This window comes from Actinomadura miaoliensis (genome assembly GCF_039536785.1).
GTDB classification, from domain to species: domain Bacteria; phylum Actinomycetota; class Actinomycetes; order Streptosporangiales; family Streptosporangiaceae; genus Spirillospora; species Spirillospora miaoliensis.
Window position 1 is genome coordinate 1 of record NZ_BAAAZG010000036.1, and the last position, 115,343, is coordinate 115,343.

Sequence of the window (115,343 nt, forward strand, 5' to 3'; positions counted from 1 at the left end):
CGCCGCCGGGCGCCGGGCCGCCGGAGGAGCGGCCGGGCGGCGACGGCCCGCGCGTCGCGCTGAAGATCCTGGTGGCCGGCGGGTTCGGGGTGGGCAAGACGACCCTCGTCGGCGCGGTCAGCGAGATCCGCCCGCTGCGCACCGAGGAGGCGCTCACCGACGTCGGCATCGGCGTCGACGACCTGGACGGCGTGGCGGCCAAGGCCACCACGACCGTGGCGATGGACTTCGGCCGCATCACGCTGCGCGACGGCGTGGCGATCTACCTGTTCGGCACGCCGGGCCAGGAGCGGTTCTGGTTCATGTGGAAGGAGCTGTCGCGTGGGGCGCTCGGCGCGGTGGTGCTGGCCGACACCCGGCGGCTGGCGGCCAGCTTCGCCTCGATCGACTACTTCGAGCGCCGGGGCACGCCGTTCGTGGTGGCGGTCAACTGCTTCGACGGCGCCGACCGGTACGAGCCGCCGGAGATCCGCGCCGCCCTGGACATCGACCCGCACGTGCCGGTGATCCTGTGCGACGCGCGGCGGCGCGGGTCGGCCAAGGAGGTGCTGGTGGGGCTGGTCGAGCACGCGCTGCGGCTGGCCGGGACGCCCCCGCCGCCGCCCCGCCAGTGGCGGACGGGGTCGGACCCCGCCCGCATCTCGCCGTCCTAGAGGCCGCCTCGGGACGCGTCGTCCTCCGGGGCCTGCCAGGGCGGGCGCATGACGATCTCGTTGACCGGGACGTCGTGCCCGGACGCGCAGCGCACCTCCGCCGTGACGGCCTGGCCGCACCCGGAGTGCGTGAGGGCGACCTGCGGCCCCTCCTCGTGCGGCAGGTACCGCTCGCCCCACTCCATCAGGCTCACCAGGGTGGGCGCGAGGTCCAGGCCCATCTGGGTCAGGTGGTACTCGTAGCGGGTGCGCTGCCCGGGCTCCCGGTACGGCTTCCTGCTGAGCAGCCCCGCCTTGACCAGGTGCTGGAGCCGGGCGGTGACGGCCGACTCGGTCATGCCGAGGTTGCGCACGAAGTCGCCGAACCGGCTGGTGCCGAAGTACGCCTCGCTGAGCACCAGCACGGCCGACGGCGGGCCCAGCGCGGACAGCGTCCGCGCGACCGGGCAGTTCTGCATCGACCAGGTGGAGCGGTCGGCGAAGGTCCCCGCGAGCGTGATCGTCACCTTGGCGAGTATATGCCGACCGGGCCTGCTGGCTAGCGTTGACCGAAGTCAGCTCTCGGCGTACCGTCCCTGACTATGGCGAACCAAAGTCAGGTCCGTGCGCGGGCGGTGCTCGCGGTGCTGTGCGTCGCCTCCTTCATGGCCGGTCTCGACCTGTTCATCGTCAACGTGGCCTTCGAGGACATCGGCCGCGACTTCGCCGGGGAGTCGCCGGCCGACCTGTCGTGGGTGCTCAACGGCTACACGATCGTCTTCGCCGCGCTGCTGGTCCCGCTGGGCAGGCTGGCCGACCGCTACGGCCGCAGGACGGTGCTCGTCGCCGGCCTCGTCGTGTTCACCGTCGCCTCCCAGGCGTGCGCGGCGGCGCCGTCGCTGTGGTGGCTGGTCGCGTTCCGCGTCGTGCAGGCCGCCGGCGCGGCGGCCCTGGTGCCGACCGGCCTCGGGCTGCTGCTGTCGGTGTTCCCGCCGGGACGCCGGGCCGGTCCGGTGCGGATCTGGTCGGCGTCCTCGGCGCTGGCCGCCGCGGCCGGCCCGGCGGTCGGCGGGGTGCTGGTGGACGCCTCGTGGCGCTGGGTGTTCGAGGTCAACGTGCCGATCGGGGTGCTGGCGACCGTGCTGACGCTGCGGCTGGTGCCGGACTCGCGGGACGGCGCCGCCGCCCGCGTCCCCGACCTGCCGGGCGCGGCCCTGCTGGCCGTCTCGATCGGTCTGCTGGCCCTCGGGCTGGTGGAGGTCGACGACTGGCCGGGCGGGCGGGTCGCGCTGGCGCTGGCGGCGTCCGCGCTGGTGCTGGCCGCGTTCTGGGCGCGCACGCGGCGCCATCCCGCGCCGGTGATCGAGCCGTCCCTGCTGGCCGTGCGCGCCTTCGCCTGGTCGAACGCGGCCGTGCTGCTGTTCAGCGTGGCGTTCGCCGCCAACCTGCTGATCGGGGTGCTGTGGATGCAGCAGGTCTGGGGCTACTCGGCGATCCGGACGGGCCTGGGCGTCGCGCCGGGGCCGCTGATGGTCCCGGTCTTCGCGCTGGTCGCCGGGCGGCTGATCGCGAGGCGGGTCCCGGCCGGCGTGGTGACGGCCGTCGGCTGCCTGCTGTGCGCCGCGGGGGTGGCGATGATCGCCGACGGTCTCGTCGCCGACCCCCGGTACCTGACGGCGTTGCTGCCCGGCTGGCTCGTCGGCGGGATCGGCGTGGGCCTGGCCCTGCCGACGATCCTGTCGACGGCGACCGAGGACCTGCCCGAGCACCGCTTCGCGACGGGCAGCGCGCTGGTGAACATGAGCCGGCAGATCGGCGCCGTGCTGGGCGTGAGCCTGGCGGTGGCGGTGCTCGGCACTCCCCGCGGGTACGCCGAGGCGCATGACGCGTTCGTGCGCGCCTGGCTGACGGCCGGCGTGTTCATGCTGGTCGCGGCGGTCGCCGCGCTGGGCATGACACCGCGTCGCCGGGAGCCGGCCGCGAGCGCCCCGGGAGCGGAGGCGGGACCGGAGGCGGGACCGGAGGCGAAGCCGGTCGGCAGCGCCTCGCCGTCGTGACGGGACGCGCCGGGAGGGCAGGGGGTGGGCCCTCCCGGCGCGTCGCCTCCTCGGCCCCTCAGTTCGTCAGTCGCCTACGAGGCGGTGCCGTGGAAGGTCCACGTGCCCGATCCCACGGTGCGGGTCGGGCCGCCGGGGACGTGCACCTCCGCGGTGCTGTTCGGCGGGACGGTGACCGTGAGGGTGATCCGCCCGTCCTCCTTGGTCCAGGACGTGCGGGCCTCGCCGTACGGGGTCTGCCTGGTGGCGGAGGCGCCGGTCAGGTCGCCGACGACGGACGGCTTGACCAGCAGCTTGCGGAAGCCGACCGAGCCGGGCGCCTGGTCCAGCCCGGCCAGGCGGCTGGTGAACCAGGAGTCGATCGTGCCCAGCATGAAGTGGTTCTGCGACTGGCCGCTGCCGCCGTCCCACATCTCGCCGAGCGCGGTGTTGCCGTGGACGACCTGGTAGCCGTAGCTGGGGCTGTCCGTCCGCGTGGCGATCTTGTAGACGACGTCGTCACGGCCGTTCTCCGACAGCACCCGGAACGCGGCGGGCAGGGAGATCTCGCCCAGCAGCAGGTGCCAGCCCGCCTGCTCGATGCTCCCGACGAGCTGGTCGAGCATCCGCTGCCTGTGCTCGGCCGGGACGGCGCCCATGTCGAGCGCGAGGGCCGTGGCGCCCTGGCCGCCGCCGCCGAACTTCCCGGTGGACGCGTCGTACTGCCGCTCCCACAGCGCCCGCTGCGACTGCGCCGCCTTGGCGCGGTAGGCCGCGGCGTCCTCCGGCTTGCCGAGCGTGTCGGCGATCTTGGCGAGGGTGTCCAGGACGCGCCAGTACCCGTAGGTGGCCGACACCATCTTCGGGAACGTGCGGTCCGGGGTGATCCAGTCGCCGAGGGTGTAGTCGGTGACGCCGTCCTGGACGCGCGTCTCCAGGTGCGCCAGGTAGCGCTGCATCGCCGGGTAGTGGGCGCGCATCGTCTCGGTGTCGCCGTAGGCGCGGTACAGCTGCCACGGCACGACGACGAACGCGCCGCCCCAGTTGGCGTCGTCGCGGTACGAGCCCGACAGGGTGACGTAGTCGGGCACGGTGGACGGGATCAGCCCGGTGTCGGTCTGGCCGTCGGCCATGTCCCGCACCACCTTGCGCAGCAGGCTGTGCACGTCGTAGTTGGCGGCGAGGGTGTCGCCGACCAGGTGCGTCTGCTCCAGCCAGCCGAGCTTCTCGCGGCTCGGGCAGTCGGTGAAGACGCTCATCATGTTGCCCTCGATGGCGCGGCGGATCAGCCCGTGGATGCCGTTGATGAGGGCGTTGGAGGACGTGAACGACCCGGCCGAGGCGTTGTCGGTGTGCAGGACGTGGCCCCGCACGGAGATGGTGGCGTCCTCCGGCAGGCCGCGCACCTCCAGGTAGCGGAAGCCGTGGTAGCTGAAACGCGGGTGCCAGGTCTCCTCGGCCGCGCTTCCCGTCGTGTACTGGTCCCAGATGGGGGCGCCGACGTTGCTCTTGAGCTGGTAGACGCGGCCGTCCTTGAGCGATTCGGCCGGGAGGACGCGCACGCTGGTGCCCTTGGGGGCCCTGACGGTGATCTCGGGCCAGCCGGCGATGTTGCGTCCCACGTCGAACACCTTGTAGCCGTCGCCCTCGCCGACGAGCCTGCCCGGCAGGGTCTCGATGATCCGGACGGGTTCGGCGACGCGTCCGCTGAGCGCCCTGGTGGGCGAGTCGACGGTGACGGCGGGACGCCAGCCGGGACGGGCCGCGCCGGGACGGTCCCAGTTCGGCGTCCGGCGGCGGGCGTCGTAGTCCTCTCCCCCGTACCAGTTGGAGAAGGTGGTGGGGCCGAGGGTGGTCCGCCAGTCCGCGCCGCTGGTGACGCGGACCTCGCGGCCGTCGTCCAGGGTGACCTCCAGCTGCGCGGTGAGCTTGGGGTCGCTGGTGGTGCGGGCGAACTTGCGGTAGCGGTCGGCGGTGGAGATGACGTTGGCGGCGCCGTTGCCGAGTTCCACGCTGATCGCGTTGGCGCCCCGGCGCAGCATCTTCGTCACGTCGTAGGTCGCGTACTGGACGCGGTCCTCGAAGTCGGTGTTGGCCGGTTCCAGGACGGCGTCGCCGACCCGCTTGCCGTTCAGCCCGACCTCGTAGACGCCCAGGCCGCTGATGTAGAGGCGGGCGCTGCGCGCGTTGCGCGGCAGGGTGAAGTCCTTGGCGAACTGCGGCATCGCCACGGGCACGGGCGACTGCGGCGGCTTCTGCCCGGTGACCGCGGCCAGGCGCGTGTACGGGCCGTCGGCGGCGTCGGACGCCGAGACGGTGAAGTCGACCGGCGCGTAGGGCACCTCGCCGGTGTCGGCGGGCTGGTCGGTGCGCGGGTACAGCAGGATCTGGTCGAAGGCGCGCGCCGACTTCAGGTCGACGGTGAGGGTGATCGGCTTCCCGGACACGTCGGCCGTGGTGTGGGCGGAGCTGGACCAGCCCGCGAACTCCTGGTTGCTGGTCTGGGTGCCGTCGGTGAGGTACCGGGGCAGCCACTGCCGGTTGACCTGCCCGCCGGTGTCGGACGAGGTGACGGTCGTCCCGGCGGCCAGGTTGGTGTCCGGGGCGGCCGAGTCGCGCACCTCGATCTCGGCGAGCTGCAGGCGCCACGTCCTGTCCGGCAGGTTCTCCACCAGGGGCAGGCCCAGCTTGGTGACGTCGACGCGGACGTAGCGGGCGGTCGTCCTGGGCAGCTTGACCGCGATGGGCGTGGGCCGCTTCTCCTTGAAGCGCCAGTCCGGGTGGGTGATCCAGGACGCCGACCAGTCGGCGGGCGCCAGGCCCGTCTCGAACCAGGACGGCGACGACCAGGCCGAGGCGCGTCCGCCGGTCCACACGCGCACCCGCCAGTGCACCCGGGTGCGGCCGGCGACCGTCTTGCCGGCGTAGTCGACGCGCTGGGCGGCGGAGCCCACCTTTCCGGTGTCCCACAGGTCGGGGCGGCCGCGGCGCAGCAGGTCGGGGCTGGTGGCGGCCTGGATCTGGTAGGCCGTCTGGGTGACGTCGCGGCCGGCGGCGCGCAGCCGCCAGGTGAGCGGCGGGGTGGCGTCGTCGATGCCGAGGGCGGTGGTCAGGTCGGCGGCGCGCAGGCCGGTGGCGCCGGCGGCCGTCACGGCGGAGTCGGCGAGCGAGGACGGGGCCGGTCCCCAGGTCACCAGGCTCAGCGCCACGGCGGCGGCGACGGGACGGGCCATGAGGGGAATGCGCACGTCAGGCTCCCTGGGTCTCGGAGTGCAGCGCGGCGACGGCCGCCGCGGTCAGGGCGTGGTCGTAGACGCGGAAGTCGCGCACCCGGCCCCGCAGGAACGGGTGGCGGGTGTCCTGCGACCGGCCGAGGAAGTTCTGGGACGTGGCGCCGAGCGCGAGGGGGCTCATGACCGGGCCGTCCTTGCGTCCGGTCTCGGCGCCGTCCAGGTACAGGACGGCCGCGTCGCGGTTCACGGTCACCGCGACGTGGACCCAGCGTCCGGCGGGAAGCGCGCCGGCCGCGTCGACGTAGTCCTCGCCGTCCATGCCGTACGTCTTCATGGAGAAGCGGGCGCGGCCCGATCCGGTGCGCGAGTTGACGTAGAAGAACGTGCGACGATTGAAGCCGAGGTCGAAGACCCGGGCGTTGTTGGTGATCGCGTCGGCGTGCACCCACAGGGCGACGGTGAGTTCGGCCAGTCCCGTGATGAGGCCGCGGGGCAGGACGACGTGCCCGCCCGTGCCGTCGAGGACCACCGCCGAGCCGTCGTCGGCCCAGGTGGCGCCCTGGGCGAGGGCGGCGTCGGGCCGGCGTCCCGTGGCCTCCCCGGCCGTGCCGTCGAGCGGGTAGTGCGCCACCAGCCGCCGGCGGCCGCGCGGGGCCGGGGTGAGCCAGTAGACGTTGTAGCGCTGGTGGTGGATCTCGGAGAACGGGCTGAGCTTCACCTCGGCGCCGTCGGCGCGCACCGTGTACCGCAGCGGGGCGCCGTCGCGGCGGAGGGAACGCGGGTCGATGGCGGGGAAGGTGTTGAGCTCCGTGTCGCCGTAGCCTCCCGCCAGCACGACGGGCCCGTGGGTGACGGCCTGGATGTAGGGGTTGTCGGGCGCCTTGCGCCAGACGGGCGTCATCGGCGTCGTCAGCTCGACCACGTCGCCCTTGCGCCAGCGCCGCTCGATGGTGGCGTACGTGCCGGGACGCGCGGTCACCGGCACGGCCCTCCCGTTCACCCTGATCCTCGCCCGGCCGCCGCCCCGCGCGTCCAGCCAGCCGGGCACGCGGATCCTGAGGGCGAAGCGCGCGTCGCCGTCGGTGACGGTGAGCCGGGTGGTCTCCTCGTGCGGATAGCGGGTCTGCTGGCGCAGCACGATCCCGCGTTCCCGCCATCTGACCTCGGACGGGATGAACAGGTTGACGTACAGCTCGTCGTCGCCGTGGAAGTAGATGCTGTCGGCGAACTTGGTGTGCGTCTCCATGCCCGTGCCGTGGTCGCACGAGAAGTTGTCGTAGTCGCCGCTGTAGCTGCCGGGCGCCGCGCCCAGGCCGCCCTTCGGCTTGCGGGACGAGCCGGGCCACAGGCCCGTGTAGTAGGTGCAGTAGCCGTGCGCCGAGTCGGGGTCCTGCTCGCCCAGCATCTGGTTGAGCAGCGTCCACTCGTAGTAGTCCATGTACGGCGTCCTGGCGGGGTCGTGCAGGAACAGCGACCGCGTCAGCTTGAGCATGTTGTAGGAGTTGCAGTTCTCGCAGGTGACGTCGCTGAGGCGGCTCACCAGCTCGCCGGGCGGGCCGAAGAACTCCTCGTTGCTGTTCCCGCCGATGACGTAGGTGTGGTCGTTGACCACGGTGTCCCAGAAGAACGCGGCGATGGCGCGGTAGCGGGGCTCGCCGGTCGCCTCGTACTCGCGCACCGCACCGACGATCTTGGGGATCTGGGTGTTGGCGTGGTAGCCGTTCAGCGTGTCGCGGCGGTCGGCGAGCGGGCCGAAGATCTCCTCGTGGTCGAAGCGGCGGGCCGCGCGCAGGTGCTCGGGGTCACCGGTGACCAGGTACAGCTCGGCGAGCACGTCGTTCATCCCGCCGAACTCCACCCGCAGCAGCGCCTGCATCCGGTCGGTGCCGAGCTTGGCCGTGCGGGCGGCGACCCACGACGCCATGCCGGTCACCACGTCCAGGGCCTGCCGGTTGCCGCTCAGCCGGTACTGGTCGAGCAGCCCCGCCATGATCTTGTGGATGGTGTAGTACGGCGCCCACGGCTTCTCCCCCGCCTCCAGGCGGTCGAAGACCTGCTCCTCGAACGCCGACAGGTAGCCGCGCGAGTATCCCGCCGCCGGCGACGCCGCCTGGCACTTGGCCAGTTCGGCGACCAGGTGACGGGCCTTGGCGGCGTAGGCGTCGTCGCCGGTGTTAGCGTGCGCCTGCGCCAGCGCCGACAGCAGGTGGCCGGTGGAGTGGCCGCGCAGCTGGATGTCGGGCGCCTCCCAGCCGCCGCACGGTTCGGCCGACGACGGCAGGCCCACGTTCAGGCGGAACGTGTGCAGCAGCCGGTCGACGTCGATGAACTTCAGGTAGGCGCAGGTGCGCTCCATGTTGTCGCGGAACGGGCCGTCCAGCAGCGTGACCGCCGACAGGGGGAACGGCGACAGGACGGGCGCGCGGCGGGCGTGGCCCGTGGCGGCGGTGGTCTCGGCGGTGGTCTCCGCGGCGGCGGACGCGGGACGCGCGACGACCGCCGCGGTGGCGGTCGCGCCGGCCGTGCCCAGGAAGGCGCGGCGGCTCACCCCTGCGTTCACGCCCGCTCACCCCGGATCGTGTGGGTGCCGTGCAGGTTCTTGACGTAGACGTACTCGCCGTCGCTGTAGGCCTGGTTTCCTCTGGCCTTGTGGCCGTCCCAGACCAGGCGGCCGTCCAGGTAGACCTTCATGCGGGTGCCGAACGTCGGCACGCCCGCGCGGCCCGCCGCTCCGGGGGGCGCGGTCAGGCGCGCGGTGTAGGTGCCGTTGGCGACCTTCCAGGACGCGTCCACCGCGCCGCGCGTGGTGGTCAGGCGGCCCTGGGCGAACCGCAGGTCGGCCGTGTGCGGGACGAAGTCGAACGACCGTCCCCCGGGTGAGGTGGGGCGCAGGCCCAGCACGTAGTTGGTGAGGGCGGGCGTGGGGCCGGTGGCCCAGGCGTGGGCGAGGCTGACGTAGGAGCTGCAGAAGACGCAGCCGTCCTCCAGGTTGCGGAACGACTCCCAGAACGTGCTGCGCGTGCCCTGGGGGTGGTTGAGCATGTAGCCCCACTGGCGGCGGATGATGTCCACCCCGGCCTGGTCGGCGGCCCGTCCGCCGGCGGCGAAGTGGGCGTTGACCTCCATCGACCCGGAGAACACGCCGGGGTTGCCCTTGTTCTCGGGGGCGGTGCTGGTGATGGAGTTCCAGTTGCCGGTCAGGTCGGTGCTGATGCGGCGGGCCTTGGCGGTGTCGGCCATGCCGTACCAGACGGCCAGGGAGTTGCCGTCCTGGGGGTGGACCGTGGAGGCGGGGTACTGCTTGTAGGCCCCGGCGGTCTCGTCCCACAGGTGGGTGTTGATGGCGGTGCGCAGCGCCTCGGCCCGCTGGGTGTAGGACGCGGCCAGGGCCGTGTCCTTCTGCACCTGGGCGAGCTGCGCCCCCGTGGTGAGCACCCGCCACAGCAGCACGTTGGCGGTCAGGTTCTCGCCCTTGGGCAGGATCCGCACCGAGTCGGACGTCCCGGTGATCGACACCAGGCCGCGCTCGCTGAGCTTGGCGCCGGTGTAGTCGACGGCCTTGCGGTAGGCGTCCCAGACGGTGGCCAGCCAGGCGCGGTCGCCGGTGTAGAGGTAGTAGTCCCACGTGGCCGCGAGCGTCCACAGGTGGTAGGTGTCCGAGCCGTACTTGTTCAGCTCCGGCCCGGCGTAGGGCAGCTCACCGGTGTCGCGCTGGTGCTGGTAAACGGTCGTTAGGGCATTGCGGGCCGACTCGGTGTCGTTGAACGCCGCGTACGCCGCCGGCACCTCGATGCCCAGGTCTCCGGGCCACACCGTACGGTCGCGCTTGGCGCCGTCCACCAGGATCGTGTCGCCGACCCCGATGTCCCCGGTGTTGTCCCACAGCGCGGCCGGGGCCTCCCAGATGCGGCCGGTCTTGGGCGAGATGGTGTTGAGCTGGATGGTGTAGGCGCCCGCGTACCAGATCCTGTTGAGCAGGTCGTCGCTGGAGTAGAAGTAGTTGGCGTAGCCGGCGGGGTTCTTCATCTTGGGCGCGGCCGTGTAGTGCACGGACACGCCGTCCAGGTCGACGCTTCCGGCGGACTCCAGGAACACCGTCAGGTAGCGGAAGCCGCCGCGCAGGTACTTGGCCGGGGTCGTGTAGGTGGTCTCGCCGTTGACGTCGACGCTGAGGGCCCCGTCGCGGCTGCGCGGGCCTCCGGTCGAGGCGTCGCTGGTGATACCGACGTACTCCGACGACTCGGAGAACGCCAGCCCGACCCGTTGCGCCCCCTGGGAGGAGGCGAAGCTCACGGTGGTCAGGCCCGTGACGTCCTTGCCGAAGTCGAGGGTGACGTAGGAGCCCGCCCCGGTGAGCGTGGTGCGGCGCCCCGACAGCACGTTCTGCGCGTTGGCGACCGTGCCGTTGGTGGTGTGGACGGCGACCGGACGCAGGGTGCGGGACGTGGGCGACAGGTTGTAGGCGTCCCACGGCCGCGCCCCCTGCCCGTTCTGGGCGGCGGCTGTGGCGGGCGGGGCGGTGAGGGTGAGCGGCACCGTCACGGCGGCCACGGCGAGGGCGGCCGTGGTTCTGGCATGGCGTCGCCTGACTACGCTGTGCAGCATGAATTCCTCGCAATCAGAGGGTTGAGGGGGTTCACCGTGCGGGAGGGCGGGGGCATCGCCCTCCCGCACTTGATTTCAGGGGGTCAGCTGATCCCCGGGGTCAGCGGACCGGCGCCTCGCCGTACGGGACGAGCCGCACCGGCCCGATCAGCCCGTAGGCCTGCCGGGACGCCTTGCCGTAGACGTCCGGGTCGGACACCCGCAGCCGGTTGTTGAGCGTCGTCGCGACCTCCACCTCGATGGTGTTGGCGCCCTGCCGCAGGTAGGGGCCGACGTCCACGACGGGGTTCATCAGGTCGACCGGCGGCAGGACCCGCCCGTTGACGATCACGCGGCTGGTGTCGAAGACCTTGCCGAGCTCCAGGTAGGCCCCGGCGCAGGCGCCGCCGGACCACTTCCCGTCGAGCTGGACGGTGGTGCGGTACCGGCCGACGCCGGACACGTCCGCCAGCTCGGGGATGTCCGGCCACGCCTTGAGGCCGTCCAGGTCGACCTCCCGCCGGGTCACGGCGGTCTCCGTCGCCGTCCTGCCCGGGCCCCAGTCCTCCACCTGGAGTTTCCAGGAGGTGAGGGTGAGGGCCGCCGGCAGCTCTCCGACCGTGGTGGAGACGGTGCGGCCGGTGGACAGCGTGGTGGTGTAGGCGCCGGGCTCGGTGGAGCGGACGACGAGACGGCCGCCGTCGTAGCGCACCTCCCCCGCGTCGGTGCGCGTGGCGTGCGGAACGCCGGTGCCGGGGCGGCCCAGGGCGATGACGGTGGTCTCGCTGGGCTGCAGGGCGACCCGCACGGTCACCTTGTCGCCCTCCTCGGTGTAGACGGCGATCCGCTCGGCCTCGCCCGTCCAGGGGTCGAGACGGAACGGCACGGCGCGCCGGTCGGCGCGCGTGAGCGTGACCTGGTGGTCGATGGCGGCCACCGGGGGCTTGACCGTTTCGGCGTGCTTGCCGTTGCACAGGTAGTAGTAGTCGACGTCGCCGGCGACGCGGTGCCCGTTGAGCAGGGTGGAGCTCTGGGCGTACTTGACGTCCGGCTCGACGCCCAGCGCGGCCAGCGCGCCCGGCACCTCGGTGTCCGCGGCGACGACGCGGACCTTGGGCTGGGCGAACAGCTCCTTGAGGACGGCGCGCAGCCGCTCGTTCTCCCCCGCCTTCGGCACGCCCGGGACGGTCGCGGCCGACCAGTCCCCCAGGAACACGATCGGCAGCCCCGCCTTGGTGAGGCGCAGCAGCTTCTCGGCCGACCTCACCGGGATCGTGCGGTCGCCCGAGGAGAAGCGGTCGGCCTCCACGAAGACCGCCTTGTAGGCGGGGCCCTTCGGGGCGAGCCTGCCGCCCGACACCGTGGCGCTGGGCAGTTCCAGGGTGGCGGCGCTGATGAACTGGTGCGTCCACCCCAGCGGCACGCCCGTGCCGGTGAACCAGCCCGCGCCGATACCGGTCTTGCTGTAGCCCTTCTGCCGGAACACGGCGATGTCGATGCGGTTCGTCCCGGACTGCATCACGTGGTGGACGCGGCCCAGGTAGGCGGCGATGTCCGGGGCGTGCCGCCAGGTCGGCTGGCGCGGCCCCCAGGACTCGGCGTACCCGATGCCCCCGTTGTAGGGGGTGAACCCGGCGAAGCCCGGCCACGCCACACCCGGAGCGGTCGCGTACGAGAAGCCGTGCAGGACCGTCTGGTTGAGCCCGGCCGCGTACGCCCCGCCCATGGTGCGCAGCAGCTTGTCCCAGGTGGTGTTGTAGGCGCCGCCCTGGTACGCCCCCGCCTCGCACGACAGGATCTTGCGGCCCGCCATGTCGCGGCCCCCGGCCAGGACGCGGTAGTCGTCCAGGTTCTTGAAGCCCAGCGACTCGCCCTCCGGCACGTCGATGATCGCGGCGGTCTCGATCGCGTCGGTCTGCAGCCCGTACGGCTGGGCGCGGAACTGCAGGCCGATCGAGTGCGCCCACTCGGTGAGCGCGGCGAAGTGGTGCTCGTTGAACAGGTCCGACACCGTGAGCCAGAAGTCGTGCCGGGCCTGCCGGGTGATCTGGGGTTCGTAGGAGTAGAGCGTCCGCTCCTTGTGCTGCACGATCACCGGCAGGTACGGCCACAGCGGGTAGCCGCGGCGGCGGGCGAACTCCTCGGGCAGGTCCGGCGTCCAGTTCAGCGCCTGGGTCTCCAGCTCGATGGAGTCCTCGAACAGCGTGCCGCCGGCCTGCCTGATCAGCTTGCGGATCCGCTTGGTCAGCAGCGTCGACTCCCAGAAGTCGATGACCGCCTTGGTCCCCGCGGGGCTGAAGTGGTCGACCACCGCGCAGTCGGGCGCCGAGTGCGGGCCGGACTCGGGACGCTGCCCGCTGCCGCGCCGCCAGTACGACAGCAGCACCCACGACCCGTCGCCGGGGGCCGTCCACTTGATCCGCCCGTCCCGGACCGTGGCGGTGAGGTCCGTGAACGAGTCGCGGGCCAGGCCCGTCTCGGTGCGGGTGGAGTTGGCGGTGTCGACGCGGGCGGCGTGCACGGCCACCAGATGCCGGACGTGCACGTCCTCCTCGGCTGCGGCGACGGGCTCGGGCACGGGGCCGCTGTAGGTCTGCCCGCCGGTCACGGTGGCGCTGCCGTGCGCCAGCTCCTGCACGGCGGCCGGGCTGTCGGGGGTGATCGTCGGGACGGCCGCGGGCCAGGCCGGGCCGATCGTCAGGTCGACGGTGATGCCGCGCCTGCGCGCCTGGTCGAGGGCGGCCTCGACGCCCGCGTTCCACGCCGGGGTGCCCCAGCCGTGGCCCTCGGGGTCCAGGACGGACTTGTCGCGGATGCTGTGGTGCACGGCGACGATCTCCGCGCCGCCGAACCCGGCGGCGGCGATCTGGTCGATCTCCCGCCGGATCTCCGCCGGGTCGACCAGCCCGTCCGGCCACCACCAGCGGAACCGCGGCCGGACCGCGGCGTCCGGCCGGGCGAACGCCGCGAACGACGGGGCGCCGGCGCCCGCCCGCGCGGTGCCCGCGCCGCCCAGCGGCGAGTTCAGCGCCACGGCCGCGCTCGCCCCCGTCACGGCCGTGTACTGGATGAAACGCCGGCGGCTGACGCCGGCGCCGTCGTGCTTGCTCAAACGAACTCCTGGTCATGCGGGGTAGGTGGAACCGAACGCGAAGGTCCCCGCGCCGGCCTCGTGGACGGCGTGGCCGTCCTCGTGGCGCAGGAACCGGGCACCGGCCGGGGCGCGGACGTTCCGTCCGGGCACCCAGACCTCGGCGGCCGTGCCGGCGGGCACACGGACGCGCAGGTCGAACCGGTCTCCGTCACGCGACCAGGCCGATTCGACCCTGCCGCGCACGGTGTCGAGGGAGGCGGCCGCCCGGTCGAGACCGGTGGGCACGCCCGGCCGGATCGTCACGGTGCGGTAGCCGGGCCGGCCGGGACGGATCCCCGCCAGCCCCTGGTAGAACCACGAGCTGACCGACCCCCAGTAGTGGTGGTCGTAGGAGCGGGACGTCAACGCCCAGCCCTCGAACATCGTCGAATGGCCGTTGACGATCCAGTGCCCCCAGCTCGGCTCCGTCGTCCGGGTGGCCACCTTGTAGGCGGTGTCGGTGTAGCCGTGGTCGCTGAGCAGCGTCATGAGGAAACGGCCCGCGAACACTCCCGCCGTGAGGTGGTGGCCCTGGGCGACGATGTCGTCGTTCAGGCTTCGCGCGACGGCCTTCTCCTGGCCGTCCGGCACCATGCCGAACGCCAGGGGCAGCGCGTTCTGCGTCTGCGCGTAGGCCTGGACCGTGCCGTCGGCGCCCACGGTGCGGTAGACGCGCCGGGACGCGTCCCAGTACCGCTTGTTGTAGGCGTCGCGGATCTGCCCGGCCAGCGTCCGGTACCTGGTGGCGGCGCCGTTGTCGCCGAGCAGCCGCGCGCTCTCCGACAGCCGGTCCGCCATGTAGAAGTAGTAGGCCGACGCGGTGGCGTCCACCGGGCCGACCGGGCCCTTGCCCGCGTACTCGCCCAGGAAGACGTTCTGCTTATTGGCGTAGACGTGGTCGTCGGTGAAGTACGTCCGCGTGTAGTCCACGAGCTTCTTGTGCGTGTCGTACATCTCGGCCAGGATCCGCGTGTCGCCGTAGGCCGTGTACATCTCCCACGGCAGCACGAACGTGGCCGCGTCCCACGACGGGACCGCGCCCCAGATCATGTTCCAGCCGGGCGTGTTCTCATAGCCGTACAGCGGGGTCGACGGGACGATCTCGGGGATCTCGCCCTTGGGAGACTGGGCGTCGCGGAAGTCGGCCAGCCACTTCGTCCACACGCGGGCCATGCCGAAGTTGCAGGCGGCCGCCAGCGCCGAGGCGTGGGCGTCGCCGGTCCAGCCGTTCTTCTCGTAGGTGGGCGTGTCGGTGACGAACCCGTGGGTGTTGTTGAGCAGGGTGTTGCGGGCCGCCTGCTGGATCTTGTTCAGCAGCTCGTCGGAGCTGGTGAACGTGCCGGTGGACGGCACCGACGAGTGCACGACGCGGCCGGTGAGCGTCGCCCGCGTGGGGCGGCCCGGGAAGCCGGTGACCTGGACGTACCGGAATCCCTTGTAGCCGAACGACGGCTCCCACGTCTCCCGGCCCCGCCCCGCCAGGGTGTAGCGGTCGTTCTGCAGCTGCGTGTCGATCAGGCGGTTCCCGGCGTCGGATCCGGTGCCGTCGGCGTTGAGCTTCTCGCAGTGGAACAGCGTGACGGTCTGCCCGGCGGGGCCGGAGACGTCCAGCCGCACCCAGCCGGCGAAGATCCGGCCGAAGTCGAACACCCACACGCCGGGCTTCGCCTCGGTGACCGAGACCGGCGCGACCTCCGCCACCGGCCTGATCGGTTCGAGCTGGGCGGCGACCAGGCGTCCGGACGGCCCGGCGACGGTCGCGGCCCGGCGCCACGTCCGGTCGTCGAAGCCGGGGCGGTCCCAGCCGGGCAGGGCGCGGCGGGCGTCGTGGTGCTCGTCGCCGTAGATCGAGTCGTAGCGGGTGGGCCCGTCGGTGGCGCGCCACGACCCGTCCGTGGTGACCAGCTGGTGACGCCCGTCCGTGAAGGTGATCTCCAGTTGCGCCTTCAGGGCGGGCTGGGCGTGCCAGGGCGCCTGGTGCCAGTACCACTCGTTGGGGTCGGCCAGGCCGTACCAGCCGCGGCCGAGTTCGGCGCCGAGCACGTTGCCGCCCTGGCGCACCGCGTCCGTCACGTCGTAGGTGCGGTACAGGACGCGCTTGTCGTAGGCGGTGAACCCGTTCTCTATGGCGGCGTCGCCGACCTGCCGCCCGTTGAGGCTGAGCTTGGGGAAGCCGCCCGCCGCGACGTACAGCCGCGCGCGCTTGACGCGTCCCTTGGCGGTGAACTCCCGGCGCAGCAGCGGCGCGGGGGTGGCGATCGGCAGGACGATGTCCTTGCCGGTCGCCTGCCCGGGGACGGCCAGCCCGTCGCCGGTGACGTCGCCGCCGGTGAACGGGTTGGCGCCGCGCGCGAAATCGGTGTGGAAGACGCGTTCGCCGCCGGTCTCGACCGTCACCTCGTGCAGCATCCCGGCGGCGGCCGTCTCGGCCCGCACGCCGATCGTGCCGGACTTCTGGGCGCCGTCGGTGAGGGTGTCGACGCGTTCCCCGTCGATCCACGTCGTGATCGTGGTGCCGCGGGCCTCGACGGCGAGGGTGTGCCGGGTGTTCCTCAGCTCGCCCGGCGCGATGTTGGTGATCGGCACCCGCTTGAGCGTGGTCAGCGTCGTGTCGGAACTGCTGCCGCCCGGGTAGCGGCGGACCTGCGCGACCAGGGTCGGCACGCCGTCCACGGCGGTGACGCGCCAGGTGTAGGTCTCCCCGTAGGTCTTGCCGACGGGGCGTGCGCGGAACAGGAAGTCCAGCGCGTCGCCGGTGAGGGTGAAGACGAAGGTGGTCCTCTGGTCGGCCCAGTCGTGGTCGGGGTCCTGGCGGCCGCCGATCCAGCGGGCGCGCCAGTCCTCGGGACGCAGCAGGCCCATCTCCCACCACGACGGGCGGCTCCACGGGGAGGGGCGTCCGCGTTCGTCCCAGGTGCGGACCTGCCACCGGTAGCGGGTACGGGACACCAGGGTGGGGCCCGCGTACTCGACGTGGGCGGTGGCGTCGGACGCGACGCGGCCGCTGTCCCACACCGGGCGGTCGTCGTCGTGGCGCGTGACGCGGATCTGGTAGGCGGTCTGCCGCGTGGTGCCGGCGGGAGGCAGCCAGGCGAGGCGGGGCCGCGGCACGTCCAGCCCGAGCGGCTGCTCGGCGTACTCGACGGTGAGGCGCTCGGGCCGGTCGCCCGGGGCCGCCGCCGACGCGGGGTCGGTCAGCGACGGTCCCAGGGCGACGGCCGCGCCCGCCCCCACGGCACCGGCCTGCAGCACGTGCCTGCGCGTGGGCCGGCTGGGGGTGGTGTTCTCCATGCGGGTCCCCCGAGTCAGCGGGCCGAGGAGTGGAAGGTGAGGCGGCCGGAGCCGACCTGGTACACGGCGTAGCCGTCGCGCATGCCCGTGAACCGGGCGGTGGACGCGGCGGGGCCGGTGACGCGCAAGTCGGCGGCGGCGCGGGCCGGGACGTGCACCTCGGCGGTCACGTTGACCGGCACGTCCACCGACATCTGGAACACGGCGCCGCGCCGGGCCCAGTCGACGCCCACGTCGCCGCGCTGCACCGGCACGGTGCCCGACGCGCGGTCCAGTCCGGACAGCGGCGGGCGCACCCGCACCCGCGCGGAGCCGGGCGCGGTGACCGACACGCCCAGCAGGGACTCCTGGACGTCCACGAGCGCGACCGACCCCCACGGGTGGGAGTGGCTCTGCCCGGTCTCAGGCGCGTCCCACGACTCCCAGGTGAACGTGCCGCCGCGCGCCAGGATGTTGCCCCAGCCGGGGCCCTCGGTGTCGGTGAGGCGTTCGACGACCTGGTCGGGGCGGTCGGCGAGGGACTTCATCAGCCCGTGCGAGGTGAACGGCCCCATCCGCATGCCGAGCCCGGCGACGTAGGACACGACGCGGTCGCGGTCGGCCGCCGGGGTGACGCCGTAGGCGACGGCGTAGGCGTTGGCGATCTGCGAGGCGTGCGTGCTCTGCGTGCCGTCGCTTCTGAGGCCGTCGATGTAGACGCCGTCGGGGCGGCGCAGCTTGGCGTTGACGGCGGCGGCCAGGTTCTGGGCGTCGCGGCGCAGCGCGGCGGCGTCGCCGCCCCTGCCCAGGGCGTCGGCGGCGCGGGCGGTGGCGTTGAACACGTCGACGCCCAGCGCGTTGATGACCGTGCGGGCGGCGGTGTCCATGTCGTGGCCGTAGCGCATGGTCGCGGGCCAGTCGATGATGCCGTACTGGTACTGGCCCGAGCCGCCGGTCAGGCGGGTCACCAGGCCCGTGCCGGAGTCGATGTGGCGGCGCACGTAGTCGGCCACGGCGGTCATCACCGGGTACGCGGCGGCCAGGGTGCGCGCGTCACCGGACCGCAGGTAGTACTCCCACACCCAGCCGGGGAACATCTCGGTGTAGTCGGGGATGTCGCGCTTGCCGTCGCCGTTGGGGTACACGGCGTTGAGGCGGCCGTCGGGCCAGTAGCGGGCCTGCGACTCGATGAACTCGGTGATGGCCTGCCGGGTGAGGCGGCGCTCCCCGTAGGCGGACATGGTGGCCAGGGAGATGTCGACCGCGTCGCCGAGGAACTGGCCCTTCTCCCGGGTGGGGGTGTCCAGGAACTGCCACTGCGACCCGTACAGCGCCGAGCGCCGCATCAGGTCGTAGGCGGCGTCCACGCCCTCGTCGGACGTGCGGAGCTTCGCGGTGCGCGACAGGTCCACCTCGGTGTGCTGCACGACCGCGCTGATGTCCTCGGGGTCGACGCCCGCGCCGGGCTCGATCTCGAAGTAGCGGAAGCCCATGTAGGTGAACGACCGGAACGTCTGGTCGCCGTCGCGCTGGGTGTGCCCGTAGGTCAGGTCGGTGCTCTGGTTGTCGCTCTTGGAACGCGACACCGACCCGTCGGACGCCAGCACGTACCCGGCGTGCATGGCGACGTGGCGGCCCGCCTCGCCGTCGCGGAACCGCACGACGGGCATGCCCGGGATGATCTTTCCGAAGTCGGCGACCAGCGCGCCCGACTCCAGCCGCGTCACCTTCCGCGGGCGGATCACGGTGTAGGAGAGGTCGGTCTCCTGGCCGGTGAGGGTCTTGAACGGCCCGGCCGGGTGGGCGCCGACGACCTGCGGCGCCTGCCAGGACGAGTCGTCGAACCCGGGGCGGTCCCAGCCGAGCGGCTCGGCGGTGGCGTCGTACTCCTCCACGTAGTCGGCGCCGTCGCCGTTGCGGCGCGGGGCCGTCTTCCAGGGGCCGCGCGTCACCTTCCACGATCCGTCGGTGACGACGACCTGCCGGGTGCCGTCGGCGTGCTCGACCTCCAGCCGCACCAGCAGGCCGGGCTCGCCCTTGGGACGGCCCTGCCCGCCCCCGTGCCAGTGGTACTGCACGCCCAGCGCGGCCGGGCGGCCCTCCTTCAGCCGCGAGGTGACGTCCACGGTGCGGTAGTAGCCGCTGTCGGGGTACTCGTAGGCGGGGCCGTGGTCGACGACCTCGCCGTTGAGGTGGAGCGCGTACTGGTGGCTGGCGGAGATGTGCACCCGGGCCCGGACGACGCGGGATGTGCCGACGGTGAACTCCTTGCGGGCCAGGGTGTAGTCGTCGGCCTCGGCCGTGGTGCGCCGGATCCAGCTTGCCTGCCAGTCCTGGTCGCGCAGGCCGGTGTCGAACTCGGCCGGGCGGGACCAGGGGGAGACCTTGCCGGTGCGGTCCCACGTCCGCACCGTCCAGGTGTAGCCGGTGCCGGGGGTGAGGGCGGGCCCGCCGTACGGCACGTACTCCTGGCTGCCCGACGCGACCTTGCCGCTGTCCCACACGCGCGCGCCGCCGTCGGCGCGGACGACGACCTGGTAGGCGGTCTGCGTCTCGCCGGGGTCGACGTCGCGCGGCCGCCAGCCGAACAGCGGCGCGCCCTCCACGTTGAGGGGGCGGGCGCGGTCACCGACGGTCAGCTCGACGGGGGCCTTCGGCGCGTGACCCGCGGCCTTGACGGCGGCCGAGGCCATCGAGCCCGGCAGCGCGACGGAGACCAGGGTCAGCGCCCCCGCCGCGACGGCCAGGGAACGGTGCGAGATGGCACGCATGTAACTCCTCGGGGGTGATGCGAGCGAAATGGGGGTGGGCGCGCGCGGCGGGGGACGCGCGCCGGCTCGTCGTTACTGGGCGGGTGCGGAGAACCGGTACGTGCCAGAGCCGACGGTGAAGACCGCCGCGCCGTCCTCCATGCGGGTGAAGCGGGCCCCGTCCTGGGTCACCTCGGCTGCGGCGCGGGCGGGCACCCACACCTCGGCCGTGGTGTTGACGGGGACGGACACGTCGAGGGTGAAGCGGCCGTCACGCACGGTCCAGGACGTCTGGATCGGGCCGTAGGCCGAGTCGTAGCGTCCCGTGGCCCGGTGCACCTGGCCCCCGGGGCGGGGACGGATCACGGTGTGCCGGTAGCCGGGCTGTCCGGCGGCGATGCCCGTGATGTTCTGGTACATCCATTCGCCCACCGCTCCGTAGGCGTAGTGGTTGAAGGAGTTCATCGCCGCGTCCTGGAAGGACCCGTCGGGCTTGATGGAGTCCCAGCGCTCCCACATGGTGGTGGCTCCCTGGTCGATCTGGTAGCCCCAGGACGGGAACGTGCGCTGGTGCAGCAGCCTGTAGGCCACGTCGGTGTGCCCGGTCTGGGTGAGGACGGGCAGCAGCTGGGGCGTGCCCAGGAATCCCGTGGACAGGTGCCAGTCGCGTGCCTTGATGAGCTCGACGAGCCGGTCCGCCGCGGGCTTGCGGGCCGATCCGGGCAGCAGGTCCATGGACAGGGCGAGCACGTAGGCGGTCTGGGTGTCGCCCTTCACCCGGCCGTCCTCCGACACGTACGCCTTGACGAACGCGTCGCGGACGCGCCCGGCCAGCTCGTCGTAGCGCTCGGCGTCGTCCTCCTTGCCGAGGGCGCGGGCGACCTTGGCGACCAGCCCGGTGCTGTAGGCGAAGTAGGCGGTGCCGATGACGTCCTTGGGCGTCTCGTCGCCGACGTTCAGCCAGTCGCCGTAGCCGGAGGCGGGACGCAGCAGCCCGGTGCTGTTGGTCTCCAGGTAGGAGATCCACTTCTGCATGGCCGGGTAGTTGTCCTCCAGCACCTGCCGGTCGCCGTACGCCTGGTACAGGTTCCAGGGGACGGTGACCCCGGCGTCGCCCCAGCCGGCGCTGCCGCCGCCGATGAACCCGACCTTCGGGGCCACGTCGGGGAACGCCCCGTCGGCGGCCTGGGCGTCGCGCATGTCCCGCATCCACTTGGTCAGGAAGCGGGCGGAGTCCATGTTGTAGGTGGCGGTACGGGAGAACACATTGATGTCGCCCGTCCACCCCATGCGCTCGTCCCGGGCCGGGGTGTCGGTGGGGATGGACAGGAAGTTGCCTCGCTGCCCCCAGGTGATGTTGCTGTGCAGCTGGTTGAGCATCGGCACGTCCGTGGAGAACGACATCGTGAACGGCTCGGCCGTGTGCATGACGCGCCCCACGACGGCGTCGCGCGACGGGGTGCCGGGGTAGCCGGTCACCTCGACGTAGCGGAAGCCGTGGAAGGTGAAGCGCGGTTCGTAGGTCTGCGCGCCCCCGCCGTTGAGCGTGTAGGTGTCGGTGGCCTTGGCGGTGCGCAGGTTGCCGGTGTAGAGGGTGCCGTCCTTGTTGAGCACCTCCGCGTGCCGGATGGTGACGGTCTGCCCCGCCTTCCCGCCGGCGGGGATGCGCAGCCGCACCCGGCCGACCATGTTCTGGCCGAGGTCGAAGACGTGCACTCCCGGCTTGGGGCTGGTCACCTTCACCGGCGTGATGTCACGTTCCACCCGGGTGGGCGCGTCGAGCCGGCCGACGGGCCGGGCGGTGGCCTCGTCGTTGACGATGACCTGCTTCCAGGCCCCGTCGTCGAACCCGGGCCGCGTCCAGCCGGGGGTCTCCTCGCGGGCGTCGTACTGCTCGCCCATGAGCAGGTCCGAGGTCACCACGGGCCCGTCGGCGCTGCGCCAGGTGCGGTCGGTGACGATGCGCTGCGAGGTGCCGTCGGTGTAGTCGACGTCCAGTTCGGCCCGCAGCCACGGGCGCTCGCCGTACTGGTTCGGCCCGAAGATCGCGATGTGGCCGGAGTACCAGCCGGGCGCCACCGTCACGCCGATCGCGTTGCCGCCGCGCCGCAGCAGCCCGGTCACGTCGTACGCCTGGTACTGCACGCGCCTGCCGTAGTCGGTCCAGCCGGGCGCCAGCTCCTCGGTGCCGACGCGGCGGCCGTTGATCTCGGCCTGGTAGACGCCGAGCGCGGTCGAGTACAGCCGCGCCCGCCTGACCTTCTTGCCGAGGCTGAACTCCTTGCGCAGCTGCGGCGTGAACCCGTCGGGCCCGGTGGTCACCGTCGTGAACGTGAAGCGCCGGTCTCCCGCGACGGGCTTGCCGTCCCGGTACGCCTGCCCGTGCTCGTAGCCTCCGCCGGTGTGGCTCCACCAGCCGATCTGCCCGGACGGGTCGGACTGCTCGACGTAGTACGTCCCGGCGGGCGCGGGCTCGTCCAGCACGAGGGCGGCCTCGGCGTTGTCCGGGTGGTTCTCGACGCGGCTGCGCGCCAGCAGTTCGCCGCCGGGGCCGCCCCTGTAGAGGGAGACGGTGACGTCGGCGTCGGTGGTGTGCCAGGTGGGCATGGGGATGGACACCCGGCTGACGGGCCTGTCGGAGGTGAACGTCTGCCCCTGCGTGCTGCCCTGGGTGAGCTGCGACGGGTCGTTCTGCCCGGTGAACGATGTGGGCAGCGGGACCGGGGCGTCGTGGCCGATCCACTGGCCGCCCAGGGTCGCGCCGTCCAGCAGGCCGGTCTCCCACCACGTGGGCTTGCTCCACGGTGAGGGCCGTCCGTGCACGTCCCACACCCGCACCGTCCAGTGGTAGCGGGTCCTCGCCTTCAACGCCGGCCCGCCGTAGGGGACGAGCACCGACTGCGACGAGGACACCTTGCCGCTGTCCCACACGTCGGGCCTGCCGAGACGGCCCGGGTCGGTGGCCACGCGGATCTGGTAGGCGGTCTGGGCCTGACCGCGCGCGGCCGAGCCGAGCCGCCAGCTCAGCCGGGGACGCGGCGCGTCGATGCCGAGGGGACGATCGCCGTGCTCGGTGCGGGTCTGGTCGACGCGCACGCCGTCACCGCCGGGGGCGGACGCGGCGGCAGGGGCCGCCGCCAGGGATCCGGCGACGGTGACGGCCAGGACGGGGACGAGTAGTGGTCGGAACGGGAATCGCCGCATGGGCTCCTCCAGTTTTCGGGCGCGGTGAGGCGCCGCGTGCACGGATCCCCCGATCACGTTCACGTGGTGTCCGCGGCGTGAGCCGCGTCAGGAAGGCTCTAGGGCTTGACCACGACGAGTTCGACGTCCATCAGGTCGGCCAGGGCCCTCAGGTCGGGCACCAGGTGGCCGGTGGCCAGGGCCCAGTGGTGGGAGATGCCGGTGGCGCTCCACGCGTCGGTCCACTCCCCCGGGTCGCAGCCGAAGTCGACCCGCGAGGTGGTGTTGCCGATCTCCAGCAGCGGCCCGTCGACGACCTCGCCCTCGGACGCGACGAACGCGAACCGCCCGTCCCGCCGCTGGATGACGCCGAACGCCGTGACCGGCCCGTGCTTGACGTCGAACTCGACCGACACGCCGTAGCCGCGCTTGCCGTGGTAGACGCCGAGGCCGCGCAGCAGCGGGCGGCGGGCGCTGATCGCCAGGTGCGCGGGGCCGTCGTGGCCCATCTCGACATGCCCCCGCGTGAAGTCGAGCGCCTGGAGTTCGGTGAACGAGCCGCCCGCGCCGAGCCGGTCGGCGATCAGCATGGCCAGGGAGGTGCGCAGCTCGTACTCGCCCGCCGCGGGGACGCCGCGCGCGGTCAGCAGCGACGCGCCGAGGATCATCCCGGCGCCCAGCCGCTCGTGCACCTCGCCGTCCAGCCCGCGGTGGTAGTAGGCCAGCGAGTCCAGCGCGAAGTCCTCGACCAGCCGGTCCAGGCCCACAGACACGCGCGCCGCCCAGGTCAGGTCGGTGTCGTTGACCGACTCGGCGAACTCGAACACCTCCCGCGCCTGCTTCTTGCGGGCCTCGGTCTCGGCGTCGGTGACCTTGTCGACCCGCACCCGCAGGTCGTCGAACTCCAGCACCTCGACGTGCCCGCCGAAGTTGGCGGCCACCAGCGTCAGGTCGGTCGACACGTCCAGCATCCCCGGGTACAGGTGCCCCATCAGGCCGTGCCGCCCGCGCCGCAGCGCGGCCCGCACCCCGGCCGCGCGCACCCACCGGCCGATCTTCGCCCAGGCGCGCTCGTCCTCCAGGTAGCCCGACACCGACCGGAACGGCACGCCGCAGCGGGCGAACGCGTTGGCCATCTCCGGCAGCGGGCAGGCGCCGCAGTACGCCAGCCACTGCCCGGTGTCGAACGTGGCGTGGTCCATCGACTCGGTGGGCTGCAGGTTGATCAGCAGCACCGGGGCGCCGGACCGCTGCGCGACCGGCACCAGCATCGTCGCGGTCATGTAGGTGGTCAGGAATCCGACGATCAGGTCGCAGCCGGCCTCCCGCAGCCGCTCGGCGGCGGCCGCGCCCTCCCGCTCGTCGGAGATGAAGCCGACGTCGACGACCTCGGCGCCCAGGCCGCGCATGCGCTCCGACACGCGCTCGGCCGAGCGTTTCAGCTGGGGCAGCAGGTCCGGGAACTGCGGCCAGTACGCGCCGAGTCCGCCGGCGACGAGGCCGACCCGGACGGGCGGGACGGTGATGCGATCGGATGTCAGGTCCAGGTGTGCCGTCACGGTTAGGTCCTCCTCGGACGTGCGGCTGGGGTGGGACGACGGGGCCGGCGCGGCTCCTGCGCGACCGGCGCCGGCCCCGTCGGGTCTGGTGCGGGGGGCGCTACCGCAGGAACGCGGCGGCGACGCCCGCGTCCACGGGCACGTGCAGGCCCGTGGTGTGGGTCAGGTCCCCGCCGGTGAGGGCGAAGACGGCGGCGGCGACGTGCTCGGGCAGCACCTCGCGCTTGAGCAGCGTGCGCTGGGCGTAGTACTCGCCGAGCTTCTCCTCCTCCACGCCGTAGACGGCGGCGCGCTTGGCGCCCCAGCCCCCGGCGAAGATGCCCGACCCGCGCACCACGCCGTCGGGGTTGACGCCGTTGACGCGGATGCCGTGCCCGCCGAGCTCGGCCGCCAGCAGCCGCACCTGGTGCGCCTGGTCGGCCTTGGTGGCGCCGTAGGCGATGTTGTTGGGCCCGGCGAACACGCCGTTCTTGGACACGATGTAGACGATGTCGCCGCCCATGTCCTGCTCGACCATGACGCGGGCGGTCTCCCGCGACACCAGGAACGAGCCGCGCGCCATCACGTCGTGCTGCAGGTCCCAGTCGGCGGCCGTGGTCTCCAGCAGCGGCTTGGAGATCGACAGGCCCGCGTTGTTGACGACCAGGTCGACGCCGCCGAACGCCAGCACGGCCGCGCGGACGGCCGCGGCGATCTGCTCCTCGTCGGTGACGTCCACGGCGACGGCGGTGGCGACGTCGCCGGGCCGCAGCGCCCCGGCCGTGTCGGCGATCTCCGCGGCGACCTTCTCGGCCGCGGCCAGGTCGCGGTCGGCGACGACCACGCACGCGCCCTCGGCGGCCAGGCGCCGGGCGGTGGCCGCGCCGATGCCCGACCCGCCGCCGGTGACCAGCGCGACCCGCGTGGCCAGCGGCTTGGGCTTGGGCATGCGGCGGAGCTTGGCCTCCTCCAGCTCCCAGTACTCGATGCGGAACTTCTCCGACTCGGGGATCGGCTGGTAGGCGGACAGCGCCTCGGCCCCGCGCATCACGTTGATCGCGTTGACGTAGAACTCGCCGGCGACCCGCGCGGTCTGCTTGTTGGCGCCGAAGCTGAACATGCCCACGCCCGGGACGAGGACGATCGCCGGGTCGGCGCCGCGCATCGCCGGGGAGTCGGCGGTGGCGTGCCGCTGGTAGTAGGCGGCGTACTCCTCGCGGTAGGCGGCGTGCAGCTCGCGCAGCCGCGCCTTGACGTCCTCCAGCGGCGCCGACGGCGGCAGGTCCAGCACCATCGGCGCGACCTTGGTGCGCAGGAAGTGGTCCGGGCAGGACGTGCCGAGCGCGGCCAGCCGCGGGTGCTCGGCGCGGGAGACGAAGTCCAGCACCTCGGGGCTGTCGGTGTAGTGCCCCACCTGCGGCCGGTCCGTGGACGCCAGGCCCCGGACCAGCGGGAACAGCTCGGCGGCGCGGGCGTGCCGCTCGGCCTCGGGCAGGGGCTCGTAGCCCTCGACCACCGGGCCGAACGGCTCGGCCTTGCCGTTGCGGGCGATGAACTCCTCGGCGGTGCGGATGATCTCCAGCGAGTTGGCCTGGCACTCCTCGCTGGTGGCGCCCCAGGCGGTGATGCCGTGGCCGCCGAGGATCACGCCGATGGCCTGCGGGTTGTCCTTCTTGATCTGGGCGATGTCCAGGCCGAGCTGGAAGCCGGGCCGCCGCCACGGCACCCACACCACCCGGTCGCCGAAGATGCGCCGGGTCAGCTCCTCGCCGTCGGCGGCCGTGGCGATCGCGATGCCGGAGTCGGGGTGCAGGTGGTCGACGTGCGCGGCGTCCACCAGCCCGTGCATGGCCGTGTCGATGGACGGGGCCGCGCCGCCCTTGCCGTGCAGGCAGAAGTCGAACGCGGCGACCATCTCGTCCTCGCGCTCGACGCCCGGGTAGACGTCGACGAGTGCGCGCATGCGGTCCAGGCGCAGCACCGCCAGGCCCGCCTCGGTGAGGGTGCCCAGGTCGCCGCCCGAGCCCTTCACCCACATCAGCTCGACGTCCTGCGCGGTCACCGGGTCGGTGACGGTGCCCTTGGCGGAGGCGTTGCCGCCCGCGTAGTTGGTGTTGCGCGGGTCCGAGCCCAGGGTGTGGGCGCGTTCCAGCAACTGCTCCACTTCGCGTGGAGTGGAGGTCATTATTCGCTTCCCCTCGTCGTTACTTGCCGGTCAACTTGCTCGTCGTGAACGTGTAGGTGCCCGAGCCGGTCTCGACCCGGACGGTTCCGTCGCCGCCCGCACCCAGGACGCGGACGCCGCGCGCGGCGGTCAGTGCGGCGCCGCTCTCGGTGACGGCCGCCGCGGATGCCGCCGGGATGCGGATCTCGGCGGTGGCGCCCACCGGGACGTCCACGTCCAGCCGCAGGCGGCCGTCCTCGCGCCGCCACCGCACCGCGACCTTCCCGTGCGGCGTGGCGGTGGAGCCCTCGGCGAACGTCAGGTCGCCCAGGACCTGGGGCGCGACCAGGATCCGGTCGAAGCCGGGCGCGGCGGGGCGGATGCCCGCCAGGTCCTCGAAGAACCACTCGCCGATGGCGCCGCCGAGGAAGACGTGGTCGCGGGACCGGGCGTCCAGGTCCCACCGCTCCCACAGCGTGGTGGCGCCGTTGTCGATCCAGTAGCCCCAGCTCGGGTAGGTGCGCTGCGTGGCGACCTTGTAGGCCAGCTCGCCGTGGCCGCGCGCGGTCAGCTCGGTGAGCAGGTACTTGGTGCCGAGCGCGCCGGTGTTGAGGTGGCCGCCGCGTTCGTTGATGTCGCGGACGAGCCGGTCGGTGACCGCCTTCTGCGACTCCTCGGGCGCCAGGCCGAGCGCCAGCGCGATCAGCGCGGAGGTCTGCCGGTAGCCCGGGTCGGAGCGGGTGACGTAGGCGTCGCCGCGCAGGAACTCCCGGTTGAAGGCGGCCTTCATCTTGGCGGCCTCGGCCCGGTAGCGGGCGGCGTCCTCGGCGTGGCCGAGGGTCTGCGCGATGTCGGCCAGGGTGACCGCGTTGGAGTAGGTGTAGGCGGTCCCGGCCAGGCGCATGTCCTCGGGGGTGTTACCGCCGTAGCCGGGCGCCAGGTAGTCGTTCAGCGTGCTCGGGTACAGGCCGTCCTGGCCCCGCTTGAGCCAGTTGTCCAGGTAGTGGCGCATGGCCTGGTAGTTCTCGGCGAGCACGTCGCGGTCACCGTAGCGCAGGTACATCTGCCACGGGATGGTGAAGAACGAGGCGTGCCACGGCGGGGCGTGCCAGCCCGAGCCCAGCCCCCAGCCGTTGTCGGGCACGATCACCGGCAGCAGCCCGTCGGACTGCCGCTGGCTGTCGCGGTGGTCGGTCATCCACTTGGTGAACAGCCGCCGCAGGTCGTACTCGGACATCTCCATCTCGGCCATGAGCTGGGCGTCGCCGGTCCAGCCGTTCTTCTCGTACATCGGCGTGTCGGTGGGGATGCCGTGCCAGTTGTTGACCACCGTCTGCCGCGTCGCCGTGCGGATCGTGTCGAACAGCGCGTTGGAGCTGCGGAACGAGCCGACGGACCGCAGGTCGGTGCGCACCTCGCGGCCGTCGAGGTCGGCGGCGGCGGGCGCCTCGCCCGGCCAGCCCGTCACCTCGACGTACTGGAAGCCCTTGTAGGTGTAGCGGGCCTCCCACGTCTCGCCGCCCGCGCGTCCGGCGAGGGTGTACTCGTCGGTCTGGAAGCGGCCGGTGACGTGCCCGCTGACGGCCTGGACGGTGCCGTCGGAGTTGAGCCGCTCGCCGTACTTGAGCCGCACTGTGGCGCCAGCCGGGCCGTCGACGCGGATGCGCGCCCAGCCCGCGATGTTGCGCGGCAGCTTGAACACGTACGTGCCCTGCTTGGGGTTGGTGACCTGCACCGGGCGCAGGGTGTCGGTGACCCGGATCGGCTCGTGCTCCTCCGGGACGACGGTGTCGGACGGGGCCTGCACGGTGGCGGCCCGCTGCCAGGACGAGTCGTCGTATCCGGGCCTGTCCCAGCCCGGACGTTCGGTGCGGGCGTCGTAGGACTCGCCGCCGTAGAGGGAGTCGAAGCGCACGGGGCCTTCGGCGTAGCGCCACTGCCCGTCGGTGGCGACGGTCTGGGTGCTGCCGTCGGTGTAGGTGATGACGAGCTGGGCCAGCAGGCGCGGCTCGGCCGTCCAGGACGTCTTGTGCCAGTTCCAGACGTTCTGCTGGGTCATGCCGTAGAAGCCGCGTCCGAGCCGCGCGCCGATCGCGTTGCCGCCGCGCCGCAGCAGGCCGGTGACGTCGTGCGTGACGTACTCGACGCGCTTGTCGTACCGGGTGAACCCCGGCTGCAGCACCTCGTCCCCGACCTTCCTGCCGTTCAGCGTCAGGTCGACGTAGCCGCCGGCGGCGGCGTACAGCCGGGCCTTCGCCACCCGCTTGCCGGGGACGGTGAAGTCGCGGCGCAGCAGCGGCTCGGGCCGGGTCGGGCGTTCGGGCTGGACCTGGCCCCAGGGCCCGCTCCCCCAGGCCGCCAGCACCTTGGCCGCCGGCCAGGACGAGTCGTCGTACCCGGTGGCCTTCCAGTCACCGCTGGGCGCCGAGTTCAGGGAGCGCCAGGTGCCGCCGGTGTCGAACTCGCCGGGGTTCTGGCCGGGCAGCTCCAGGCGGGCCAGCAGGCCGGCGGGGCCCTCCTTGCCGTTGGCGGCCTGCACGGCGATGACGTTGCGGCCCTGCCGGAGCTGCGCGGTCACGTCCACCGTGATGGGACGGCGCCAGTTCTCCTGCTCGGGTACCGGGTCGCGGCCGCCGACCTCGGTGCCGTTGACCCAGGCGGTGAAGCCGTCGTCGGCGGTCATCACCAGCCGGGCGCCGGACGGCACGGCGGACAGGTCGAACGCGCCCCGGAAGTAGCGGGTCGCGGCTGGGGCACTGGTGGCCGGGTCGCCCTCGGGATACCAGATCCAGTCGGTGCCGGTCAGGTCCGGCAGGGCGGCGTCGGCGGCGGGCGCCCCGATCCACTGGCCGCGCCAGCCGTCGCGGGCCAGCGCGGTCTCGAACGAGGTGGTCCTGCTCCATCCCGTCCACGTGCCGCGCGCGTCGGCGACCTTGACGCGCCAGGTGTAGCGGGTGGCGGGCCGGAGCGCGGGCCCGCCGTAGCGGATCCCGTGGCCCGCGGACCCTCTGATCTCTCCGGAGTCCCAGACCTTGCGGCCGCCGTCCAGCGCGACGGCGATGCGGTAGGCGGTCTGGCGCTGGCCCCGCTCGGCGGACGCGAGCGTCCAGCCGAGGCGGGGCCTGGGGTCGACGACGGACAGGGGGTCGGCGGCGTTCTCGGTTTCCAGGGCGGTGACGCGCAGCCCGGCGGCGGCGTGCGCGGGCGTGACAGGGGTGAGCAGGAGCACGAACGTCGTCGTCACCGCCGCTGCGCGGCGGGATCTGGACCAGGACCGGGGGGTGGGGGACAAGTCCGTCGCCTTCCGTCCGTCAGGAGAGCCTGAAGTCGATCACGCGGATGGATGAGGGGGTGGTTCCGGAGGACTTGCGCTGGTACATCACCGACAGCACGCCGTCGGTGGCGATCCGTGAGTCGTCGACGAGGACCTCGCCGAACGCGTTGAGGGTGCGGCCGCCGTCGTAGAAGGTGCCGTCGAACAGCAGCTTCCAGTCCGTCCAGCCGCTCGCCTTGCTCGCGGCGACGATCCGGCCGAACGGCATGACGACGTAGGCGTTGTCGTTCTTGTCGAACACGATGCGGGAGCGGCCGAACGCCTCGTTCGGCACGGGGATCTCCACCTTGCGCCACTTGCCGGACGCGTCGCGGGTCACGTGGAACGCCCGCGAGTACGCCTTGCGCTGGGCGGTGAAGTCGGTGACGCACTGGGTGAAGCGGCCCGGCACGTAGCTGATGATCACGTGCGGGGCGCCGGTCGAGTCGACGGCCTGGCTCTCCTGGTTCATCAGCGCGTGGTTGGGGTCGATCGGGTCGACCACCAGGCCCGGGTCGTCGAGCGCCACCAGGTCGGCGGTGCCGGTGGCGGCGACGGTCCGGCCCGCGTCGTTGCGCCAGGTGCGGCCCCGGTCGTCGGAGTAGACGTAGCCGGTGTCGTGGTTGGACAGGCCGCCCGGGTGGCACAGCACGCCGAAGTTCTGCTCCCGCCAGGTGAACGCGGCGTGCAGCCTGCCGTCCTTGCCGTAGGTGATGCCGTGGACGTACATGTTGCGGGCGTTGCTGGTCGTGCCGTTGCCCGAGTACGTCCCGGCGGCGCTGGACCACTTGCCGAGCTTGGTCCACGTGCCGCCGTCGTACTCGGCGATCTCGTTGGTGCCGTTGCCCGAGCCGCCCGTCCGGTACACCAGCTGCAGCTTCTTCTCGGGCGTGACGGCGAACTGCGGGTAGGTGATGTCGCCGAGGTCGGCGCCGTCCAGGTCGCGCCGCACCTCGCCGAACCGGGACGCGTCCCACCGGCTCGGCGACGGCCTGGACGCCAGGCCCGGCTCGGACTTGGTGTAGTACACCCGGTTGTTGTGGGTGTCCATCGCCACGTGCAGGCGGCCGTCCTGCGGCGACACCCCCAGCGAGATGACGTTGTGGGAGTCGTCGACCGACAGCCGGTGCGGCAGCACCACCGTCTTCCACGCGCCGTCCGGCAGGTGACGGCGCGCGATCACCGCGCTGCGGTCGGCGGTGTACCACGCGGCGTACTGGTATCCCGCGTAGGTGAGGACGCCGCTCTGCTGGAACGACCCGTTGTTGACCAGCCCGTCGTAGGACACGAAGTACAGCGCCCGCGGGTCGAGCTCGGTGTCGCGCAGCCGCTTGAGCGACGGCGCCTCGCCCGCCTTCACGGCCGCCCGCGCACCGGCCGTCGCGGCCGAGGACGCGGCGGCCGCGGGCACGACGGCGAGGGCGAGCAGGGCGGCGGCGCCGAGCGTTGCCGCTCGCGCCCGGCGGCCGCGCGCCCTGCCCAGGGTGGTCACGCTCCCCACCCCGCCTGGGTGCCGCCGACCCGCTCGGCGACGATCCGTTCGAAGTAGCCGGACGCCTTGTAGGCGGCGACCGGGTCCGGGTGCAGGCCCATCTCCTCGCGCAGCTCGGCGAGCAGCGGCCGCACGTCGGTGTTGAACGCGTCCATGAACACCGCGTTCGCGGCGAGCACGTCGCCGGACCGCTGCGCCTCACGCAGCGCGTCGGCGTCCACCAGCAGCGCCTTGGCGGTGGCCTCCTGCACGTTCATCACCGAGCGGATCTGCCCCTGGATCTTCGGCTCGATGTTGTGGCACTGGTCGAGCATGAACGCGATCCCGGCCGCCGGCTCGTAGCCGCCGCCCCGCACCACCTCGTACATGATCCGGTACAGCTGGAACGGGTCGGCCGCGCCCACCATCAGGTCGTCGTCGGCGTAGAAGCGGGAGTTGAAGTCGAACCCGCCGAGCTTGCCCTCGCGCAGCAGGAACGCCACGATGAACTCGATGTTGGTGCCGGGCGCGTGGTGCCCGGTGTCCACCACGACCTGCGCCTTGGGGCCCAGCTTGAGGCAGTGCGCGTAGGAGGTGCCCCAGTCCGGCACGTCGGTGGTGTAGAACGCCGGCTCGAACAGCTTGTACTCCAGCAGCATCCGCTGGTCGTCGCCGAGCCGCTCGTACACCGCCTGCAGGGCCTCGAACAGGCGGTCCTGGCGTTCGCGGATGTCGTCCTGGCCCGGGTAGTTGGTGCCGTCGGAGAACCACAGCTTCAGGTCGCGCGAGCCGGTGGCGTCCATGATGTCGACGCACTCCAGCAGGTGGTTCAGCGCCTTCTTGCGGACGGCCGGGTCGGGGTTGGTGACGCTGCCCAGCTTGTAGTCGTCGTCCTGGAAGACGTTGGAGTTGATCGCCCCGACCCGCACGCCGCGCTCCTCGGCGTAGTCGGCGAGGGCGGCGTAGTCGTCGACCGTGTCCCACGGGATGTGCAGCGCCACGCTCGGCGCCACCCCCGTGAAGCGGTGCACCTGCGCCGCGTCGTCGATCTTCTCCTGGGGGGTGCGCGGCACGCCCGGCTGGGGGAACACCTTGAAACGCGTCCCGGAGTTGCCGTAGGCCCAGGACGGAGTCTCGATGTGCTGGCGGCGCAGGGCGTCCTTCACCGCGCTGATGTCAGTCATGTGTTCCTTTCCCCGGTCCCCGGTCTCCCGGTGGCCGGTCTGCGGGCCGTCCCGGGTGCTCCGGGACGGCCCGATCGTCCTAGTCCAGGTGGAAGACCTCGGTGAGTGGCAGCATCCCCTGGTCGGGGGCGCGGCCGTCCAGATCCTCGAAGAACGGCGCCATCTCGGCCTGCCAGCGGGCGTTGACCTCGGTGCGGGCCATGCCCTCCAGCGCCTTGTCGAAGTCGTCGGTCTCCAGGTAGCCGACCAGCAGCCCGTCGTCGCGCAGGAAGAGCGAGTAGTTGCGCCAGCCGGTGTCGCGCAGGGCGGCCTGCATCTCCGGCCAGACGGCGGCGTGCCGCTCCCGGTACTCCTCGATCCGGTCCTGCCTGACCTTCAGGAGGAAACACACGCGTCGCATGGGCGCCCTCTCCCGCGGCTCAGAAGTCGTACTGGTCGATGTTGCTCTTGTCGAAGACGGTGGGCGGGCCGAGGATGACCTCGCCGTCCTTGCCGATGGTGCGCGAACCGAGCTTGCCGGCCTTGAACGACTGGCCCTCGGCGCCGCTGATCTGCCCGGACGCCAGCGCGGCGGCCGCGTAGGAGGCCAGGTAGCCCAGGTTCTTGGGGTCCCACAGGGCGAACTTCTCGACGGTGCCGTCCTTGATGAACTTGCGCATCTGGTTCGGCGTGCCGAGGCCGGTCAGCACGACCTTGCCCTTGTACTCCGACCCGGAGATGTAGCGGGCGGCCGCGGCGATGCCCACGGTGGTCGGCGAGATGATGCCCTTGAGGTTCGGGTAGGCCTGCAGCAGGCCCTGGGTCTGCTGGAACGACTTCTGGTCGTCGTCGTCACCGTAGGCGATCTTGACGAGCTTCATTCCGGAGTACTCCGGCTTCTTCAGCTCGTCCTGCATGAACTTGATCCAGGTGTTCTGGTTGGTGGCGTTGGCCGTGGCGGACAGGATCGCGATCTCGCCCTTGCCGCCGATCTGGTCGGCCAGCAGCTTGACCTGGCTGCGGCCGATCTCCTCGGAGCTGGCCTGGTTGATGAACAGGTTGCGGCAGTCCTTGGAAGTGTCGGAGTCGTAGGCGACGACCTTGATGCCGCGGGACATGGCCTGCTTGAGCGGGCCGCACACCGCGTTGGGGTCGTTGGCGGCGATGAGGATGGCGTCCTGCCGCTGCTGCACCAGCGTGTTGATGTAGGACACCTGCGAGGACGCCGCCGCGTCGGACGGGCCGACCTCCTTGGCCTCGCCGGCGTACTCCTTGGCCGCGGCGATCCCGGCCTCGTCGACGATCTTCTCGTACGGGTTGTTGATCTGCTTGGGCAGGAAGGCGATCTTCAAGCCCTTCTTGATCTCCGCGTTGGGGTTGGCGGAGGCCGAGGCCGCCGCGCCCCCGCCCGCGGCGGGTTCGGCGGAGTCCTTGGTGGTGCCGCCGCACGCGGCCAGGCCGAGCGCGAGCACGCCGGCGCTCGCGATGGCGCTCACCGAACGCCAGGAGAGGACGGAACGGACGGTCATCTGTCGTGCCTTTCGCAAAGTCGCATCGGCGATGCGACGGGGTGGGTGTTGTGCAGCGGGGAGAGGGGTCGAGCCGTCAGGACGCGGCCTTCGCCGCGACGGGGGCCGCGGCACCGCCGCCCCGGGATCTGGCCTCGCGGACGATGGCGATCACCCGCGGGGTGAGGACCGACACCACCAGCAGCAGCCCGGTCACGATCGACTGGATCTCGTTGGCGACGTCGTTGAGCATCAGCAGGTTGCGCATCATGCCGATCAGCAGGACCCCGGCGAGCACGCCGCCCAGGGTGCCCTTGCCGCCGTCGAAGTCCACGCCGCCCAGCAGCACCGCCGCGATGACGGTCAGCTCCAGGCCCAGGCCGTTGTCGGCGCGGGCGCTGCCGTAGCGCAGGGTGTAGACGATCCCGGCGAACGAGGCGACCAGCCCGGACAGCACGAACAGGATCAGCTTCAGGCGCTTGACGCGGATTCCGGCGAAGTACGCGGCCTCCTCCTGCGCGCCGATGGCGAACAGCGAGCGGCCCACGCCGGTGGCGTGCAGGACGACGGCGGTCGCCAGCGCCAGCACGGCGAACAGCGCGATCGGGTACGGGATCGGGGTGCCCGGCACGTTCTTGACGGCCAGGTCGGCGTACTGCTGTGGGAACTGCGAGACGGCCTCGGTGCCCAGCACCACGTACGCCAGCCCGCGGTAGAGCGTCATCGTGCCGATGGTGACGGCCAGCGACGGCAGCCCGAGCCGGGTCACCAGCACGCCGTTGACCAGCCCGCACACCACGCCGACCAGCAGCACCAGCGGGATGATCGTCTCGATGGGCATGCCGCCGTCCCACAGCTTGCCGACCAGCGCGCTGGACAGGCCGAGCACGGAGGCGACCGAGAGGTCCACCTGCCCGCACACCACCAGCAGCGTCATCGGCAGCGCGATCAGCGCGATCTCGCTGAGGTCGCCGAGGGCGAAGGAGATGTTGTCGGAGTTGCCGAAGTCGGGCGACAGCCCGGCGCCGCCGAAGAACACCACGATGAGCAGCGCGGCGACGACCACGTCCCAGCGCACCAGGCGGCCGGGTTCGAACCCGCCCCGCTTGCGGACGGCCGTGTCAGCCATGGCGGCGGCTCCTCTTCTTCAAGGCCTGGGTGACGCGCAGGGCCAGCACCCGGTCCACGCTGATCGCCAGCAGGAGCAGCAGGCCGGTGATGGCGTCCTGCCAGAAGGAGTTGATCTTCAGGACCACCAGGGCGCTGCCGATGGTGGTGATGAGCAGGGCGCCGAGCGCGGCTCCGTAGACGGTGCCGACCCCGCCGGTGATCGCCACGCCGCCGACCACGACGGCGCTGACGACCTGCAGCTCCCAGCCGTTGGCGTTGTCGGCGACGACGGTGCCGAAGCGGGCCAGCCACAGCACCCCGGCCAGCCCGGCCAGGACTCCGCTGACCAGGTAGGCGGTGAAGATCCGGCGGCGCATCGGCACGCCGGCCAGGCGCGCGGCCTCCGGGTTGGACCCGATGGCGTAGAACTCGCGGCCCGAGGAGTAGGAGCGCAGGTAGTACCCGACCGCCAGCATGATCACGATGGTGATCAGCGGCAGGTAGGGCACGCCCAGCAGGCTGCCGTTGCCGAGGTCGAGGATGCTCTCCGGCACGTTGGCGGCGTTGATCTGGTCGCCGTGCGCGATGTAGTAGTCGATGCCCTGGATCACGTACAGCATCCCGAGCGTGACCACCAGGGCGGGCACCCGCAGGAAGCTGATCAGCAGGCCGTTGACGAGCCCGCACAGCGCGCCGATCCCGATGCCGACGGCCAGCGCCGGCAGCAGCCCGCGGTCGGTGCCGGAGACGAAGTCGCCGACGACGAACGCCACCAGGCCGACCACCGAGCCGACCGACAGGTCGATGTTGCGGGTGACGACCACCAGCGTCTGCCCGACGGCCAGCAGCGCCAGGATGGAGGCGTTGAGGAAGATGTCCTTGATGCCCTGCTCGGACAGGAAGCGCGGGTTGGCGATCGTGGTGCCGAGCACCAGCACCACCAGCGCCGCGGCGATGCTCAGCTCGCGGGCGCGCAGCACCAGGTCGACCAGCCGCCCGTTGCGCTTGCCGTTCTCCGCCGCCGACGGCGCCCCCGGCGACGTGGTGAGAGTGGCGCTCACGCCGCCTCCCCCAGGGTGCCGGCGCGGCCGGTGGCGGCGGCCATGACCGTCTCCTCGGTGGCCTCGGCGCGCGGGATCTCGGCGGTGAGCCGTCCCTCGTGCATGACCAGGACGCGGTCGGCCATGCCGAGCACCTCCGGCAGGTCGGACGAGATCATCAGGATGGCCAGGTTCTGCGCGGCCAGCTCCGACAGCAGCCGGTGCACCTCGGCTTTGGTGCCGACGTCGATGCCGCGGGTGGGCTCGTCGACGATCAGCACGGCCGGGTCGGTGGCCAGCCACTTGGCCAGCACGACCTTCTGCTGGTTGCCGCCCGACAGCACGCCGACCACGTCGCTCAGCCGGGCGTACTTGAGCTGCAGGCGCAGCGCCCAGTCGGCGGCGCGGTCGCGCTCCACCTTCCGGGAGATCAGCGGGCCGCGGCCGGTGGCGCGGCGCAGCGAGCGCAGCTGGGTCAGGCCCATGTTGCGCTCGATCGACATGTCCATGACCAGGCCCTGCTGGCGGCGGTCCTCGGGGACCAGCGCGATCCCGGCGGCCATGGCCGCGGTGGGGCTGGCCGGGGGCAGCGCCGTGCCGTTCACCTCGACCGCGCCGGCGTCCCAGCGGTCCACGCCGAAGATCGCGCGGGCGACCTCGCTGCGGCCCGCGCCGACCAGCCCGGCCAGCGCGACGATCTCGCCGCGGCGCACCTCGAACGACACGTCGGTGAACACGCCCTCGCGGGTCAGCCGGGACACCTTCAGCGCCACCTCGCCCGGCGTCACGTCCTGCTTGGGGTACAGCGCCTCGACCTCGCGGCCGACCATGCGCTGGACCAGGTCGTCGGGGGTGAGGTCGGCGACGGCCTCGGTGCCGATGTAGGTGCCGTCGCGCAGGGTGGTGACCCGCTGGCAGATCTCGAAGATCTCCTCCAGCCGGTGCGAGATGAACAGCACCGCGCAGCCCTGGTCGCGCAGCGTCCGGGTGACGGTGAACAGCCGGGCGACCTCCTGGCCGGTCAGCGCGGCGGTCGGCTCGTCCATGATCAGCACCCGGGCCTCGCGGGAGATGGCCTTGGCGATCTCGACGACCTGCTGATCGGCGATGGACAGGCCGCGCGCGGGCTGCTGCGGGTCCAGGGCCACGCCGAGCCGCTCGAACAGCTTGGCGGTCTCGGCGTGCATGGCGCGGCGGTCGATGCGGCCGAGGGCGGTGCGGGGCTGGCGGCCCATGAAGATGTTCTCGGCGACCGACAGGTCGGGGAACAGCGTGGGCTCCTGGTAGATGACCGCGACGCCGGCGGCCTGCGCGTCGGCGGGGCCGTGGAAGGTCACCGGACGGCCCTCGACCCGCACCTCCCCGGTGTCGGGGCGGTGCACGCCTGCGAACGTTTTTACGACGGTCGACTTGCCGGCTCCGTTCTCGCCCGCCAGCGCGTGCACCTCGCCCGCGTGGAGCTCGATGGTCACGCCCTGCAGGGCTCGCACGGCGCCGAACGACTTGCTCACGTTGACCAGCGCCAGTGTCGGCGGAGCCGACCGAGCGGGTGCGCTCACGGCCGCCCTCCTCGGATGGGGGTTCGATGTCTCGTAGATGAAAAACGTTTTAAGGTGATGTTGCGGAGGACGGTAGATGTGACTCAACGCACTCGTCAAGAGGGCACTTACCCCGAACCCGCTGGATCCCCGGTGGGACAAGGGCTGAAGAGTTCTTGCGACGGATGTGGCGCATGGGGCGGTCGACCGCACCGCGTGCCGCAAGATCGCCACTGCGGGGTTGACACGTTTTAACGGCATGTCCCAAAGTGAGCGGGCACACACAACAGACGGAAACCGACCCGGGGGCGGCAGATGAGCACAGACGGCACCGGCGAGGTACCCGCGCCGCGCCGGTCCGCGAGCAGGCGTCCGGCCACGCGCAACGGCGCCGGAGGCCCGGCGACCGTGGGCATCAAGCAGGTGGCGCGGCACGCGGGGGTGTCTCCCGGCACCGTCTCCAACGTGCTCAACCGTCCCGAACGGGTGGCCCCCGCCACCCGCGCCCGGGTCGAGCAGGCCATCCGCGAGCTGGGGTTCGTCCGGCACGGTTCGGCGTCGACGCTGCGCGCCGGGCACAGCCGCACGGTCGGGCTGATGGTGCTCGACCTGTCGAACCCGTTCTTCACCGAGGTCGCCCGCGGCGTCGAGGACGCGGCCAGCGAGCACGGCTACGCGGTGCTGCTGTCGTCGTCCGCCGAGTCCGACGAGCGCGAGCAGCGCAACCTGCGGGTGTTCGCCGAGCAGCGGGTCCGCGGCGTGCTGGTCACGCCCGTGGACGACGGGCGGCAGGCCGACCGGCTGCGCGAGCGCGACATCCCGGTCGTCCTGCTGGACCACCCCACGCCCCGCGCCAACCAGTGCTCGGTGGCGGTGGACGACGTGGCGGGCGGCGAGCTGGCGGTCGGCCGGCTGCTGGAGGACGGCGCCCGGTCGCTGGGGTTCGTCACCGGCCCGTCCGCGCTGCGGCAGTGCGCCGACCGCCGCAAGGGCGCGCTGCGGGCGCTGCGCGCGGCCGGGCTGCCGCGCGAGACGATGCGGGAGCTGACCGTCCCGGCGATGAACGCGCGCGCCGGCCAGGAGGCGGCGCGGCGGCTGCTGGCCGAAGGCTCCCTGCCCGACGCCATCTTCTGCGCCAACGACCTGCTCGCCCTGGGGGTGATGCGGGTACTGCTGCAGTCGGGGGTGAAGGTGCCCACCGACGTGGCGCTCATCGGCTACGACGACATCGAGTTCTCCGCGGCGGCCGCGGTGCCGCTCAGCTCGGTCCGCCAGCCCACCTACCAGCTGGGCCGGATCGCCACCGAACTGCTGCTGGAGGAGTGCGACGACCCCGAGGGGCACGCCCACCAGCAGGTGATGTTCCAGCCGGAGCTGGTGGTGCGCGAGTCCAGCCGCCGCGTCGGCGCGGAGGGCTCCGGCATCGCGGAGATCTCCGTCGGCGCGGGCGGCTCCGAGGAGGAGCGATGAAGGTCGCGCTGTTCATCACGTGCCTGAACGACACGATGTACCCCGGCACGGGCAAGGCGGTCGTGCGGCTGCTGACCCGGCTCGGGCACGAGGTCGAGTTCCCGCAGGCGCAGACGTGCTGCGGGCAGATGCACTTCAACACCGGCTACCGCAGGCAGGCCCTGCCGATGGTGCGCGGTTTCGCCGAGGCGTTCGCCGGATACGACGCGATCGTGACCCCGTCGGCGTCGTGCGGCGCGATGGTCCGCGACTGGCACCCCAAGCTGGCGGCCGACTCCGGCGACCGCGCCCTGGCCGCGCGCGTGGAGGCGCTGACGCCCAAGGTGTACGAGCTGTCGGAGTTCCTGGTCGACGTGCTCGGCGTGACCGACGTGGGCGCCTACTTCCCGTACCGCGTCACCTACCACCCCACCTGCCACTCGCTGCGCATGCTGCACGTGGCCGACCGGCCGCTGCGGCTGCTGCGCGCCGTGCGCGGCATCGACCTGGTGGAACTGCCCGAGGCGACCGAGTGCTGCGGCTTCGGCGGCACGTTCGCCCTCAAGAACTCCGAGGTGTCGGCCGCCATGTGCGCCGACAAGGTGACCAACGTGCGCCGCACCGGCGCCGAGGCGCTGTGCTCGGCCGACAACTCCTGCCTGATGCACATCGGCGGGGCGCTGTCGCGTACCCGGTCCGGCGTGCGCACGGTGCACCTGGCCGAGATCCTCGCCTCCACAGAGGAGGACCGAACATGAGCACCGGCACGAGCGGCACCGCCGGCCGCATGCCGACGTACCTGGGGATGCCGGCGTTCCCGGACGCGGCGCGGCGCGCGGTGGGCGACACCCGGCTGCGCCGCAACCTGGCGCACGCCACGTCCACGATCCGCGGGCGCCGCGCGGCGGCCGTCGCCGAGCTGGACGACTGGGCCGCGCTGCGCGAGGCGGGCAAGCAGATCAAGGACCACGTCCTGGCGAACCTCGGCCACTACCTGCGCCTGCTGGAGGAGAAGGTCACCGAGGCCGGGGGCACGGTGCACTGGGCGCGCGACGCCGCCGAGGCCAACCGGATCGTGACCGACCTGGTCCGGGCGACCGGCGAGACCGAGGTGGTCAAGGTCAAGTCGATGGCCACCCAGGAGATCGGGCTGAACGAGGCGCTGGCCGAGGCGGGCATCGCCGCCTACGAGACCGACCTGGCCGAGCTGATCGTGCAGCTCGGCGACGACCGCCCGTCGCACATCCTGGTCCCGGCCATCCACCGCAACCGCGCCGACATCCGCGACATCTTCCGCCGCACGATGCCGGACGCGCCGGCCGGGATGTCCGACTCGCCCGCCGAGCTGGCCGAGGCGGCGCGCCGGCACCTGCGCGCCAAGTTCCTGTCGGCGAAGGTGGCGGTGTCCGGGGTCAACTTCGCCGTCGCCGACACCGGCACCCTGGTGGTGCTGGAGTCGGAGGGCAACGGGCGGATGTGCCTGACGCTGCCCGAGACGCTGATCTCGGTGATGGGCATCGAGAAGATCGTGCCGAGCTGGCGCGACCTGGAGGTGTTCCTGCAGCTGCTCCCCCGCTCCTCGACGGCGGAGCGGATGAACCCCTACACCTCCACGTGGACCGGCAGCACCCCCGGCGACGGGCCGTCGGACTTCCATCTCGTCCTGCTGGACAACGGCCGCACCGCGACGCTGGCCGACGAGGTCGGGCGGCAGGCGCTGCGCTGCATCCGCTGCTCGGCCTGCCTGAACGTCTGCCCCGTCTACTCGCGCGCCGGCGGGCACGCCTACGGCTCGCCCTACCCGGGGCCGATCGGCGCGATCCTGTCGCCGCAGATCCGCGGCATCGGCTCGGACGTGGACGCCTCGCTGCCCTACGCGTCGACGCTGTGCGGGGCGTGCTTCGAGGCGTGCCCGGTGGCGATCGACATCCCCGAGGTGCTGGTGCACCTGCGCGCCCGCGCGGTGGAGAAGGGGCACAAGCATCCGCTGGAACGCGCGGTGATGGACGTCGCGGGGTGGACGCTGCGTTCGCCCGCCCGGCTGGCCCTGGCGCAGCGCGCCGCGTCCGCCGGCCGCCACGTGGTGGGCCGGCGCGGCCGCATCCGGCGCCTGCCCGGGCCGCTGAGCGCCTGGACCGACACCCGGGACGCGCCGGCGCCGCCCAGGGAGTCGTTCCGCGCCTGGTGGAACCGCACCGGAGGGAAGGGCGAATGAGCGGGCGGGCAGGCGCGAACGCGCGCGAGGAGATCCTCGGCCGGATCGAGCGGGTGACGGGCAGGCGCTCCGCCGCCGACGCCGCCGAGTCCTACGGCAGGATCGACCGCGGTTACCTGCGGCGTCACCACGGCGAGAAGATCCTGGAACTGTTCGCCGAACGGGTCGCCGACTACCGCGCCGCGGTGCGGCTGGTGTCCGCCGGCGAGCTGCCCGGCGCGGTGGCCGAGTCGCTGGCCGCGCGCGGTGGCGGGGCGTTCGCGGTGCCGTCCGGGCTGCCGGACGAGTGGCTGGCGCGGGTCCCGCCGGAGCGGATCTCGCGTGAGCCGTCCGTGGCCGACCTGGACGAGCTGGCGGGCGCGGTCACCGGCTGCGCCGCCGCGATCGCCGAGACCGGCACCATCGTGCTGGACCACGGGCCCGGCCAGGGGCCGCGCGCGCTGTCCCTGGTGCCCGACTACCACCTGATCGTGGTCACCGCCGACCAGGTCGCGGCCGACGTGCCCGAGGCGCTGGAGCGGCTCGACCCGTCCCGTCCCCTCACCTTCGTGTCCGGCCCCTCGGCGACCAGCGACATCGAACTGTCGCGCGTCGAGGGCGTGCACGGCCCCCGCACCCTGGAGGTACTGCTCGTCCCATGAACGCTTCATCCGCGGTGTTCGCCGCCGTCGACTTTGGGGCGTCCAGCGGGCGGGTGATGGCCGCGCGCGTCGGACCGGGAACCCTGGAGCTCGAGGAGCTGCGGCGTTTCCCCAACCGTCCCGTGCGGGTCGCGGGCACGTTGCACTGGGACATCCTGGGCCTGTACGGCAACGTGCTCGACGGGCTGCGCGCGGCGCCCGCCGGCCTGGTGTCGGTGGGCATCGACTCGTGGGCCGTCGACTACGGGCTGCTGGACGAGCGCGGCGCGCTGCTCGGCAACCCCGTGCACTACCGCGACGCGCGCACCGACGGCGTCATGGAACGGGTGCGCGCCGAACTCGGCGACGACCACCTGTACCAGGTGTCGGGGCTGCAGTTCCTGCCGTTCAACACCGTCTACCAGCTCGCGGCCGAGTCCGCGGACGTCCTCAAGCGGGCGCGGACGCTGCTGCTGATCCCTGACCTGGTGGGGTACTGGCTGACCGGGCGGGTCGGCGCCGAACGCACCAACGCGTCCACGACGGGGCTGCTCGACGCACGCGGGGGCGTGTGGTCGCGAGCCCTGCTGGACCGCCTGGGACTGCCCGCGGAACTGCTGCCCGACCTGCGCGAGCCGGGCGATGTGGTGGGGACGCTGCGCCCGGACGTGGCGGAGGAGACCGGCCTGCGCACGGACCTGCCGGTGACGGCCGTCGCGTCCCACGACACCGCCTCGGCCGTGGCCGCCGTACCCGCCTCCGGTGACCGTTTCGGCTACATCTCCTGCGGCACCTGGTCCCTGGTCGGTGTGGAGCTGCCCGCGCCCGTGCTGACGGAGGCCAGCCGCAAGGCCAACTTCACCAACGAGGGCGGGGTGGACGGCACCGTCCGCTACCTGCGCAACGTGATGGGGCTGTGGCTGGTGCAGGAGTGCCTGCGCGCCTGGGACTCCCCCGACCTTCCCTCGCTGCTGGCGGAGGCGGCACGGGTTCCGGCGTTGCGTTCGCTGATCGACCCGGACGACCCCGAGTTCCTGCCGCCGGGCGGCATGCCCGCGCGCATCGCCGCGCACTGCCGCCGCCGGGGCATGCCCGAGCCGAGCACCCGCGCCGAGATCGTGCGCTGCGTGCTCGACAGCCTGGCGCTGGCGCACCGCGCGGCCATCCGGCAGGCGGCGGAGCTGTCCGGCCGTGAGGTGGAGGCGGTGCACCTGGTCGGCGGCGGTTCCCGCAACGAGCTGCTGTGCCAGCTGACCGCGGACGCGTGCGGGCTGCCCGTCGTCGCCGGGCCGGTGGAGGCCACCGCGCTGGGCAACGTCCTGGTGCAGGCGCGCGCGCACGGGGTCGTGGGCGACCTGGCGGAGATGCGCGCGCTCGTCGCCGAGACGCAGCCCCTGCGCCGGTACGAGCCGCGCGGCGACGAGTCCGCCTGGTCGGACGCGGCCGCCCGCATCGGCCTGGCCTGAGCCGTCCTCGCCCTGCTGGGGGGCAGCCCCTGACAGCCGCCAATATCGGTGTTTACCACGATGTGAGGGGCACCTGCGAACGAAGATCATCAAAGTGATCTCCGGTGCGGGTCCGGCCGGAGTGGCGCGGCGGCCGCCTCACCCCGCCGCGCGTCGGTGACCGCCGTCTCGAGGGATCACCTCTCCGGAGATCCCGTGCAGGAGTCTCGATGCCCGCTCCCCCCGGTCTGCGCCTGCCTCCGCCGCTGCAGGTCGCCTGGCTCGTCGCCGACCCCATGCGGTTCTTCGCCGCCGGGCGCCGCCACGGGCCCGTCTTCCAGATCCGGCTCCCCGGCATGCCGCCGGAGGTGTGCGTGGCGACCGCCGACCTGGCCGAGCAGGTGCTGGCCGCCGACGGCGCGGGGGGCCGCGCGGGGGCGGTGCGGCGCGGGTTCCTCGGCCCGCTGGTCGGCGAGGCGTCGCTGCTGACGCTGGACGAGGACCCGTGGTGGCGGCACCGGCGGCTGCTCGGCCCGCCGCTGCACGGCCGGGCGGTGGCGCGCTGGGCCGAGCGGGTGGCCGAGATCGCCGCCGCCGACGTCGACCGCTGGCCGCTCGGCGAGCCGTTCGCGCTGCGCACCCGGATGGAGCGGATCACCCTCGAAGTGATCATGCGGGTGGTGTTCGGCATCCGCGACGCCGGACGGCTGCGCCGCCTGCGCGTCCTGCTGCCGCGGCTGGTGGCGCTCGGCGGGAACGCCGCCGTGGTGCGCCTGCCGCCCGGGCCGCGCGAATGGCTGCTGACCTCGCCGCTGCCGCAGCGCGCCGGGTTCCTGCCCACCACCCGGTTCGCGCGGGTCCGCGCCCAGGTCGACGCGATCCTCTACGACGAGATGGCCCGGCGCCGCCGCGACCCCGACCCGGACGCGGGCGACGTGCTGTCGCAGCTGCTCGCGGCGCGGGACGAGGCGGGCGAGCCGCTGACCGACCGGGAGGTGCGCGACGAGCTGATCACCCTGCTGGTCGCCGGGCACGAGACCACGGCCACCGCCCTGGCCTGGACGTTCGAGCGCCTGGTGCGCACCCCCCGGGTGCTGGAACGGCTGCGCGACGAACTGGCGGCGGGCGACGGCCGCGCCTACCTGGACGCGGTGATCAAGGAGTCGCTGCGGGTCCGCCCAGTGGTGCTGGCCACGCCCCGGGCGCTGGCCGAGCCGATGACGGTCGGCGGCCACCAGGTGCCCGCCGGGTGGTGCGTGGCGGCGATCATCCCGCTGGTGCACTCCGATCCGGAGGTGTTCCCCGAGCCCGGGGAGTTCCGGCCCGAGCGGTTCCTCGGACCGGACGCGGCGAAGGCCAACCGGGCATGGCTGCCGTTCGGCGGCGGCCGCCGCTACTGCGCGGGCGCCCAGCTGGCGCTGCTGCAGATGCGGGTGATCGTCACCGAGGTGCTGCGCCGGGTGGAGCTGCGTCCCGCCGACCCCGCGCCCGAGCGCGCCCGGCTCAAGTCGGTCACGCTCGTTCCGGCCAGGTCGACGCGCGTCGTCGCCACCCCGGCGGGGTCCCGCAGCGGCTCGGCCGTGACCGAGGTGGGCGAGGAGGCCGGCGAGTAGAAGGGTGACGGGTAGGCAACGCCTAACTGAAGACTGTTGACATCCCCCTGGTTAAGACGGTTGATAGCAGAGGGCAACCGCCGGGGACGCGACCGCAGCGGTCCGGACGGCGGTGGGCCGGAGCGCTTGACCGGCCACGCCGTCGGCCGAATCGGTAAAGTGTCCCCTGCGACTGCCCGAAGATCGAGGCAAGACAGCAGCTGAACGTCTTCATCGCGGCGTATCGACCGCCTTGTCACTACTGGTGGGGTGTGGACATGGAGGGTCGTACGGACCAGCATCCCGACGTCCTTCCGGCGGCCCTGCCGCTGGTCGGACGCCAGGGCGTGCTGCGTGCCCTGGAAGAGGCTCTGGACGCCACGGCCGAGGGCGCGTTCCGGTTCGTCGCCCTCGTCGGCGAGCCGGGAGCGGGCAAGACCCGCCTGCTGAGCGAGCTGTCGGGGGCCGCCGCGGCGCGCAAGCTGCCCACCCGCGCGGGCCGCGCCGCCGAGTTCGAACAGGAGATGCCGTTCGGCGCCGTCGTCGACGCCCTCGACGACCACCTGGAGGAGCATCTGCCCGACCTCGGGCCGGGGGCGACCCGGCTGCTGTCGGCGGTGTTCCCGGCGCTGGCCGCCGCGCCCGCCGCGCCCGCGACCACCGGCCCGGCCGCCGAGACCGCCGACGGGCGGCGGGTCGCCCGCTACCAGCTGTACCGGACCGTGCGGCGGCTGCTGGAGGAGCTGGCCGCCGCGTCCGGCCTGGTGCTGATACTGGACGACCTGCACTGGGCCGACGAGGCCACCATCGAGCTGCTGGACCACCTGGTGCGGCACCCGCCGCGCGCCCGCGTGACGCTCGCCGTGGCGTACCGGCCCGCGCAGGCGTCGCCGCGGCTGGCCGCGCTGGTCGAGGACGCGGTGCAGAACGCGCGCGCCCTGCGGGTCCCGGTCGACCCGCTCAGCGAGGAGCAGGTCGCGCAGCTGCTCGGCCTGCGGGAGCCCGACGCGCGCTGCCGCGAGCTGTACCGTGCCAGCGGCGGCAACCCCTTCTACCTGGAGGCGCTGGCGCGCAGCCCGCAGCGGCCCGTCACCGGCCCGGGCGACGGCGACCTGCCGCCCGCGGTGCAGGCCGCCCTGGTGCTGGAGCTGAGCGGCCTGTCGCGGACCGCGCTGCTGGTGGCGCAGGGCGCGGCGGTCGCCGCCGACGAGTTCGACCCGGCGCTGGCCGCGGTGGCCGCCGAGGTGTCCGAGGACGCCACGTTGTCGGCGCTGGACGAGCTGGTCGCCCGCGACATCGTGCGGCCGATGGCCGAGCGGTTCCGGTTCCGTCACCCACTGGTGCGGCACGCCGCCTACGGGTCGGCCGCGGCCGGGTGGCGGCTGGCCGCGCACGGCCGCATCGCCGCCTACCTGGCGAGGATCGGCGCGCCCGCCGCGATGCGCGCCCGGCACGTGGAACGGTCGGGGCGGGTCGGCGACCCGGCGGCGATCGCCACGCTGGTGGAGGCGGCCCGCACGTTCACCGCGCAGGCCCCGGTCACCGCGGCGCACTGGCTGCGGGCCGCGCTGCGGCTGATGCCGGAGAACATGCCCGAGCCTCCCGAGCCGACCGAGGGCCGCGAGCCGCTGCCGTCCCGGCTGGGCCTGCTGATGGAGCTGGCGCAGGTGGAGTCGCTCGGCGGGCGGCTGGCCGAGGGGCGCGAGACGGCCCGCACGCTGCTGCGGCTGCTGCCGCCCGACGACTACGACCGCCGCGTCACGGCGGCGCGGCTGTGCGCGCTGATGGAACGGCTGCTGGGCCGTCCGCACGAGGCGCGGGCGCTGCTGCTGGACGAGCTGCGCCGCATCCCCGACCCGGCGTCGCCGACCGGCGTGCCGCTGCGGCTGCGGCTGGTGGCCGAGAGCCTGTTCCGCGGCGACTTCCGCGCGGCCCACGCCGTTCTGGAGAACATGCCCGAGAACGGCGGGGACGGCTGGCCGTCCGCCGTGCGGATGGCGGTCACGGCGCTGCGGCCGATGTCGTCGTTCCTGTCGGGCGACCTGGCCGGCGCGGTCCGGCACGCCGAGACCGCCGACCGGCTGGTGGCCGAGGCGACCGACGACGAGCTGGCCGAATGGCTGGACGCGGTGGCCTGGCTGTGCTGGGCCGAGCACATGATGGGCCGCTACGCCGCGTCCCGGCGGCACTTCGAGCGCGCGGTGTCGGTCGCCCGCGCCACCGGCCAGACCTACATCCTGGCCACCCTGCTGACCGGGCAGGCCCGCGCCTCCACCATGGAGGGCCGGCTCACCGAGGCCATGATGATCGCCGAAGAGGCCGCCGAGACGGCCCGGCTCCTGGGCGCGGCGCCCCAGCTGGCGGGGGCGCTGACCCAGCAGTCCCTGACCGTCGGCCTGGCCGGGGACGCCAAGGAGGCGCTGCGGCTGGCCGACGAGGCGATGCGCGCCGGCGCCGACGGCGGCGAGTGGTACGGCGCGCAGGCCCAGTACGCGCGGGCGCGGGCGCTGCTCGGCCTGTCGCGGGTCGACGAGGGCGTCGAGGCCATGATGGAGGCCTGCAACGGCTTCGGCGAGGTGATCCTGCTCGACCCCGACGCCCGCCTGGCCTGCTGCGAGATCATGGCCGAGGTCGCCGCGCAGCAGGGCCGCGACGAGGACGCCGCGCTGTGGGCCGGGCGCGCCGAGCAGGTCGCCAACCCGCAGCTGGACAGCGACCGCGCGCGGGCCATGCTGGCGCGCTCGTACGCCGGCATGGCCGCCGACCCGAAGACGGCCGCGCGCCTGGCCCGTGAGGCCGCCGCGCTGTTCGAGGCGTGCTACGCCCGCGTGGACGCGGGACGGGCGCGGCTGGCCGCCGGGGTCGCCGCGGCCCGGGCCAAGGACCGCGCCGCGGCCCGGGACGACCTGCGCGCCGCCGCCGATGTCTTCGCCGCGTGCGGCGCCCGCCTGCTGCACTCCAGGACCACGTTCGAGCAGCGGCGCGTCGGCATCCGCACGCCCAGCCCGGCCGGGCGGGGCGCGTCGGGACGCCGGGGCGGCGACGAGCAGTTCGGCCTGTCCCAGCGGGAGTTCGAGGTCGCCATGCTCGTCTCCGACGGCCTGACCAACCAGCAGATCGCCGAGCGCCTGTTCATCAGCGTCCGCACCGTCGAGACGCACCTGTCGCACATCTTCTCCAAGCTCGACATCACCTCGCGGGTGAACCTGGTTAAGGCGCTGGCCCGGCTGCAGGCCGACACGCAGGAGGAGTAGCGCGTCCTCGCGGCGGCGCGCGCGGCGGGAGCGCACGCGGCCGGGCGGTGCCGCGCGCGGCGTCGCGCTCGTGGACGGGGTCGGCGCACCGTTGAAACGGGCGCGGTCTCCGGTGCGTCACATGACGCTGAAGGGCCCTCCGGAGAATCACGCACGACACGTCCTCCGGAACGGCACCGTGGAAGTCAGGGTTTACCACGATGTCCCCGCACCCGGGGGGACGCCATGGTTGTTCCCGAGCTGGGGAGGTCGATGGACATGGAGCGACCCGTCGCGCGCTACACGCACGAAGGCGTGGAGAAGGCCGAGATCTCGGTGCACCCGTTCTCCACCGAGGACGGTCTCGGGCTGAGCCTGACGCGTTTCCACCGCGCCGACTGCGACGACGTCGTGCTGCTCCTGCACGGGCTGCCGGCGTCCAGCGACATGTTCATCATGCCCGAGCACTACAACATGACGAACTTCCTGCTGGACAACGGGTACACCGACGTCTGGGCGCTGGACTTCCGGATGAGCAACCGGTTCCCCTACAACGCCGAGACCAACCGGTTCAGCCTCGACGACATCGCGCTGTACGACCACCCCGCCGCCCTGCGGGAGCTGCGCCGCCACATCGGCGACCGGCGGGTGCACGTCGTCGCGCAGTGCCTGGGCGCGGTGTCGTTCTTCATGAGCATGGCCGCGGGCCTGGTCACCGACGTCACCAGCGCGGTGTCCAACAGCGTCTCGCTGGTCACGCGGGTGCCCGCCTGGTCGCGGCTGAAGCTGAACTTCGGCCCCGGCATCGTCGAGTACGGGTTCGGGGTGTCGGTGCTGGACGCCTACTCGGCCTCGGCGGCCCGCTTCACCCGCAACCGGATGATCTCCCGGCTGGTCTCGGCGGTGCACCGCGAGTGCGACAACCCCGACTGCCACATGGTGAGCTTCATGTGGGGCAGCGGGCGTCCGGCGATGTTCTACGACCACGACAACCTGGCGCCCGAGACGCACCAGCGGTGGGCCGACCTGTTCCCGGTGACGGGGCTGAGCTACTACCGGCACATCCGCAAGATGGTCAAGGCCGGGTACGCGGTGAAGAACCTGCCGGGCGACCCGCGCTACGCCGCGCTGCCCGACAACTACCTGCGCGACGCCCCCGAGAACCTGCCGCCCAGCCTGTTCCTGACCGGCTCGGACAACCGCGTGTTCACCGACTCCAACATCGTCTGCCACCGGATCCTGTCGCGCAGGGCGCCCGGCCGGCACTCGCTGAAGATCCTGCCCCGGTACTCCCACGTGGACCCGATCGTCGGCCGCAACGCGCACATCGACGTGTTCCCGGCCATCCTGGCGCACATCCAGGAGCACAGCCACGCCCGGCAGGTGGCCTGATGGAGCACGTCGACACGGTGGTCGTCGGGTCCGGGTTCGGCGGCTCGGTGGCCGCGTACCGGATGGCCGAGGCCGGGCGGTCGGTCGTGCTGCTGGAGCGCGGCCGCCCGTACCCGCCCGGCACCTTCCCCCGCTCCCCCGCCGAGATCGGCCGGGCGTTCTGGGACCCCGAGGCCGGGCTGTACGGGATGTTCGACGTCTGGAGCTTCAAGGGCTTCGACTCGGTGGTGTCGTCCGGCCTGGGCGGCGGGTCGCTCATCTACGCCAACGTGCTGCTGCGCAAGGACGAGCGGTGGTTCGTCACCGACCTTCCCGGCGGCGGGCACGAGGTGTGGCCGGTGAGCCGTGACGACCTCGACCCGCACTACGACGCGGTCGAGAAGATGATCGGCACCGACGTCTACCCGCTCGACCGGCCGCCCTACGACCACACGCCCAAGGCGCACGCGATGCAGGACGCCGCCGCCGAGCTGGGGCTGCACTACAGCCTGCCCCCGCTGGGGATCAGCTTCGCCCCGTCGCGCGGTGCCGAGCCGGGCGTGGGCCTGCCGCTCGCCGAGCCGTCCTACGGCAACGTGCACGGCGTGCAGCGGCGCACGTGCCGGTTGTGCGGCGAGTGCGACATCGGCTGCAACGACGGCGCCAAGAACAGCCTCGACCACACCTACCTGTCGGCGGCCGCGTTCCACGGCGCCGACCTGCGCACCGAGCACGAGGTCAAGGGGTTCCGGCCGCGGCCCGGCGGCGGTTACGAGGTCGACTACGTCCACCACGACGTGAACGTCAGGAAGGACAGGCGGCCGGTCCGGACGATCGCGTGCGAGCGGCTGATCCTGGCGGCGGGCACGTACGGCACGACGTTCCTGCTGCTGAAGTCGCGGGCGGCGCTGCCGAAGCTGAGCAGGGCGCTCGGCACCCGGTTCAGCGGCAACGGCGACCTGCTGACGTTCCTGCTCAAGGCCAAGGACCGCGACCGGGTCCGGCCGCTGGACGCCAGCCGCGGCCCGGTCATCACCAGCGCGATCCGGCTGCCCGACAGCCTGGACGGCACGCCGGGCGCCGGGCCCGGCGCCTACATCCAGGACGGCGGCTACCCCGCCTTCGTCGACTGGATGGTGCCGGGGCTGGAGCCCGACGAGCAGGTCGTGCGGGTCGTCAAGTTCCTGTGGCAGCGGTTCGTGGAGTTCTTCAAGGACGCGCCCGACACCAACGTGTCCCAGGAACTGTCGGACCTGATCGGCGACGGGGCGCTGTCGGTCAGCTCGCTGCCGCTGCTGGGCATGGGCCGCGACACCGCCGACGGGCGGCTGGAGCTCAAGGGCGGGCGGCTGAACGCGTCGTGGAGCACCGAGTCCAGCCAGGCGCACTACGCGCGGCTGCGCAAGACCATGCGGGGCATGGCCGACGTGCTCGGCGCGGAGTACGCCGACAACCCGATGTGGTTCCGCAAGCGGGTCATCACCGTGCATCCGCTGGGCGGCGCGCCGATGGGACGGCATGAGGGCGAGGGCGTCTGCGACGCCTTCGGCGAGGTGTTCGGGTATCCCGGTCTGTTCATCGCCGACGGGGCGGCGATGCCGGGGCCGGTGGGCCCGAACCCCTCGCTGACGATCGCGGCGATGGCCGACCGCCTGAGCTGCCGGGCACTGGAGAGCACCGCGAGCCGGGGCCTGGGGATGTGCCCTCCGCCGCGCGAGGGCACCGGCGCACAGGAGACGGGGGACACGCGGGACACGGGGGCCGGGCCGGCCTCGGGGGAGGCCGGCCCGCCTGGAGGGGCGGGGAACGACACGGCGTACGGGGCGGATTCGGGGCGCCCCGAGCGGGACCGGGGGACGTCCCCCGGGGCGGCCGCCCGTACGTCGCTGTCGTTCACCGAAGTGATGAAGGGGTTCGTGACGTTCGGCGAGGGCGACCCGCGCGCGGGCGAGCTCGCCGAGGCGCGCGAGCGCATCACGTTCCGCCTCACCATCACCGCCGACGACGTCGACCGTTTCCTGGACGCGCCCGAGCACACCGCGCGGGCCGACGGGTGGGTGGAGTCCGCCGGCTGCGGGGGCCGGCGGTCCGTCCTGCGGGGCTGGTTCAACTGCTTCGCGCCTGCGGGCGCGGACGACCGCCGCCTGATGAAGTACCGGCTGTACTTCACCGACGGCGAGGGCCGGCCCCGCACCCTGACCGGGCAGAAGAACGTGCTGCACGGCCCGCCCACGCGGATCTGGCCGGACACCTCGACCCTGTACGTGCGGATCCTGGAGGGGCACGTGCCCGAGGGCGAGGACGCCGAGGCGGTGGCCGCCGGGGTGATGCACATCCGGCTGCCCGACTTCGCCCGCCAGCTGACGACCTTCCGCACGTCCGGTGAGGACGGCGCGGCGGCGCTGGTGCGGTTCGGCCGGTTCTTCGCCGGCGAGTTGTGGGAGGTGTACGGCCCCGACGCGGCGTGACGGGGATCGCGTCAGGGCCGGACAAACGCGCGGCGCGAGGGAACTGCGGGGTGCCCTCGCGCCGCGCCTTTACTTCACGTGGCGGGGCCGCCGTGCCGCGCGCGGACGCGACGGGTCAGGACGCGGGTGCCTGCCCGTAGAGGCGTTCGACGTGCAGCCTCACCACCAGCCGCTGGTCGTCGACCATGGCGCGGCGGTAGTCGTCCCAGTCGGGGTGCTCGCCGCGCACGGCCCGGTAGAGGTCGACCAGTTCACCTACGGCGTCGTCGTGCGGGTCGGCGGCGACCGCCGACAGCTCGGCGGTGCCCTCGGCGACCGCGTACGCCCAGCCGTCGGAGGTCGTGACGTGCAGGCTGGCGCGCGGGTCGCGGCGCAGGTTGCGGGTCTTGGCGCGGGTGTCGGTGACCGACACGCGGATCAGCCGCCGGTCGGGGTCGAAGTGGTAGGTCACGTTGGACAGCTGCGGCCGCCCGTCCTTCTTGATCGTGACCAGCACGCCCAGGTGCCGGTCGGCCACCAGCTTCGCCAGGGCCGCCTCGTCCGCCATCGTGTGCCTCCCGTGGAACGCGTCGGATGTCTGTCTGGTCAACCTCCGCGGCGCGGCGCGGCTTCCCGCATCCCGCGCCCGGACCGTTGAACCCTTCCCGCTCGGCGCACCGTACTGCCTTCCGACGCGGCACCACGCCACAGCGGAGGAAGCACATGAACGTCCGGGGACGGGTCGTCCTCATGGGGACCGCGGTCGCGGCCTGCACGACGCTTGCGGGCTGCGGTCTGTTCGGCGGCGCCCCGCAGGGCGCGGCGCCGGCCGGTCCGCCCTCGGGCGCCGCCGCCGTGGGGGCCGCCGGTGACCAGCCGTCGTCGGGCGGGTGGCCCTGGCGGGGGACGCCCCCCATCGAACCCCGGGGCGCCGCCACCCCGACCGGGCTGCGCGCGATGCAGGACAACCAGCTCGGCACGATCCTGGTCGACAACCGGGGACGCGCCGTCTACCGGTACGACCGCGACAGCCCCCGCCCGTCGCTGTCCCGGTGCGTGGGGCCGTGCGCGCAGACGTGGCCGCCCGTGCTGTGGACGCCTGCCTTGAATGTCTCCGGCGTGGAGCGGGCCAGGATCGGCCGGATCAGGCGGGCCGACGGCGCCCTGCAGGTCACCGTGGGCGGCTGGCCGCTCTACCACTACTCCCGGGACACCTCCCCCGGCGACCAGAACGGCCAGGGCGTGAACAACCTCTGGTTCGTCGTCAGGCCCAACGGCACCAGGTCCCAGGCGGGCACCGGCACGGCCGACGCCGGGGCGGGTGACGCCGGGGCGGGCAACGGCCTCGGCACGGGCGCGGGCGCGGGCCTCGGCACCGGGGCGGGCGCGGGTGCCGGGACCGGGGCGGGCGCGGGCGGCGGCTCCGGTGGTGGTGTCGGCGGCGCGCCCGGTGCGGGGGCCGTCCCCGGTAGCTGACCCGCGTCCCTTCCCGACCTTCCGTTCCCCCCATCAGCGGAGATCCCCGAATGGCCCACAGATCCTCGACCACCGTGGCGGCACGCCGCCGCCCGCGCGGCGGTGACGGCGGCACCGGACCGTGGAGCTGGTTCCGCGGTCCCCGCCCCGCCGACGCCGTGGACGACCAGGTGATCGTCACCGAGCTGTACCGCGTGTACGGCCGTCCGCTGCTGTCGTTCGTGCTGCGGCTGACCGGCGGCGACCGGCACTGGGCCGAGGACGTCGTCCAGGAGACGATGATCCGGGCCTGGCGCAGCGCGCACCAGCTCGACGCCAACGCGACGTCGCTGCTGCCGTGGCTGGCCACCGTCGCGCGGCGGATCGTCATCGACGACCAGCGCCGCAAGAACGCCCGGCCGCAGGAGGCGGGCGAGGGCCCGCTGGAGAACATGCGCGCCCCCGACGGGTTGGAGGACCTCCTGCGATCAGTCGTCGTGTCCGAGGCCCTCCAGTCGCTGTCCCCCGCCCACCGCGAGATCCTCAACGAGACCTTCTTCCGGGACCGTTCGGTCAACGAGGCCGCCAAGCAGCTGGGCATCCCCGTCGGCACGGTCAAGTCCCGGGTCTACTACGCGCTCCGGGCGCTGCGCGTGGCCCTGGAGGAAAGGGGCGTCACGCCGTGACCACCGGCACATCGCACATCGACGTCGGCGCCTACGCCCTCGGCCTGCTGGAGGAGCCGGACCGGCGCGCGTTCGAGGCCCACCTGTCGGCCTGCATGCCCTGCCACGAGGAGCTGGCCGTGCTGCGCGGGGTCGCGGCGCAGCTGCACGGCATGCCGCCCATCGAGGACCCGCGCGACGTCACGCCGGTCCCTCCGCCGCCCGAGGTGGTGTCCGACCTGCTGCGGCACCGGGCGCGCAAGGTCCGGCGCGGCCGGGCCGGGCGCGCGCTGGCCGGCGTCGCGGCCGGGGTGGTGCTGCTGGCGGGCGCGTTCGGCACCGGGCTCACCATGGCCGGGGACCGGACCGGCGACGGCGGCGGCACCGGTGACGGGGGCGCCGCGGCCGTCGGCGCCGGCCCGTCGGTGCGGGTCGTGGACGGCAGCGTCGAGACGCTCATGCGGGACGGGCATCGCCTCACCGCCTCCGATCCCGGCACCGGCGTGACGGGCACGGTCGCGATGGAGTCCAAGCTGTGGGGCAGCCGGGTGGGGCTGCGCCTGTCCAAGGTGCGCGGCCCGCTGCAGTGCGAGCTGGTCGCCGTCGACCGGGCGGGCCGCGCGCACACGGTGGCGGGCTGGTCGGTGCCGGCCAAGGGCTACGGGCTGCCGGGCTCCCCCGCCCCGCTGACGCTGCAGGGCGGCACCGCGCTGACGCCCGCCGAGATCGCCCGCTTCGAGGTGCGGACGATAGGCCAGGGCGGGGGCCGCACCCTGCTCACCGTGCCCACCTGAGCCCGCGGGGAGGCGCCGCGTGTCGCCCGCCCTGCGGCGGTGCCTCCCCGCTTCCGCACCCGGGCCCGGAGCGCTGCCTGGGCCGGTGTCCGACCTATCCCCCGCCTTGGCTCGGACGCCGCCCTTTCCGGGCCGATGGGTGGACGGCTGCACGGCCACGATCCGTCCTCGTGGCCGTGCAGTCCGTTCATTGGGCCGGGGACGTCTCCCCGGGGAGCAGGGCGGCGCGGTGACGGGCGAGGGCCAGGGCGGGATAGCACTCCTGGGGAAGCGGCTGGTCGGCGTTGTCGAGAGCGGCGCGCAGCCGGGGCCCGACGGCCGCCGGGTCGTAGGGCTGCACGACGCACAGTTCGGCCTGCATCGCCTGGCGGGCGGCGGCCATGAGCGCGGGCACGTCCCCCACGATGACGACCTCGCTCGGGACGTCGCCGTGTCCGAGCCGTACGGCGAGCGCGTGCAGAGCGGATCCGTCGGGGGTGTAGCGGAATTCGCAGATGAGCCTGTCGCCGTCCAGGGGCCCCTCTTGGACGAGCCACACCTGCCCTGGGGTGACCTGGCCGAGCCGCCGCGCCCAGGGCGGTTCGTCGTCGGGGGTGCGGGTCGCGCTTCGGGCGGCGCGGGCGGCCGCCGGACGGGCCTCGGCCGGCCCGATCGCGGCGAGCGCGCGCAGGAACAGGCGCGCGGCGGGCGTTCCGGCGGACCGCAGCATGGTGATCAGGTCCGCGAGGGCGGCGCGGCGCGCGGCGGGGTTCGGGGCCGCCGCCTCCAGCGTGCCGAGCTGCGCGGACGTCCACACCTCGGCCCGCAGCGCGTCGGGCAGCCCGGGCAGCTCGCCGGCGGCCCGCACGTACGCCTCGTAGACCTCGCGCAGGGCGGGCAGCATGAGCCGGGGGCGGCCGCCGGGCGGGGCGTCCGGTCGGGTGGTGCTCATCGGTTCAGGTTAGGCGACCCCGGCGGGCGCCCGAGCCCCGGCGGGTGCCTGGGTCCCGCCCGGCGCGGGTGCCGTGCGCGCGCCGGGCGGGACGGGTTCGTCAGCGGCTCAGCCTCCGGTGCCGGCGCGCCGCCAGCGGCAGGAACACCGCCGTGATCAGCAGCGGCCAGGCCACGGCCAGCGCCAGGCTGTGCTCGGCGGCCCAGGAGCCGTCCGTCGCCGGGCCCGGGTTGCCGAACAGCTCGCGCGCGGCGGTGACCGTGGCCGACATGGGGTTCCACTCGGCGATCGCGCCGAGCCAGCCGGGCATCGTGCTCGGCGCGATCATCGCGCTGGACAGGAAGCTGACCGGCCAGACCAGGATCTGCACCGCCACCAGCGACTCCGGCCCCTTGGCGGCCAGGCCGAGGTAGAGGCCGACCCACAGCAGCGACCACCGCAGCAGCAACAGCAGCCCGAAGGCGGCCAGGGCACGGCCCGCGCCCTCGTTCCAGCCCCAGCCGATCAGCATGCCGGTGCCGGCCGTGACCAGCAGGTTCAGTGTCGACTGGAGCATGTCGGCGACGGCCCGTCCGGCCACCATCGCCGTGGCGGACACGGGCATGGCGCGGAACCGGTCGGTGACGCCCTTTGCGGCGTCCCCGGAGACCGCGGCGAACGTGGCCTCCACCCCGAAGATCATGATCATGGCGAACATCCCGGGCATGATGAACTCCCGGTAGTTCCCGCCGCCCGGGACGTGCATCTGGCCGCCGAACACATAGCCCATGATCAGCACGACCATCACCGCGAACATCAGGTCCCCGGCCAGCTTGCCCGGCTGCCGCGACCAGTGCGCCAGGGACCGGCCGGTGATCGTCCAGGTGTCGGCCAGCGCCCAGCGCAGCCTGCCGAGCGCGCCCGCCGGGGGCTCGGGGACCCGCCCGTCGAAGGTGAGCGCGCTCATGCCGCCACCTCCGCGGCGGGACGCTCCCCGGTGAGCCGCAGGAACACCTCGTCCAGTGTCGGCCGGCGCAGCCCGATGTCGGCGACGGCGACGCCCGCGTCGTCCAGGGCGCGCACCGCCTCGGTCAGCGCGGCCACCCGGTCGGCGACGGGCGCGCCGACGCGGCCGGTGTCGGCGTCGACGTCGGGCGCGGTGCCGCTGACCCTCTCGACGACGGCCGCCGCGGCGGGCACCGCGGCCGGGTCGGCCACCACCACGTCGAGGCGGTCGCCGCCGACGCGCTCCTTGAGCCGGTCCGGGCTGCCCTCGGCGATGACGCGGCCGTGGTCGATCAGCGAGATGGTGTCGGCGAGCCGGTCGGCCTCCTCCAGGTACTGGGTGGTCAGCAGGACGGTGGTGCCCCCGGCGACCAGGCCGCGCACCGCCTCCCACACCTCGATGCGGCTGCGCGGGTCCAGGCCGGTGGTCGGCTCGTCCAGGAACAGCACGGGCGGCGCCAGGATCATGCTGGCGGCCAGGTCGAGCCGGCGCCGCATGCCGCCGGAGTACTTCCCGGCGGGCCGGTCGGCGGCGTCGCCGAGCCGGAACCGGTCGAGCAGCTCGTCGGCCCGGCGCCGGGCCGCGGCCGCCCCGAGGTGATAGAGCCGCCCGAACATCACCAGGTTCTGGCGGCCGCTGAGGATCTCGTCGACCGCGGCGTGCTGCCCCACCAGCCCGATGCGCGCCCGGACGCGGGCGGCCTGCCGCGTCACGTCGTACCCGGCGACCTCGGCGCGGCCCCCGTCGGGCCGCACGAGCGTGGTGAGGACGCGGACCGTCGTCGTCTTCCCCGCCCCGTTGGGCCCGAGCAGCCCGTGCACGGTTCCGGCGGGAACGGCCAGGTCGACCCCGGCCAGGGCCTCGGTGTCGCCGTACCGCTTGCGCAGCCCCTCGGCGACGACCGCGTGCTGGGTCGTGCTCATCCGCCCACTCCTTCTCTGTATGCCGTACGGAGTTAATGCCCGGCGAGTATAACGTACGCCGTACAGAGTTTTGTTCCGCAGCATGCCTCCGGGCGCGGGCGGGTCCTAACGCGCGCCGGTCCTTTGCGAGGATGGGCGGGTGACCACCGAGTACAGCGGGACCGGAGACCCCCGGCGCAGTCTGGAACTGCTGTGGGGCGGGCAGGAGCGACGACCCCGGCGCGGCCCGCGTCCCCGCCTGACCGTGGAGCGGATCGCCACCGTCGCGATCGGCATCGCCGACGCCGAGGGCCTGGAGGCGCTGTCCATGCGGCGCATCGCCGAGGAGCTCGGCGTGTCCACGATGTCGATCTACACCTACGTGCCGGGCAAGGCCGAGCTGATCGACGTCATGCTGGACCGCGCCTACGGCGAGCCCGCCCCGTCCGACGAGGTGCCCGGCGGCTGGCGGGCGCGGCTGGAGCACATGGCGCGCGAGCACTGGGCGCTGTACCACCGCCATCCCTGGATGCTGCAGGTGTCCACCGGGCGCCCGCCGCTCGGCCCGAACCTGCTGGACAAGTACGAGTCCGAGCTGCGCGCCGTGGACGGCCTGGGCCTGACCGACGTGGAGATGGACTCGGTGGTCGCCCTGGTGACCGGGTTCGCCCAGAGCGCGGCGCGCACGTCGGTCGAGCTGGCGCAGGCCGAGCGGCGCACCGGCTTGACCGACGAGCAGTGGTGGGAGGCGACCGCCCCCGTCCTGGACAAGTACGTCGACGCCGGCCGCTACCCGCTCGGCAGCCGGATCGGCACCTCCGCGGCCAAGGAGTACGGCGGCACCATCGGGCCCGAGCACGCCTTCGAGTTCGGCCTGGGCCGCGTGCTGGACGGCATCGAGGTCCTGATCCGCTCCCGCACCGGCGACGCCTGACCCGCCTCGCGCCCGGCCGCCGCCGCGGCGGGTGCGGCGGCGGGGTCAGCGGGCGCGGCGGGCCTTGGCGTGCCGGGTCGGTTCGGCCGTCGCGGGGTCCTCCGGCCAGGGGTGACGCGGGTAGCGGCCGCGCAGTTCCGCCCGTACGGCCCGGTAGCCGTCCCGCCAGAAGGAGGCGAGGTCGGCGGTGACGGCGGCGGGACGCCCGGCCGGTGACAGCAGGTGCACCACCAGCGGGACGCGCCCGCCGGCCAGCCGGGGCGCGGCGTCCCAGCCGAACAGCTCCTGCAGCTTGACCGCCAGCACGGGACGCTCCCCGGAGTAGTCGACGCGGACCCGGGACCCGGACGGCACCTCGACGCGCTCGGGCGCCAGCTCGTCCAGCCGTGCCGCGCACTCCCAGGGCGGCAGGGCGCGCAGCGCGGCGGCCACGTCGAGGCGGGCGAGGTCGGCGCGGCGGCGGGCCCCGGCCGCCGTGATCCAGTCGGCGGCGTGCTCGATCAGGGACGCGTCGTCCACCATCGGCCACGGGTCCCCGAGCGCGCGGCGGCAGAACGCCAGCCGCTCGCGCAGCGCGACGGCGGCGGGCGTCCAGGTCAGCAGGCCCAGCCCCTCGGCGCGCAGGCCGTCCAGCAGCGCCGCCCGCACCCGCTCCGGATCGGGGCCGGGCAGCGGACGCACCGTCAGCTCGATCGCGCCGAGCCGCTCGACGCGCCGGGCGGCCACGTCGCCGTCCCGCCAGGCGACCTCCTCGTCCTCCTCCAGCAGCGGCGCGGCGGCGAGCCGGGCGATGTCCTCGTCGATGACGACGGCCTGCCGGACCCGCGCGGAGGCGGCCCCGGCGGGACGATCGGCCACCGCGACGGCCAGCCATTCGGCGCGGGCGGCGGCCAACGCCGACCCGTCGGCCAGGGCGGCGCCGGTGCCCGAGGCCATCAGGTAGCCGCCGTCGGGCCGAATCCGCGCCACACGCTCCGGAAACGCCAACGCGACGACAGTGCCCGCCACCGCGTCGTCATGCCCCGCGGCCCGCGGCGGGCCGTCCGGCAGGGCGTTCTGCAGGCGTCTGGCCTCGTCGCGCCAGCGGGCGGCGTGGGCGTCGGCGGGCGGCCCGGGGCCGCGCAGCGTGCGCCACACCGCGGTGAGGTCGTCGCCCGCGCCGCGCGGCGGCGGCTCCGACAGCAACGCGACCACCTGCGCGGCGGCACGGGCCCCGACCCGCGCGGCGCCGTCCACCAGCGCCCGCGCCAGGCGTGGATGGACGCCGACGCGCGCGAGCGCACGTCCGCGTTCGGTCACCTTGCCGTCGCCGTCCACCGCGCCGATGGCGCGCAGCGTGCCGTGCGCGGCGCGCATCGCCGCCTGCGGAGGGGCGTCCAGCAGCGCCAGCCCGGCCGCGTCCGGGTCGCCCCAGCAGGCGGCGTGCAGCGCGAAGGCGGTCAGGTCGGCCAGCTCGATCTCGGGGCGGGGACGGGCGGGCAGCCGTTCGTGCTCGGCCTGGCTCCAGCAGCGGTAGACCGCGCCGGGGGCCTCGCGTCCGGCGCGTCCGGCGCGCTGCTCGGCCGCGGCGCGCGAGACCCGCACGGTGGTCAGGGCGCCGAGGCCGCGGGCGTGGTCGGTGCGGGGTTCGCGCGCCAGCCCCGAGTCGACCACGACGCGCACACCCGGCACGGTGAGGCTGGACTCGGCCACCGAGGTCGCCAGCACCACCCGCCGCCGCTCCCCCAGCGCCAGCACGGCGTCCTGCACGGCGGCCGGCGCCTGGCCGTGCACCTGCAGCACGTCCACGCCCGCGCCGGACAGCAGCCCGGCCACCCGGGCGATCTCCCCCGCGCCCGGCAGGAAGCACAGCACGTCGCCGTCGCGTTCGGCGAGGGCCCGGCGCACGGTCGCGGCGACATGGCCCAGCAGCGCCGGGTCGACGCGCATGCCGTGCGGCGGCGCGGGCGGCCGCTCCGGCGCCGCCCAGATCACCTCGACCGGATGCAGCGCCGCCTCGGTCTCCACGACGGGCGCGGGCACGACGGGCGCGCCGTCCGCGCCGTCGGCGCCGCCCAGCAGGCGCGCCCACGGCGCGGTGTCGGCGGTGGCGGACGCGGCGACCAGGCGCAGTTCGGGACGCAGCGCGGCGCGCACGTCGAGGAGGAAGGCCATCGCGGTGTCGGCGTCCAGGTGCCGCTCGTGGCACTCGTCGAGGACGACCGTGGCGACGCCGGCCAGTTCCGGCTCGTCCTGCAGCCGCCGCAGCAGCACCCCCGTGGTCACCACCTCGATCCGCGTGCCGGGACGGTGCTCGCCGCGCACGCTGACGCCGACCCGTCCGCCGACCCGCTCGCCCAGCAGCCAGGCCATGCGGCGCGCGGCGGCCCGCGCGGCCAGGCGCCGCGGCTCCACCACGATCACCTTGCCGCCCGGGTCGGCGGGCCCGTCCGGCGGCAGCAGCCCCGCCAGCGCCGGCGGGACGAGCGTCGTCTTGCCCGTGCCCGGAGGCGCCGCCAGCACGGCGACGCCGCGTTCGTCCAACGCCGCGCGCAGCCCGGGCAGCGCTCGGCGCACGGGCAGCGCGGTCAGGGCCGCTCGGAGACGTTCGTCAGGCACCGCTCCAGTGTGCCGGGCGTCCGGTGGCGGTCATGCCGCCGCGTCGTCCATGATGTGAGAAACACCACGCGCGAAAAGGGCTCCCGACCCTTGCGGTGATAGTTGCACCGCGTATTTCAGCAGTGCGCGTAGAACGTTCTAAAGCAGCCGCCGAGAACACGCGACAGATGCTTCGCCGCGTCCCGGTGACCAGCGATATCTCTTCCACCGCAGTTGCTTTCCGGACGGAAGCTCCTCACCGGGGGACGACAGCGGGCCGGAGCTCAGGTATCCCGATAATCGAGTCGTCATCGCAGGCGCAGGGAAGGATTCGGGATGTTCGGCAGCTCCATCTACCTCCGCGACAGGGAGGCCTTCACCGGCGGATCCCCGCAGGCGGTGTACGAGGAACTGTGGCAGCGCGACCGAAAGGGCAGGCTGCGCACCCGCGCCATTCTCGCCGGTGTGACGCTTGTGCTCTGCGCGGTACTGGTGAACGGTGTTTTCGCTGTCGCCATGGCCTTGCTGGTCGCGGGGGCCGACGCGACGGTGCAGTGGTGGCTGTACCACCGCTCCCATGTGTGGCGGCGTGGGCTGCGCGGCGACCAGCGCATGGCCCGGCTGCTGCGCTTCACGCTGGAGCGGCGCGGGCACCGGGTCCTGCACGCCCGCACCATTCCCGGCCACGGCACCGCCGACCAGGTGCTCGTCGGCCCCGGCGGGGTGTGGCTGATCCGCAACGACGCCTGGCACCCCGAGACCGAGATCAGCAGGTTCGGCGGACGGCTGTTCATCGACGGGCGCACCCGCACCGCCATGACGCGCGAGCTGAAGGAGGCCGCCGCCACCGCCGGGCGGCTCATCTCCGAACGCGCCGACATGGAGCTGAAGGTGGTGCCCGTCCACGCGGTGCACGGCGGCAAGCTGCTCAAGAGCCCGTTCACCGCCGACGGCATCCTGTTCGCCCGGCCGCTGCGGCTGCTGCTGTGGATCCGCCGCCACCCGCACGCCGTCCTGTCCCCCGAGGACGTCGAGACGGTCGCCCGCGCGGCCGTGCACGCGCTCCCCATCGGCGGCCGCACCATGACGTCCGAAGCCGCCTGAACAGCCTCCGCACCAGCCGTACACCACCCGAAGACGCCGAGACGGTCACCGGGGCCGCCGCGCCCCGCACCAATGCCCGCCGTCTGTCGCTGGCGCGCCGCCCCCCGCGGTCGGCGACGCGCCAGCCAACGCCCCCAGCTCCTCCTCGGCACGTCCGCCGGTCATGGGCGCTGAGGATGAGCGGTGGATCGGGTAGGGGTTCGTTCAGCTCGTGCGACGGCCGGTGCGCCACAGCCAGTACAGGCCGATAACGGGCAGCACCAGGGGGATGAACCCGTAGCCCTGGCCGTACACCGACCACACCGTCTCGTCGGGGAACGCCGCCTTGTCGGCGAGACTCAGCGTCCCGACGGCGAGCACGCCCACCAGCTCGATCGAGCAGGACGCCAGCGCCACCCGCCGTGACGTGCGTCCGCCCAGGGCGAGCGCCACGGTGGCCAGCACGTACACGGCCGCGGCGAACGCCGACAGCGAGTAGGCGACGGGCGCGTCGGAGAAGCGGGTCGCCATCTGCACCGCGGCGCGCGCCCCGGCCGCCAGCGCGAAGATCCCGTACACGGCGACCAGGATCCGCCCGGGGCCGCTGCCCGTCCCGGCCTCCTCGGCCGTCCCGGCGGTCTTCTCGCGCACGTCCTCAGACAACGGTGCCCTCCCACAGCTGCCCGAGACGCACCACCATCACCGACACGGCCAGGCACGCCACCACGATGACGCCCGGACCCCAGCGGGTTCGTTCGAGCAGCCCCCAGCCCGCGCTGACGACGGGGATGAGCACGACGCCGATGAGGTAGCCGACGAAGGTGGCGGTGTCGGCGGGCCCCTCGTCGCCGGACAGCTTGACGAAGCCCACCACCATCTGGGCGATCAGCAGCGCCTCCAGGACGCCCAGGGCGGCCAGGTGGTCCCAGCCCATCGCCCGGTCGCGCAGGGTCGTCACCAGGCTGTAGGCGGCTGCCAGCAACGACGCGATGATGATCACGGTGGAGAGGGCGCTCGACATAGCAGTCCCGAGACTACTACCGCTTGTAGAGCACCGGCCGTCCGGTCCCGTGGAATCATGAACGGCGTGAACGCGCTCGACGGCCTCATCCTGACCCGGCACGGGGAGAGCACCGGCAACCTCGCCTACCGCGCGGTGCAGGGCACCGACGCCGAGGAGACCGAGATCCCCGAACGCGACGCCGACATCCCCCTCACCGACACCGGACGGCTCCAGGCCGCCGCCTTCGGCCGCTGGCTGGCGGAACTGCCCGACGACGAGCGTCCCACCAGGGTCGTCACGTCCCCCTACCTGCGCGCCCGGGACACCGCCCGCATCGCCCTCGCGCAGACCCCGTTCGGGCCGGACGAGCCGGGCGGGCTGCGCATCGAGATGGACGAACGGCTGCGCGACCGCGAGCAGGGCATCCTGGAGGGCCTCACCCCTCTCGGCGTGCGCCGCCGCCATCCGCAGGAGGCCGCGCGCATGCGGCGCCTGGGCAAGTTCTACTACCGGCCCCCGGGCGGCGAGTCCTGGACGGACCTGGCCCTGCGGCTGCGCAGCTTCTACCGCGACCTGGACCTGTCGTCGCCGGGCGCCCGGGTCCTGGTGGTCGCGCACGACGCGATCGTGGTGATGACCCGGTACATCGTCGAGGACCTGTCCGAGCAGGAGATCATGGAGATCGAGAAGGATCCCATCGGCAACTGCTCGGTGACCCGCTGGCAGCGCCACGGAGGCACGCTGCGCCCCGCCGCCTTCAACGACTGCACCCACCTGCTCGACGCCGATCCCGCCACCCCGTGACCCCCGGGCGGGCCCGGCACGGTGACGCCCCGGGCTTTTCGGAGTCGAACTCACAGAACGCGTCCGAATCACGTCGGACGGCAAGCGGAATTGACCGGCCCCGGCATTTGCACGGTGGGTGCGTAAACGGTCGCAACGTGCTCGCGACCGTCGAACCGCTAAAGGCGCGGACGCGGATCGCGGCCGGCGCGTAAGGCACCGGGCGACGCGGCCGTCCGTCCTGGGCGACGAAGACACGACGCGCCTGGCATTGGCAGCACCATGCCGCACCTGACCTGGCAACACGTGCGCCCGCCCCTGAACCGGCTCCCTTTGCGCGCGCCCGACTGATCTTGAGTGCGGACTGTGCGTCCACGCACGTTCACTGAAACAACGTCAACCGTTATGCGGGAGTTCGCCTAAAGTTTAAAGACCGTCTCCGCCGCGTTCCGAGGAGCCTCTATGACCGTGGTCTCAGGTCTCGTCCGATACGTCGCCGCGGAGGCGGAGCGCCGCCTGCGAGAGGGACTCGATCTGATGTCCCGGCTCGGACTGGACCGGACCCGGCTGGACGCCTACGACGAACGCCTGCGCCGCATGGAGCAGACCCTCGACGGTCAGCAGGCCGAACTGCGCTCCCTGCGCGCCGACCTCGACTCGCTGGTCACCCAGCTCAACGACCGCGTCCTGCCCCGCCTCGACGAACGCATGGACGACACCGAACGCGACCTCGCCACCGTCGCCACCGGCGTGCTCCGCCAGAGCCGCGACAACGCGGCCAACGGCACCCGCCTGGAGTCCGTCGAACAACGCGTCGGCGACCTGCGCTCCCGCCTGTCCCGCGTGGAACAGCGGGCCGGCCTGTGGCGCGACCTCCAGGCCAATCTCGCCCGCCTCGGCGAGGACCTCGACGCCCTGCGCACCCGCCTCACCGCCACCGACAACCCGCTGGGCACCGAGGCCCGTCCCTGACCCGCCACACATCGGAAGGGCTGCTTCCTGGTGGCGTCGCCGTCCGATCGCCATCGGCCGCAAGCCCCGCGCCATGTGGGTGATGACCTTCCACTCGGCGTGCGCGCGGATCCTGCGCCGCGGGCCGAGCCGCTCGGCTTCCGCTCCAGCCTCTCGATCGACGACCAGGCCGACGCGCAGCGGCCGATGGCCGTGATCCCGGTGGCGGCCGGCCTCCCGCCGCCGGGCAGAATATGCGCATGGCCCAGTCTTCGACCGTGAGCGGTCGCGTGATCGTGGTGGCGGGCGCGGGCGGTCCCGCAGGTCAGGCCGTGGTGCGCCGGCTGGCGGCGGACGGCGCGCGGGTGGTGGCGGCCGACGTGCGCCCGCAGCGGTGGGAGGAGCACAACGTGTTCCCCGCGGTCGTCGACCTGCTCGACGCCGACGGCACCCGCGCCTGGGCGGGCGAGGTCGCCGCCGAGCACGGTGCCGTGGACGGGCTGATCCACCTGGTGGGCGGCTGGCGCGGCGCCAAGTCCTTCGCCGACACCGACCTGGCCGACTGGTCGCTGCTGCACGACCTGCTGATCCGCACTCTGCAGCACACCACGCTGGCGTTCCACCAGCAGCTGCGCCGCTCCACCGCCGGACGGGTCGCGATCGTGTCACAGCCCGGCGCGCGGCGTCCCACCCAGGGCAACGCCGTGTACGCCACCGCCAAGGCGGCGGCCGAGACGTGGACGCTGGCGCTGGCCGACGCGCTGTCCGGCAGCTCCGCGGCGGCGACGATCCTCGTCGTCAAGGCCCTGCTGACCGACGCCATGAGGCAGGACGCCCCGGACGCCGACTACTCCGGGCACACCCACGTCGACGACCTCGCCAAGGCCGTGACCGCACTCTGGGACCGCCCCGCCGACGAGCTGAACGGACGACGTCTTGACCTCACCGGCTCCTGACGGAACCCGCGCACCGGACGCCGGCTTCGCGAGCGACAACTGCGCAGGGGCGCACCCGGAGATCCTCGCCGCCCTGACCGCGGCGAATGAGGGCTACCAGGGCGCCTACGGAGACGACGCGTACACCGCACGGTTGCGCGAGGTCGTCCGGCGGCACTTCGGCGACCAGGCCGAGGTGTTCCCCGTCTTCAACGGCACCGGCGCCAACGTCGTCGCCCTCCAGGCGATGTCGGAACGGTGGAGCTCGGTGATCTGCGCCGAGGGCTCCCACATCAACGTGGACGAGTGCGGCGCCGCCGAGAAGGTCGCCGGGCTCAAGCTGGTCCCGGTGCCCGCACCGGACGGCAGGCTGACACCCGAACTGGTCGACCGGTACGCCTGGGGCTGGGGCGACGTGCACCACGCACAGCCCAGCGTCGTGTCCCTGACGCAGAGCACGGAACTGGGCACCGTCTACACCGCCGAGCAGCTCGCGGCACTCACCGCCTGCGCCCACGAGCGCGGCATGCGCGTTCACATGGACGGCGCCCGTCTCGCCAACGCCGCGGCCTCGCTCGACGTCCCCCTCCGCGCCCTCACCACCGACGTCGGGGTGGACGTGCTGTCGTTCGGCGGCACCAAGAACGGCCTGCTGCTGGGCGAGGCCGTCGTCGTGCTCGACCCCGCGGCGGTACGCGGCCTGCCCTTCCTGCGCAAGGCGGGCATGCAACTGGCGTCCAAGATGCGCTTCATCTCCGCCCAACTCGTCGCGCTCCTCGACGGGGACCTGTGGCTGCGCAACGCCCGGCACGCGAACGCAATGGCCCAGCGCCTGGCCGAGGCCGTCCGCCCCCTCCCCGGAGTGCGCATCACCCGCCCCGTCGAATCGAACGCGGTGTTCGCCATCCTCCCCAGCGAGGCCGTCGCCCGCCTGCGCGAGCACTACACCTTCTCGACCTGGGACGAGCAGACCGGCGAGGTCCGCTGGATGTGCTCATTCGCCACGACGGAACACGAGGTCCAAGCCTTCACCTCCGCCCTCTCCAAAGCCCTCACCGCCTGACACCCCACGGCGAACGCCCCCGGCTCACGACACAAAGACGCCCTTCAACAACAGGCCACCTGGGGAGAAGCCCCCGGCAACAACGCGAAATCCGCACGGCGCACATCGCGGCGGTGAAATGCAGGGCGGGTCCGTTGCAGGCAGGCGTCTTCTGCCCTCGAGAGACCGAGGCGGGGCGCTGGGTGAACAGGCGCTTGGTCGGCGGGTTATCGTGTCACCGAACACGATTCGGTACAGGAGGCGAGCCGGATGGCCAACCGCACGTTCGTCGTCGGCGTCGGCATGACCAAGTTCGAGAAGCCGGGCTCCCGCGACTGGGAGTACCCGGACATGGCCAAGGAGGCGGTCGGCAAGGCTCTCGAGGACGCCGGGATCGCCTATGACCGGATCCAGCAGGCGTACGCCGGCTCCATGTACGGCGCGATGGGGCAGCGTGCGCTCTATGAGGTCGGCATGACCGGCATCCCGGTGATGACGGTCGCCAACGCGTGCGCCACCGGATCCAGCGCTCTGTTCCTGGCCCGCCAGGCGGTCAAGGGCGGCCTGGCCGACTGCGTCCTCGCTCTGGGGATGGAGAAGATGCAGAAGGGCTCGCTCGGCGCGGGCGTCGGCAAGTCCAGGGTCACGATCATCGACCACCATCTGACGTCGATGACGGCGGGACGCCCATGGGAGATGGACAAGGCCCCCATGCCGCAGATGTTCGGCAACGCGGGGCGCGAGCACATGGAGAAGTACGGGTCGACGCCCGAGCACTACGCCTGGATCGGCTGGAAGAACCACAAGCACTCGGTCAACAACCCGTACGCCCAGTTCCAGGACGAGTACACGCTCGAAGACATCCGGAACGCGCCGATGATCTACGAGCCGCTCACCAAGCTGCAGTGCTCCCCCACCTCCGACGGCGCCGCCGCCGCGATCGTGGTCAGCGAGCGGTTCCTGGAGGAGCACGACCTCGCCGACCGGGCCGTGGAGATCGCCGGGCACCACATCGCCACCGACACCCCCGACAGCTTCGCCGACCACTCCTCCATCCAGGTCGTGGGCTTCGGCTGCTCCCGGCGCGCCGCCCGCGCCGCCATGGACGAGGCCGAGGTGTCGATCGACGACGTCGACGTCATCGAGCTGCACGACTGCTTCAGCGCCAACGAACTGATCACGTACGAGGCGCTGGGCATGGCAGCCGAGGGCGAGGGCCACAAACTCGTCGACGACCAGGCCACCACGTACGGCGGCCGGTGGGTCGTCAACCCGTCCGGCGGCCTGATCTCCAAGGGCCACCCGCTGGGCGCCACCGGCCTCGCCCAGTGCGCCGAACTCACCTGGCAGTTGCGCGGCGAGGCGGACGCGCGCCAGGTGGAAGGCGCCCGGGTCGCCCTCCAGCACAACATCGGCCTGGGAAGCGCCTGCGCCGTAGCCGTCTACAAGCCCGCAACGTAAGGGCACCATCCACTACGGGAGGCGCCACCCTGGCCCACCCGCAATCGACCGCACAAAACTCGCCCCAGCGGCCGATACAGCACAGACATTGACAATCCAGATCCCCGCAGCCAACACCGCAGCCCTCCTGGCGCCGGACCACTGGCCCATCGCTTCTGCCGCAAGCCCCACCGCGACCTGGCCTCGCTCGGGGGCGTGCAGACGCCTCCGGCGGCCAGGCGCAGAACGCCGAGCTGACCGGCCAGGCAGAACCGGCGAACCCGCCCCCTGCCGCCATGGCGGCAGGGGCGGCATCGCCCACCGACGTGCGACCGACGGCGCGACGCCGCCCGAACGACGCGGGCACCCCCGCCAATCACCGCCCACGCCGCACCACCCGAACCCCGCAGTGCCCCACCACCAATCACCACCACCGCAGAAAAGCCGCACGCATTACCCAAGCGCCCCCCACAGCGATCGAGCGGACTGGACTTTGGCGGGGGCGCGGTTGATTTCGTCGGCGAGGACGAAGTTGACGAAGACGGAGCCGGGGTTCAGAGCCTCGGCCCGGCGGCTGGGGCGTCGGAAAGGAACGATGCGGAGCCCGCATCTGACACCGGGGTGCCCCGCAGCCCGTGAGACAAATATTGACTTTCGTCTCACGGCCTCTACTCTGGGGGCACCCGTCAGGGAGGTGCGATGTCCGCCTCGTCCACCCGCCCGGCGGCCGGGGCGCCGCTGGGGCCGGGGTCGCTGCTCTGGAAGTACGCCTCCGACCTGCGCTCTCTGTTGCCCGGCGCCGCCGCGGGGCTGATGCAGCTGATGCATCCGGGCATCGGCGCGGGGGTGGCCGAGCACTCGGCGTTCTTCGACGCGCCGTTCGACCGGATCTACCGGTCCGTTCCGCAGATCTGGGCGACCATCCTGACCCCGGACGGCGAGCGGCGCGGCCACGCGATCCGTGACCTGCACCGCGGCGTCGGCGGGGTCGACGAGCACGACCGCCGCTACCACGCGCTGGAGCCGGAGACGTTCTGGTGGGCGCACGCCACGTTCACCTGGGAGATCTTCAAGGCCGCCGAGATGTTCCACCCGGAGACGCTCAAGGCCGAGGACCGCCGGCGTCTATACGACGAGACCGTCACCTGGTACTCCCGCTATGGGGTCAGCATGCGCCCGGTGCCTGCCGACTACGCGGCCTTCCAGTCGAAGTTCTGGCACATCTGCGCCAAGGTTCTGGAACTCACCCCGGCGGCGGCGCGCGCCCTGGACATCGCCAGATACGGATCCGACACCATCTCCCTCATGCCGGTGGGCGGGCCGCGGCTGGAGCGGGCCGGACGCCTGTTCGCCGAACGGCCCTTGCGCCTGGTGACGTTCGGATGCCTGCCGCCGATCGTCCGGGAACGCTTCGACATCCCGTGGAGCGCCACCGACCAACTCCGTTTCGCAGCCTTCGCCGTCGCCAGCCGCCAGGGCTACCGCATACTCCCAACGCGTCTCAATCACTGGACGATGCGCAACACCCTGCGCTACATCGGCTCCCAAACCCGTGCCCAGCGCTACCAACCCGCCGCCTAAACCACTCCCCCACCCAAAAAACAACCCCGCGCACTCGCCAACCGCCACATCCATCCCCAAACCCCTAACCAGCGCAACCAACCCGCCGCCTAACCACCAGCGCTCAAAAATCGACCCCGCGGACTTGTCAGCCGCTGCAACAGCACGCATCAAGCAGCCGCACCAACCAGTGGAGGACGTGGAGCTCCGGCTTCGTGGCCGGTCTTCCCAACATCCGATGAGCGTTAGCCTCGGGTGAATCGGATGGTCGCATAACCTTCAGCCAGGAAGCCGACAACTAGAGGTGTGGAGACCATAGGCGCCGGCGCCGACCCGACGGTTTCCGCCAGGTGCGCGGCACCCGAGCACGCGGACCCCGGCGGTGCCGCCGCGACTCCAGACGCAGTTCCCGCCCTGGTGCGAGCGGTCCGCCGGAGGCGCCGTGGCCTCGTCGGCCTGCTGGTCCTCGTCATCGTGATCGTCCTCGCGGTCGTGTACGGCACCGCCCCGCTTCGCGCGGCGGCGGCCGCGTTCCACGACGTGCGCTGGGAACTGGTACCGGCGTTGGCGCTCCTTTCAGTGCTGCACTACGTGTTCGCGGCGGTGGCGCTGCGCGGGGCGGCCGGGTGGCGGCTGCCGCTGCTCGAGACGACGCTTGCCCAGTTCACGGCCGCCGCGGCCAACCGCGTCACACCCGGTGGCCTCGGTGCCGTCGCCGTCAACACCCGCTACCTGGTCTGCCACGGAATGCCCTTGGCGCGCGCGGCCGTCGCCGTGGCGGTGCTGCAGGTGGCGGGTGTTCCCGCGGACCTGCTCATGATGAGCGCGCTGCTCGCCCTGGGCGGAGGGGACAGCCGCATGCTGGACGCGATGGGCAGCCACGCCGCCGCCGTCGTCGAGTTGCTGCCGTCCTGGCCGTTGGTCGCCGCGACGGGGCTCCTGCTGCCCGCCGCGGTCCTGTGGGGGCGTCGCGCCGTCCGTTCGGCCGTGGTGGGACGGGCACTGGAGGGAGTGACCGGCCTTTGCCGCCGCCCCGGCGATCTCGTGCTCACCCTGGTGGCCTCCGCCTCCACCACGTTCGTGCTCGGCCTGGCGTTCGGCATCAGCGTGCTGGCCGTCCCCGGCGCCACGGCCGGTGCCGGCGACATGATGGCGCTTGTCACGGCCTACCTGGTCGGCGCGGCGGCGGGCGCGGCCCTGCCCGCGCCAGGGGGCATGGGGTCCACCGAGGCCGCGCTGGTGGCCGCGCTCGCCGCCCTGGGCGTCGCCGCCGCTCCCGCGTTGCAGGCCGTGCTGCTGTTCCGGCTGGTCACGTACTGGGCGCCGGTTCCGGTGGGCCTGCTGACCTCCCGCACCCTGCGGATCAGTCGCGGATCAGCTCTTCCAGACAGTCCTGGAACTCCTGCGTGATGTGAACGGCCAGCGAGTCGTCCGGTGATTGCTCGACCGTGCCCGCCAGCGACAGCACGCCCTCGTGCCACCGGTAGATGTGCGGCTGCACCGAACGCGGCCCTTGCTGGTACTCCTCCCACGCGAGCTCGATGAGCCTGTTGATGGCGCCGGGGATCGCCGCCTGCTCCAGCGGCGCCGCATGCACCACGCTCTGCGTGGGGATGGCGAGCAGCACCCCGTACGGTCCGGTCACCGGGTAGTCCCCCACCCACAGGGCGTGCCCGGTGACATAGGCGGTGTCGCCGTACAGGGACGCGAGCCGGGTGCCGTCGACAGGCTGGACGTGGGCGTCCAGTGGCCCGTCTGACCGGACGTTCTCCCGCGCCACACGGAACAGCTCGTCCTGGTCGACCGGCCATCCCTTCACCATCTCGGTGGTCAGCACCATCAGCGTCGTGGGCTTGTCGATCACCACGACCTCGCTGAGCCCGGGCGCCACGGGACGGCGCACGATGTCCAGTTCGTCGCCGATGTCCTCGGCGTACACGCGCATCCGCAGCAGCGACCGCACCGACGTGTAGTCGTCGAGGTCCAGGCCGCCGTCGTCCAGGTCGGCTTCGGTGGCGGCGATGAGGCTGCCGAGGAAGTCGGCCACCAGCGCGGGCCACTGGTCGCGCGGCTCGCGCGCGGTCCACTGCCGCAGGTTGGTGAGCCGGATGCGGTAGGGGGTGTCGTCGTCGCGGTCCGGCCGGGACACCTCGACCTCGTCCGCGCTGATCAGCGCGCAGGCATAGCCGTAGTGCTCCAGCACCGTCAGCACCAATGGGAGAAGCGGGTCGTCCCCGACGACGGACCCGGCGTCCCCGTCGTGGGACTCCATGTGACCCCTCAGAACGGACCATCCGATGTTGGGGACAGCCTACGTGATCTAGGTGCCCGCCATGATGCCGTAGGGCCTGCCGGACGGTTCGCCGTACGCAGGCGGCTCTCCGGGCTCCGGCCGAGCCCGCCCGGCTTCTGACGCGGTTGCGCGCTGTGGCATCGGGGCGGAGAGGACGAGCCTTGAGGCAGGCCGCCGGCCCAGCGAGCAGCGTTTTCAACGCGAGGGCCAGACGCTGTAGAAGTCCTGTGGCCACGTGCACCCCAGGGTGGGGGCGACGCGTCTTGTCGTGCGTCAGGTTTTGATGCGGCGGTTCAGGCGGGAGGCGATGCGGTTCAATGTGGCGTCGTCGGGGCTCCAGCCGCGTTGCAGGAGGGCCGTGAGCAAGGCCTCCAGGTAGGGAGCAGGCCGGGCGAGCAGGTCTTTGGTGACGGGGATGACTTCCCATTCCTTCTCCTTTCGCAGCCATCGGCGGCGGCGTTCGTCGTGTGCCCGGGCCTGGGCGCCGGTGTGGTGGCGTTCGCCGTCGTACTCCAGACCGACGCGTAACTGCTCGTAACCCAGGTCGACGAACAGCGGCTCCCCGTAGGGGCCGGCGACGCCGATTTGAGTACGAGGCCGGGGGAAGCCCGTGTCGACGACCATCACCCGCGTCCAGCTCTCGCCAGGAGACGCGGCGCCGCTGTCGCCCAGGCGCAGTACGTCGCGCAGCCGCCGGGCGTTGGGGCGTCCGGCGAGGTCGCGGGCCATGGCTGCCAGGGAGGCCGGATCGACGCCCCGCCGCAGGAACTGGTCGAGTGCCGCCACCGCCTCGCGGCGCGGCAGCCAGCGGGCGCAGTCGAGCGCCGTGCGCGCCATGGAGGTCACCCTGACGCCGGCCTCCTCCACGATGTCCTCGGCCGGTAATTCGTCCGGCGGCAGATCGTGGCCGGGCCGCACCAGTTCCACGTCCCACTGCCACTGGTTCACCCCGGGAGGCAGCACGTCCAGCCCCCAGATCCAGGCGGCGGTCCTGCGGGCGATGACCGCGTGCGGCGCCAGCAGGCGGCTGATCATCGACGCCCTGACGGCCAGGGAGTCCGCCCGCTCGAATTCGAGGTCGGTATCGACGGTGACGGGGACGGCGAGTCCGTTCCGGATGCGCTTCCAGGTGAGGTTTCCGGCGCGCCCGCCGGCCGATGCGAACGTTTCCATGGCGACGATGATGCGCCTTCAGGAGGATCCAGCGGAAGGCACCTCGGAATCTGTGGATAACCTCGTGACGCACGCCAGAATGCCTGACTTAGCCGGTTATAGTGGCGATCGCGGGAATGGAGGAGATAAATATGCTTTTGGAGCACCGGGGGCAGCGGCCCGCCGTCCACGAATCCGCGTACATCGCGCCTACGGCGGTGTTGTGCGGAGCAGTGACGGTGGGCGAAAGAGCCCGCATCCTGCATGGCGCGGTACTGACCGCCGAGGACGGTCAGGTGCGCGTGGGCGAGAACGTGGTCGTGATGGAGAACGCGTTGGTGCGTGGCCGCAGGGAGCATCGACGAGGTATTCGTGGCGACGGGCGTATCAGTCTTCCCCGGCGCCGTGGCCGGTACCCGCTCGGAGCTGCGCATCAACAGCGTTCTGCACGTCAATTCACGGCTCGCCCCGGACACGGTCCTGCCGATCGGGTGGATAGCCGCAGGAGATCCGGCGGCGTTGTTCTCCCCCGACCGGCACGACCAGCTGTGGGAGGTACAACGGGACCTGGATTTTCCGGGCACCGTGTACGGCGTCCCACGGGGGACATCACTGCGAGAGATAATGGCCCGGCAGGTCGATTTCTATGGGACGCACAAGGGGGATCGTCGCGTCGGTTAGCGCGACCTGCAGGGCGCGCCGAACAGTCGCCGGCTCACCCGCGATCAGGCCGCTGCCGCGGCCCACTCCCCGATCTTCTTTATCAACGCAGGCGGCGCGGCGGCTTCCGCATGGCCGAACGAGGGCTCAATCCACAGTTCTCGTGGATCGCGCGCCGCCTCGTACAACTGGTGGGCGTGCTCAAGGGGGAAGAACGGATCGGCATCCCCGTGCACCACCAGCAGCGGTGTGGGGGCGATACGGCCTGCGACTTCGTAGGGCGCCTCGGGAACGGGATCCCATCCGCTGGCCGCGATCCGGGTACGGCGGGCGAGCCTGACCGCCAGGCGCCCCGTGCGCCGTTCGATCGCCCAGTGGACGCGTCGCATCGGCGTCGTCCCCCGGTAGTACCAGCGGGCGGGCGCGCTGATGGAAGCGACGCAGTCCACGCCTCCGTGCAGCGCCGCGTGCCTTACGGCGACCGCTCCTCCCATGGAGAACCCGGCCACGGCGACACGCTCGTACCCACGTCTACGCGCCGCCGCGACGGCCGCCTCCACGTCCAGAACCTCGCGGTCACCGACCGTCGACAGGCCGCCGGACCTGCCATGGCCCCGGAAGTCGAGGCCGATGACGCCGCCGTAGCGGTTGAGCACGCCGGCGATGCGGCGCAACGTCGGCTGCCGCCAGGAGCAGGTGAACCCGTGCGCCAGTACGAAGCACAAGCCCTTCTCTCCAGGCAGGTGGGCGGCGTCGATGCGTACGGCGTCACTGGTGTAGAGCGTCATAGGTTCCAGGGATTGCACACTGACAATGATCCGTCATCGTCTGGTCCGCCCCTGCACCCGACCTGGGCCGACCGTGTCTGACGGCCACTGCTGAGCAGCGCGCGTCGTCCACCATCCGCGCGGGCGGACCGGAAGACCGGCGCCGACCGCCCGCCTCCCGCAGCGCACTCACGAAGACACCGAGTGATCATTTGTGACGTTCACGCAGGTCAGCAGCGTTTTACGGCAAGGACCAGGAGTGGCTCGGCAATTTTTTCGTGCATGCCCGTCGGAGCAGACGGCCGCCGAGCGATGAAGGGGGTATGAGCCGACCAGCACGGGTGGAACCGGATCCGGGTGCGGCGCTGCTGGACTTGTACGACACGGCGCTGCCCCAGGTCTATGGGTATCTGCTGTCCCGGTGCGGTCGGCGGGCCCTGGCCGAGGACCTCACCGCCGAGACGTTCCTGGCCGCCGTCGAGGCGGTCCGCAAGGTCCCTCCAGCGGAGCTGTCCACGGCATGGCTGGTGACAGTGGCCCGGCACAAACTCATCGACCATTGGCGGCGAGCCGCGCGGGAGGAACGCGGGCTGCGCACGGTGGACGCCGAGCCGGACGAGCCGAACGACCCTTGGGAGGAACGCCTGGACGCGTTACTGGCGCATGAGGTGCTCGCCGCGCTCGGACCGCACCACCGCGCCGCCCTCACCCTGCGCTACCTCGACGGACTGCCGGTCCCCAAGGTCGCCGAGCACCTCGACCGCACCGTGCACGCCACCGAGGCGCTGCTGGTCCGGGCCAGGGCCGCGTTCCGCCGCGAGTACGCACGGCAGTGCCGGCCACCTGACAGGCCGCGGCCGCCGACCTGCCGTGGACGACAAGACGACCACCGCAAGCCCGGAGAGGAGGGCCGCGATGACTGATCCACTGGAGGCCCTCCGCGCCCCAATCGAACCCGTCGATCCCGATCCCGCCTTCGCGGCGCGACTGCGCGAACGCGTGCGGCGCGCGCTGCTCGAGCCGAAGGAAGCCGGCATGACCACCGATACCCGCGACGTCGTGTCCCCGGTCGAGGCCAGGCTGCACACGCTGACGCCATACCTGTGCGTTGACGACGGGCAGCGCGCCCTGGAGTGGTACAGCCGGGCGTTCGGCGCCCGCCTGCGCACCGAGCCGACGGTGATGGAGGACGGCCGGGTGGGGCACGCCGAGCTCGCCATCGGCGACTCGGTGCTGATGCTCGCCGACGAGTGGCCCGAGCTCGGGCTGGTCGGGCCGCGGAGGCGCGGCGGTCCGAGCCAGTCGATCTACCTGACCGTCCCGGACGTGGACACGGTCGTCGACCGCGCGGTGGAACTCGGCGCCGAGCTGTCCCGTCCGGTCGCCGACCACCCCTACGGACGCAACGGCGTGATCCACGATCCCTTCGGCCACCGCTGGATGATCACAACACCGCCGCCGTCGGCCCGCCCCACTCTCACGCTCCGGCACGGCGACATCGGATACATGGCGCTGTGGGTGCCCGACGTCCAGCGGGCCGCCGACTTCTACGGCCCGGTGCTGGGCTGGCGCTTCACCGCCGGCAGCGCGCCGCAGGGCCGCCAGGTCGAGGGTCCGTCAGGCCAGCGCGTCGGTCTGTGGGGCGACCAGGACCACGCCACCCTGTTCCCCTGCTTCATGGTCGACGACGTCCATACGGCGGTGCGCCGGGTGCGCCAAGCCGGCGGTGAGGCGGAGGAGCCCACGCGCGCGCCGTACGGGCTGGTCTCGAACTGCACCGACGACCAGGGCATGCCGTTCGCCCTGCTGCAGACCACCGAGGAGATGACGGCCCCGGCCCAGCCCGCGCCCGGTTCGGTGGCCTACCTGACCTTCGAGGTCCCCGACTCCGAGCGGTTCCGCGCCTTCTTCGGCGCCGTTCTGGGCTGGACGTTCAGTCCCGGCCGGGTCCCCGGCGGCTGGAACGTCCTCAACGGCGGCACCGAGGTCCGGCCGATGAGCGGACTGCACGGAGGGCACGACCGTTCCAGGGTGGTTCCCATGTACGCGGTCGACGACATCGAGGCGGCCATCGCCCGCGTCCGGGCCTCCGGCGGCGAGTGCAGTGCCCCCGAGCCGCAGCATTACGGCATCAGCTCCATGTGCACCGACAACCAAGGAAGCCGCTTCTACCTGGGCCAACTCCGGTAATCCCAGGTCGGCAAAGGAGGCCGACCCCTCGAACAAATCCTGGAGAGAACGCCTCGTGGATGTCGTCGCGGATCTCCCAGCGGATGCGCAGGCGGCGGAACCAGTGCAGCAGGCCGATGGTGCGTTCGACGACGTAGCGCTGCACGTCCAGGCCGAAGCCGTGCGGGGCGCCGCGGGGGGCGATGCCCGGCTTGATGCCCTTGCCCCACAGCAGGCGCCGGTACGTGTCGTGGTCGTAGCCGCCGTCGGCCAGCAGGCACTGCGGGCGGCGGCGAGGCCGTCCCACCCGGCCGCGGATCGGCGGCACCGCCTCCACCAGCGGCATCGGCTGAGCGACGTCATTGCGGTTGCCGCCGGTCAACGCCAAGGCGAGGGGGTGCCGTGGCTGTCGGTCAGCACGTGGTGTTCTGAGCCCGATCGGCCACAGTCGACCGGGCTCGGCCCGGTTTCAGTCCGCCCTCGAGCTACTCCCAGAGGTGGCATTTGTGGTCGGCGGCGAAGGTGGTGAATGGTGCGGTGCCTTCGGAGGTGAGGCGTTGGAGAAGTGAGGAGCTCGGGGTGAATGCGGGCCAGAACGGGTTGGCGGACGTGTTCGGGTCGCCGGTCCGAGCGAACGTCGTCCAGTAGGCGATCATCTGTCGGGAGAGCCGTTTCTGTTCGTCGCTCATCCCAAGTGGCGGCAGCATCTCGAGCGTCGCGAACAGGTAGAACAACTCCGAGGCGTGGTAGTCGCCCAGCGGCATCAAAGGGTCCAGCCAGGCGTAGGGCGGGTTCGGGTCGGAGAACTCGTAGGCGAACACCTTCTGCCCGGCGTTACCCGCCGCTGCTCGCGCGGTGAACAGCGCGGGGCAGGAGAAGGCCCCGTCGGTGGTCACCTGCGAGATGGCCAGGTCGGCGTTGTCGGGCGATTCGGGCGGGTAGGCGGCGCGGACCTGCGGGGCGGCCTCGCCCGCACGCAGATCGATCTCGGCCTTCAGGTCGTCGGCGTTGGCGCGGCGCAGTTTGGTCAGATGGAAGTTGAACGCGGTGAACAGGCGCCCCTCGTCCCTGTTGGTGCCGTTGAGCAGCGGCACCTTGTTGTATCGGCCGGCCTGCAGTGCGGACTTCGTCGGCTCCCTGATGACCTTGCCGTCGATGGTCGGCGTCCACCCGAGCTCCCCCAGCGGATTGCCCGACCCGGACAGCAGGTCGTCGACGGACTTGCCGCGCAGGCACGCCACCACGGTGTCCGGATCGGGGCAGCCGACCGACCTGGCGAAGTCCTGGCTGGACTTGTAGGAGTCCTCGGCTTCGCGCGGCCCGAGTTCGGTGTCGACGCATCCGCCGCTCTGCGAGATCGCTTTGCTGAACAGACCCGCCGCCGTCGGCGAGATCAGCTGCATGCAGACGCTGTGCCCGCCCGCCGACTCGCCGAAGATGGTGACGTTGCCGGCGTTCCCGCCGAACGCCGCGATGTTCTGCCGCACCCAGCGCAGCGCCGCCTGCTGGTCGAGCAGCGCGTAGTTCCCCGTCGTCCCCGACTCTCCGGCCAGGCCCGGCAACGCCATGAACCCGAACGGTCCGAGCCGGTAGTTCATCGACACGACGATGACGTCGCCGGTGGCGACGAGCGGGGCCGGATCGTATCCCGCGGCCGTTCCCAGGGCGTAGGCGCCGCCGTGGATCCACACCATCACCGGCAGGTTCTTCGAGCGGGCCGCGGGCGGGGTGTAGACGTTGACCAGCAGGCAGTCCTCGCTGACGTTGCCGAGCGGAAACGTCTGGGGGCAGATGCTGCCCCGTCGTGTGGCGTCACGGACGCCCGACCAGGCAGCGGCGGGTTGCGGAGGCCTGAACCGCCGCTCCCCGGTGGGTGGTGCCGCGTAGGGGATTCCCAGGAAGTCCCGGCCGTCGGCGTCGACCTTGCCACGCACCGTACCGCCCGAAACCGTCACCAACGCACCGTCATCACGCGCGGACGCCGGGGTCAGCATCGCAGCGGCCATGAGCACGGCGAGCACAAGACCGAGAACCGCTCGCCGACGTACCACCCGGACGAATCCCATGACACTCCATTCAGCAAGCGAGCGTCCACCCCCTCCTTGTGGCGGACCTCCCGGCGCGCTGCCAGATCGCCAGCCGAGCGGGTGTCCTGGAGGGCTTTGACGGGCTTGGCGAAGTCGGGGCACCGGACGCTACGCGAGGCGTTCGCTGTCGGCTTCACCTTGACCGCTAATTTCCGCAGCGGGTTTTGTGCGGCCACCACGAAGACAGCCTCACCACCTGCGTGCACGGTGCTCACCGGCTACTGCGTGGTCATGGTGCGTCCGGCGCTCGCGTTGGGCGAAGTTGTCAAGGACGGACCCCGTGACGCAAGCGTCCCGTGTCCGACAGGACGCGGGCCGGTTGCATCACGGGGGCTCGCCGCTGGCGCGGCTGATGCGGTGCGGTCCTCGTGGGTCAGGCCGGGGCCGGTTTCGCGGGGTGAGGGGACAGCACGGCGAAGGCTTCGGCGATGAGGGCCGAGCGGTCGGCGGTGCCGTCGGAGCGGAGCCATTCGCGGGCGGCCGCGTCGAGGGCGGCTCCGGCGGCCGCGGTGAGCAGGTCGGCGGTGAAGGCGTCCAGGGTGGATCCGGGACGTTCCCGCAGGGCCGTCGCGATGCGGGCACGCAGTTCGTCGCGTTTCTGGTGGAGGCGGGCGCGCAGCGCCGGGGTCGTCTCGATCAGGCGCAGGCCGGTCAGTTCGCGCTGCGCGGCGTGGATGCGGCCCTCCCAGTCGCGCAGCACCAGGTGCAGGCACGTCCACGGGTCCTCGCCGGCGGGCCGTTCCCGGATGGCGTCGGCGATCTGGTCGGCGAGTTCGTCGACGTCGCCGAACAGCACGTCCTCCTTGGTCGGGAAGTAGCGGAAGAAGCTGCGCTTGGACAGGCCCGCGGCGGCGGCGATGTCCTCCACGGTGGTGCGTTCGTAGCCGTGCTCGACGAACAACCCCAGTGCCAGCTCCGCCAGTTCGGCGCGTACCGCCCGCCGCGTGCGTTCCCGCAGCCCGGTCGTCTCCGCTCGTGTCATGCACCGAGGATAAGTTATGGCACTAAACGTCATAGATGTCACTGAGTGTCATAGCATAGCGAGCCGGCGAGCCGTGAGGAGACGACGATGCATGGAAAGACCGCCCTGGTCACCGGAAGCACAGCGGGGATCGGCCGCGAGACCGCGCGCGGCCTGGCCCGGCTCGGGGCGCGCGCGTGGTCAATCTCACCGGCGGCATGCCGGGCGGGCCGATCGACCCGGACAACCTGCAGGCCGAGAAGACCTTCCTCGGCTGGACGTTCGCTCACTACAACCACGCCAAGACGGCGCTGATGGCGATGAGCCACCGGTTCGCCGGGCGGTTGCGGGACGACGGGGTGACCGTGAACGTCGCCTACCCCGGCCACGCCTACACGCCCGGCAACCGCGCCACGCCCATGCGCGCGTTCCCCTATGCCTACCGGCCCGTCGCGCCGCTCATCAGGCTGGTGGGGCCGTTGCTGCTGTCGGATCTGGCCAAGGCATCGCGGTCCAGCGTCCATCTGGCGTCCAGCCCGGAGGTGGAAGGGGTCACGGGCGCGTACTTCGACGCCAAGGCCCGGCGGACGTCCTGGCCTTCGGGCGCACTGGACGAGCGCGGCCAGGAGGCCGTCTGGTCCCTGTGCGAACGGCTCACAGGTCTCACCCCGTCGTGAGGGAGAGCGCCTCCATGCCGCGATCGGACGCCGACAGGATGCGGGCCCTCGCCGGCGCCCGGCGAGTACACAGCGGCCGGCGAACGAGCCGGAGCATGCGCCGGACGCCGTCACGTACTGAGCCCTTGCCTTGGGGCGGCCCCCTCGTTTTATCCTCGTGTGGCGAGTAAATATCGGGAGGGACCTATGCGAGACCTGGCGGAGGTGGCGGCGGTCCTGTTCGACATGGACGGCACGCTGGTCGACTCCGACGCGGCGGTGGAGCGCGCGTGGCGCGCGTGGGCCGCCGAGCACGGCGTGCCGGTCGCGGACGTGCTGGCGATCATGCACGGCAGTCCGGGCGAGCGCACCGTGCGGCGCCTGCTGCCCCACCTGGCCGACGACGCGGTCGCGGCGTCGGCGGCGCGGCAGATCGCGCTGGAGTACGACGACCTGGACGACATCGTGCCCATCGCGGGCGCGGCCGACCTGCTGGCTCTGCTCGCCCGGTGGGACGTGCCGTGGGCGGTGGTGACCAGCGCCGACGTGCGGCTGGCCAAGGCGCGGCTGGGCGCGGCGGGCCTGCCCGAGCCGCCGTTGCTGATCACCATCGAGGACGTCCGGCGGGGCAAGCCCGACCCGGAGGGGTACCTGCGGGCGGCCGAGCTGCTGGGGGTCGATCCGGCGCGCTGCCTGGTCGTCGAGGACAGCGTGCCGGGCATCGAGGCGGGCCGGGCGGCGGGCGCCACCGTGGCGGCGTTGCGCGGCCTGCCCGGCGATCTGCGGATCGGCGACCTCGGCGGGCTCGCGCACCTGATGGCGCGGGCGCGGCGGCGGCCGTGGTGGCGGGACGCGGTCGGCTACCAGGTGTACCTGCCGTCGTTCGCCGACTCCGACGGCGACGGCTGGGGCGACCTGCCCGGCGTCACGGCCCGGCTCGACCATCTGGCCGGGTTCGGGGTGGACGTGCTGTGGCTGACGCCGTTCTTCCCGTCGCCGATGCGGGACCACGGCTACGACGTGGCCGACCTGAGGGGTGTGGACGAGCGCTACGGCGGCGAGGCGGCGCTGCGCGAGCTGCTGGACGCGGCGCACGCCCGTGGCATGCGCGTCATCGGTGACTTGGTGGTCAACCACACCAGCGACCGGCATCCGTGGTTCCAGGCCGCGGCGGCGACGCGCACCGGCCCGTACCGCGACTACTACATCTGGCGCGACCCGGCGCCGGACGGCGGCCCGCCCAACAACTGGCTGTCGCACTTCGGCGGTCCGGCGTGGACGTTCGGCCCGGAGACCGGCCAGTACTACCTGCATCTGTTCCGGCCCGAGCAGCCCGACCTGAACTGGCGCAACCCGGCCGTCGCCGACGAGGTCGACGCGGTGCTCGACCACTGGTTCGCCTTCGGCCTGGACGGGTTCCGCATCGACACGGCCGCCTACCTGGTCAAGCATCCCGAGCTGCCGGACAACCCGCCGCTGCCCGACGGCGCGGCGCCGTCGTTCGGGGGCGTGACGGCCGACTGGAACCGGCAGGACCACCGGTACGACATCCACCAGCCGGACGTGCACGCCGTCCACGAACGGTGGCGGCGCGTGGCCGACCGGCACGGCGCGTTCCTGGTCGGCGAGATCTACGAACTGGATCCGGTGCGGCTGGCCGCGTACGTGGAGGGTGAGCGGCTGCACTCGTCGTTCTGGTTCGGCCTGGTGGAGACGGGGTGGGAGCCCGCGCGCGTCCATGACGCCACCGTCGCCGCCGCCGCGGCGTCGCCACGCCTGTCGTGGGTGCAGGGCAACCACGACCGTTCGCGCGCCGCCACCAGGTACGGGGGCGGAACGCCGGGGCGGCGTCGCTCGCTGGCCCTGCACGTGCTCATGGCCGTGCTGCCCGGCACCATGTGGTTCTACCAGGGCGAGGAGCTCGGACTGGGCAACGGCGTCGTCCCGTCCGGGCAGGGGCAGGACCCGCTGGGCGCCGCCCAACCCGACCAGGGGCGCGACGTCGCCCGGACGCCGATGCCGTGGACGCCCGGCCCCGGTCTGGGATTCACCACGGGCCGCCCCTGGCTGCCGGAGGGCGGACGCTCCCCCGGCGACACGGTGTCGGCGCAGCTGGCACAGCCGTCGTCGCATCTGAACGCCGTCCGCAGGCTGCTGGCCGCGCGCCGGTGGGCCCATCTGCGCTTCGAGCATGACGAGGACGTCGCGCAGCTCATCGCCGAGTCACCGGACGACGGCTACCTCGTCTACCGCAGGGGCGCGCTGTGGGCGGTGCTGAACCTCGACGACGAGACGGGCCCCGAGTTCGATCTCCCGGCCCCGGCCGTGTTCGACACCGACGATCCCGCCGTCACCCCTGGCGCGCCCCGGTCCGGACGCGTGCGCCTGGCACCCCAGCAGGCCCTCCTGCTGGCCGACGTCGAACCGGCGCCATGAGCGAGGTCGTCCCCTTCCGGATCGAGACGTCCGAAGAGCAGCTCGCCGACCTGCGCTCCCGGCTGCGGCGCACCCGCTGGCCCGACGCGGAGACGGTCGACGACTGGTCGCAGGGCGTCCCCCTGCGCTACCTGAAGGAGCTGTGCGGTTACTGGGCGGACGGCTACGACTGGCGGGCCACCGAACGGCGGCTGAACGCCCTCCCCCAGTTCCGCACGGTCATCGACGGAGTCGGCGTCCACTTCCTGCATGTGCGCTCCCCACGCCCGGACGCGCTGCCGCTGCTGGTCACGCACGGCTGGCCGGGGTCGGTCGTGGAGTTCCTCAAGGTGATCGGGCCGCTCAGCGATCCGGCCGCGTACGGGGGCGACGCGTCCGACGCCTTCCATGTCGTCTGCCCGTCGCTCCCCGGCTACGGATACAGCGACAAGCCGGAACGGCCCGGCTGGGGCGTGCAGCGCATCGCCGACGCCTGGGCCGTGCTGATGGAGCGCCTCGGATACGAACGGTACGGCGCGCTCGGGCACGACTGGGGGACGAGCGTTTCCACGCTTCTCGCGCAGCGCGCCCCCGGCCACGTGGCGGGAATCCATCTCGTCCCGCCCCTGGCGGCCCCCGACCCGGCGACCTTCGACGATCTCACCGAGGCGGAACGGGCGGCCCTGGCCGACCTGGAGCGCGCGCGGGAACACGAGTCGGGTTACTCGGGTCAGATGGGCACCCGGCCGCAGACGCTCGGGTACGGGCTGGCGGACTCCCCCGCCGGGCTGTGCGCGTGGATCGTGGAGAAGTTCCGGGCGTGGAGCGACTGCGACGGCCATCCGGAGAACGTGTTCACCCGCGACGAGCTGCTCGACAACGTCATGCTCTACTGGCTGCCCGGCACGGCGGCGTCGGCCGCGCGGCTGTACTGGGAGAGCATCCGCGAGGTGTCGGAGTGGTTCACCGCGTCCACGACCGACACGGTGACGGTGCCGACCGGCTGCTCGGTCTTCCCCCGGGAGGTGCCCCGGCCGTCGCGCCGCTGGGCGGCGCGGCGCTTCACCGACATCAGGCACTGGAGCGAGCCGGACAGGGGCGGGCACTTCGCCGCGATGGAGCGACCGGACGTGCTGGTGGAGGAGGTCCGCCGTTTCTTCAGGCACGTCCGGTGAGCCCGGCGGGTCAGCCGGTGTCGGCGAGCCACGACTCCAGGCCCTCGTCGGTGAGCAGGGCGTCGAAGGCGGCCTCGGCGGCGCCGGTGACGGGGCTGAGCGGGCCGAGCGTCGACGACAGCAGCGGCGGCGGGTCGGCGCGGCGGAACCGCATCAGGCCCGCGCGGTATCCGGCGTTCAGGTCGTCCGGTGCCGTCGTGGCCAGTTCGATGGCCAGCCCGGACAGGCTCACCACGTCGGGGTCGAGGGCGTTGACGAGGCCGCCGACGCCGCGTCCCAGCGCGCGGGCGGCGGCGGCCACGGCGGCGCGGGCGGACGGGTCGCCGCCGGCGGCGGCCCGGAGGGTGCGTTCGGCGGTGGTGCGGGGGTCGCGCGGCGGGGGCTGGCCGAGCACCCGCGCCATGGCGCGGCCGTCGACCTCCAGGTCCCAGCAGCCGTGCGCGCCGCACGGGCATGCGCGCGCGGGGTCACCGAACGGCATGTGCCCGAACTCGCCGCCCGCGCCGGTCGCGCCGTCGACGGGCCGTCCGTCCACGACGAGGATGCCGCCGACGCCGACCTCGACGGTCAGGTGCAGCACCACGCGGGCGCCGACGCCGACGCCGCGCCGGGCCTCGGCCAGCCCGGACAGGGACGCGTCATTGCCGACCAGCAGGGGCGTGCCGGAGCCGGGCAGCAGCCGCCGCAGGTCCACCTCGCTCCAGCCCATCCCGGAGGCCTGCATGACCGTGCCGCCCCGTACCGTGCCCGCGACCGCGACCGACACGGCGCGCACGCGCGGGCCGTACCGCCGCCGCACGGCCGCGACCTTGCCGCGCAGGTGGTCGAGCACGGCGTCGGCGTCGCGGTCGGGATGCCGCCCGGACTCCAGGCCGGCGATGCGTCCGCCGAGTTCGACCGTCGCCACGCGCCAGTGCTCGTGGCCGATGTCGACGACGCAGACCAGCGGGCCGCGCGGGTGGGCCACCAGGGCGGGCGAGGGACGGCCCCGCTCGCCGGTGGGACGCGGGTCGGCCTCGGCGACCAGCCGTGCCGCCTTCAGCCGCGCGGTGATCTCGGTGGCCGAGCCGCTGCTGAGGCCGAGGGCGCGCGCCACGTCGGCCCGGGTGGCCGCGGGGTGCGCGTGGACGTGGCGGAGCACCGCCAGCGCCCCTTGCCGCCGCTGGCTGCGGGCCCGATGCGCGGTCTGCTGCATGGTGACATCCTCGCCCACGGCGATTATCCTCGTGGTACGAGCATATTCCGTCGCCGGGGAGGCCGTCAGGTGACCAGGACCGCCGGGACGCTGACCCGGTACGCGGCGCTCGGCTGCCTCGGCTACGTGCTGGCCGGGCTCGGCGCGATCCTGCCCGAGCTGCGCGCCGAGCGTGACCTGCCGCGCGGCGAGGCCGCCCTCTACCCGTCGGGCTTCGCGCTGGGCCTGGTCGTGGTGGGGCTGGTCGGGCCCCGCCTGGTGCGGCGGCTCGGCGCGGCGGCGCTGCCGGTGTGCCTGGCGGCGCTGGCGGGCGGGTGCGCGCTGCTGGCGTTCGGCGGCGGCCGCGTCGACAGCGGCGCGGGGGCCGTGCTGCTGGGGCTGGGCGGCGCGGGGCTGGTGCAGATCGTGCCCGCCGAGCTGCGCGCCGCGCACGCCGACGGCGGCACGGTCGCGATCGGCGAGGCCAACGCGGTGTCCAGCGCGGCCTCGGTGCTCGCGCCCCTGGTGATCGGGTTCGTGCTCGGCCAGGGCCTGGGCTGGCGGGCCGGGTTCCTCGTCCCGCCGGTGGCCGTGGCCGTCGTCCTGCTGGTCGTGCTGGTGCCCGGGCGCGCACCGGCCGTCGTCCCACCGGACGGCGACGCCGGCGCCGGACGCGCGCCGCGCGCCTTCCGCACTCTGTGGGTCGATCTGGTGCTGGCCGTGGCGGTCGAGTTCTGCGTGCTGTTCTGGGCGGCGGACTTCCTGCACACCGGCAAGGGCCTGCCGTCCGGGGGCGCGGCGGTCGCCTCCACGGGATTCGTGCTCGGCATGGCCGTGGGACGGGCGCTGGTCGCCCGCGCCATCCGGCTCGCGGGCGACGACCTGCGCCTGCTCTGCTCCGCCACCGCCCTGGCCACCGTGGGGTTCGCCGTGTTCTGGGCGGTTCCGGCGGCGTTCGCCGCCGTGGGCGGGCTGTTCGTCACCGGCCTCGGCGTGGCCCTGCTCTACCCGGTGACGCTGGGCCAGGCCCTGGCCGCCTGGCCCGAACGCCCCGTGCGCGCCGCCGCGCGCTGCGCGCTGGCCTCGGGTGTCGCGGTCGGCGCGGGCCCGCCGCTGCTGGGCTCGCTCGCCGACCTGTCCGGGATGCGCGCCGCGTTCCTGCTCGCGCCGACGCTGCTCCTGGTGCTGCTGGCCCGGTGCGTCCTGCGGCTGGCGTCACGGAATCAGGCGCGCCGTTCCGAGCCGGCGTGAGCGCCGTGCGGCGGGAATCTTCCCCGGATTTCACCGGGTTTTCCGTTGAGCGGAAAAGCGGGCTTCGTAGTCGTGGCCCTGAGCACAATGCTGGAGCAGCATGACCCTCACCCGACAGCTGCTGATCGCAGGCAAGGACGTGCCCGCCCGCTCGGGCCGCACGACGCGGGACGTCGCCCCCTACACGGGCGAGACGTACGCGACCGTGGCGGCCGCCGGGCCCGAGGACGTGACGCTCGCCGTCGACGCCGCGCAGGCCGCGTTCGAGGACTGGGCCGCGGTCACCCCCTTCGCCCGCCGGGCGATCTTCCTCAGGGCCGCCGACCTGCTGGAGGAGCGCGGCGAGCAGGCCGCCGACCTGATGGCCGGCGAGGTGGGCGGCACCCGGCCGTGGGCGCACTTCAACGTGGCGCTGGCCGCCGGCATCCTGCGCGAGGCCGCCGCCGCGATCACCGCGCCGCGCGGCGAGGTGCTGTCGGCGCAGGAGGAGGGCGCGCTCGGGCTGGCGGTGCGCGAGCCGGTCGGCGTGGTCGCCGCGTTCTCCCCGTGGAACGCCCCCATCATCCTGGGCGTGCGGGCGGTGGCGGCGGCGCTGGCGGCGGGCAACGCGGTGGTGCTCAAGCCCAGTGAGGACGCCCCGCTGGCCTGCGGATACTTCGTGGCCGACGTGCTGCGCGACGCCGGGCTGCCGGACGGGGCGCTCAACGTGGTCAGCAACGACCCGGCCGACGCCGCCGCGGTCGCCGACGCGCTCATCGCCGACCCGCGGGTGCGCGCGGTCAACTTCACCGGTTCGACGAACGTGGGCCGGATCATCGGCGAGAAGGCGGCCCGTCACCTCAAGCCCGCGGTGCTGGAGCTGGGCGGCAAGAACGCCATCATCGTGCTGGACGACGCCGACGTGGACTACGCCGTCGACGCCGCCGCGTTCGGGGTGTTCATGAACGCCGGGCAGATCTGCATGTCCGGCGACAGGGTGCTGGTGCACGAGTCGCTGGCCGAGGAGTTCACCGCCAGGTTCACCGCGAAGGTGGCGGGGCTGCCGTCCGGCACCCCCGCCGACCCCACCACCGTCATCGGCCCGCTGATCTCGGCGGACGCGGCGCGCCGCGTGGCGGCCCTGGTCCGCGACGCGGTCGGCAAGGGCGCCCGGGTGCTGACCGGCGGCGGCGAGCCGGACGGCGCGGTGCACCCGGCGACCGTGCTGACCGACGTGCCCAAGGACGCCGACCTGTACTACGCCGAGGCGTTCGGCCCGGTCTGCGTGGTCGACACCTTCGCCACCGACGACGAGGCCGTGGCGCTGGCCAACGACACCGACAACGGCCTCACCGCCGGCATCATCACCGAGAACGCCACGCACGGGCTGAGGGTGGCCCGGCGCATCCACACCGGCATCGTGCACGTCAACGACCAGTCGGTGGCCGACGAGCCGCAGGCCCCGTTCGGCGGGTTCAAGGCGTCCGGGTACGGGCGGTTCGGCGGACGGTGGGGCATCGAGGCGTTCACCAACACCCGCTGGGTCACGGTCGCCACGCAGCACGCCCACTACCCGTTCTGACCCCCGTTCGCGAGCGGCCGCGGCCTTTCAGGGAAGGCGGCGGTCCGGCGCCGTTCGCGGCCCAGGCGCCCCCGTGGCCCGGGCCGCGCGCGGGTCACTCCCTCAGCGGGAAGGGCAGGGCGGGGATCCAGGTCCGCCACGCCTTCTCCAGCCGCCCGTCGGCGATCACCGCCGCGAGCGCGCCGTCGATCCGCCGCAGCGTGTCGGGACGGTCCTTGGCGACGGCCACGCCCCACCGGTTGCCGGTCGGCACGGTGAACGCGACCTCGAAGGCGGGGTCGGCGCCGAGCGGGGCGAACACCACGTCGTCGTCGACGACGGCGTCGACCTCGCCGCGGCGCAGCGCGTCCAGCATGTCGCCGAACACGTCGTCGGTGCCGCCGTCGAACGGCACGGTGACCGCGCCGGGGAACGTCTCGGCCAGCGCCATGTTCGTGCTCCCGGCGATCGCGGCGACCCGGCGCCCCCGCAGGTCGCCGGGGGCCGTCACGCCCGCGCCGCGCCGCGTCAGCACCGACTCGTCGAAGACCGCGTACGGGCGGGTGAAGTCGACATGGCGGCGCCGCCGCTCGGTGATGCCCTGGCCGCACCAGATGCCGTCCACCTCGTGGGCCTGGACGGCGGGGACCATCTCGGCCCACGGCAGGAACGCCCACTCCAGCGGGCGGCCCAGCACCGCGGCGACCAGCGCGGCGGCGTCCGGTTCGTAGCCCTGCCGCGTCACGCCGTCGGGGCTGCGCGTGAACAGCGGCGGCGCGTGCGCGTCGATGCAGGCCAGGCGCAGCGGCTCGGCGGCGGTCACGGCAGCGCCTCGGTGTACATGTCGCGCTCCCAGTCGGTGACGGCGCCGCAGAACCGCGCCCACTCGTCGTGCTTGAGCGCCAGGTACAGCTCGGCCATCTCCTCCGGCATGCTGGAGCGGACGACCTCGTCGGCGGCGAAGGCGTTCAGGGCGTCGCCGAGGGTGAGCGGCAGCGGCCCGAACTTCGAGACCGAGGCGTCGGTGCTGTCGCCCGAGTGCGGTTCGCCCGGGTCGATGCCGTTGTCGAGGCCGTCCTGGATCGCGGCGATCAGGGCGGCGTGCGACAGGTACGGGTTGACGCTGGCGTCGGGCAGCTTGCACTCCAGCCGCCCGTTGGCCGACAGCCGCACCGTGCAGGTCTTGTTGTCCATCCCCCAGTTGATCTGGGCGGGCGCGAACTGCCCCACGTCCCAGTACCGCTTGTAGGAGTTGACGGTGGGCCCCATCAGCGCCATCGATCCCGCGGCGTGGGCGAGGACGCCGCCCAGGACGTGCCGTCCCGTCTCGGTGAGGTGCAGCTCGCGGACGGCCGGGTCGGCGAGCACGTTCTCCTCGCCGCGCCACACGCTGAAGTTGTGGTGGCAGCCGTTGCCCATCATCCCGGTGAACGGCTTGGGCATGAAGCTGGCGGTGACGCCCAGCTCGCGCGCCACCTGGCGGCAGATCTGCCGGTAGGTGACCAGCCGGTCGGCGGTGCGGTCGGCGTGGTCGAAGTTCCAGTTCAGCTCCAGCTGGCCCGGGTCCTCGTAGTCGCCCTCCACCATGTCGAAGCCGAGCTGCTGGGCGTACCGGATGACCCGCTGGTAGATCGGGCGCATCAGCTCCAGGCAGTCGGCGTGGTAGGACGGGCTGGACCCGGGCCGCACCCGCACCTTCAGGCCCTCCCCCAGCCAGCTCATCTCCGGTTCGCAGCCGGTGCGCAGGTGCAGGCCCGTCCGCTCGGTGAACGCGGCGTGCACGCGCTTGAGGTTGCCGCGCGCGTCGTGCGCAAGGTGGCGTCCGCCGACCTCGGGCAGGTGCTCGGGCTCGTACACCTGGCAGAAGAACCGGGCGACCGTGCGGTCCCAGGGCAGCACGGCGAAGGTGTCAAGGTCGGGCAGCGCGGTGAACTCGGGCGCCTGCGTCCCGCCGCCGAGCAGGGCGCCCTCGCGGGTGACCTGCAGGTCGGCGACGGCGGTGCGGTGCATGTTCACGCCGCGTTCCAGGTTGCGGTGCAGGTGCCGGGCGGGGACGACCTTGCCGAGCACCCGCCCGGTCAGCGAGACGGTCTGGTAGTAGACGAACTCCACCCCGGTCTGCTGGATCTGGCCGACGATCTCGCGTACCGCCGCCTCGTCGGCGTTGCGCTCGCGGTGCTCGTCCAGCGGAGTGATCCCCGTCGCCGCCGGCTCCTGCGGGACGTCGGAATCGTGGGTCACGGGCATCTGTGCGGATCTCCTCAGGGGGCGGGCGTGAAGGTGACGGGCAGCTCGATCGGGCCGGTGTTGCCGCTGCGCGGCATCCACCGCGCCCCGTCGCCGGGACGCGGGTCGCGCATGCGGCGCGCCAGCAGCGGCAGGGCCTGGCTCATGTCGCAGCGGGCGACCAGGTGGCCAAGGCAGTAGTGGATGCCGCCGCCGAACCCGAAATGCGGGGGGCGTTCGGCGGTGATGTCGAACCGGTCGCCGTCCGGGACGGCGCGCGGGTCGGTGCCGGACGACTCGGTGAACAGGTGCAGGGTGGTGCCCGCGGCGATGTCCAGGCCCTGGAAGGTGAAGTCCTCCAGCGCCTCCCGGGTCACCCACGTGGTGGTGGGGTTGACCCGCATGACCTCCTCCACGGCCGCGCCGCCCAGCTCGGGACGCTCGGCCAGCAGCCGCCACTGCGCGGGATGGTCCATGAAGGTCTGCATGGCCAGGCCGAGCTGGTTGCGCGTCGTGTCGTACCCGCCGAAGATCAGCAGGACGAGGGAGTCGCGCAGCTCGGTCTCGGTGAGCCGGTCCTCGTCGTCGCGGGCCCGCAGCAGCGCGGTGACGAAGTCGTCGTGGGGGTCGTGGCGGCGCTTGGCGACGGCCTCGTCCACGTAGCCGTAGAGCCGGTCCAGCGCGGCCTCGATCGCGGGCAGGTCGTCGCGGATGGTGACGTTCATGGCCAGCCCGATCGTGCCCGAGTCGCGGGCGATGACCGGCCACTCCTCCTCCGGCAGCCCCAGCATGATCGCGATGACGCGGGCGGCGTAGGGGGAGGCGAACTCGGACACGAACTCGCAGCGGTCCGGTTCCGCGAACCCGTCGACCAGCTCGGCGGCCAGGGCCTGGAAGCGCGGCACCAGCCCGTCGACGAGCCGGCGGGAGAACGCGGGGTTCAGCAGGCGGCGCAGCCGGTGGTGGTCCTGGCCCTCCTTGTTGAGCACCCAGTTCGACCACCAGTCGGCGAACGGGCCGCTGGTGATGCCGTGGTGCGCGGGCCACCGCACGCTGCCCTGCCGCAGCTTGGGATGGCGCAGCAGCTCGCGGGTCTCCTCGTAGCGCAGCACGGCGATGCCGTAGCTGGTCTCGGCGTACCAGTCCCGCTCACGCGCCTGCCGCACCAGTTCGGACTGCACGGAGAACGACGGGTCGGCGATGTCGAAGTACACCGGGGCACCCCCTTTCAGGTTGAGGCCGTCCGCGGACGCGGATCGACGGCGGCTGTCGCGGTGGCGGGGACGGCGTCGCCCGCGGGCGCGTCGCCGCGTCCGTAGTGGCGGGTCAGCGCCATGTAGGCCAGGCCCACGGAGACGACGACCGCACCGGACAGCGCGACGATCCAGTTGTCGTACCAGGGCGCGTCGGGGGTGCGCGGCCAGGCCATGTTGACCATCGCCGACACCCCGTACACCAGCGCGGCCGCGTTCACCGCCAGGCCCCACCGGCCGAGCGTGAACGGCCCGGCCGGACGCCAGCCCTTCAGCCGGGCCCGCAGCGCCGCCAGCACCACCATCTGGAAGGCGAGGTAGATGCCCAGCGACGCGAACGAGATGATCTTCGTCAGGGCGTCCGCGGACAGCTTGGAGCCCAGCACCACCAGCGCGGGCACCACCCCGGCCACCAGCAGCGCGTACGGCGGCACGTGCCGGGTGGCCGACACCCGCCGCAGCACGCCGCTGCCTGCGATCATGTCGTCCCGGGCGTATGCGTACAGCAGGCGGGACGCGGCTGCCTGCAGGCTCATCGCGCAGGACACGAACGAGATCAGCACGATGCCGAGCACGACCTTCGTCCCGGCCGACCCGAACGCGGCGGTCAGCGAGGTGGTGACCGGGTCGGGGTCGGCGCCGGAGATCACCGCGCCGACGTCGGCGACCGACAGCACCAGCGCCAGCGCGACGAACGTGGCCGCGGCCCCGCCGACGTAGATCGTCATGCGCATCGCCCGGGGAATGCGGCGCGCCGGGTCGCGGACCTCCTCGGCGACGTCGCCGCACGCCTCGAACCCGTAGTACTGGAACACCCCGATGAGCCCGGCCGCCAGGAAGGCCGCCGCGTACGAGCCGCCGCCCGCCGCGCCGAAGTCGTCGAACAGCGCGCCGAGGCCGTGGTGCCGCTCGGTGAGCAGCAGCCAGCCGCCGACCGCCAGCGCGCCGACCAGCTCGGCGGTGAACCCGATGATGGCGGCGCGGGCCAGGGTGCGGGTGCCGGAGAAGTTGATGACGGTGGCGATCACCAGGATCACCAGCGCGCAGGCGATCGTGTTGTTCGCGGTCGGCCGCACGCCCAGCAGCGAGGCGGCGTACGGCCCGGCGCCGTAGGCGACGCTGGCGATGGTGACCAGCAGCGCGATCAGGTAGACCCAGCCGCTCAGCCACGCCCAGCGGCGGCCCCACAGGCGGCGCGCCCACGGGTACAGGCCGCCGCTGACCGGGTACTGGGAGACGATCTCGCCGAACACCAGCGCGACCAGCAGCTGGCCGAGCCCGGCGACCAGGAAGCTCCAGATCATCGGGGGGCCGCCGGTGGCCAGCGAGAACGCGAACAGCGCGTACACGCCCACCACGGGCGACAGGTAGGTGAAACCGAGCGAGAAGTTGGCCCACAGGCTCATGTCGCGGCGGAAGCGCGACGTGTAGCCGAGGGCGGCCAGGCGGGCGTCGTCGTCGGACGCCGGGGGTCGGGACGCCGAGGGATTCGGCGCCGAGGGGTCGGATGTCGGGGGTTCGGAGGTGGGGGGTCGGTGCGGAACTGCGTCACTGGGGGATGTGGAGGACACGGCAGACTCTCCCTCATGGGAAGGCGGCGGCCGAGCTGTAGGGCCGGACGAGACACCCCGCCGCGGGGTACGCGGCGGAGAACGGGGCGGCTGGATCGGCGGAACGGATCCCGGTGCGGCGCCTGTCCTGGGAAGCTGACGTCGGCTGATGCCCTGCAGTAGCATCTGCCGAAAACTTACGGGACCAGATGTTTGTTGACAAGGGGCCGCCGCCATGCCCGCGCCGGACGCGTCCGCGATCACCCGGCTCGCCGTGTTCACGCCGCTGGACAGCCTGGGCCGGGCCGAGCTGATCACGCGGCGGCTGGCCGACGCGATCTGTCTCGGGCTGCTGGCCGACGGCGAGCAGCTGCCCAGCGAGGCCGACCTGGCCGACCAGCTCGGCGTGGCCATCGCCACGGTCCGCGAGGCGCTCGGCGAGCTGCGCCGCCAGGGGCTGATCGTCACCCGCCGCGGCCGGGGCGGCGGCAGCTTCGTGCGCGGGCCGTCGCCCCGCGAGACCGCGACCCACCGGCGCGAACGGCTGCGCGAGCTGTCCGTGGAGGACCTGCGCGACCTCGGCGACCACTACGCCTCGCTGGCCGCCGGCGCCGCCCTGCTGGCCGCCGACCGCGCCTCACCCGAGGACGTGCGGCGCCTGACGGACGCCGCCGAGGCGTTCGCCGCCGCCGAGGACCCCGACCGGCGGCACCGCACCGACGGCCGCTTCCACGTCGAGGTGGCCGCGGCGGCCCACTCGGCCCGGCTGACCCGCGCCGAGATCGCCATGCAGACCGAGATCGGCCCGCTGCTGTGGCTGCCGGGCGCCGACGCCGCCGTCGGCGGCCGGATGGCCGAGCAGCACCACCGGATCGCCGGGGCGATCGGGGCGGGCGAGGGCGAGCACGCCGCGCGGCTGGCCCGCGAACACGTGACCGAGGCCATCGAGCGGCTCATCGAGCTGCACCTCAACCTGATGGGACGGTGAGAGCGGTGACGCAGGCATCGGCGCAGGCGCTGGCGCGGGCGGCCGCCGCGAGCCGGCGGGTCGGCGACGTCTTCGACGCGGTGCTGGACGCGGTGGAGGGCTTGGGCGCCCGCGCCGCGGCGCTGATCCGCGCGGCCGACCGGCCCGACCGCAGAACCGTGGCGCCGCTGCGCGAGGACGCGGTGGCGCTGATCGCGCGGCACGCGGTGCTGGTGAGCGGGTCCGGGTTCGTCGCCGCGCCCGACGTGCTGGCGGACGCGCCGATGTGGCTGGAATGGTGGCAGACGACCGGGGATTCCGACGTGCCCGAACGCCTGGTCGTCGAGCTGGACCCGGCCCGCCCCGGGTTCTACGACTACACGCGGCACGGCTGGTTCACGGTGCCGCGCGACACCGGCCGCGCCCACGTGCACGGCCCGTACGTCGACTACTACGGAACCGACCAGTACATCCTCACGATGTCCACGCCCGTGCTCGACGGGGCGCGGTTCCTGGGCATCACCGGCGCGGACCTGTTCGTGCGCCGCCTGGAGGGCTCGGTGCTGCCGCTGATGCCGCCCGGCGCCGTGCTGGTCAACGCGCAGGGGCGGATCATCGTGTCCAAGTCGGCCCGCCACGTGACCGGCGCCCTGCTGCGCGGCCTCGCGCCGGAGGCCGTCCGGGAGGCCGGAGGAGGCGAGGTCGCCGAGGACGGCGAGCGCCTGCTGGCCCGCTGCGGCCGGCTGCCCTTCTTCCTGGTGACGATTCCCTGACCTCGCCCGGATTGGCGGCAATTGCCGCATTATCCGGATATAAACGGCGCCATCCACGAAAGTTGCAGCGACCATTTCGGCGCCATTTTTCTTGATCATTATTTGCGCGCCGGATTTTCCAGGCCGAAATCGCATCATCTCCCTTCCCGTGCGCGATGAATTCGCTACTGTATGTCGCCCATCGGCCCCCGTGTGTGGAGGATGCCCATGTCCGGCCCGCCGCATCAGCACCCCGGAGGTATCGCGACGGATACCGCGACGGGCACCGCGACCGCGGTGCAGCCGTGGCTGCTGGTGCTGCCCACGGCCGCGATGGCGCTGCTCGCGTGGGTGACGGCGGTGCTGCTGGTGGTGGCCGACCCGTCGGCCACCGGCACCCGGGTGGTGCTGGCCATGGCGGGCACGGGCACCGTCGTGCTGCTGGCCGCGACCGTGTACGGGGCCCGCGACGCCGCGCGCCGCGTCCGGCAGCGGGTGGACGCGCTGCGCGCGCTGAGCGCCCACGGCCGAGCCGACCTGCGGGCGCTGATGACCCGGCTGGAGAACGGCGAACGCCCCACGCCGCGCCGCGTGGCCCCGCCGCCCGCCGAGGCCGCCGACGCCGACCCGTTCACGCTGCTCGCGCTGGACCTGCACCGGGAACGGCACGCGGCGCGCGAGGCGGTCGTGCGGGCGGCGAGCCTGACGTCCGGCACCGGGGCCGACCGGCAGGTGGAGGTGTTCGTCAACGTGGCGCGGCGGATGCAGTCGCTGGTGCACCGCGAGATCGGGCTGCTGGACGAGCTGGAGGCCCGGGTGGAGGACCCCGAGCTGCTCAAGGGCCTGTTCACCGTCGACCACCTGGCCACCCGGATGCGCCGCCAGTCCGAGAGCCTGGCGGTGCTCGGCGGCGCGTCGTCCCGGCGGCAGTGGACCCGTCCGGTGGACATGTACGAGGTGCTGCGCTCGTCGGTCGCCGAGGTGGAGCAGTACCCGCGGGTCAAGGTCGTGCCGCCGGTGCTGGGGGCGCTGCGCGGCGACGCGGTCGCCGACGTGATCCACCTGGTGGCCGAGCTGATCGAGAACGCCACCCGGTTCTCCCCGCCGCACACCCACGTGCTGCTGCGCACCGAGCGGGTCACCGCCGGGCTGGCGGTCGAGGTGGAGGACCGCGGCCTCGGCATGGCGGCCGCCGAGCAGCGCCGGATGAACGAGCTGCTGGCCGACCCCGACCGGGTCAGCGTCGACGAGCTGCTGCGCGACGGCCGCATCGGCCTGTTCGTGGTCGCCGCGCTGGCCCGCCGGCACGGGGTGCGGGTGCGGCTGCGCAGCAACGTCTTCGGCGGCACCCAGGCCGTCGCCGTCCTGCCGAACGAGCTGGTCGCCTCGGCGCCGCGCGAGACCCCGGCGGCGATTCCGGCCCCGGCCCCGACACCCACCCCGACACCAACCCCGGCACCGGCCCCGCCGGCGGGCGCGCCGGGCGCGCCCCCGGCCCCGGCGCCCGCCGCGCGTCCGGTGGAGCCGCGGTACTCCTCGCCGACGCGCGAGACGGCGCGCGAGGTCCCGGCCGTCCCCGTCGCGCACGCGGGCGGTCCGGGTGCGGAGACGGCGTCCGGCGGTGCTGGCGCGGCGCCGCCGGACGTCCCGCACCGGCCTTCCGCCGCCGATTCCGCCTCCCCGGCCCCTCCCGTCGATCACGCCGAGCGGCCGCCGCTGCCCGCGCGCGAGGCGCAGACGCATCTGGCGCCGCAGCTGCGCGAGGCGCCCGCGCCGAGGCGCGAGGAGGACGGGCCGCTGCACTCCCCCGGCCTCATGGCGGCGTTCCGCGGCGGCGTCAGGCGCGCCGAACGGGAGGACGGCGGCCACGACCCCGGCGCCCCCGCCGGCCCTCCCGGCACGCCCAGCTGACCGTCCCGCCGAAGCGTGCGTCCCACGCGGCAAAGGAGTGTCCTTCCATCATGGTGAGCGCTGTGCCCCCGAGCCAGGGATCGGATCTGACCTGGCTGCTGAGCGATCTGGTCCAGCGGGTGCGCCACACCCGCAGCGCCGTGCTGCTGTCGTCCGACGGGCTGACCAGGGCCGCGCACGGGCTGGACCAGGACGGCGCCGAGCGGATGGCGGCCATCGCCTCCGGGCTGATCTCGCTGGCCCGCAGCGCCGGCGCCGAGTTCGGCGGCGGCGACCTGGTGCGCCAGGTGGTGGCCGAACTGGAGGAGGCGCTGCTGTTCGTCTCCTCGGCCGGGTTCGGCTCGGTGCTGGCGGTGCTGGCCGGCCGGGAGGCGGACGCGGGCGTCCTCGGCTACGAGATGGCCCAGCTGATCAAGAGCGTCCGCCCGTTCCTGGCCACCCCGGCGCGGGAGACGGCCGCGGGCGCCGCGCGTCCCCCGGTCCGGTGACCCATGGCCGTCTCGGGGCAGGAGCCGTGGCTGGACGGCGACGCCGGGCGGCTGGTGCGCCCGTACCAGGTGAGCGGCGGGCGCACCCGTCCCGCCCATCCGCTGGACCTGCTGTCGCTGGTGAAGGCGACCGGGCGGGAGGCGGCGCCGCGGCACGGCCCCGAGCACGCCCGGATCCTGGAGCTGTGCCGCCGCGCGCCGGTCCCGGTGGCCGAGCTCGCCGCGCACCTGCGGCTGCCGGTGGCGGTGGCGAAGGTGCTGGTGGCCGACCTGATCGACCACGGCGCCGTGCAGACCCGGCATCCGGGCGCGGCGGCCGATCCGTCCGACCCCATCGTCTTGGAGGCGCTTCTCGATGGCCTGCGGCAACGCCTGTGACGACGAGTTCCCCGCGGCGGTCAAGGTGCTGGTCGCCGGCGGGTTCGGCGTGGGCAAGACGACCTTCATCGGCGCGGTCAGCGAGATCACCCCGCTGAGCACCGAGGAGCTGATCACCGCGGCGAGCGTCGGCACCGACAGCCTGGCGGGCGTGGCCGGCAAGTCCACCACCACGGTGGCGTTCGACTTCGGCCGCATCACCGTGGACGCGCGGCACGTGCTGTACCTCTTCGGCACGCCCGGGCAGGAGCGGTTCTGGTTCCTGTGGAACGAGCTGTCCAACGGCGCGCTGGGCGCGGTGGTGCTGGTGGACACCCGGCGGCTGACCGCCTCGTTCGAGGCGGTGGACTTCTTCGAGCGCCGCGGCATCCCGTTCCTGGTCGCGATCAACGAGTTCGAGGGGGCGTTCCGCTACGACCCCGAGGAGGTGCGGTCGGCGCTGCGCCTCGGCCCGGACGTGCCGGTGGTGCCGTGCGACGCCCGTGTCGCGCGTTCGGCCACGTCGGTGCTGGTGGCGCTGGTGCGTCACCTGCTCGCCCGCGCGCTGTCGTCCCGTCCCGTCTAGTCCGATCCCCCCGATGTGCGAGGAGCCCCCTGCCATGTTCTACGAACGACTGCTGACGCCCGTCGACGAGGAGGCGCCGCGCCGTGTGCTGCGGCTGCGCGAGCTTCGGCTCGGTGACGTGCCCGACCCCGAGTTCGACGCGTTCGCCCACGACCTGGCCCGGGTCACCGGCGCCCCGTTCGCGATGGTCAACTTCATCGACGAGCGGCGCCAGTTCTTCGCCGGGCTGTACGTGGCGCCCGACGCCGAGGCGGTGTCGGCGGGCGGCGAGCCGATCGAGGTGGGCCGGGAGATGGCCCGCGACCACGGCTGGTGCCCGCACGTGGTCGTCCGGCGGCTGCCGCTGGTGCTGGACGACGTGTGCGACTACCCGCGGTTCGCCGGGAACCCGGTGGTCGACACGATCGGCATCCGCTCGTACATGGGCGCGCCGCTGATCGACCGTTCCGGGGTCGCGCTCGGCACGATCTGCGTGGTGGACCGGGAGCCACGGCCGTGGGGCCGTCCCGGGCTGGAGCTGATCAAGGCGCGGGCCGCGGAGATGGTGAAGCTGATCCACCGTCGCGAGGACCTGGCCACCGGCTGATCCCGGCGCCGCCCGCGCCGGCGGGCGCTCAGGCGAGGGCGTCGGCCTCCTGCGGGGCGGCGAAGCGGCGCGACCACTGCCCCTTGGCCGTGCCGAGCGCCACCTCGCCGAGCCGCAGCAGCTGCACCTCGGACGTCCCGGCGGGCGCGAAGATGTGAAAGGCGTCGCGCAGGTACCGTTCGACGGGCCGGTCGGTGAACAGCCCGCACGCGGCGTGCACCTCCATCGCGTCGCGGGCACTGTCGATGGCGTGCTCGACGTTGACGAGCTTGGCGTTCATCAGCTCGGCGTCGCACGGCTCGCCCCGGTCCAGCAGATGGACGGCGTGGTAGGCGGCGACCCGGGCGGTCATCAGCCGCGACTGCATCCGTCCCAGCTTCAGCTTGACGGACGGCAGCTCGGCCAGCGGCCTGCCGTAGCGGTGCCGGCGGGCGGTGAACGCGCCGGTGTCCTCGACGACGGCGCGGTGGATGCCCAGGGACACCGCGGTCAGGTTGGGACGCCCGTACAGAACGCTGGAGGAGTACGCCACGTGCAGGCCGTCGCCCTCGGCGCCGAGCCGGTTGGCGGCCGGGACGCGGCAGCCGTCGAAGCGCAGCTCGCCGAAGCCGAAGCCGTGCAGGCCCATGGCGGGACGGTGCGGGCCGACGGTCAGCCCGGGCCGGTCGGCCTCCACCAGGAACGCCGACAGCCCGTCCGAGCCGGGTCCGGTGCGCACCACCACGCCGTGCAGGTCGCCGACGTGGCTGTTGCCGACGTACACCTTGCGGCCGTTGAGGACGTAGTCGTCGCCGTCGCGGACGGCGCTGGAGGTCATGCCGAGGACGTGGCCGCCGGACTCCGGTTCGGTCACCGCGATGGTGGGCAGGCACTCACCCGCCGCGATCGCCGGCAGCCAGGTCTTCTTCTGCTCCTCGCTGCCGAAGTGCACGATCTTGGCCACGCCCAGCTGGGAGGCCTGCACCATGGCGCCCATGGCGGCGCTGACCCGCGACAGCTCCTCGATGATGATGGTCTTGGCGAGGTGCCCCTGACCCATGCCGCCGTAGCGGCGGGTGATCGTCGCGCCGATCCAGCCCTGCCGGGCGATCAGCCGGGCCAGGCGGTGCTGGACGGTACGGGACTCCTCCATCTCCGGGACGCGGGGCCGCACCTCGGCCTCCGCGAACTCCCTGACCTGCCGCCGTAGCCGCTCGTGACGCTCCGTGGTGAACGGGGTCACCATGCGGATCTCCTCACCGTCGTCTGAGCCCCCGAATTTGGACGCCCCAGACTATACAGCTACGCACAGTGACTGCTATGTCACATAAGCCTGACTGCGTGGGAGTTGCAGATTGGCGGCGCCGACAGAGCCCCCAGGCCGGGGACGCGCGCCGTTCCGCGCGGGGCGGCGCCGGCCGCCCCGCGCGACGCGCGTCACACGCGCTGGACGGCGACGGTGACCGGGTCGCCGTCGCCGACCTCGCCGGTGTGGACGGCGGAGTTCGGGAGGCCGCCGAAGCCCAGCTTCTCGGCGAGGGTCTCGCGCGCGATGAACTCGCCGTGCGCCTCCACGGCGGCGGCCACGTCGGGCGAGCCGTCGACGGCGACGGTGATCCGGTCGGAGACGTGCAGGCCGAGCTCGCGCCGGGCGGTCTGGATGACGCGCACCAGGTCGCGGGCCAGGCCCTCGACGCGCAGTTCGGGGGTGACCTCGGTGTCCAGGACGACCACGCCGTCGCTGATCAGGGCGGCCTGGCCGGAGTCGCGCGGCACCAGGCGCGTCTCGTACTCGCCCTCCTCCAGCACGACGCCCCCGGCGACGATCCGGCCGTCGCGCTCCTGCCAGTCGCCGCTCTTGACGGCGCGGATGACCTTCTGGGTGTCCTTGCCCAGGCGGGGGCCGAGCACGCGGGGCAGCACGGTCAGCACGCGCTCGGCGTGCCCGGCGGCGTCGTCGCTCAGCTCCACGCTCTTGACGTTCACCTCGTCGGCGATCAGGTCCAGGTACGGGCGCAACGTGTCGGCGTCGGCCGCGGCGACCGTCAGGCTGCGCAGCGGCAGCCGGACCCGCACGTCGGCGGCCTTGCGCAGCGACAGCGTGGCCGAGCACACCTCGCGGGCGCGGTCCATGCCGCCGGCGAGCGCGTCGTCGGACGGGAAGACGTCCGCGTCCGGCCAGTCGGTCAGGTGCACCGACTCGCCGCCGGTCAGGCCGCGCCACGCCTTCTCGGCGGTCAGCGGCAGCAGCGGCGCCGCCACCCGGAACAGCGTCTCCAGCACCGTGTAGAGGGTGTCGAACGCGTCGGCGTCGCCGTCCCAGAACCGGGCGCGGGAGCGGCGCACGTACCAGTTGGTCAGCGTGTCCAGGAACTGGCGGACGCGCTGGCAGGCGGCGCCGAGCGCGTAGCCGTCCAGGTCGGCGCGGACGTCGCGCACCAGCCGCCCGGTCTTGACGAGGATGTAGCGGTCCAGGACGTGCTCGGAGTCGGTGCGGAACCGCGCCTCGTACGGGGTGGCGTTGGCGTACAGGGCGAAGAAGTGCCAGGCGTTCCACATCGGCTTGATCACCTGGCGGACGGCGTCGCGGATGCCCGCCTCGGTCACCGGCATGTCCCCGCCCGACACCACCGGCGAGCTGAGCAGGAACCAGCGCATGGCGTCGGCGCCGTACCGGTCGAACATCTCGTAGACGTCCGGGTAGTTGCGCAGCTTCTTGGACATCTTGCGGCCGTCCTCGCCGAGGAGGATGCCGTGCGCCAGGCAGGTGCGGAACGCGGGCCGGTCGAACAGGGCCGTGGCCAGCACGTGCAGGTAGTAGAACCAGGCGCGGGTCTGGCCCTGGTACTCGACGATGAAGTCGCCCGGGTAGTGGTCGTCGAACCACTCGCCGTTCTCGAAGGGGTAGTGCACCTGCGCGAACGGCATGGAGCCCGACTCGAACCAGCAGTCCAGCACCGCCGGGACGCGGCGCATCATCGACCTGCCGGTGGGGTCGTCGGGGTTGGGCCGCACCAGCTCGTCGACGGTGGGCCGGTGCAGGTCGGCGGGGCGCACACCGAAGTCGCGCTCGATCTCGTCGAGCGACCCGTACACGTCGACGCGCGGGTAGTTCGGGTCGTCGGACTTCCAGACCGGGATGGGCGAGCCCCAGAACCGGTTGCGGCTGATCGACCAGTCCCTGGCGCCCTCCAGCCACTTGCCGAACGCGCCCTTCTTGACGTGCCCGGGGACCCAGTTGATCTCGTCGTTCAGCTCGACCATCCGGTCGCGGAACTTGGTGACGGCCACGAACCAGCTGGACATGGCCTTGTAGATCAGCGGGGTGTCGCAGCGCCAGCAGTGCGGGTAGGAGTGGGCGTAGGAGTCGTGCCGCAGCAGCGCGCCGCGGGCCCGCAGGTCGCGGACGATCTGCTTGTTGGCGTCGAAGATCTGCTGCCCGGCGTAGTCGGGCACCTGGGCGGTGAAGCGGGCGGCGTCGTCCACGGTGACCACGGTGGGGATGCCGGCGGCGGCGCAGGCCCGCTGGTCGTCCTCGCCGAACGCGGGCGCCATGTGCACGATGCCGGTGCCGCTGTCGGTGGTGACGAAGTCGCCGGCGAGCACCTGGAAGGCGTTCTCGGTGCCCGCGAGGAAGTCGAACGGGGGCCGGTAGGCGCGGCCGACGAGGTCGGCGCCGCGCAGCCGGCGCACGACGTCCGGCTCGGCGCCCTCGGCGGCCAGTTCCTTGCGGTAGTTGCCGAGCAGGGCCTCGGCGATGACGTACTCCCTGCCCTCGTGGGCGACGACGGCGTAGTCGATGTCGGGTCCGACGGCGACGGCGAGGTTGCTGGGCAGCGTCCACGGGGTGGTGGTCCACACCAGCAGGGTCTCGCCGGTCTCCAGCTCGAAGCCGACCGTGACGGACGGGTCGACGCGTTCGCGGTAGGAGTCGTCCATGCCGGTCTCGGCGTTGGACAGCGGGGTCTCGCAGCGCCAGCAGTACGCCAGGACCTGGAAGCCCTCGTAGATCAGGCCCTTGTCGTGGAGGGTCTTGAACGCCCACATGACGCTTTCCATGAAGTCCAGGTTGAGCGTCTTGTAGTCGTTGGCGAAGTCGACCCAGCGGGCCTGGCGGGTCACATACCGTTCCCACTCCCCCACGTACCGCAGGACCGACTCGCGGCAGGCGTCGTTGAACCGCTTGACGCCCATCTCGAGGATCTCGGTCTTGGTGGTGATGCCGAGCTGCTTCTCGGCCTCGACCTCGGCGGGCAGGCCGTGGCAGTCCCAGCCGAAGCGGCGTTCCACGCGGCGGCCGATCATCGTGCGGTAGCGCGGGACGACGTCCTTGATGTACCCGGTCAGCAGGTGGCCGTAGTGGGGCAGCCCGTTGGCGAACGGCGGCCCGTCGTAGAACACGTACTCGTTGGAGCCGCTCTGCCCGGCCGGACGCGCGTCCACCGACCGGCGGAAGGTGTCGCCCTCGGCCCAGAGGTCGAGAATCTCGCGCTCGACCTGGGGAAAGGACGGGCTCCCCTCGACCGCGTTCCCTCGGCCGTCCCTGGGATACATGGACGTCACCCTCCTCACGGAATCGCCCGCCCCGCCGAGGGCGGGCGGACACGAAAAGGACCGGCGCCGAGCCGGTCGAAACAGGAAAAAGGCGGGGGCCGAGGATGCCGGCGCCCCGTCTCCGGCCGCGTCACCGCACAGAGCACGGCCGATCACCCATGATAGCGAGGCTCCATGCCTGTCTGCGGGGGGAACGACCGGCGTCGGCCGGTACGCCCGGGCCGTACTCGGGAGACCGAATAGTGTGCGGGTATGGGCGATATCGCTGCCGCGCTGGAACGTGTCCTCCCCGCCGACCGGGTCGTCACCGACCCCGGGATCCTGGCGTCCTACGCCCACGACGAGGCCGCCTGGGCGCCCTACGAGACGCCCGCCGCGGTGGTGCGGCCGAGGGAGACCGCCGAGGTGGCGGCCGTGGTGGCGTGCTGCGCCGAGCACGGCGCGCCGGTGGTGCCGCGCGGGGCGGGCACCGGGCTGTCGGGCGGCGCCAACGCCGTCGCGGGCGGCGTGGTGATCTCGTTCGAGGCGATGAACCGGATCCTGCGGATCGACGCGAACGAGCGGCTGGCGGTGGTGCAGCCCGGCGTGGTCAACGACGACCTGCGCGCGGCGTGCGCGGAGCACGGGCTGTGGTATCCGCCGGACCCGGCCAGCTCCCCGTGGTCGACGATCGGCGGGAACGTCGCCACCAACGCGGGCGGGGTGTGCTGCGTGAAGTACGGCGTCACCCGTGACTACGTGCTGGCCCTGGAGGCGGTCATGGGCCGCGGCGAGGTGGTGCGGCTGGGCCGCCGCACCGCCAAGGGCGTGGCCGGGTACGACCTGGCCGGGCTGCTGGTCGGGTCGGAGGGCACGCTCGGCGTGATCACCGAGGTGACGGTGCGGCTGCGCGGCGCGCGGGCCGCCGAGCGCACCGTCGTCGGCTGCTTCGACGCGCTGACCGACGCGGGGCGGGCCGTCGCCGCCGTGACGTCCCGCGGGGTGGTGCCGAGCGCGCTGGAGCTGGTCGACCGGTACTGCCTGCGCGCCGTCGACGACTGGAAGCACATGGGGCTGGCCGACAACGGCGACGTGCTGCTGCTGGCGCGCTGCGACGCGCCGGGCGCGGCCGGGGACGAGGAGGCCGACGCCGTCCTGGCGTGCTTCGAGTCGGCGGGCGCCACGTGGAGCGCGCGGTCCACCGACCAGGCGGAGGCCGACGCGCTGTTCGCGGCGCGGCGCCTGGCCTACCCGGCGCTGGAGCGGCTCGGCCCGGTGCTGACCGAGGACGTCTGCGTGCCGCGCATGCTGGTGCCGGAGATGCTGGGGCGGATCGAGCGGATCGGCGCCGAGGAGGAGATCCGGATCGCCAACATCGCGCACGCCGGGGACGGCAACCTGCACCCGCTGATGATCGTCCCGGCGGGCGACGAGGCGGCGCGGACGCGGGCGCGGCGGGCGTTCGACCGGATCATCGACGCGGCGCTGGAGCTGGGCGGCACCGTCACCGGCGAGCACGGGGTGGGGCTGCTGAAGATGCGCGGGCTGGCCGCCGAGGCGGGCCCGGCGGTGCTGGCCCTGCACCGCGCCGTCAAGGACGCCCTCGACCCGGCCGGGATCTTCAACCCGGGCAAGGTGTTCGACTGAGGACGGCACGGCCGGCCGCGCCGCTCCGGTGGCCGCCGGCCGCCCGCCGGTTTTGCATCGGTCGATCCAAAACATGGTAGCGTGCCGGCATGGCGCGACCGAGACAGTTCGACGAGGACCGGGCGGTGGAGGCGGCGATGCGCGCCTTCTGGGCCGCCGGGTACGAGGCGACCTCCACCGAGGACCTGTGCGCGGCCACGGGCCTGGGCCGCAGCAGCGTCTACAACACCTTCCGCAGCAAGCGCGACCTGTTCGGCAAGGCCCTGCGCCGCTACGCCGAGGCCAAGGACGCCGACACGATGGAGGTGCTGGAGTCCGACCTGCCCACCAGGGAGAAGGTGCGGACGCTGATGTGGCGGGCCGTCGAGCCCGACCCGGACGATCCGGCGGGCTGCCTGGTGGTCAACTCGCTCGTCGAGCTGGGCCCGCGCGACCCCGAGACCGCCGCATGGCTGCGCCGCAACTACGACCTGCGCTTCGAGGCGCTGCGCGCGGCGATCGACCGGGGACGCCGCAGCGGTGAGATCGACCCCGGCAAGGACCCCGCCGCCCTGGCCCACTTCGTCATCGCCACCATCGGCGGGATGCGGGTGGCCGCGCGGGGCGGCGCCGGGCGCGACGTCCTGGAGGCGATCGCCCGCACCGCCCTGGACGCACTGTGACGCCCGGGCGGCCCTGACCTTCGCGAGCGCCGGGCGGCCGCCGTGCCGCCCTTTCTTTCGCCCTCATATTGAACTGATCAATCCAAAACCGAAGGGACCCCCATGCCACTGGCCGTCTACGTCCTGGGCCTGGCGATCTTCGCCCAGGGCACCTCGGAGCTGATGCTCGCCGGGCTGCTGCCCGGCATGGCCGCCGACCTCGGCGTGTCCGTCCCGCAGGCGGGCCTGCTGATCTCGGCGTTCGCCGCCGGGATGCTGGTCGGCGCGCCGCTGCTGGCGGTGCTGACCCTGCGCTGGCCCCGCCGCGCCACCCTGCTGGCCTTCCTGGCGATCTTCGCGCTGACCCACGTGGCGGGAGCGCTGGCCCCCGGCTACTGGACGCTGCTGGCGACCCGCGCGCTCGGCGCGTTCGTGTACGCCGGGTTCTGGGCCGTCGCCTCGGTCACGGCGGTGGGGCTGGTGGCGGAGAACGCGCGCGGCAAGGCGATGAGCGTCGTCGCGGGCGGGCTGACCGTCGCCACCATCGTCGGGCTGCCCGGCGGCACGCTCATCGGCCAGAATCTCGGCTGGCGGGCGGCGTTCTGGGCGGTGGCCGCGCTGTCGGCGCTCGCCATGGCCGGGGTGCTGGCGACGCTGCCGGGCGGCCGTCCCGACCCGGACGCCGTGCCCCGGCTGGGCGAGGAGCTGCGCGCCATGGCCAACCCGCGGCTCTGGCTCGCCTACGGCACGACCGCGCTGTCCACGGGAGCGCTGCTGGTGACGTTCAGCTACCTGGGCGCGATGCTCACCGACACCACCGGGCTGGCCGAACGCTGGGTGCCCGCCGTGCTGGTGCTGTACGGGGTCGGGTCGTTCCTCGGCATCGCCGTCGGCGGCCGCACGTCCGACCGGCACCCCTTCGGCACGCTGTACACGGGCGTCTCGGGGGCCGTCGTCGTCTCCGCGGCCCTGGCGCTGTCGCTGGGCACGCCCGCGCTGGCCGTTCCGCTGGTCTTCCTGCTGGGCGCGTTCGGCTTCGCCACCAACCCGGCGCTGAACACCCGGGTGTTCGCCCTGGCCGGCCGGGCGCCGACACTGGCGGCCGCCACCAACTTCTCGGCGTTCAACGTCGGGATCACCGCGGGCCCCTGGCTGGGCGGCCTGGCGATCGGCGCGGGCGCGGGGTACCCGGCGGTCGGGTGGATCGGCGCCGGGCTGGGCGCCGTCGCGCTCGCCACGGTGGCGCTCGGCGCCGCCCTGAACCGCCGCCCCGCGGCCGTGCCCGCCGCGGCCGAGGCGCCGGTGAGTACCGCGGCGCCGACCACCTAGGTACTTGTACGGGGGTGGAACCCCGTCGAGCGGCGGATGCCCCCGCGCCCCCGTGTCACGCAGACTTCCCTTCCAGACGTTCACGGAATGCACCGACAGGATGGTGATCATGGCGAGGGAGGATGCGGGGGCGCGGCTGTCGCCCCGGCTGGGACGGCTCACGCCGCGCGAGCGCTGGCGCCGGGCCCGGCTGCAGGCGTGCTCCTGGCTGCTGACCGGCGTGTACCGGAGCGCGGCGGCGCATCCGGCGGTGTGGCGGTTCACCGCCCGCCACTACCATCCGGCGCTCGACCGGCTGGCCGCCCGCCACGCGCGGGTGGCGTGCGCGTTCGCCGCCGTCGACGTGCCCGCCTACCGCGACTTCGTGCGGCGGGCGGGCGCTCAGCGGCCCCGCCGCCTGGCCGACTTCCCCGAGACGACCAAGCGGAACTACGCGAGCGTCTACGACGAGGCCAGCCGGTGCCAGGAGGGGCGGCTGCACCGGCCCGGCGTGATCGTGGACGAGTCGTCCGGTTCCACCGGCAAGCCGTACAACTGGCTGCGCGGCCCGCGCGAGCTGAAGCAGATCCACCGCAACGCCGCCGGGTACATCGAGCTCGTCTTCCCTGGCAGGCGGCTGTTCGTGATCAACGCCTACTCGATGGGCGCGTGGGCCACCGGCACCACCACCGGCGCGGCGATGGCCCGCATCGCGATGGTCAAGAACACCGGCCCGGACCTGGAGAAGATCGTCGACACGCTGGAGCACTTCGGCCCCGGCTTCGACTACGTCGTCGCCGCCTACCCGCCGTTCCTCAAGCACCTGGTGGACCGGCTGGACGCGCTCGGCTTCCCCTGGCGGGACTACCGGATCCGGGGCATGGTCGGCGGCGAGGGGATGACCGAGGCGCTGCGCGACTACCTGGAGCGGCGCCTGGAGGAGGTCCGCTCCGGTTACGGCGCCAGCGACCTGACGATCGGGATGGGCGCCGAGACCGGGTTCACGGTGTGGCTGCGCAAGCGGCTGGCCGTCGACGCCGAGCTGCGCCGCGAGCTGCTGGGCGAACACGAGCAGCGACTCCCGATGATCTTCCACTACAACCCGCTGGAGACGTACCTGGAGGTCAACGCGCGCGGCGAACTGCTGTGCACGATCAACAGCAAGACCTGCCTGCAGCCCAAGCTGCGCTACAACGTCGGCGACGAGGCGCTGCTGCACCCGCTGACCAGGGTCCGGGAGATCATCCGGCGGGACCCGGAGCGGTGGGCCGAGTGCCGCCGCGCCACCGGCGACGAGAGGATGGCGCTGCCGCTGCTGTTCCTGTTCGGACGGGCCGACAGCACGATCTCCTACATGGGCGCCAACCTCTACCCGCAGGACGTGGAGAACGGCCTGTACGCGGGCAACCCGTACGCCGCCGACATCGCGCGGTTCTGCCTGTCGCTGGAGGAGCTGCCGGACCTGGAGTCGCGTCCCGTCGTCAACATCGAGCTGCGGGAGGGCTCGGATCTGGACGAGACGGCGGTCGCCAGGCTGGCGCGGATCTGCCGCGACGGCGTCCGCGACCACCTGTCCGCGGTGTCCCGCGACTTCGCCGAGTCGCTGAGGGAGGATCCGGCGGCCGGCGACCTGCGGGTGCGGGTGTTCCGGCCGGGCGAGGGCCCGTTCGCGGGCACCGGCAGGCTCAAGAACGTCTACCTGGTCGAGGACGCCCCGGCGGCGGACGCCGCGCGGCACGCGAGGGCCTGCTGATGCGCACCACCGACTTCAGCAGGGCGCCCCGGCAGGGGCAGGCGACGGCGATGTTCGTCGGCGCCACCCGGTACCGCGGCCCGCTGTCGATCCTCACCCTGAGCCTGACCTGGTTCCGGATGGTCCGCGACATGAAGCGGATGCGCGGCTACTGCTGGCACAAGGTGTACTGGGAGTTCCCGTTCACGCTGGGCACGCTGGCGTTCTTCGAGGACCGCGACGCGCTGCTGCTGTTCGCGCGCAGCCGCCACCACCGCAGGCTGATGCGCTGGGTGACCGACGGCACCAAGAACGCCACCGGCGGCTACATCCGCATCTACAACGCCGAACCGCACGGCTACAGCAACGGCGTGTGGCGCGCCGAGGAGAACGTCATGGCGCACATTCCCGAGTTCACGCCGCTCAGCCACGAGGAGCAGGGCCCGCCGGTCGCCCGTGACGGCCGATGACCTTCACCTTCGAGGCCGTGCGGACGCGACGCGAGCTGCGCGAGTTCACCGAGCTCACACGCCGCCTCCACGGCGGGAACGGACGGTTCGTGCCCCCGCTGCGGCAGCAGATCCGGGGCTGGTTCCGCGGCGAGGTCCCGGACGTGCGGCTGTACGTGCTGCGCGACGCGGCGGGCCAGGTCGTGGCGCGCACGACCCTGCACACCGACGCCGCCTTCGACGCCAAGATCGGGCGCCCCGCCCAGCTGTTCGGGCTCACCGAGTTCGTGGACGACGAGCGCGCCGCACGCGCGTTGTTCGACGCGATCCGCGCGGCGGGGGCGAAGGCCGGGAAGGCCACAGCGTTCGGGCCGGTGTCGCTGCTGCCCAACCAGTCCGGCGGCGTCATCACCTCCGGGTTCTCCGAACGCGGGTTCATCGACAGCGCGTGGAACCCCGCCTACTACCCGCGCGCCTACGAGGCGTACGGGTTCGCCCGGCGGTTCGAGTCCGACACGTGGATCTGCCCGGTCACCGCCGACCCCGACGAGGTGTTCGGCTTCGACGACGCCCGTGCCGCCGCGGAGGACCTGGTGGTGCACCGCGGCTCGCGCAGGCGGTTCCGCGAGCAGCTGCCGATCCTGCGGGAGATGCTGAACGCCTCCTTCGCCCCGCTCGGCTACTACACCGAGATCTCCGCCGAGCAGCTGGACCGGGCCACCGACGGCCTTTCCCACCTGATCGACGAGTCGCTGCTGCTCTACCTGACCAAGGCGGGACGTCCCATCGCGTTCGTGCTGTGCGTGCCGGACATCTCCGAGTTCGTGGCGGGCGTGGACGGCGACCTGAACCTGCCCAACCAGGTGCGGCTGCTGCTGACCCGCTCCCGGCACCGCCGCGACGCCGTCCTGATCGTCAAGGGCACGGTGCCGGACGAGCAGGGACGCGGCTACATGCGGCTGCTGTCCCGTGAGCTGCTGCGCAACCTGCGCGCCGGCGGCTACCGGACGCTGCGCAGCACGTTCGTGGAGCGCGCCAACGCCGGATCGGCCGCGCAGTACGTCGCGATGGGCGGCAGGCCGCTGCACGGCTACACCTTCTACGAGACGGACCTGCGCTACGAGACGGACCTGCGCTACGACACGGACCTGCGGTGAACCCCGGCGACCTGCGCGCGCTCGAACCCGACTTCTGGCGGGCGCCCAGCGCGCACAACACCCAGCCGTGGACGCTGCGCTACCGCGACGGCTCCGCCGAGATCGGCTGGGACCCGGCGTACGCGCTGCCCGTGGCCGACCCGACCGGACGCGACCTGCGGCTGGGCCTGGGCGCGTTCACCGAGACGTGCCTGATCGTGTGCGCCGACGCGGGCCTGGCCGTCGGCTTCCGCCCCGACTACGACCAGGCGCGGCGGCGGATCGGTCACCTGGTGGCCGCCGACGAGCCGTACCGCACCCCGTTCACCGTCGGCGACGTGCGCGCCCGCCGCTCCGGCCGCGTCCCCTACCGGCCCGGGCGGCTCGACGACGCGGTGTTCAGGACCGTCGCCGAACTCGCCGAGGCGGCCGGAGCCCGGACGCTGCGGCTGCCCTGCCGCCGGCTGGCCGGGCTGCTGTACGACGCCGACCGGCACATGTTCGGCGACCCCGCGGTGACCCGCGAGCTGCGCGCCTGGCTGCGCCTGAGCCCCCGCGATCCCCGCTACGACCGGGACGGCCTCACCGACCGGGCCCTGCGGCTCGGCCGCGCCGAGGCGCTCGGGCTGCGCGCCGTCCTGTCGCCGCGCGCGTACCCGCTGCTGCGGCGCGTCGGCCTGCCGCGCCTGCTCGCGGCGTCGTCGCGGGGCCTGCTCGACTACGACGGCGACGTGCTGGTGCTCGTCGGCCCGGCCGGCTGCCCGCCCGAGGGGCAGGTCGCGATGGGGCGGGTGCTGATGCGGCAGTGGCTGGCGCTGTCCCGCCTCGGCCACACCACCCATCCGCTGAGCCAGATCATCGACGCGCCCGCCACGCGCGCCGCCCTCGCCCGCCTGCTCGACGTGGACGACCCGGCGCGGCTGCTCAGCGTCGTGCGGGTCGGGCGGCCCGCCGAGCCGCCGCCCCGGTCGGCACGCCGCGTTCGCTGAACCGCGGCCCCGGCGGGGATCAGGCCGGGGGCGCGGTGACGGCGCGGCCCGTGCGCAGGGCCGAGGCAATGCTGGCGCGCAGGGCGTGCTCGGCGCGGCGGGCGTCGTCGGCCAGCCGCCTGATCTCCTCGCGGGCCAGGTCGTGGCCGACGGTGCGGGCCAGCAGGTCCTGGTAGCGGGCGTTCTGCTCGGGCAGCCGCCGCAGCACCCGCCACTCGTGGAAGGCGTCGTCGGCCTCCCGGGCCCGCTGGGCGTACTCCTCCAGCGCCTCGATCCGCTCGGTGATCGCCCGCACCGACAGCTCCAGGGCGCGGTGCTGCGGCTCCAGCAGCTCGCGGACGGACTCGGTCAGCCGCTCGGGCTGCTGGGCGCGGCGCTCACGGCGCAGCCGGGTGTGCTCGGCCAGTGCGCAGGCGACCGCCCACTCCTGGCGCGGCAGCACCACCGCGTTGTTGACGTCGTCGAGCAGCCCCGCGCTGTGCGCCTTGGACCCCAGGATCGTGTCGATCGCCCGCTGGGCCCGCACCAGCAGCCGGGCGGCGGGCCGGTCGAAGTCGGCGGGCAGCAGGTAGCGGCCGTGGTGCGCGCGGGCCGCCCGGGACGCGTCGGGCTCGCGCAGGTGCCGCACCGCGCCGGCCGCCCAGGCGACGAAGCTGACGGCCGCCAGCGCGACCGCGGCCCTGCCCATGCCGAGCAGGATCAGCACGACCTGCACGGCGGGGGTGAGCATCATCGCGGCCACCGCCGCGCGGCCCCACCGGAACACCCCGCCCATCAGGTCGTCCTCGTCCAGCGAGGCCAGGAAGAACAGCCGCAGCCAGCCGCCGGGCAGCACGCCGTAGAAGAACGCGAACACCGGGATCCAGACCGACCGGGCCGCGATCGTGGCGGCGCTCGCGCGCGGTGGGGACGGGGCGGGCAGGCTCGCCGCGGTCAGCCGTTCCGGCGCCGCCGCCAGCAGCGCCCGGTCGCCGCTGGGGATGGCCGGGTCGAAGACGGGACGGGGACATTTATCGTCGGTCATGGGCACTCCCGGCGGGTAGGGAAAACCGTAAAACCGATGCCCTGTCGTCCCTGTCACGTGTGACGGGACTTACTCCAGAATGCCAAAGCGACCCCGCCCGATGGCACCCCCCTCGTCGCCCCCTCGCCGACCCCTCGCCGGCCCCGGCGCGGCGTGACCCCGAGTGGCGGACGGGAGATCGGGGATATGGAGGATCTCCGGGAGCCCCGTACGGGAGGGAGGTTCGGTGGACCTGGCGCTCGGGCTGCCGGCCGTCGTGGCGCTGACCGCCGCGACCGGGTACTTCGTGGCCCAGGAGTTCGTCTTCGTCACTGCGGACCGCCCCACGCTGGAGGCGCTGGCGGCGCGGGGCGACCGGCGCGCGGCCCGCGCCGTGCGGGTGATGGAGCGGCTGTCGTTCATGCTGTCCGGCGCCCAGCTCGGCATCACCGTGACCGCCCTGGTCGTGGGGTTCATCGCCAAGCCGGCGCTGGCCGACCTGATCGCCCCGGCGCTGACGGCGGCCGGGGTGCCGGCGGGCGCGGTCGGCGGGATCGCCGTGGCCCTCGGCTTCCTGCTCGCCACGGTGATCCAGATGGTGCTGGGCGAGCTGTTCCCCAAGAACCTGGCGCTGGCCAGGGCCGACACGATGGCCCGCGCGCTGGCCTCCTCCACCCTGGTCTACCTGGCGGTGGCGGCGCCGCTGATCCGGCTGTTCGACGCCTCGGCCAACCGGCTGCTGCGCGCGGCCGGCATCGAGCCGGTGGAGGAGCTCCACCACGGCGCCACGCTGGAGGAGCTCGGCCACATCATCGGCGAGTCCGGCGAGCAGCTGGAGGAGGAGCACGCCGACCTGCTGGAACGGGCGCTGGCGTTCCCCGACCGCACCGCCGGGGAGGTGATGGTGCCGCGGGTGGACGTGGTGACCGTCCCGGGCGACACGCCGGTCGCCCGGATGGCCGAGGTGATCGCCGGGGCCGGGCACAGCCGCTACCCGGTGGTCGGCGACAGCGTCGACGACGTGCTGGGCGTGGTCGGCCTGGAGGAGCTGGTGCGGCTGCCTCCCGACGCGCGCACCCCCGTGCGGGACGTGGCGCGGCCCGTGCTGATGCTGCCGAGCACGCTGCCGCTGCCGGACGTGGTGGTGCGCCTGCAGGCCAGTGGGACCGCCGTGGCGTTCGTGATCGACGAGTACGGCGGTTTCGCGGGCCTGATCACCTGGGAGGACGTGGCCGAGGAGCTGGTCGGGGAGATCGCCGACGAGCTGGAGGCGGGCGGCGTCCCGGCGCAGCGGCGCGGCCAGTGGTGGATCACCGACGCGGGGCTGCGGGTGGACGAGGTGGCGCACGAGACCGGCATCGCGCTGCCCGAGGGCGACTACGAGACGGTGGCCGGGCTGCTGCTGCGGCGCCTGGGCCGGGTCGCCGAGCCGGGCGACGTCGTCACCGTGGACCTGCCGCCGACCCGCCTGGACGAGCCGCCGCGCCGGGCGGTGGTCGAGGTGGTGACGGTGCACCGGCACGTCCCCGAGACGATCCGGATCCGGCTGGCGGCCGCGGTGCCGGAGAGCGAGGAGAGGGGGGCGGAGTGAACCTGTCGACGGGCCTTGCGGTGACGGTGGGGCTGCTGGCGGGCAACGGGTTCTTCGTCGCCTCGGAGTTCGCGCTGGTGGCGGCCAGGCGGCCGCGGCTGGAGCGGGCCGCGGCGCGCGGCAGCCGGGCCGCCGCGTCGGCGGTGGCGGGCATCCGCGAGCTGTCGCTGATGCTGGCCGGGGCGCAGCTGGGCATCACCATGTGCTCGCTGGGGCTGGGCCTGGTGTCCGAGCCGGTGATCGCGCACACGCTGACGCCGCTCGCGCACGCGGCCGGGCTGCCGGCCGCGGCCGCGCACGCCGTGGCGTTCGTGCTCGCGCTCGGCCTGGTGACGTTCCTGCACATGGTGCTGGGCGAGATGGCGCCCAAGTCGTGGGCGATCACGCGTCCGGAGCGGTCGGCGATGCTGCTGGCACCGCCGTTCCGGGCGTTCTCGGCGGTGACCCGACCGGTGCTGGCGGTGCTGAACGCCACCACCAACCTGCTGCTGCGCCTGGTCGGCGTCCCGCCGCGCGACACCGCGAGCGTGTCGCGCACGCCCGAGCAGCTGCGCAGCCTGGTGGTGGAGTCGCGGCGGCTGGGGCTGATCGGGGAGACGGACCTGCGGCTGCTCACCGCCGCGCTGGACGCGCCGCGCGCCCCGCTGGCGGGCCTGGTGATGCCGGTCGGCGACATCGTCGCGGTGCCGGCCGCCGCCACCCCGCGGGAGATCGTCGACACCGCCGCCCGGCACGGCCTGATCCGCCTCATGGTGCGGGGCCCCGGGCGGGGCGGCGCCGCGCGCATGGTGCACGTGCGGGACGCGTACGTGGCGCGGGCCCGGGGCGCCCGGACGACGGCGGGCGAGCTGGCCCATCCGGTGCCCGCCCTGCCGATCGCCACCCCGGTCGCCGAGGCGGTGGCGACGCTGCGCGCCCACCACAGCCAGCTCGGCCTGGTGCTCGCCCCCGACGGCCGCCCCGCCGGGTTGATCAACCTTGACGATCTGCTGACCACGCTGCTCACCCCCGCCTGATCGGCGCGCCCACCCGGGCACTGTCAACATGGGTTGACACCGCCATGCTGTCAACCTACATTGACACCATGGACGACGGAGTGACGCTCGCCAAGGAGGCGGGCAGCCAGGACCCGGCCGTCGGTCTGCGGGCCGTGCGCGCGCTGCGCGAACTGGCCGAACGGCTGGAGGCGCTGCAGGTGGCCAACGCCCGCGAGCGGGGCTGGTCCTGGCAGGAGATCGCAGTGTGCCTGGGGGTCAGCCGCCAGGCGGTCCACAAGAAGCA

86 protein-coding genes and 2 pseudogenes (1 of these 88 running past the window's edge) are annotated in these 115,343 nt (G+C 73.2%); 48 read left to right on the forward strand and 40 right to left on the reverse strand.

The features are described from left to right. The first annotated feature begins 59 nt into the window (after positions 1–59). The gene (locus ABD811_RS23595) at positions 60–653 is read left to right on the forward strand and encodes a GTP-binding protein (RefSeq protein ID WP_344952118.1); all 594 of its coding nucleotides are present in this window, start codon (positions 60–62) and stop codon (positions 651–653) included. On the opposite strand, the gene ABD811_RS23600 is transcribed toward ABD811_RS23595, so the two are convergent. Next, positions 650–1,159 carry a winged helix-turn-helix transcriptional regulator gene (locus ABD811_RS23600; protein ID WP_344951604.1) on the reverse strand — a complete coding sequence of 170 codons (510 nt, stop codon included), beginning with the start codon at positions 1,157–1,159 and terminating at the stop codon, positions 650–652. The genes ABD811_RS23595 and ABD811_RS23600 overlap by 4 nt on opposite strands. Before the next feature lie 75 nt (positions 1,160–1,234). On the opposite strand from ABD811_RS23600, the gene ABD811_RS23605 reads away from it, so the two are divergent. Beyond that, a complete protein-coding gene (locus ABD811_RS23605) occupies positions 1,235–2,689 on the forward strand; it encodes an MFS transporter (protein ID WP_344951607.1) in 1,455 nt (484 codons plus the stop codon). A 74-nt stretch (positions 2,690–2,763) separates the two neighbouring features. On the opposite strand, the gene ABD811_RS23610 is transcribed toward ABD811_RS23605, so the two are convergent. From ABD811_RS23610 to ABD811_RS23690, 17 genes are all read right to left on the reverse strand, one after another. Then, a complete protein-coding gene (locus tag ABD811_RS23610; RefSeq protein WP_344951610.1) occupies positions 2,764–5,916 on the reverse strand; it encodes a family 78 glycoside hydrolase catalytic domain in 3,153 nt (1,050 codons plus the stop codon). Position 5,917: 1 nt separating this feature from the next. Further along, complete coding sequence (locus ABD811_RS23615; RefSeq protein ID WP_344951613.1) at positions 5,918–8,461, reverse strand: glycoside hydrolase family 127 protein; 2,544 nt, start codon at positions 8,459–8,461, stop codon at positions 5,918–5,920. Then, positions 8,458–10,506: an alpha-L-rhamnosidase-related protein gene (locus ABD811_RS23620; protein ID WP_344951616.1), complete on the reverse strand. Its 2,049-nt coding sequence runs from the start codon at positions 10,504–10,506 to the stop codon at positions 8,458–8,460. The genes ABD811_RS23615 and ABD811_RS23620 overlap by 4 nt, the downstream gene beginning before the upstream one ends. Before the next feature lie 100 nt (positions 10,507–10,606). Beyond that, positions 10,607–13,597, reverse strand: coding sequence for a glycosyl hydrolase (locus tag ABD811_RS23625; RefSeq protein WP_344951619.1), 2,991 nt, complete (start codon positions 13,595–13,597; stop codon positions 10,607–10,609). A gap of 12 nt (positions 13,598–13,609) precedes the next feature. Further along, positions 13,610–16,909 (reverse strand): family 78 glycoside hydrolase catalytic domain, encoded by a 3,300-nt coding sequence (locus ABD811_RS23630; protein WP_344951622.1) that lies wholly within the window; start codon positions 16,907–16,909, stop codon positions 13,610–13,612. Positions 16,910–16,923: 14 nt separating this feature from the next. After that, positions 16,924–19,659, reverse strand: coding sequence for a family 78 glycoside hydrolase catalytic domain (locus ABD811_RS23635; RefSeq protein ID WP_344951624.1), 2,736 nt, complete (start codon positions 19,657–19,659; stop codon positions 16,924–16,926). Between the two features lie 72 nt (positions 19,660–19,731). Then, a complete protein-coding gene (locus tag ABD811_RS23640; RefSeq protein ID WP_344951626.1) occupies positions 19,732–22,842 on the reverse strand; it encodes a family 78 glycoside hydrolase catalytic domain in 3,111 nt (1,036 codons plus the stop codon). A gap of 98 nt (positions 22,843–22,940) precedes the next feature. Then, complete coding sequence (locus ABD811_RS23645) at positions 22,941–24,380, reverse strand: L-fucose/L-arabinose isomerase family protein (RefSeq protein ID WP_344951629.1); 1,440 nt, start codon at positions 24,378–24,380, stop codon at positions 22,941–22,943. Positions 24,381–24,480: 100 nt separating this feature from the next. Next, positions 24,481–26,544 (reverse strand): bifunctional aldolase/short-chain dehydrogenase, encoded by a 2,064-nt coding sequence (locus tag ABD811_RS23650; protein WP_344951632.1) that lies wholly within the window; start codon positions 26,542–26,544, stop codon positions 24,481–24,483. 19 nt (positions 26,545–26,563) lie between these two features. Then, a complete protein-coding gene (locus tag ABD811_RS23655) occupies positions 26,564–29,767 on the reverse strand; it encodes a family 78 glycoside hydrolase catalytic domain (RefSeq protein ID WP_344951635.1) in 3,204 nt (1,067 codons plus the stop codon). Between the two features lie 67 nt (positions 29,768–29,834). Then, positions 29,835–31,328, reverse strand: coding sequence for a BNR repeat-containing protein (locus ABD811_RS23660; RefSeq protein WP_344951638.1), 1,494 nt, complete (start codon positions 31,326–31,328; stop codon positions 29,835–29,837). After that, entirely contained in the window at positions 31,325–32,491 is a 1,167-nt protein-coding gene (rhaI, locus tag ABD811_RS23665; protein ID WP_344951641.1) for an L-rhamnose isomerase, read from the reverse strand. Before rhaI ends, ABD811_RS23660 begins: the two co-directional genes overlap by 4 nt. A 79-nt stretch (positions 32,492–32,570) precedes the next feature. Continuing rightward, complete coding sequence (locus ABD811_RS23670; RefSeq protein WP_344951644.1) at positions 32,571–32,891, reverse strand: L-rhamnose mutarotase; 321 nt, start codon at positions 32,889–32,891, stop codon at positions 32,571–32,573. A 19-nt stretch (positions 32,892–32,910) separates the two neighbouring features. Continuing rightward, positions 32,911–33,999, reverse strand: a complete 1,089-nt coding sequence (gene rhaS / locus ABD811_RS23675; RefSeq protein ID WP_344951647.1) for a rhamnose ABC transporter substrate-binding protein — start codon at positions 33,997–33,999, stop codon at positions 32,911–32,913. Positions 34,000–34,075: 76 nt separating this feature from the next. Continuing rightward, positions 34,076–35,107 carry an ABC transporter permease gene (locus tag ABD811_RS23680; protein ID WP_344951650.1) on the reverse strand — a complete coding sequence of 344 codons (1,032 nt, stop codon included), beginning with the start codon at positions 35,105–35,107 and terminating at the stop codon, positions 34,076–34,078. Beyond that, positions 35,100–36,149, reverse strand: a complete 1,050-nt coding sequence (locus ABD811_RS23685; RefSeq protein WP_344951653.1) for an ABC transporter permease — start codon at positions 36,147–36,149, stop codon at positions 35,100–35,102. Before ABD811_RS23685 ends, ABD811_RS23680 begins: the two co-directional genes overlap by 8 nt. Next, positions 36,146–37,687 (reverse strand): sugar ABC transporter ATP-binding protein, encoded by a 1,542-nt coding sequence (locus tag ABD811_RS23690; protein ID WP_425549452.1) that lies wholly within the window; start codon positions 37,685–37,687, stop codon positions 36,146–36,148. The genes ABD811_RS23685 and ABD811_RS23690 overlap by 4 nt, the downstream gene beginning before the upstream one ends. 294 nt (positions 37,688–37,981) lie before the next feature. On the opposite strand from ABD811_RS23690, the gene ABD811_RS23695 reads away from it, so the two are divergent. The 9 genes from ABD811_RS23695 to ABD811_RS23735 all read left to right on the forward strand — a co-directional run bounded on the left by ABD811_RS23695 (position 37,982) and on the right by ABD811_RS23735 (position 52,059). Next, positions 37,982–39,136: a LacI family DNA-binding transcriptional regulator gene (locus ABD811_RS23695; protein ID WP_344951656.1), complete on the forward strand. Its 1,155-nt coding sequence runs from the start codon at positions 37,982–37,984 to the stop codon at positions 39,134–39,136. After that, positions 39,133–39,873 carry a (Fe-S)-binding protein gene (locus ABD811_RS23700; protein WP_344951659.1) on the forward strand — a complete coding sequence of 247 codons (741 nt, stop codon included), beginning with the start codon at positions 39,133–39,135 and terminating at the stop codon, positions 39,871–39,873. Before ABD811_RS23695 ends, ABD811_RS23700 begins: the two co-directional genes overlap by 4 nt. Continuing rightward, complete coding sequence (locus ABD811_RS23705; protein WP_425549453.1) at positions 39,870–41,330, forward strand: LutB/LldF family L-lactate oxidation iron-sulfur protein; 1,461 nt, start codon at positions 39,870–39,872, stop codon at positions 41,328–41,330. Before ABD811_RS23700 ends, ABD811_RS23705 begins: the two co-directional genes overlap by 4 nt. After that, positions 41,327–41,971, forward strand: a complete 645-nt coding sequence (locus tag ABD811_RS23710) for a LutC/YkgG family protein (protein ID WP_344951662.1) — start codon at positions 41,327–41,329, stop codon at positions 41,969–41,971. Before ABD811_RS23705 ends, ABD811_RS23710 begins: the two co-directional genes overlap by 4 nt. Further along, positions 41,968–43,416, forward strand: coding sequence for a rhamnulokinase (locus ABD811_RS23715; RefSeq protein WP_344951665.1), 1,449 nt, complete (start codon positions 41,968–41,970; stop codon positions 43,414–43,416). Before ABD811_RS23710 ends, ABD811_RS23715 begins: the two co-directional genes overlap by 4 nt. Before the next feature lie 209 nt (positions 43,417–43,625). Continuing rightward, on the forward strand, positions 43,626–45,008 hold the full coding sequence (locus ABD811_RS23720; RefSeq protein WP_344951667.1) for a cytochrome P450: 1,383 nt from the start codon (positions 43,626–43,628) through the stop codon (positions 45,006–45,008). A 257-nt stretch (positions 45,009–45,265) separates the two neighbouring features. Then, positions 45,266–48,241, forward strand: a complete 2,976-nt coding sequence (locus ABD811_RS23725) for a helix-turn-helix transcriptional regulator (protein WP_344951670.1) — start codon at positions 45,266–45,268, stop codon at positions 48,239–48,241. A 258-nt stretch (positions 48,242–48,499) separates the two neighbouring features. Then, positions 48,500–49,612, forward strand: coding sequence for an alpha/beta fold hydrolase (locus ABD811_RS23730; RefSeq protein ID WP_344951673.1), 1,113 nt, complete (start codon positions 48,500–48,502; stop codon positions 49,610–49,612). Beyond that, positions 49,612–52,059, forward strand: coding sequence for a GMC oxidoreductase (locus ABD811_RS23735; protein ID WP_344951675.1), 2,448 nt, complete (start codon positions 49,612–49,614; stop codon positions 52,057–52,059). Before ABD811_RS23730 ends, ABD811_RS23735 begins: the two co-directional genes overlap by 1 nt. A gap of 115 nt (positions 52,060–52,174) precedes the next feature. Here the strand turns inward: ABD811_RS23735 and ABD811_RS23740 are convergent, their stop codons facing one another. Then, entirely contained in the window at positions 52,175–52,606 is a 432-nt protein-coding gene (locus ABD811_RS23740) for a PPOX class F420-dependent oxidoreductase (protein ID WP_344951678.1), read from the reverse strand. 155 nt (positions 52,607–52,761) lie between these two features. Here ABD811_RS23740 and ABD811_RS23745 point away from each other — a divergent pair, with 155 nt between their 5' ends. The 3 genes from ABD811_RS23745 to ABD811_RS23755 are packed head-to-tail and all read left to right on the forward strand — an operon-like array spanning position 52,762 to position 54,952. Further along, positions 52,762–53,514: a COG4315 family predicted lipoprotein gene (locus tag ABD811_RS23745; RefSeq protein ID WP_344951681.1), complete on the forward strand. Its 753-nt coding sequence runs from the start codon at positions 52,762–52,764 to the stop codon at positions 53,512–53,514. Between the two features lie 50 nt (positions 53,515–53,564). Then, positions 53,565–54,179, forward strand: a complete 615-nt coding sequence (locus ABD811_RS23750) for a sigma-70 family RNA polymerase sigma factor (RefSeq protein WP_344951683.1) — start codon at positions 53,565–53,567, stop codon at positions 54,177–54,179. Further along, on the forward strand, positions 54,176–54,952 hold the full coding sequence (locus tag ABD811_RS23755; protein ID WP_344951686.1) for an anti-sigma factor family protein: 777 nt from the start codon (positions 54,176–54,178) through the stop codon (positions 54,950–54,952). The genes ABD811_RS23750 and ABD811_RS23755 overlap by 4 nt, the downstream gene beginning before the upstream one ends. Positions 54,953–55,139: 187 nt before the next feature. Here the strand turns inward: ABD811_RS23755 and ABD811_RS23760 are convergent, their stop codons facing one another. The 3 genes from ABD811_RS23760 to ABD811_RS23770 all read right to left on the reverse strand — a co-directional run bounded on the left by ABD811_RS23760 (position 55,140) and on the right by ABD811_RS23770 (position 57,791). Then, complete coding sequence (locus ABD811_RS23760) at positions 55,140–55,883, reverse strand: hypothetical protein (RefSeq protein WP_344951689.1); 744 nt, start codon at positions 55,881–55,883, stop codon at positions 55,140–55,142. A gap of 100 nt (positions 55,884–55,983) precedes the next feature. Beyond that, positions 55,984–56,829, reverse strand: a complete 846-nt coding sequence (locus tag ABD811_RS23765; RefSeq protein ID WP_344951691.1) for an ABC transporter permease — start codon at positions 56,827–56,829, stop codon at positions 55,984–55,986. Beyond that, complete coding sequence (locus ABD811_RS23770; protein WP_344951694.1) at positions 56,826–57,791, reverse strand: ATP-binding cassette domain-containing protein; 966 nt, start codon at positions 57,789–57,791, stop codon at positions 56,826–56,828. Before ABD811_RS23770 ends, ABD811_RS23765 begins: the two co-directional genes overlap by 4 nt. 139 nt (positions 57,792–57,930) lie before the next feature. Between ABD811_RS23770 and ABD811_RS23775 the strand changes: the two genes are divergently transcribed. Continuing rightward, entirely contained in the window at positions 57,931–58,704 is a 774-nt protein-coding gene (locus ABD811_RS23775; protein ID WP_344951697.1) for a TetR/AcrR family transcriptional regulator, read from the forward strand. Positions 58,705–58,749: 45 nt separating this feature from the next. Here ABD811_RS23775 and hrpB read toward each other — a convergent pair whose 3' ends face one another. Next, a complete protein-coding gene (hrpB, locus tag ABD811_RS23780) occupies positions 58,750–61,302 on the reverse strand; it encodes an ATP-dependent helicase HrpB (RefSeq protein WP_344951700.1) in 2,553 nt (850 codons plus the stop codon). A 315-nt stretch (positions 61,303–61,617) separates the two neighbouring features. Here hrpB and ABD811_RS23785 point away from each other — a divergent pair, with 315 nt between their 5' ends. Next, positions 61,618–62,385 carry a nuclease-related domain-containing protein gene (locus tag ABD811_RS23785; protein ID WP_344951702.1) on the forward strand — a complete coding sequence of 256 codons (768 nt, stop codon included), beginning with the start codon at positions 61,618–61,620 and terminating at the stop codon, positions 62,383–62,385. A gap of 204 nt (positions 62,386–62,589) precedes the next feature. Here the strand turns inward: ABD811_RS23785 and ABD811_RS23790 are convergent, their stop codons facing one another. Both ABD811_RS23790 and ABD811_RS23795 read right to left on the reverse strand, forming a co-directional pair. Beyond that, positions 62,590–63,027, reverse strand: coding sequence for a hypothetical protein (locus ABD811_RS23790; RefSeq protein WP_344951704.1), 438 nt, complete (start codon positions 63,025–63,027; stop codon positions 62,590–62,592). After that, positions 63,020–63,385 carry a hypothetical protein gene (locus tag ABD811_RS23795; protein WP_344951706.1) on the reverse strand — a complete coding sequence of 122 codons (366 nt, stop codon included), beginning with the start codon at positions 63,383–63,385 and terminating at the stop codon, positions 63,020–63,022. Before ABD811_RS23795 ends, ABD811_RS23790 begins: the two co-directional genes overlap by 8 nt. Positions 63,386–63,442: 57 nt before the next feature. Between ABD811_RS23795 and ABD811_RS23800 the strand changes: the two genes are divergently transcribed. From ABD811_RS23800 to ABD811_RS23820, 5 genes are all read left to right on the forward strand, one after another. Continuing rightward, positions 63,443–64,171 (forward strand): histidine phosphatase family protein, encoded by a 729-nt coding sequence (locus ABD811_RS23800; protein WP_344951708.1) that lies wholly within the window; start codon positions 63,443–63,445, stop codon positions 64,169–64,171. Between the two features lie 441 nt (positions 64,172–64,612). Then, a complete protein-coding gene (locus tag ABD811_RS23805) occupies positions 64,613–65,122 on the forward strand; it encodes a hypothetical protein (protein WP_344951711.1) in 510 nt (169 codons plus the stop codon). Between the two features lie 257 nt (positions 65,123–65,379). Next, positions 65,380–66,057 carry an SDR family NAD(P)-dependent oxidoreductase gene (locus tag ABD811_RS23810; protein ID WP_344951714.1) on the forward strand — a complete coding sequence of 226 codons (678 nt, stop codon included), beginning with the start codon at positions 65,380–65,382 and terminating at the stop codon, positions 66,055–66,057. Then, positions 66,038–67,099: a threonine aldolase family protein gene (locus ABD811_RS23815; protein WP_344951717.1), complete on the forward strand. Its 1,062-nt coding sequence runs from the start codon at positions 66,038–66,040 to the stop codon at positions 67,097–67,099. The genes ABD811_RS23810 and ABD811_RS23815 overlap by 20 nt, the downstream gene beginning before the upstream one ends. Positions 67,100–67,348: 249 nt before the next feature. Then, on the forward strand, positions 67,349–68,539 hold the full coding sequence (locus ABD811_RS23820; protein WP_344951720.1) for a lipid-transfer protein: 1,191 nt from the start codon (positions 67,349–67,351) through the stop codon (positions 68,537–68,539). A 459-nt stretch (positions 68,540–68,998) separates the two neighbouring features. Here the strand turns inward: ABD811_RS23820 and ABD811_RS23825 are convergent. Further along, a pseudogene (locus tag ABD811_RS23825) lies at positions 68,999–69,100 on the reverse strand (AAA family ATPase); the annotation flags it as partial. Positions 69,101–69,217: 117 nt separating this feature from the next. Between ABD811_RS23825 and ABD811_RS23830 the strand changes: the two are divergent. Then, complete coding sequence (locus ABD811_RS23830; RefSeq protein ID WP_344951723.1) at positions 69,218–70,099, forward strand: oxygenase MpaB family protein; 882 nt, start codon at positions 69,218–69,220, stop codon at positions 70,097–70,099. A gap of 396 nt (positions 70,100–70,495) precedes the next feature. Next, positions 70,496–71,488 (forward strand): lysylphosphatidylglycerol synthase domain-containing protein, encoded by a 993-nt coding sequence (locus tag ABD811_RS23835; RefSeq protein ID WP_344951726.1) that lies wholly within the window; start codon positions 70,496–70,498, stop codon positions 71,486–71,488. Here ABD811_RS23835 and ABD811_RS23840 read toward each other — a convergent pair. Then, entirely contained in the window at positions 71,442–72,350 is a 909-nt protein-coding gene (locus ABD811_RS23840) for a DUF1444 domain-containing protein (RefSeq protein WP_344951729.1), read from the reverse strand. The two genes, ABD811_RS23835 and ABD811_RS23840, sit on opposite strands and share 47 nt — an antisense overlap. 294 nt (positions 72,351–72,644) lie before the next feature. Then, positions 72,645–73,544, reverse strand: a complete 900-nt coding sequence (locus tag ABD811_RS23845; RefSeq protein WP_344951732.1) for a hypothetical protein — start codon at positions 73,542–73,544, stop codon at positions 72,645–72,647. Between the two features lie 321 nt (positions 73,545–73,865). Between ABD811_RS23845 and ABD811_RS23850 the strand changes: the two genes are divergently transcribed. Next, positions 73,866–74,204, forward strand: a complete 339-nt coding sequence (locus tag ABD811_RS23850; RefSeq protein ID WP_344951735.1) for a hypothetical protein — start codon at positions 73,866–73,868, stop codon at positions 74,202–74,204. Positions 74,205–74,248: 44 nt separating this feature from the next. Here the strand turns inward: ABD811_RS23850 and ABD811_RS23855 are convergent, their stop codons facing one another. After that, positions 74,249–74,971, reverse strand: a complete 723-nt coding sequence (locus ABD811_RS23855) for an alpha/beta hydrolase (RefSeq protein ID WP_344951738.1) — start codon at positions 74,969–74,971, stop codon at positions 74,249–74,251. Between the two features lie 302 nt (positions 74,972–75,273). Here ABD811_RS23855 and ABD811_RS23860 point away from each other — a divergent pair, with 302 nt between their 5' ends. Together ABD811_RS23860 and ABD811_RS23865 are read left to right on the forward strand one after the other, a co-directional pair. Next, positions 75,274–75,873 carry an RNA polymerase sigma factor gene (locus ABD811_RS23860; RefSeq protein ID WP_344951741.1) on the forward strand — a complete coding sequence of 200 codons (600 nt, stop codon included), beginning with the start codon at positions 75,274–75,276 and terminating at the stop codon, positions 75,871–75,873. Next, on the forward strand, positions 75,866–77,140 hold the full coding sequence (locus ABD811_RS23865; protein WP_344951744.1) for a VOC family protein: 1,275 nt from the start codon (positions 75,866–75,868) through the stop codon (positions 77,138–77,140). Before ABD811_RS23860 ends, ABD811_RS23865 begins: the two co-directional genes overlap by 8 nt. On the opposite strand, the pseudogene ABD811_RS23870 reads toward ABD811_RS23865, so the two are convergent. The 3 genes and pseudogenes from ABD811_RS23870 to ABD811_RS23880 form a co-directional block, all read right to left on the reverse strand. Next, positions 77,082–77,590, reverse strand: a pseudogene (locus ABD811_RS23870) (transposase); the annotation flags it as partial. The gene ABD811_RS23865 and the pseudogene ABD811_RS23870 overlap by 59 nt on opposite strands. A gap of 14 nt (positions 77,591–77,604) precedes the next feature. Continuing rightward, positions 77,605–79,074 carry a carboxylesterase/lipase family protein gene (locus ABD811_RS23875; RefSeq protein WP_425549454.1) on the reverse strand — a complete coding sequence of 490 codons (1,470 nt, stop codon included), beginning with the start codon at positions 79,072–79,074 and terminating at the stop codon, positions 77,605–77,607. A 505-nt stretch (positions 79,075–79,579) separates the two neighbouring features. Next, complete coding sequence (locus ABD811_RS23880; protein ID WP_344951748.1) at positions 79,580–80,188, reverse strand: TetR family transcriptional regulator; 609 nt, start codon at positions 80,186–80,188, stop codon at positions 79,580–79,582. 176 nt (positions 80,189–80,364) lie between these two features. On the opposite strand from ABD811_RS23880, the gene ABD811_RS23885 reads away from it, so the two are divergent. The 3 genes from ABD811_RS23885 to ABD811_RS23895 all read left to right on the forward strand — a co-directional run bounded on the left by ABD811_RS23885 (position 80,365) and on the right by ABD811_RS23895 (position 84,413). Continuing rightward, on the forward strand, positions 80,365–80,844 hold the full coding sequence (locus ABD811_RS23885) for a Rossmann-fold NAD(P)-binding domain-containing protein (RefSeq protein WP_344951751.1): 480 nt from the start codon (positions 80,365–80,367) through the stop codon (positions 80,842–80,844). Between the two features lie 186 nt (positions 80,845–81,030). Next, a complete protein-coding gene (locus tag ABD811_RS23890) occupies positions 81,031–83,259 on the forward strand; it encodes an HAD-IA family hydrolase (RefSeq protein WP_344951754.1) in 2,229 nt (742 codons plus the stop codon). Further along, entirely contained in the window at positions 83,256–84,413 is a 1,158-nt protein-coding gene (locus ABD811_RS23895; protein WP_344951757.1) for an epoxide hydrolase family protein, read from the forward strand. Before ABD811_RS23890 ends, ABD811_RS23895 begins: the two co-directional genes overlap by 4 nt. A 10-nt stretch (positions 84,414–84,423) precedes the next feature. Here the strand turns inward: ABD811_RS23895 and ABD811_RS23900 are convergent, their stop codons facing one another. Next, entirely contained in the window at positions 84,424–85,626 is a 1,203-nt protein-coding gene (locus tag ABD811_RS23900) for an ROK family transcriptional regulator (protein ID WP_344951759.1), read from the reverse strand. Positions 85,627–85,677: 51 nt separating this feature from the next. On the opposite strand from ABD811_RS23900, the gene ABD811_RS23905 reads away from it, so the two are divergent. Continuing rightward, positions 85,678–86,838 (forward strand): MFS transporter, encoded by a 1,161-nt coding sequence (locus tag ABD811_RS23905; protein ID WP_344951762.1) that lies wholly within the window; start codon positions 85,678–85,680, stop codon positions 86,836–86,838. A gap of 100 nt (positions 86,839–86,938) precedes the next feature. Next, positions 86,939–88,399: an aldehyde dehydrogenase family protein gene (locus ABD811_RS23910; protein WP_344951765.1), complete on the forward strand. Its 1,461-nt coding sequence runs from the start codon at positions 86,939–86,941 to the stop codon at positions 88,397–88,399. Between the two features lie 94 nt (positions 88,400–88,493). Here the strand turns inward: ABD811_RS23910 and ABD811_RS23915 are convergent, their stop codons facing one another. The 4 genes from ABD811_RS23915 to ABD811_RS23930 are packed head-to-tail and all read right to left on the reverse strand — an operon-like array spanning position 88,494 to position 93,428. Then, a complete protein-coding gene (locus ABD811_RS23915) occupies positions 88,494–89,201 on the reverse strand; it encodes a substrate-binding periplasmic protein (protein ID WP_344951769.1) in 708 nt (235 codons plus the stop codon). After that, positions 89,198–90,625 carry a glutamine synthetase family protein gene (locus tag ABD811_RS23920; protein ID WP_344951771.1) on the reverse strand — a complete coding sequence of 476 codons (1,428 nt, stop codon included), beginning with the start codon at positions 90,623–90,625 and terminating at the stop codon, positions 89,198–89,200. Before ABD811_RS23920 ends, ABD811_RS23915 begins: the two co-directional genes overlap by 4 nt. A gap of 14 nt (positions 90,626–90,639) precedes the next feature. After that, positions 90,640–91,818, reverse strand: coding sequence for a cytochrome P450 (locus tag ABD811_RS23925; protein WP_344951774.1), 1,179 nt, complete (start codon positions 91,816–91,818; stop codon positions 90,640–90,642). Positions 91,819–91,832: 14 nt separating this feature from the next. Continuing rightward, positions 91,833–93,428 (reverse strand): APC family permease, encoded by a 1,596-nt coding sequence (locus ABD811_RS23930; RefSeq protein WP_344951777.1) that lies wholly within the window; start codon positions 93,426–93,428, stop codon positions 91,833–91,835. A gap of 214 nt (positions 93,429–93,642) precedes the next feature. Between ABD811_RS23930 and ABD811_RS23935 the strand changes: the two genes are divergently transcribed. The 7 genes from ABD811_RS23935 (at position 93,643) to ABD811_RS23965 (ending at position 99,054) form a co-directional block, all read left to right on the forward strand. Then, complete coding sequence (locus ABD811_RS23935; protein ID WP_344951780.1) at positions 93,643–94,395, forward strand: FadR/GntR family transcriptional regulator; 753 nt, start codon at positions 93,643–93,645, stop codon at positions 94,393–94,395. Between the two features lie 5 nt (positions 94,396–94,400). Beyond that, on the forward strand, positions 94,401–95,147 hold the full coding sequence (locus ABD811_RS23940) for a PDC sensor domain-containing protein (RefSeq protein WP_344951783.1): 747 nt from the start codon (positions 94,401–94,403) through the stop codon (positions 95,145–95,147). Positions 95,148–95,354: 207 nt separating this feature from the next. After that, positions 95,355–97,037: a sensor histidine kinase gene (locus ABD811_RS23945; protein ID WP_344951786.1), complete on the forward strand. Its 1,683-nt coding sequence runs from the start codon at positions 95,355–95,357 to the stop codon at positions 97,035–97,037. Between the two features lie 50 nt (positions 97,038–97,087). After that, entirely contained in the window at positions 97,088–97,525 is a 438-nt protein-coding gene (locus tag ABD811_RS23950; RefSeq protein ID WP_344951789.1) for a roadblock/LC7 domain-containing protein, read from the forward strand. A gap of 3 nt (positions 97,526–97,528) precedes the next feature. Further along, a complete protein-coding gene (locus ABD811_RS23955) occupies positions 97,529–97,903 on the forward strand; it encodes a DUF742 domain-containing protein (RefSeq protein WP_344951791.1) in 375 nt (124 codons plus the stop codon). Next, the gene (locus ABD811_RS23960; protein ID WP_344951794.1) at positions 97,881–98,468 is read left to right on the forward strand and encodes a GTP-binding protein; all 588 of its coding nucleotides are present in this window, start codon (positions 97,881–97,883) and stop codon (positions 98,466–98,468) included. The genes ABD811_RS23955 and ABD811_RS23960 overlap by 23 nt, the downstream gene beginning before the upstream one ends. A 34-nt stretch (positions 98,469–98,502) precedes the next feature. After that, on the forward strand, positions 98,503–99,054 hold the full coding sequence (locus tag ABD811_RS23965) for a GAF domain-containing protein (RefSeq protein WP_344951797.1): 552 nt from the start codon (positions 98,503–98,505) through the stop codon (positions 99,052–99,054). Between the two features lie 28 nt (positions 99,055–99,082). Here the strand turns inward: ABD811_RS23965 and ABD811_RS23970 are convergent, their stop codons facing one another. After that, a complete protein-coding gene (locus ABD811_RS23970) occupies positions 99,083–100,279 on the reverse strand; it encodes an acyl-CoA dehydrogenase family protein (protein WP_344951801.1) in 1,197 nt (398 codons plus the stop codon). 191 nt (positions 100,280–100,470) lie between these two features. Beyond that, positions 100,471–103,587: an isoleucine--tRNA ligase gene (gene ileS / locus ABD811_RS23975; RefSeq protein ID WP_344951803.1), complete on the reverse strand. Its 3,117-nt coding sequence runs from the start codon at positions 103,585–103,587 to the stop codon at positions 100,471–100,473. Positions 103,588–103,839: 252 nt separating this feature from the next. On the opposite strand from ileS, the gene ABD811_RS23980 reads away from it, so the two are divergent. The 7 genes from ABD811_RS23980 (at position 103,840) to ABD811_RS24010 (ending at position 111,468) form a co-directional block, all read left to right on the forward strand. Beyond that, the gene (locus tag ABD811_RS23980; protein WP_344951805.1) at positions 103,840–105,213 is read left to right on the forward strand and encodes an FAD-binding oxidoreductase; all 1,374 of its coding nucleotides are present in this window, start codon (positions 103,840–103,842) and stop codon (positions 105,211–105,213) included. An 89-nt stretch (positions 105,214–105,302) separates the two neighbouring features. After that, positions 105,303–105,875, forward strand: coding sequence for a TetR/AcrR family transcriptional regulator (locus ABD811_RS23985; RefSeq protein ID WP_344951808.1), 573 nt, complete (start codon positions 105,303–105,305; stop codon positions 105,873–105,875). A 102-nt stretch (positions 105,876–105,977) separates the two neighbouring features. Further along, complete coding sequence (locus tag ABD811_RS23990; protein ID WP_344951811.1) at positions 105,978–107,183, forward strand: Cmx/CmrA family chloramphenicol efflux MFS transporter; 1,206 nt, start codon at positions 105,978–105,980, stop codon at positions 107,181–107,183. A gap of 109 nt (positions 107,184–107,292) precedes the next feature. Continuing rightward, a complete protein-coding gene (locus ABD811_RS23995; protein ID WP_344951814.1) occupies positions 107,293–108,915 on the forward strand; it encodes a phenylacetate--CoA ligase family protein in 1,623 nt (540 codons plus the stop codon). Beyond that, on the forward strand, positions 108,915–109,364 hold the full coding sequence (locus ABD811_RS24000) for a DUF4188 domain-containing protein (RefSeq protein ID WP_344951817.1): 450 nt from the start codon (positions 108,915–108,917) through the stop codon (positions 109,362–109,364). Before ABD811_RS23995 ends, ABD811_RS24000 begins: the two co-directional genes overlap by 1 nt. Further along, entirely contained in the window at positions 109,361–110,500 is a 1,140-nt protein-coding gene (locus ABD811_RS24005; protein WP_344951819.1) for a hypothetical protein, read from the forward strand. The genes ABD811_RS24000 and ABD811_RS24005 overlap by 4 nt, the downstream gene beginning before the upstream one ends. Next, complete coding sequence (locus tag ABD811_RS24010) at positions 110,497–111,468, forward strand: nitroreductase family protein (RefSeq protein WP_344951822.1); 972 nt, start codon at positions 110,497–110,499, stop codon at positions 111,466–111,468. Before ABD811_RS24005 ends, ABD811_RS24010 begins: the two co-directional genes overlap by 4 nt. Before the next feature lie 19 nt (positions 111,469–111,487). Here ABD811_RS24010 and ABD811_RS24015 read toward each other — a convergent pair whose 3' ends face one another. Next, positions 111,488–112,492: a hypothetical protein gene (locus tag ABD811_RS24015; RefSeq protein ID WP_344951825.1), complete on the reverse strand. Its 1,005-nt coding sequence runs from the start codon at positions 112,490–112,492 to the stop codon at positions 111,488–111,490. 226 nt (positions 112,493–112,718) lie between these two features. Here ABD811_RS24015 and ABD811_RS24020 point away from each other — a divergent pair, with 226 nt between their 5' ends. From ABD811_RS24020 to ABD811_RS24030, 3 genes are all read left to right on the forward strand, one after another. Further along, positions 112,719–114,062, forward strand: coding sequence for a hemolysin family protein (locus ABD811_RS24020; protein ID WP_344951828.1), 1,344 nt, complete (start codon positions 112,719–112,721; stop codon positions 114,060–114,062). Then, entirely contained in the window at positions 114,059–115,078 is a 1,020-nt protein-coding gene (locus ABD811_RS24025) for a CNNM domain-containing protein (RefSeq protein WP_344951831.1), read from the forward strand. Before ABD811_RS24020 ends, ABD811_RS24025 begins: the two co-directional genes overlap by 4 nt. Positions 115,079–115,146: 68 nt before the next feature. After that, positions 115,147–115,343, forward strand: partial view of a helix-turn-helix domain-containing protein gene (locus tag ABD811_RS24030; protein WP_344951833.1) — the 5' portion only. Its footprint extends 37 nt past the window's final position; the window shows 197 of its 234 coding nt (coding positions 1–197); its start codon is at positions 115,147–115,149; its stop codon lies beyond the right edge, outside the window.

Coding starts and splice junctions, on each gene's coding strand:
- ABD811_RS23605 (WP_344951607.1), top strand. CDS start 1,235: ATGGCGAACCAAAGTCAGGTCCGTGCGCGGGCGGTGCTCGCGGTGCTG.
- ABD811_RS23620 (WP_344951616.1), bottom strand. CDS start 10,506: ATGCTGCACAGCGTAGTCAGGCGACGCCATGCCAGAACCACGGCCGCC.
- ABD811_RS23630 (WP_344951622.1), bottom strand. CDS start 16,909: ATGGAGAACACCACCCCCAGCCGGCCCACGCGCAGGCACGTGCTGCAG.
- ABD811_RS23635 (WP_344951624.1), bottom strand. CDS start 19,659: ATGCGTGCCATCTCGCACCGTTCCCTGGCCGTCGCGGCGGGGGCGCTG.
- ABD811_RS23640 (WP_344951626.1), bottom strand. CDS start 22,842: ATGCGGCGATTCCCGTTCCGACCACTACTCGTCCCCGTCCTGGCCGTC.
- ABD811_RS23650 (WP_344951632.1), bottom strand. CDS start 26,544: ATGACCTCCACTCCACGCGAAGTGGAGCAGTTGCTGGAACGCGCCCAC.
- rhaI (WP_344951641.1), bottom strand. CDS start 32,491: ATGACTGACATCAGCGCGGTGAAGGACGCCCTGCGCCGCCAGCACATC.
- ABD811_RS23670 (WP_344951644.1), bottom strand. CDS start 32,891: ATGCGACGCGTGTGTTTCCTCCTGAAGGTCAGGCAGGACCGGATCGAG.
- rhaS (WP_344951647.1), bottom strand. CDS start 33,999: ATGACCGTCCGTTCCGTCCTCTCCTGGCGTTCGGTGAGCGCCATCGCG.
- ABD811_RS23680 (WP_344951650.1), bottom strand. CDS start 35,107: ATGGCTGACACGGCCGTCCGCAAGCGGGGCGGGTTCGAACCCGGCCGC.
- ABD811_RS23695 (WP_344951656.1), top strand. CDS start 37,982: ATGAGCACAGACGGCACCGGCGAGGTACCCGCGCCGCGCCGGTCCGCG.
- ABD811_RS23700 (WP_344951659.1), top strand. CDS start 39,133: ATGAAGGTCGCGCTGTTCATCACGTGCCTGAACGACACGATGTACCCC.
- ABD811_RS23705 (WP_425549453.1), top strand. CDS start 39,870: ATGAGCACCGGCACGAGCGGCACCGCCGGCCGCATGCCGACGTACCTG.
- ABD811_RS23710 (WP_344951662.1), top strand. CDS start 41,327: ATGAGCGGGCGGGCAGGCGCGAACGCGCGCGAGGAGATCCTCGGCCGG.
- ABD811_RS23715 (WP_344951665.1), top strand. CDS start 41,968: ATGAACGCTTCATCCGCGGTGTTCGCCGCCGTCGACTTTGGGGCGTCC.
- ABD811_RS23720 (WP_344951667.1), top strand. CDS start 43,626: ATGCCCGCTCCCCCCGGTCTGCGCCTGCCTCCGCCGCTGCAGGTCGCC.
- ABD811_RS23725 (WP_344951670.1), top strand. CDS start 45,266: ATGGAGGGTCGTACGGACCAGCATCCCGACGTCCTTCCGGCGGCCCTG.
- ABD811_RS23730 (WP_344951673.1), top strand. CDS start 48,500: ATGGAGCGACCCGTCGCGCGCTACACGCACGAAGGCGTGGAGAAGGCC.
- ABD811_RS23735 (WP_344951675.1), top strand. CDS start 49,612: ATGGAGCACGTCGACACGGTGGTCGTCGGGTCCGGGTTCGGCGGCTCG.
- ABD811_RS23740 (WP_344951678.1), bottom strand. CDS start 52,606: ATGGCGGACGAGGCGGCCCTGGCGAAGCTGGTGGCCGACCGGCACCTG.
- ABD811_RS23745 (WP_344951681.1), top strand. CDS start 52,762: ATGAACGTCCGGGGACGGGTCGTCCTCATGGGGACCGCGGTCGCGGCC.
- ABD811_RS23750 (WP_344951683.1), top strand. CDS start 53,565: ATGGCCCACAGATCCTCGACCACCGTGGCGGCACGCCGCCGCCCGCGC.
- ABD811_RS23760 (WP_344951689.1), bottom strand. CDS start 55,883: ATGAGCACCACCCGACCGGACGCCCCGCCCGGCGGCCGCCCCCGGCTC.
- ABD811_RS23765 (WP_344951691.1), bottom strand. CDS start 56,829: ATGAGCGCGCTCACCTTCGACGGGCGGGTCCCCGAGCCCCCGGCGGGC.
- ABD811_RS23770 (WP_344951694.1), bottom strand. CDS start 57,791: ATGAGCACGACCCAGCACGCGGTCGTCGCCGAGGGGCTGCGCAAGCGG.
- ABD811_RS23785 (WP_344951702.1), top strand. CDS start 61,618: ATGTTCGGCAGCTCCATCTACCTCCGCGACAGGGAGGCCTTCACCGGC.
- ABD811_RS23795 (WP_344951706.1), bottom strand. CDS start 63,385: ATGTCGAGCGCCCTCTCCACCGTGATCATCATCGCGTCGTTGCTGGCA.
- ABD811_RS23800 (WP_344951708.1), top strand. CDS start 63,443: ATGAACGGCGTGAACGCGCTCGACGGCCTCATCCTGACCCGGCACGGG.
- ABD811_RS23805 (WP_344951711.1), top strand. CDS start 64,613: ATGACCGTGGTCTCAGGTCTCGTCCGATACGTCGCCGCGGAGGCGGAG.
- ABD811_RS23820 (WP_344951720.1), top strand. CDS start 67,349: ATGGCCAACCGCACGTTCGTCGTCGGCGTCGGCATGACCAAGTTCGAG.
- ABD811_RS23830 (WP_344951723.1), top strand. CDS start 69,218: ATGTCCGCCTCGTCCACCCGCCCGGCGGCCGGGGCGCCGCTGGGGCCG.
- ABD811_RS23840 (WP_344951729.1), bottom strand. CDS start 72,350: ATGGAGTCCCACGACGGGGACGCCGGGTCCGTCGTCGGGGACGACCCG.
- ABD811_RS23845 (WP_344951732.1), bottom strand. CDS start 73,544: ATGGAAACGTTCGCATCGGCCGGCGGGCGCGCCGGAAACCTCACCTGG.
- ABD811_RS23855 (WP_344951738.1), bottom strand. CDS start 74,971: ATGACGCTCTACACCAGTGACGCCGTACGCATCGACGCCGCCCACCTG.
- ABD811_RS23860 (WP_344951741.1), top strand. CDS start 75,274: ATGAGCCGACCAGCACGGGTGGAACCGGATCCGGGTGCGGCGCTGCTG.
- ABD811_RS23865 (WP_344951744.1), top strand. CDS start 75,866: ATGACTGATCCACTGGAGGCCCTCCGCGCCCCAATCGAACCCGTCGAT.
- ABD811_RS23880 (WP_344951748.1), bottom strand. CDS start 80,188: ATGACACGAGCGGAGACGACCGGGCTGCGGGAACGCACGCGGCGGGCG.
- ABD811_RS23890 (WP_344951754.1), top strand. CDS start 81,031: ATGCGAGACCTGGCGGAGGTGGCGGCGGTCCTGTTCGACATGGACGGC.
- ABD811_RS23895 (WP_344951757.1), top strand. CDS start 83,256: ATGAGCGAGGTCGTCCCCTTCCGGATCGAGACGTCCGAAGAGCAGCTC.
- ABD811_RS23910 (WP_344951765.1), top strand. CDS start 86,939: ATGACCCTCACCCGACAGCTGCTGATCGCAGGCAAGGACGTGCCCGCC.
- ABD811_RS23920 (WP_344951771.1), bottom strand. CDS start 90,625: ATGCCCGTGACCCACGATTCCGACGTCCCGCAGGAGCCGGCGGCGACG.
- ABD811_RS23935 (WP_344951780.1), top strand. CDS start 93,643: ATGCCCGCGCCGGACGCGTCCGCGATCACCCGGCTCGCCGTGTTCACG.
- ABD811_RS23945 (WP_344951786.1), top strand. CDS start 95,355: ATGTCCGGCCCGCCGCATCAGCACCCCGGAGGTATCGCGACGGATACC.
- ABD811_RS23950 (WP_344951789.1), top strand. CDS start 97,088: ATGGTGAGCGCTGTGCCCCCGAGCCAGGGATCGGATCTGACCTGGCTG.
- ABD811_RS23955 (WP_344951791.1), top strand. CDS start 97,529: ATGGCCGTCTCGGGGCAGGAGCCGTGGCTGGACGGCGACGCCGGGCGG.
- ABD811_RS23960 (WP_344951794.1), top strand. CDS start 97,881: ATGGCCTGCGGCAACGCCTGTGACGACGAGTTCCCCGCGGCGGTCAAG.
- ABD811_RS23965 (WP_344951797.1), top strand. CDS start 98,503: ATGTTCTACGAACGACTGCTGACGCCCGTCGACGAGGAGGCGCCGCGC.
- ABD811_RS23970 (WP_344951801.1), bottom strand. CDS start 100,279: ATGGTGACCCCGTTCACCACGGAGCGTCACGAGCGGCTACGGCGGCAG.
- ileS (WP_344951803.1), bottom strand. CDS start 103,587: ATGTATCCCAGGGACGGCCGAGGGAACGCGGTCGAGGGGAGCCCGTCC.
- ABD811_RS23980 (WP_344951805.1), top strand. CDS start 103,840: ATGGGCGATATCGCTGCCGCGCTGGAACGTGTCCTCCCCGCCGACCGG.
- ABD811_RS23985 (WP_344951808.1), top strand. CDS start 105,303: ATGGCGCGACCGAGACAGTTCGACGAGGACCGGGCGGTGGAGGCGGCG.
- ABD811_RS23990 (WP_344951811.1), top strand. CDS start 105,978: ATGCCACTGGCCGTCTACGTCCTGGGCCTGGCGATCTTCGCCCAGGGC.
- ABD811_RS23995 (WP_344951814.1), top strand. CDS start 107,293: ATGGCGAGGGAGGATGCGGGGGCGCGGCTGTCGCCCCGGCTGGGACGG.
- ABD811_RS24000 (WP_344951817.1), top strand. CDS start 108,915: ATGCGCACCACCGACTTCAGCAGGGCGCCCCGGCAGGGGCAGGCGACG.
- ABD811_RS24005 (WP_344951819.1), top strand. CDS start 109,361: ATGACCTTCACCTTCGAGGCCGTGCGGACGCGACGCGAGCTGCGCGAG.
- ABD811_RS24015 (WP_344951825.1), bottom strand. CDS start 112,492: ATGACCGACGATAAATGTCCCCGTCCCGTCTTCGACCCGGCCATCCCC.